Origin of the sequence: Vibrio sp. 1151_11 (genome assembly GCF_029478525.1) — a bacterium.
Lineage (GTDB): Bacteria > Pseudomonadota > Gammaproteobacteria > Enterobacterales > Vibrionaceae > Vibrio > Vibrio anguillarum.
Genome location: NZ_SHMN01000014.1, coordinates 1 through 110,054, shown reverse-complemented (window position 1 = coordinate 110,054; position 110,054 = coordinate 1). Strand labels below are relative to the sequence as shown.

94 protein-coding genes, 1 tRNA gene, 2 rRNA genes, 2 other RNA genes and 1 pseudogene are annotated in these 110,054 nt (G+C 45.3%); 29 read left to right on the top strand and 71 right to left on the bottom strand.

Annotation, left to right across the window (positions count from 1 at the left end; genetic code table 11):
* Positions 1-136 (top strand): annotated as a pseudogene (locus tag EXZ60_RS11825) (IS4 family transposase); the annotation flags it as partial.
* Between the two features lie 146 nt (positions 137-282).
* Here EXZ60_RS11825 and carB read toward each other — a convergent pair.
* The 5 genes from carB to secA form a co-directional block, all read right to left on the bottom strand.
* Positions 283-3,513: a carbamoyl-phosphate synthase large subunit gene (carB, locus tag EXZ60_RS11820; RefSeq protein WP_010317985.1), complete on the bottom strand. Its 3,231-nt coding sequence runs from the start codon at positions 3,511-3,513 to the stop codon at positions 283-285.
* 16 nt (positions 3,514-3,529) lie between these two features.
* Positions 3,530-4,669 carry a glutamine-hydrolyzing carbamoyl-phosphate synthase small subunit gene (gene carA, locus EXZ60_RS11815; protein ID WP_017047461.1) on the bottom strand — a complete coding sequence of 380 codons (1,140 nt, stop codon included), beginning with the start codon at positions 4,667-4,669 and terminating at the stop codon, positions 3,530-3,532.
* Positions 4,670-5,151: 482 nt separating this feature from the next.
* Entirely contained in the window at positions 5,152-5,961 is an 810-nt protein-coding gene (dapB, locus tag EXZ60_RS11810) for a 4-hydroxy-tetrahydrodipicolinate reductase (protein WP_026027267.1), read from the bottom strand.
* A 104-nt stretch (positions 5,962-6,065) separates the two neighbouring features.
* Positions 6,066-6,464 (bottom strand): 8-oxo-dGTP diphosphatase MutT, encoded by a 399-nt coding sequence (mutT, locus tag EXZ60_RS11805; protein ID WP_026027953.1) that lies wholly within the window; start codon positions 6,462-6,464, stop codon positions 6,066-6,068.
* A gap of 104 nt (positions 6,465-6,568) precedes the next feature.
* A complete protein-coding gene (gene secA, locus EXZ60_RS11800; protein ID WP_277435735.1) occupies positions 6,569-9,295 on the bottom strand; it encodes a preprotein translocase subunit SecA in 2,727 nt (908 codons plus the stop codon).
* Positions 9,296-9,619: 324 nt separating this feature from the next.
* On the opposite strand from secA, the gene EXZ60_RS11795 reads away from it, so the two are divergent.
* A complete protein-coding gene (locus tag EXZ60_RS11795; protein WP_017046518.1) occupies positions 9,620-10,075 on the top strand; it encodes a DciA family protein in 456 nt (151 codons plus the stop codon).
* A 70-nt stretch (positions 10,076-10,145) separates the two neighbouring features.
* Here the strand turns inward: EXZ60_RS11795 and lpxC are convergent, their stop codons facing one another.
* From lpxC to rsmI, 16 genes are all read right to left on the bottom strand, one after another.
* Positions 10,146-11,063 (bottom strand): UDP-3-O-acyl-N-acetylglucosamine deacetylase, encoded by a 918-nt coding sequence (gene lpxC / locus EXZ60_RS11790; RefSeq protein ID WP_010317993.1) that lies wholly within the window; start codon positions 11,061-11,063, stop codon positions 10,146-10,148.
* 97 nt (positions 11,064-11,160) lie between these two features.
* Positions 11,161-12,378: a cell division protein FtsZ gene (gene ftsZ, locus EXZ60_RS11785; RefSeq protein ID WP_017042647.1), complete on the bottom strand. Its 1,218-nt coding sequence runs from the start codon at positions 12,376-12,378 to the stop codon at positions 11,161-11,163.
* A gap of 30 nt (positions 12,379-12,408) precedes the next feature.
* Positions 12,409-13,671 carry a cell division protein FtsA gene (gene ftsA / locus EXZ60_RS11780; RefSeq protein ID WP_010317995.1) on the bottom strand — a complete coding sequence of 421 codons (1,263 nt, stop codon included), beginning with the start codon at positions 13,669-13,671 and terminating at the stop codon, positions 12,409-12,411.
* Positions 13,664-14,437 (bottom strand): cell division protein FtsQ/DivIB, encoded by a 774-nt coding sequence (locus EXZ60_RS11775; protein ID WP_088718004.1) that lies wholly within the window; start codon positions 14,435-14,437, stop codon positions 13,664-13,666. Before EXZ60_RS11775 ends, ftsA begins: the two co-directional genes overlap by 8 nt.
* 188 nt (positions 14,438-14,625) lie before the next feature.
* The gene (gene murC, locus EXZ60_RS11770) at positions 14,626-16,086 is read right to left on the bottom strand and encodes a UDP-N-acetylmuramate--L-alanine ligase (protein ID WP_013856083.1); all 1,461 of its coding nucleotides are present in this window, start codon (positions 16,084-16,086) and stop codon (positions 14,626-14,628) included.
* Between the two features lie 13 nt (positions 16,087-16,099).
* Positions 16,100-17,161: an undecaprenyldiphospho-muramoylpentapeptide beta-N-acetylglucosaminyltransferase gene (gene murG / locus EXZ60_RS11765; RefSeq protein ID WP_277435734.1), complete on the bottom strand. Its 1,062-nt coding sequence runs from the start codon at positions 17,159-17,161 to the stop codon at positions 16,100-16,102.
* Positions 17,148-18,323, bottom strand: a complete 1,176-nt coding sequence (ftsW, locus tag EXZ60_RS11760; protein WP_038198341.1) for a cell division protein FtsW — start codon at positions 18,321-18,323, stop codon at positions 17,148-17,150. Before ftsW ends, murG begins: the two co-directional genes overlap by 14 nt.
* 42 nt (positions 18,324-18,365) lie before the next feature.
* The gene (gene murD, locus EXZ60_RS11755) at positions 18,366-19,685 is read right to left on the bottom strand and encodes a UDP-N-acetylmuramoyl-L-alanine--D-glutamate ligase (RefSeq protein ID WP_199867766.1); all 1,320 of its coding nucleotides are present in this window, start codon (positions 19,683-19,685) and stop codon (positions 18,366-18,368) included.
* A 33-nt stretch (positions 19,686-19,718) separates the two neighbouring features.
* Positions 19,719-20,801 (bottom strand): phospho-N-acetylmuramoyl-pentapeptide-transferase, encoded by a 1,083-nt coding sequence (gene mraY / locus EXZ60_RS11750; RefSeq protein ID WP_017046513.1) that lies wholly within the window; start codon positions 20,799-20,801, stop codon positions 19,719-19,721.
* The gene (gene murF, locus EXZ60_RS11745; RefSeq protein ID WP_199867767.1) at positions 20,798-22,156 is read right to left on the bottom strand and encodes a UDP-N-acetylmuramoyl-tripeptide--D-alanyl-D-alanine ligase; all 1,359 of its coding nucleotides are present in this window, start codon (positions 22,154-22,156) and stop codon (positions 20,798-20,800) included. Before murF ends, mraY begins: the two co-directional genes overlap by 4 nt.
* On the bottom strand, positions 22,153-23,640 hold the full coding sequence (gene murE, locus EXZ60_RS11740) for a UDP-N-acetylmuramoyl-L-alanyl-D-glutamate--2,6-diaminopimelate ligase (RefSeq protein ID WP_064625875.1): 1,488 nt from the start codon (positions 23,638-23,640) through the stop codon (positions 22,153-22,155). The genes murF and murE overlap by 4 nt, the downstream gene beginning before the upstream one ends.
* A gap of 16 nt (positions 23,641-23,656) precedes the next feature.
* A complete protein-coding gene (locus EXZ60_RS11735) occupies positions 23,657-25,387 on the bottom strand; it encodes a peptidoglycan glycosyltransferase FtsI (RefSeq protein ID WP_013856076.1) in 1,731 nt (576 codons plus the stop codon).
* The gene (gene ftsL, locus EXZ60_RS11730) at positions 25,384-25,701 is read right to left on the bottom strand and encodes a cell division protein FtsL (protein WP_010318013.1); all 318 of its coding nucleotides are present in this window, start codon (positions 25,699-25,701) and stop codon (positions 25,384-25,386) included. Before ftsL ends, EXZ60_RS11735 begins: the two co-directional genes overlap by 4 nt.
* Before the next feature lie 3 nt (positions 25,702-25,704).
* A complete protein-coding gene (gene rsmH, locus EXZ60_RS11725; RefSeq protein WP_010318016.1) occupies positions 25,705-26,655 on the bottom strand; it encodes a 16S rRNA (cytosine(1402)-N(4))-methyltransferase RsmH in 951 nt (316 codons plus the stop codon).
* 200 nt (positions 26,656-26,855) lie between these two features.
* Positions 26,856-27,259, bottom strand: an RNA gene (gene rnpB, locus EXZ60_RS11720) — RNase P RNA component class A.
* A 119-nt stretch (positions 27,260-27,378) separates the two neighbouring features.
* Positions 27,379-28,245 (bottom strand): 16S rRNA (cytidine(1402)-2'-O)-methyltransferase, encoded by an 867-nt coding sequence (rsmI, locus tag EXZ60_RS11715; RefSeq protein ID WP_013856074.1) that lies wholly within the window; start codon positions 28,243-28,245, stop codon positions 27,379-27,381.
* 69 nt (positions 28,246-28,314) lie between these two features.
* Here rsmI and EXZ60_RS11710 point away from each other — a divergent pair, with 69 nt between their 5' ends.
* From EXZ60_RS11710 to EXZ60_RS11695, 4 genes are read left to right on the top strand one after another with little or no spacing between them, the layout of a single operon-like run.
* On the top strand, positions 28,315-30,120 hold the full coding sequence (locus EXZ60_RS11710) for a penicillin-binding protein activator (RefSeq protein ID WP_064625876.1): 1,806 nt from the start codon (positions 28,315-28,317) through the stop codon (positions 30,118-30,120).
* Positions 30,107-30,475, top strand: coding sequence for a YraN family protein (locus EXZ60_RS11705; RefSeq protein ID WP_017046509.1), 369 nt, complete (start codon positions 30,107-30,109; stop codon positions 30,473-30,475). The genes EXZ60_RS11710 and EXZ60_RS11705 overlap by 14 nt, the downstream gene beginning before the upstream one ends.
* A 3-nt stretch (positions 30,476-30,478) precedes the next feature.
* Complete coding sequence (locus EXZ60_RS11700; RefSeq protein WP_010318025.1) at positions 30,479-31,069, top strand: phosphoheptose isomerase; 591 nt, start codon at positions 30,479-30,481, stop codon at positions 31,067-31,069.
* A 3-nt stretch (positions 31,070-31,072) separates the two neighbouring features.
* On the top strand, positions 31,073-31,642 hold the full coding sequence (locus EXZ60_RS11695; protein WP_017042658.1) for a BON domain-containing protein: 570 nt from the start codon (positions 31,073-31,075) through the stop codon (positions 31,640-31,642).
* A gap of 86 nt (positions 31,643-31,728) precedes the next feature.
* Here EXZ60_RS11695 and sspB read toward each other — a convergent pair whose 3' ends face one another.
* From sspB to zapE, 8 genes are all read right to left on the bottom strand, one after another.
* Positions 31,729-32,208 (bottom strand): ClpXP protease specificity-enhancing factor, encoded by a 480-nt coding sequence (gene sspB, locus EXZ60_RS11690; protein ID WP_026027949.1) that lies wholly within the window; start codon positions 32,206-32,208, stop codon positions 31,729-31,731.
* A 9-nt stretch (positions 32,209-32,217) separates the two neighbouring features.
* Complete coding sequence (sspA, locus tag EXZ60_RS11685) at positions 32,218-32,853, bottom strand: stringent starvation protein SspA (RefSeq protein WP_026027272.1); 636 nt, start codon at positions 32,851-32,853, stop codon at positions 32,218-32,220.
* Positions 32,854-32,950: 97 nt separating this feature from the next.
* The gene (locus EXZ60_RS11680) at positions 32,951-33,688 is read right to left on the bottom strand and encodes a cytochrome c1 (RefSeq protein WP_088721285.1); all 738 of its coding nucleotides are present in this window, start codon (positions 33,686-33,688) and stop codon (positions 32,951-32,953) included.
* Complete coding sequence (locus tag EXZ60_RS11675; RefSeq protein ID WP_017042661.1) at positions 33,685-34,950, bottom strand: cytochrome bc complex cytochrome b subunit; 1,266 nt, start codon at positions 34,948-34,950, stop codon at positions 33,685-33,687. Before EXZ60_RS11675 ends, EXZ60_RS11680 begins: the two co-directional genes overlap by 4 nt.
* Positions 34,950-35,546 (bottom strand): ubiquinol-cytochrome c reductase iron-sulfur subunit, encoded by a 597-nt coding sequence (gene petA, locus EXZ60_RS11670; protein WP_010318038.1) that lies wholly within the window; start codon positions 35,544-35,546, stop codon positions 34,950-34,952. Before petA ends, EXZ60_RS11675 begins: the two co-directional genes overlap by 1 nt.
* 326 nt (positions 35,547-35,872) lie before the next feature.
* Positions 35,873-36,265, bottom strand: a complete 393-nt coding sequence (rpsI, locus tag EXZ60_RS11665) for a 30S ribosomal protein S9 (protein WP_010318040.1) — start codon at positions 36,263-36,265, stop codon at positions 35,873-35,875.
* Between the two features lie 15 nt (positions 36,266-36,280).
* Complete coding sequence (gene rplM / locus EXZ60_RS11660; RefSeq protein WP_013856066.1) at positions 36,281-36,709, bottom strand: 50S ribosomal protein L13; 429 nt, start codon at positions 36,707-36,709, stop codon at positions 36,281-36,283.
* A gap of 237 nt (positions 36,710-36,946) precedes the next feature.
* Positions 36,947-38,053, bottom strand: coding sequence for a cell division protein ZapE (gene zapE / locus EXZ60_RS11655; RefSeq protein ID WP_194662624.1), 1,107 nt, complete (start codon positions 38,051-38,053; stop codon positions 36,947-36,949).
* Between the two features lie 144 nt (positions 38,054-38,197).
* Between zapE and zapG the strand changes: the two genes are divergently transcribed.
* From zapG to degS, 3 genes are all read left to right on the top strand, one after another.
* Complete coding sequence (gene zapG, locus EXZ60_RS11650; protein ID WP_013856064.1) at positions 38,198-38,641, top strand: Z-ring associated protein ZapG; 444 nt, start codon at positions 38,198-38,200, stop codon at positions 38,639-38,641.
* A gap of 116 nt (positions 38,642-38,757) precedes the next feature.
* Positions 38,758-40,122, top strand: coding sequence for a Do family serine endopeptidase (locus EXZ60_RS11645; protein WP_088721287.1), 1,365 nt, complete (start codon positions 38,758-38,760; stop codon positions 40,120-40,122).
* Between the two features lie 142 nt (positions 40,123-40,264).
* The gene (gene degS, locus EXZ60_RS11640; RefSeq protein ID WP_026027947.1) at positions 40,265-41,329 is read left to right on the top strand and encodes an outer membrane-stress sensor serine endopeptidase DegS; all 1,065 of its coding nucleotides are present in this window, start codon (positions 40,265-40,267) and stop codon (positions 41,327-41,329) included.
* A 72-nt stretch (positions 41,330-41,401) separates the two neighbouring features.
* Here degS and parC read toward each other — a convergent pair whose 3' ends face one another.
* The 6 genes from parC to nudF all read right to left on the bottom strand — a co-directional run bounded on the left by parC (position 41,402) and on the right by nudF (position 48,281).
* Positions 41,402-43,678 carry a DNA topoisomerase IV subunit A gene (parC, locus tag EXZ60_RS11635; protein ID WP_017042665.1) on the bottom strand — a complete coding sequence of 759 codons (2,277 nt, stop codon included), beginning with the start codon at positions 43,676-43,678 and terminating at the stop codon, positions 41,402-41,404.
* A complete protein-coding gene (gene parE / locus EXZ60_RS11630; RefSeq protein WP_017042666.1) occupies positions 43,679-45,562 on the bottom strand; it encodes a DNA topoisomerase IV subunit B in 1,884 nt (627 codons plus the stop codon). It abuts the gene before it with no gap.
* 212 nt (positions 45,563-45,774) lie between these two features.
* On the bottom strand, positions 45,775-46,371 hold the full coding sequence (gene yqiA, locus EXZ60_RS11625) for an esterase YqiA (protein ID WP_017042667.1): 597 nt from the start codon (positions 46,369-46,371) through the stop codon (positions 45,775-45,777).
* Positions 46,361-47,182, bottom strand: a complete 822-nt coding sequence (gene cpdA, locus EXZ60_RS11620; RefSeq protein WP_064625880.1) for a 3',5'-cyclic-AMP phosphodiesterase — start codon at positions 47,180-47,182, stop codon at positions 46,361-46,363. Before cpdA ends, yqiA begins: the two co-directional genes overlap by 11 nt.
* A 47-nt stretch (positions 47,183-47,229) precedes the next feature.
* Entirely contained in the window at positions 47,230-47,664 is a 435-nt protein-coding gene (locus EXZ60_RS11615) for a DUF1249 family protein (protein ID WP_017042669.1), read from the bottom strand.
* Positions 47,652-48,281, bottom strand: coding sequence for an ADP-ribose diphosphatase (gene nudF, locus EXZ60_RS11610; RefSeq protein WP_088721289.1), 630 nt, complete (start codon positions 48,279-48,281; stop codon positions 47,652-47,654). Before nudF ends, EXZ60_RS11615 begins: the two co-directional genes overlap by 13 nt.
* Positions 48,282-48,515: 234 nt before the next feature.
* Here nudF and tolC point away from each other — a divergent pair, with 234 nt between their 5' ends.
* Positions 48,516-49,823: an outer membrane channel protein TolC gene (gene tolC, locus EXZ60_RS11605; RefSeq protein WP_017046499.1), complete on the top strand. Its 1,308-nt coding sequence runs from the start codon at positions 48,516-48,518 to the stop codon at positions 49,821-49,823.
* A gap of 85 nt (positions 49,824-49,908) precedes the next feature.
* Here the strand turns inward: tolC and hldE are convergent, their stop codons facing one another.
* The 3 genes from hldE to EXZ60_RS11590 form a co-directional block, all read right to left on the bottom strand.
* Entirely contained in the window at positions 49,909-51,339 is a 1,431-nt protein-coding gene (gene hldE, locus EXZ60_RS11600; protein WP_013856054.1) for a bifunctional D-glycero-beta-D-manno-heptose-7-phosphate kinase/D-glycero-beta-D-manno-heptose 1-phosphate adenylyltransferase HldE, read from the bottom strand.
* 63 nt (positions 51,340-51,402) lie between these two features.
* Complete coding sequence (gene glnE / locus EXZ60_RS11595) at positions 51,403-54,249, bottom strand: bifunctional [glutamate--ammonia ligase]-adenylyl-L-tyrosine phosphorylase/[glutamate--ammonia-ligase] adenylyltransferase (protein ID WP_277435733.1); 2,847 nt, start codon at positions 54,247-54,249, stop codon at positions 51,403-51,405.
* Between the two features lie 126 nt (positions 54,250-54,375).
* Positions 54,376-55,632 (bottom strand): methyl-accepting chemotaxis protein, encoded by a 1,257-nt coding sequence (locus EXZ60_RS11590; RefSeq protein WP_013856051.1) that lies wholly within the window; start codon positions 55,630-55,632, stop codon positions 54,376-54,378.
* An 88-nt stretch (positions 55,633-55,720) separates the two neighbouring features.
* On the opposite strand from EXZ60_RS11590, the gene EXZ60_RS11585 reads away from it, so the two are divergent.
* Complete coding sequence (locus EXZ60_RS11585; protein ID WP_277435732.1) at positions 55,721-55,927, top strand: hypothetical protein; 207 nt, start codon at positions 55,721-55,723, stop codon at positions 55,925-55,927.
* 86 nt (positions 55,928-56,013) lie between these two features.
* On the opposite strand, the gene EXZ60_RS11580 is transcribed toward EXZ60_RS11585, so the two are convergent.
* Positions 56,014-57,537 (bottom strand): inorganic triphosphatase, encoded by a 1,524-nt coding sequence (locus EXZ60_RS11580; protein WP_026027277.1) that lies wholly within the window; start codon positions 57,535-57,537, stop codon positions 56,014-56,016.
* 204 nt (positions 57,538-57,741) lie between these two features.
* Here EXZ60_RS11580 and EXZ60_RS11575 point away from each other — a divergent pair, with 204 nt between their 5' ends.
* The 3 genes from EXZ60_RS11575 (at position 57,742) to EXZ60_RS11565 (ending at position 60,593) form a co-directional block, all read left to right on the top strand.
* Complete coding sequence (locus tag EXZ60_RS11575) at positions 57,742-58,422, top strand: TIGR00153 family protein (protein WP_013856047.1); 681 nt, start codon at positions 57,742-57,744, stop codon at positions 58,420-58,422.
* Between the two features lie 144 nt (positions 58,423-58,566).
* The gene (locus tag EXZ60_RS11570) at positions 58,567-59,826 is read left to right on the top strand and encodes an inorganic phosphate transporter (RefSeq protein WP_026027278.1); all 1,260 of its coding nucleotides are present in this window, start codon (positions 58,567-58,569) and stop codon (positions 59,824-59,826) included.
* A 158-nt stretch (positions 59,827-59,984) separates the two neighbouring features.
* A complete protein-coding gene (locus EXZ60_RS11565) occupies positions 59,985-60,593 on the top strand; it encodes a TIGR04211 family SH3 domain-containing protein (RefSeq protein WP_026029138.1) in 609 nt (202 codons plus the stop codon).
* A gap of 62 nt (positions 60,594-60,655) precedes the next feature.
* Here EXZ60_RS11565 and EXZ60_RS11560 read toward each other — a convergent pair whose 3' ends face one another.
* Together EXZ60_RS11560 and EXZ60_RS11555 are read right to left on the bottom strand one after the other, a co-directional pair.
* Positions 60,656-61,423: a general secretion pathway protein GspB gene (locus tag EXZ60_RS11560; protein WP_194566182.1), complete on the bottom strand. Its 768-nt coding sequence runs from the start codon at positions 61,421-61,423 to the stop codon at positions 60,656-60,658.
* A complete protein-coding gene (locus EXZ60_RS11555; protein WP_277435731.1) occupies positions 61,423-63,045 on the bottom strand; it encodes an ExeA family protein in 1,623 nt (540 codons plus the stop codon). Before EXZ60_RS11555 ends, EXZ60_RS11560 begins: the two co-directional genes overlap by 1 nt.
* A gap of 88 nt (positions 63,046-63,133) precedes the next feature.
* Here EXZ60_RS11555 and EXZ60_RS11550 point away from each other — a divergent pair, with 88 nt between their 5' ends.
* The gene (locus tag EXZ60_RS11550; RefSeq protein WP_019283343.1) at positions 63,134-64,345 is read left to right on the top strand and encodes a multifunctional CCA addition/repair protein; all 1,212 of its coding nucleotides are present in this window, start codon (positions 63,134-63,136) and stop codon (positions 64,343-64,345) included.
* Positions 64,346-64,461: 116 nt separating this feature from the next.
* On the opposite strand, the gene eno is transcribed toward EXZ60_RS11550, so the two are convergent.
* The 5 genes from eno to rlmD form a co-directional block, all read right to left on the bottom strand.
* A complete protein-coding gene (eno, locus tag EXZ60_RS11545; RefSeq protein ID WP_013856041.1) occupies positions 64,462-65,763 on the bottom strand; it encodes a phosphopyruvate hydratase in 1,302 nt (433 codons plus the stop codon).
* Positions 65,764-65,842: 79 nt separating this feature from the next.
* On the bottom strand, positions 65,843-67,483 hold the full coding sequence (locus EXZ60_RS11540; RefSeq protein WP_277435730.1) for a CTP synthase: 1,641 nt from the start codon (positions 67,481-67,483) through the stop codon (positions 65,843-65,845).
* Positions 67,484-67,706: 223 nt separating this feature from the next.
* Positions 67,707-68,504 carry a nucleoside triphosphate pyrophosphohydrolase gene (gene mazG / locus EXZ60_RS11535; protein ID WP_088732852.1) on the bottom strand — a complete coding sequence of 266 codons (798 nt, stop codon included), beginning with the start codon at positions 68,502-68,504 and terminating at the stop codon, positions 67,707-67,709.
* Positions 68,505-68,638: 134 nt separating this feature from the next.
* Positions 68,639-70,861: a GTP diphosphokinase gene (gene relA, locus EXZ60_RS11530; protein ID WP_010319794.1), complete on the bottom strand. Its 2,223-nt coding sequence runs from the start codon at positions 70,859-70,861 to the stop codon at positions 68,639-68,641.
* A gap of 63 nt (positions 70,862-70,924) precedes the next feature.
* Positions 70,925-72,247, bottom strand: coding sequence for a 23S rRNA (uracil(1939)-C(5))-methyltransferase RlmD (gene rlmD, locus EXZ60_RS11525; RefSeq protein WP_277435729.1), 1,323 nt, complete (start codon positions 72,245-72,247; stop codon positions 70,925-70,927).
* 183 nt (positions 72,248-72,430) lie between these two features.
* Between rlmD and barA the strand changes: the two genes are divergently transcribed.
* Positions 72,431-75,211: a two-component sensor histidine kinase BarA gene (gene barA, locus EXZ60_RS11520; protein WP_277435728.1), complete on the top strand. Its 2,781-nt coding sequence runs from the start codon at positions 72,431-72,433 to the stop codon at positions 75,209-75,211.
* 96 nt (positions 75,212-75,307) lie between these two features.
* Here barA and acpS read toward each other — a convergent pair whose 3' ends face one another.
* From acpS to rpoE, 11 genes are all read right to left on the bottom strand, one after another.
* On the bottom strand, positions 75,308-75,688 hold the full coding sequence (acpS, locus tag EXZ60_RS11515) for a holo-ACP synthase (protein WP_017042685.1): 381 nt from the start codon (positions 75,686-75,688) through the stop codon (positions 75,308-75,310).
* A gap of 9 nt (positions 75,689-75,697) precedes the next feature.
* The gene (gene pdxJ / locus EXZ60_RS11510) at positions 75,698-76,429 is read right to left on the bottom strand and encodes a pyridoxine 5'-phosphate synthase (RefSeq protein ID WP_013856034.1); all 732 of its coding nucleotides are present in this window, start codon (positions 76,427-76,429) and stop codon (positions 75,698-75,700) included.
* Positions 76,426-77,154 (bottom strand): DNA repair protein RecO, encoded by a 729-nt coding sequence (gene recO / locus EXZ60_RS11505; RefSeq protein ID WP_277435727.1) that lies wholly within the window; start codon positions 77,152-77,154, stop codon positions 76,426-76,428. The genes pdxJ and recO overlap by 4 nt, the downstream gene beginning before the upstream one ends.
* A 47-nt stretch (positions 77,155-77,201) precedes the next feature.
* Positions 77,202-78,176, bottom strand: a complete 975-nt coding sequence (gene era / locus EXZ60_RS11500; protein ID WP_010319802.1) for a GTPase Era — start codon at positions 78,174-78,176, stop codon at positions 77,202-77,204.
* On the bottom strand, positions 78,169-78,846 hold the full coding sequence (rnc, locus tag EXZ60_RS11495; protein ID WP_010319803.1) for a ribonuclease III: 678 nt from the start codon (positions 78,844-78,846) through the stop codon (positions 78,169-78,171). Before rnc ends, era begins: the two co-directional genes overlap by 8 nt.
* Before the next feature lie 36 nt (positions 78,847-78,882).
* Positions 78,883-79,779, bottom strand: coding sequence for a signal peptidase I (lepB, locus tag EXZ60_RS11490; protein ID WP_277435726.1), 897 nt, complete (start codon positions 79,777-79,779; stop codon positions 78,883-78,885).
* Between the two features lie 91 nt (positions 79,780-79,870).
* Positions 79,871-81,664, bottom strand: coding sequence for a translation elongation factor 4 (lepA, locus tag EXZ60_RS11485; protein WP_277435736.1), 1,794 nt, complete (start codon positions 81,662-81,664; stop codon positions 79,871-79,873).
* A 112-nt stretch (positions 81,665-81,776) separates the two neighbouring features.
* Complete coding sequence (locus tag EXZ60_RS11480) at positions 81,777-82,247, bottom strand: SoxR reducing system RseC family protein (RefSeq protein WP_017046485.1); 471 nt, start codon at positions 82,245-82,247, stop codon at positions 81,777-81,779.
* The gene (rseB, locus tag EXZ60_RS11475; protein WP_017042688.1) at positions 82,244-83,224 is read right to left on the bottom strand and encodes a sigma-E factor regulatory protein RseB; all 981 of its coding nucleotides are present in this window, start codon (positions 83,222-83,224) and stop codon (positions 82,244-82,246) included. Before rseB ends, EXZ60_RS11480 begins: the two co-directional genes overlap by 4 nt.
* Positions 83,221-83,844, bottom strand: coding sequence for a sigma-E factor negative regulatory protein (locus tag EXZ60_RS11470; RefSeq protein WP_017046484.1), 624 nt, complete (start codon positions 83,842-83,844; stop codon positions 83,221-83,223). The genes rseB and EXZ60_RS11470 overlap by 4 nt, the downstream gene beginning before the upstream one ends.
* A gap of 34 nt (positions 83,845-83,878) precedes the next feature.
* Positions 83,879-84,451 carry an RNA polymerase sigma factor RpoE gene (rpoE, locus tag EXZ60_RS11465; RefSeq protein ID WP_026027282.1) on the bottom strand — a complete coding sequence of 191 codons (573 nt, stop codon included), beginning with the start codon at positions 84,449-84,451 and terminating at the stop codon, positions 83,879-83,881.
* 405 nt (positions 84,452-84,856) lie between these two features.
* On the opposite strand from rpoE, the gene nadB reads away from it, so the two are divergent.
* Positions 84,857-86,464: an L-aspartate oxidase gene (nadB, locus tag EXZ60_RS11460; protein WP_017046483.1), complete on the top strand. Its 1,608-nt coding sequence runs from the start codon at positions 84,857-84,859 to the stop codon at positions 86,462-86,464.
* Positions 86,465-86,518: 54 nt separating this feature from the next.
* Here nadB and EXZ60_RS11455 read toward each other — a convergent pair whose 3' ends face one another.
* Positions 86,519-86,968, bottom strand: coding sequence for a protein YgfX (locus tag EXZ60_RS11455; protein ID WP_315903802.1), 450 nt, complete (start codon positions 86,966-86,968; stop codon positions 86,519-86,521).
* Positions 86,916-87,176 (bottom strand): succinate dehydrogenase assembly factor 2, encoded by a 261-nt coding sequence (locus EXZ60_RS11450; protein ID WP_010319812.1) that lies wholly within the window; start codon positions 87,174-87,176, stop codon positions 86,916-86,918. The genes EXZ60_RS11455 and EXZ60_RS11450 overlap by 53 nt, the downstream gene beginning before the upstream one ends.
* 147 nt (positions 87,177-87,323) lie before the next feature.
* Between EXZ60_RS11450 and ygfZ the strand changes: the two genes are divergently transcribed.
* Together ygfZ and EXZ60_RS11440 are read left to right on the top strand one after the other, a co-directional pair.
* On the top strand, positions 87,324-88,295 hold the full coding sequence (gene ygfZ, locus EXZ60_RS11445) for a tRNA-modifying protein YgfZ (protein WP_017042692.1): 972 nt from the start codon (positions 87,324-87,326) through the stop codon (positions 88,293-88,295).
* Between the two features lie 639 nt (positions 88,296-88,934).
* Positions 88,935-89,141, top strand: coding sequence for a DUF1107 domain-containing protein (locus tag EXZ60_RS11440; protein WP_010319814.1), 207 nt, complete (start codon positions 88,935-88,937; stop codon positions 89,139-89,141).
* 74 nt (positions 89,142-89,215) lie between these two features.
* On the opposite strand, the gene EXZ60_RS11435 is transcribed toward EXZ60_RS11440, so the two are convergent.
* Genes EXZ60_RS11435 through EXZ60_RS11425 form a run of 3 tightly spaced genes read right to left on the bottom strand, consistent with a single transcriptional unit; the run spans position 89,216 to position 92,227 of the window.
* On the bottom strand, positions 89,216-90,445 hold the full coding sequence (locus EXZ60_RS11435; protein ID WP_094123780.1) for an FAD-dependent 2-octaprenylphenol hydroxylase: 1,230 nt from the start codon (positions 90,443-90,445) through the stop codon (positions 89,216-89,218).
* Between the two features lie 12 nt (positions 90,446-90,457).
* A complete protein-coding gene (gene ubiH, locus EXZ60_RS11430; RefSeq protein ID WP_277435725.1) occupies positions 90,458-91,639 on the bottom strand; it encodes a 2-octaprenyl-6-methoxyphenyl hydroxylase in 1,182 nt (393 codons plus the stop codon).
* A gap of 12 nt (positions 91,640-91,651) precedes the next feature.
* Complete coding sequence (locus EXZ60_RS11425) at positions 91,652-92,227, bottom strand: YecA family protein (protein WP_094123782.1); 576 nt, start codon at positions 92,225-92,227, stop codon at positions 91,652-91,654.
* Positions 92,228-92,470: 243 nt separating this feature from the next.
* Here EXZ60_RS11425 and EXZ60_RS11420 point away from each other — a divergent pair, with 243 nt between their 5' ends.
* From EXZ60_RS11420 to serA, 5 genes are all read left to right on the top strand, one after another.
* Positions 92,471-92,779, top strand: a complete 309-nt coding sequence (locus tag EXZ60_RS11420) for a cell division protein ZapA (protein ID WP_010319818.1) — start codon at positions 92,471-92,473, stop codon at positions 92,777-92,779.
* Between the two features lie 20 nt (positions 92,780-92,799).
* A non-coding RNA gene (gene ssrS, locus EXZ60_RS11415) (6S RNA) lies at positions 92,800-92,984 on the top strand.
* Positions 92,985-92,986: 2 nt separating this feature from the next.
* Positions 92,987-93,577 (top strand): 5-formyltetrahydrofolate cyclo-ligase, encoded by a 591-nt coding sequence (locus EXZ60_RS11410; RefSeq protein WP_026027284.1) that lies wholly within the window; start codon positions 92,987-92,989, stop codon positions 93,575-93,577.
* 64 nt (positions 93,578-93,641) lie between these two features.
* On the top strand, positions 93,642-94,298 hold the full coding sequence (rpiA, locus tag EXZ60_RS11405; RefSeq protein WP_010319820.1) for a ribose-5-phosphate isomerase RpiA: 657 nt from the start codon (positions 93,642-93,644) through the stop codon (positions 94,296-94,298).
* 263 nt (positions 94,299-94,561) lie between these two features.
* The gene (serA, locus tag EXZ60_RS11400) at positions 94,562-95,791 is read left to right on the top strand and encodes a phosphoglycerate dehydrogenase (protein ID WP_026028313.1); all 1,230 of its coding nucleotides are present in this window, start codon (positions 94,562-94,564) and stop codon (positions 95,789-95,791) included.
* An 82-nt stretch (positions 95,792-95,873) separates the two neighbouring features.
* Here serA and ilvN read toward each other — a convergent pair whose 3' ends face one another.
* The 6 genes from ilvN to EXZ60_RS11370 form a co-directional block, all read right to left on the bottom strand.
* Positions 95,874-96,368, bottom strand: coding sequence for an acetolactate synthase small subunit (gene ilvN, locus EXZ60_RS11395; RefSeq protein WP_010319822.1), 495 nt, complete (start codon positions 96,366-96,368; stop codon positions 95,874-95,876).
* A 1-nt stretch (position 96,369) separates the two neighbouring features.
* Positions 96,370-98,109 (bottom strand): acetolactate synthase 3 large subunit, encoded by a 1,740-nt coding sequence (locus tag EXZ60_RS11390; protein WP_013856017.1) that lies wholly within the window; start codon positions 98,107-98,109, stop codon positions 96,370-96,372.
* A 431-nt stretch (positions 98,110-98,540) separates the two neighbouring features.
* A complete protein-coding gene (locus EXZ60_RS11385) occupies positions 98,541-100,349 on the bottom strand; it encodes a long-chain fatty acid--CoA ligase (protein ID WP_026027286.1) in 1,809 nt (602 codons plus the stop codon).
* Positions 100,350-100,546: 197 nt separating this feature from the next.
* Positions 100,547-101,506: a transcriptional regulator LeuO gene (gene leuO, locus EXZ60_RS11380; protein ID WP_026027287.1), complete on the bottom strand. Its 960-nt coding sequence runs from the start codon at positions 101,504-101,506 to the stop codon at positions 100,547-100,549.
* 343 nt (positions 101,507-101,849) lie between these two features.
* A complete protein-coding gene (locus tag EXZ60_RS11375; RefSeq protein ID WP_026029132.1) occupies positions 101,850-102,896 on the bottom strand; it encodes an MJ1255/VC2487 family glycosyltransferase in 1,047 nt (348 codons plus the stop codon).
* Entirely contained in the window at positions 102,893-103,426 is a 534-nt protein-coding gene (locus EXZ60_RS11370; protein ID WP_064625900.1) for a phosphatase PAP2 family protein, read from the bottom strand. The genes EXZ60_RS11375 and EXZ60_RS11370 overlap by 4 nt, the downstream gene beginning before the upstream one ends.
* A gap of 459 nt (positions 103,427-103,885) precedes the next feature.
* Here EXZ60_RS11370 and leuA point away from each other — a divergent pair, with 459 nt between their 5' ends.
* From leuA to EXZ60_RS11345, 5 genes are all read left to right on the top strand, one after another.
* On the top strand, positions 103,886-105,433 hold the full coding sequence (leuA, locus tag EXZ60_RS11365; RefSeq protein ID WP_013856011.1) for a 2-isopropylmalate synthase: 1,548 nt from the start codon (positions 103,886-103,888) through the stop codon (positions 105,431-105,433).
* A 73-nt stretch (positions 105,434-105,506) separates the two neighbouring features.
* Positions 105,507-106,598 (top strand): 3-isopropylmalate dehydrogenase, encoded by a 1,092-nt coding sequence (gene leuB, locus EXZ60_RS11360; RefSeq protein ID WP_081245355.1) that lies wholly within the window; start codon positions 105,507-105,509, stop codon positions 106,596-106,598.
* Positions 106,599-106,657: 59 nt separating this feature from the next.
* Positions 106,658-108,079, top strand: coding sequence for a 3-isopropylmalate dehydratase large subunit (gene leuC, locus EXZ60_RS11355; protein WP_088732862.1), 1,422 nt, complete (start codon positions 106,658-106,660; stop codon positions 108,077-108,079).
* A 14-nt stretch (positions 108,080-108,093) separates the two neighbouring features.
* On the top strand, positions 108,094-108,696 hold the full coding sequence (gene leuD, locus EXZ60_RS11350; protein WP_013856008.1) for a 3-isopropylmalate dehydratase small subunit: 603 nt from the start codon (positions 108,094-108,096) through the stop codon (positions 108,694-108,696).
* Positions 108,697-108,808: 112 nt separating this feature from the next.
* The gene (locus EXZ60_RS11345; protein ID WP_129532755.1) at positions 108,809-109,591 is read left to right on the top strand and encodes a DUF547 domain-containing protein; all 783 of its coding nucleotides are present in this window, start codon (positions 108,809-108,811) and stop codon (positions 109,589-109,591) included.
* 53 nt (positions 109,592-109,644) lie between these two features.
* On the opposite strand, the gene rrf (EXZ60_RS11340) is transcribed toward EXZ60_RS11345, so the two are convergent.
* The 3 genes from rrf (EXZ60_RS11340) to rrf (EXZ60_RS11330) form a co-directional block, all read right to left on the bottom strand.
* Positions 109,645-109,760, bottom strand: a 5S ribosomal RNA gene (rrf, locus tag EXZ60_RS11340).
* A 31-nt stretch (positions 109,761-109,791) separates the two neighbouring features.
* Positions 109,792-109,867, bottom strand: a tRNA-Thr gene (locus tag EXZ60_RS11335).
* 67 nt (positions 109,868-109,934) lie between these two features.
* Positions 109,935-110,050: ribosomal RNA gene (rrf, locus tag EXZ60_RS11330) — 5S ribosomal RNA — on the bottom strand.
* Positions 110,051-110,054 lie beyond the last annotated feature (4 nt).

The following is a 110,054-nucleotide window of genomic DNA, read 5'->3' as shown; positions in this document are numbered from 1 at the left end:
ACCTCGTCAGTTAAAGGGTTTTCACAACATGGCTGAAAGCTTAATACTTGAAGGGCGAAGGGAAAGAACATTCCCTAGAACAGTTAAGCCTAGACCACAACGGTATGCTAAGAACAAAAATGCCGTTAACTCTTAAGTGAACGGCATTAATCCTCTAGGCCAAATCTCTTCTTCATTGGTAAAACGATTCAATTCGGCCGAATAAAAAAAGCCCGCTTAATTCAGCGGGCAATGAGGTTGTCATGTAGGTCTTAGACCTACTGATTTATTATTTTTTAACGCTTATGCTAAGTGTGCTTTCACTTGCGCGTGTAACTCTTGCACTGACGTAACTGATGACTTCGCATCGGCCGTATGAGACATACAGGTTGCAAAGGCAGCATTCAGTGTTGTGGTGTAGTTGACTTTTTGTGCTAATGCTCCACGACGAAGAACTTTAGAATCTTCAATCGCTTGACGCCCCTCGGCTGTATTAATGATGTAGGTGTATTCATTATTCTTAATACGGTCAAGAATATGAGGGCGACCTTCATGCACTTTATTCACCAAACGTGGGTTAATACCGGCTTCACCTAAAATTACAGCTGTACCGTGGGTAGCATCAAGCTGATAACCTAATTTCACCAGTTTCGACGCTAAATCAACCACACGCTGTTTATCACCTTCACGTACAGAGAGCAGAGCTCGGCCGCCTTCAGGATAAACATTACCGCAACCTAATTCCGCTTTTGCATAAGCTTCAGCAAACGTTGCACCCACACCCATCACTTCACCCGTTGAACGCATTTCAGGGCCAAGCAGTGGGTCAACACCAGGGAATTTATTAAATGGCAGAACCACTTCTTTCACTGAGTAGTAAGGCGGGATGATCTCTTTAGTAAAGCCTTGTGACTCTAGAGACTGCCCTGCCATCACGCGCGCGGCAATTTTAGCAAGCGGTGCGCCCGTTGCTTTTGACACAAACGGTACAGTACGAGCGGCACGAGGGTTCACTTCAATCAGGTAAACTTGATTATCTTTAACCGCAAACTGCGTGTTCATTAAGCCACGAACGCCCAATTCAAACGCCAGCTTCTCAACTTGTTCACGCATCACATCTTGGATTTCTTGGCTTAACGTGTAAGCCGGTAGAGAGCAAGCTGAGTCACCAGAGTGAACACCCGCTTGTTCAATGTGCTCCATGATGCCGCCAATGACGACACGCTCACCATCACAAATCGCATCGATATCAACTTCAATTGCATCATCAAGGAAACGATCAAGCAGTACTGGGGATTCGTTCGACACACTGACCGCTTCGTTAAAGTAACGACGCAGATCTTGTTCGTCATAGACGATTTCCATCGCACGGCCACCAAGAACATAAGACGGACGTACCACCAGCGGGAAGCCGATGTCTTTCGATTTTTCAATCGCCTGTTCCATCGTGGTCACTGTTGCGTTTTCTGGCTGCAGCAGACCTAAACGCTCAACCGCTTGCTGGAAACGCTCACGATCTTCGGCGCGGTCAATCGCATCTGGGCTAGTACCAATGATAGGCACTCCAGCGGCTTCAAGGGCACGAGCCAATTTCAGCGGTGTTTGACCACCGTATTGCACGATGACGCCTTTAGGTTTTTCAACACGAACAATCGCCAATACATCTTCGAGTGTCACTGGTTCAAAATAGAGGCGATCGGAGGTGTCATAGTCTGTTGAAACCGTTTCTGGGTTACAGTTAACCATGATGGTTTCATAACCATCTTCGCGTAGCGCGAGTGAGGCGTGAACACAACAGTAATCAAACTCGATACCTTGACCAATACGGTTTGGACCACCGCCGAGCACCATGATTTTGTCTCTATCGGTCGGTTGTGCTTCACATTCATCATCATAAGAGGAGTACATGTAAGCCGTATCAGACGAAAACTCCGCCGCGCAAGTATCGACACGCTTGTAAACCGGATGAATATTATATTGGTCACGCATGCGGCGAATTTCACTTTCAGCCACGCCAAGCAGTGAAGAGAGACGCGCATCCGCAAAACCTTTGCGCTTCATCTTGCGTAGAACATCCGCATTTAAGCCAGCAAAACCGCCCGCTTTGACTTCTTGTTCCATTTTGACCAGTTCTTCGATTTGTACCAAGAACCAGCGATCAACGTTAGTCAGGTTAAAGACCCCATCCACAGACAAACCAGCACGGAAAGCATCTGCGATATACCAAATACGCTCAGCACCCGCTTCTTTCAGCTCATGGCGAATTTTAGTCAGTGCATCTGGTGCGTCTAAATCAACCATTTCGTCTAGGCCGTTTACGCCAATTTCAAGCCCACGCAGTGCTTTTTGCAGCGATTCTTGTTGGTTACGACCAATCGCCATCACTTCGCCCACCGACTTCATTTGCGTGGTTAAGCGATCGTTAGCACCGGCAAATTTTTCGAAGTTAAAGCGAGGGATTTTCGTCACAACATAATCAATAGTTGGTTCAAACGACGCTGGGGTTGCACCACCAGTAATGTCGTTCATTAACTCGTCAAGTGTGAAACCTACCGCCAATTTGGCTGCAACTTTGGCAATAGGGAAGCCCGTCGCTTTAGATGCAAGAGCCGAAGAGCGAGAAACACGTGGGTTCATCTCGATGATCACCATGCGGCCATCTTTCGGGTTGATACCAAACTGTACGTTCGACCCCCCCGTTTCCACACCGATTTCACGCAGTACGGCTAGCGATGCGTTACGCATGATCTGATATTCTTTGTCAGTTAGCGTTTGCGCAGGAGCTACCGTGATCGAGTCCCCCGTGTGAATACCCATTGGGTCAAAGTTTTCAATCGCACAGACTATGATGCAGTTGTCCGCTTTATCGCGAACCACTTCCATTTCGTACTCTTTCCAACCGATGAGTGATTCATCAATCAACAACTCGTTGGTTGGCGAAAGATCAAGGCCACGGCGGCAAATCTCTTCAAACTCTTCTTTGTTGTAAGCGATACCGCCGCCGGTTCCACCCATAGTAAATGAAGGGCGAATAATGCAAGGGAAACCCACCATCTCTTGAACGCGGTAAGCTTCTTCCATAGTTTTTGCCGTATCAGCGCGAGGACAAGCTAAGCCGATTGACTTCATCGCTTTATCAAAGCGAGAACGATCTTCCGCTTTATCAATCGCATCAGCCGTTGCGCCAATCATCTCAACGCCAAACTCAGCCAGAACACCATGCTTTTCCAGTTCAAGTGCACAGTTCAATGCAGTTTGGCCACCCATGGTCGGTAATACCGCGTCTGGGCGCTCTTTTTCGATGATTTTACGCACTACTTCCCAATGGATAGGCTCAATATAAGTCGCATCGGCCATCTCTGGGTCAGTCATGATAGTGGCAGGGTTCGAGTTAACCAAAATCACTCGGTAACCTTCTTCACGCAGGGCTTTACATGCTTGAGCGCCAGAGTAGTCAAACTCACAAGCCTGACCGATTACAATCGGGCCAGCACCTAGAATTAGAATACTTTTAATGTCAGTACGTTTTGGCATTGTCTACTACTCCGAATTACGCTGTGTGCTTTTTAATTAGTTCAATAAAATGGTCAAACAAAGGGGCGGCATCGTGCGGGCCAGGACTCGCTTCAGGGTGTCCCTGAAAGCTAAAGGCTGGCTTATCGGTGCGGTGAATTCCTTGTAGTGAACCATCAAATAGCGATTTGTGCGTTGCACGAAGCGTGATAGGCAGCGTTGCTTCATCAGCAGCAAAACCGTGGTTTTGTGCCGTAATCATCACCACATTACGATCCAAATCTTTCACTGGATGGTTCGCGCCATGGTGGCCAAATTTCATTTTTACTGTTTTTGCACCAGACGCCAATGCCAAAATTTGATGTCCTAAACAGATACCAAAAATAGGCAGTCCTTTCTCTAAGAACACTTTGGTTGCTTCAATCGCATAAGTACATGGTTCTGGGTCGCCAGGGCCATTTGATAAAAAGACACCATCAGGTTTCAGCGCTAGAACTTCTTCAGCCGAGGTTTGTGCTGGTACCACAGTTAGGCGGCATCCTCGGTCAACCAACATACGGAGGATATTGCGCTTTGCACCGAAATCGTAGGCAACAACGTGATAGGGCAACTCGCTGTCATCTTTCGCTTCAGGAAGTCCACCTTCGAGCGTCCACGAACCTTGTTTCCATTGGTACGCTTCTTTTGTTGTAACTTCTTTCGCAAGATCCATTCCTTTTAAACCGGGGAACTCTTTGGCTTTTACCAGCGCCAATGCTTCATCTAAATGGTCACCTGCCATAATGCAGCCATTCTGAGCTCCTTTTTCACGCAAAATGCGCGTTAGCTTGCGCGTGTCGATATCGGCAATGCCCACAATATTTTGTGATTTAAGGTAGTCAGAAAGGGAAAGTTCATTACGGAAGTTAGAAGCGATAAGAGGGAGATCGCGAATCACAAGGCCTTGTGCATGGATAGAAGAGGATTCTTCGTCTTCGGAATTGGTTCCGGTATTGCCTATGTGGGGGTAAGTAAGAGTAACGATTTGTTGAGAATAGGAAGGATCAGTGAGGATTTCTTGGTACCCCGTCATCGAGGTATTAAAGACGACTTCACCAACGGATATTCCATCAGCGCCAATGGATACACCGTGGAACACCGTCCCATCTTCTAGGACTAACAGTGCTGACTTACTCAAGACAACCTCCAGAATAAAAATGCAAAAAATATAAATTAAACTGCAAACCTGTCTTCCTTAAGGCCATAAAGTCGCGCCATAGGGTGATTTAGACAAATTGGCGGTATTCTAATGACCACCATGATTACTGTCAACATTTCATAATAAATTAAGGCAACATTTAAAGCGTTAGAGATAAAAAGCGAACCTAAGACAGCAAAAAAATAGGTTTGATGAGTAAAAAAATGAGAATGGAGGAATTAGAATCAGCAAACTGAAACTCTTTGATGCATTTTAAACAATCAACGATAAACAAAATCACGCAAACGTTAATCAAGCAGAGAATAAGTGCAATTTCAGAGATCTAAAACAAAAAGAAAGCAATACCAACTAAAAATACAACAAAAGTAAGTCAGTAAAGTGAAAATAAAGAGAGATAATTAAATCGGTAAAAAGAGGTGTAACAAAGATGCGCCAGCAAACACTGACGCATAATTATGTAATCAAAGATCGTTCAAACCTAACACGTCAGTCATGCTATAAAAACCCGCAGGTTTATCAGCAAGCCAAACCGCCGCTCTCACTGCACCATTGGCAAAAGTCATACGATCCGTCGCTTTATGGGTGATTTCTACACGTTCACCGATATCAGCGAACATCGCGGTATGCTCACCCACGATATCGCCAGCACGAATCGTAGCAAAACCAATCTCATTTTTAGTACGTTCACCGGTAATACCTTCTCGCGCATAGACGGCAACGTCACTCAGTTGGTTGCCCATAGCATTAGCAATCGCCTCTCCCATGCCAATTGCGGTTCCTGACGGAGCATCCACTTTATGACGATGGTGGGCTTCAATTATCTCAATATCACAGTAATCACCCATCACTTTAGCCGCTTTTTCAAGCAATTTGAAAACAAGGTTAACCCCAACGCTGTAGTTAGGAGCCATGACAATCGCAATCTGTTGTGCGGCAGCATTGATTTGTGCTCTTTCTGCTTCAGAAAAGCCCGTTGTGCCAATCACTAGCTTCTTACCGTGTTTTTTACATAACTCAATATTGGCTAAGGTGCTCACAGGAGCTGTAAAATCAATGATGACATCGAAGTTATCTACGGCATTCTCTAGGTTATCCACCAACGCGATATCAAATCGCCCTTCACCGCATAACTCACCGATATCAACCCCAACCAACGAGGACTCAGGACGCTCTGAGCCCGCACCCACTCGAGCATGGTTATTTTGATAAGTGGCTTTCACCAAATTGCGGCCCATTCGACCCGCCGCTCCTGCAATCGCAATTCTCACCATTGCGTTATTCTCCATTGTGACGACATCAGCTTAAGCTTGCATCGTTTCTCTTCGTTCAAGGTGTTTCTGTAAACTATCAACATTTGCTTGTGGTGGCTAGCGACTTAGGCAAACTCTTTCATTACGCGCTCGACGATGGGCGCATTGGCTTCAGGAAATGAATAGTTTGCCAACTCAGAAACCGCTACCCATTCTCCTTGCTGCCCTTCTTTACCATACGGCTGATGATCAAATTGTGTCACGCAAATAAAATCAAAAGTTAAGGACTTGTCTGAATAGTCAAACTCAAGGTATTGGTAAGGAGATTGCTCAGTAATATGAATACCAATCTCTTCATCTAGCTCGCGGAAAATGGCTTGTTCAATCGTTTCTCCCGCTTCAACTTTGCCGCCAGGGAACTCCCAAAAACCGCCTTTGTGAAGATGATCTGGTCGTTTGGTAATGTAAATTTCTGATTTATCGCTATTGAAGATAATAGCCGCAACAATATGAACACGTTTCATAAAGACTCCGATTCGGCGACTTCCCAACCTAGAAAATAAAGATGAGAAATATTGAGTTAAAAAAAGAGTCGCCTAAGCGACTCTTGGGGTGATCATTCAAGGGATCAGTTGATCTGTCCGTGGCACTGTTTGTACTTTTTACCGCTACCACAAGGGCAAGGCTCATTACGACCGACTTTACGCTCTTCACGAACCATAGGCTGGTGTCCTTGATCTTCAGAAGCTTCATCTGCAACCGAACTATCGGCACTTTGGTGCTGGAACTGTTGGCGACGCGCGGCTTCTTCCGCCTGCGCTTGACGCTGTGCTTCCATACGTTCAACTTCTTCTTGCTGCTGTACGCGCACCTTCGACAAGATAGTAATCACATCGGTTTTTAAAGAATTCAGTAGTTCTTCAAACAGCTCAAACGACTCACGCTTGTACTCTTGTTTTGGGTTTTTCTGCGCGTAACCACGTAAGTGGATGCCTTGGCGCAAATGATCCATCGCCGCTAGATGCTCTTTCCACAAGGTATCCAGAGTTTGTAGCATGACCGATTTTTCAAAATTACGCAGAACAGAAGCCCCAACCGCTTTCTCTTTTTCACGGTACACACTAACCGCTTGTTCAAGAATACGTTCACGCAGCGCTTCTTCGTACAATTTATCATCAGCATCTAGCCATTGCTGTAATGGCAGCTCTAAATCAAAATCGTTTTTCAAACGATCTTCCAATCCTTTAACATCCCACATATCCTCAAGTGATTGTGGCGGAATGTATTCGTCAATAACGGAAGTCAGAACATCTTGACGATTCTGCTCAATCATTTCGCTGATATCGTCTGCTTCCATGAGCTCATCACGCAGCTCATAAACTACTTTACGTTGATCGTTAGCAACATCATCGTATTCAAGAAGCTGTTTACGAATATCAAAGTTACGTCCTTCGACTTTACGTTGCGCTTTTTCAATCGAGCGAGAAAGCATCTTACTTTCGATCGCTTCACCTTCATCCATACCACTTTGGATAAGGCTTGCCATACGATCTGAGGTGAAGATACGCAGCAGTGAATCTTCCATCGATAGATAGAAACGTGAAGAACCCGCATCCCCTTGACGACCAGAACGACCACGTAACTGGTTATCGATACGACGAGATTCGTGGCGTTCAGTACCAATGATGTGCAGACCACCAGCGGCTAACACTTGGTTATGAACCTCTTTCCACTTCGCTTTGATCTCATCGATCTGCTCTTGTGTTGGATTCTCTAGCTGCTCAATTTGTGCCTGCCAGCTGCCGCCCAATACAATATCAGTACCACGACCAGCCATGTTAGTCGCAATCGTCACCGCGCCCGGAATACCCGCTTGCGCTACAATTTCTGCTTCTTTTTCATGGAATTTCGCGTTAAGCACGTTATGTTTCACTTTAGCTTGCTTCAACGCATTAGAAAGTAGTTCAGATTTCTCAATCGAAACCGTACCGACGAGGGTTGGTTGACCTTTTGCAACACGCGCTTTGATGTCTTCAATGATCGCCGCAAATTTTTCAGCTTCAGTGCGATACACCACATCAGGCATATCATCACGAACCATAGGTTTATTGGTTGGGATCACCACGGTTTCCAAACCGTAAATCGATTGGAATTCGAACGCTTCGGTATCGGCAGTGCCCGTCATACCAGAAAGTTTTTCGTATAAACGGAAATAGTTTTGGAAGGTGATCGACGCAAGAGTCTGGTTCTCGTTTTGGATTTTAACACCTTCTTTCGCCTCGACAGCTTGGTGTAAACCTTCAGACCAACGACGACCTGGCATGGTGCGGCCAGTGTGCTCATCAACGATGACCACTTCGTCCTCTTCTGTCACGATGTAATCAACGTTTTTCTCAAATAACACATGCGCACGCAATGCGGCATTGACGTGGTGAAGTAAGCTAATGTTCGTGGGTGAATAAAGAGTATCGCCCTCTTCCATCAAACCATTTTTCACCATTAACTCTTCAACAAATTCTTGACCCGTTTCAGTCAAATGAACTTGTTTTGATTTTTCGTCAACCGTGTAGTGACCATCACCACGATACTCTTCAGAATCTTCTTTATCTTGCTTTTGCAGAAGTGGAATGAGGGTATTAATGCGGATGTACAACTCAGAACTATCTTCTGCAGGACCCGAGATGATCAACGGCGTTCGCGCTTCATCAATAAGAATCGAGTCCACTTCATCGACTACAGCAAAGAAACGTTCACGCTGTACACGGTCTTCTTTGCGGAAAGCCATGTTGTCACGTAAGTAATCGAAACCAAACTCGTTATTGGTCCCGTAAAGAATATCGGCTTGATAAGAAAGTTTTTTCTCTTGTGGTGGCATATTGGGTACGTTAATACCGACCGTCATGCCTAAAAACTCAAACAGTGGGCGGTTTGTTTCTGCGTCACGTTTAGCAAGATAATCGTTGACAGTAACAATGTGCACGCCTTTGCCAGGCAAGGCATTGAGATACGCAGGTAAAGTCGCGGTTAACGTTTTACCTTCACCAGTGCGCATTTCTGCGATTTGACCCGCGTTGAGAACCATACCGCCGATCAACTGTACGTCGAAGTGACGCATACCATATACGCGCTTGGACGCTTCACGCACGGTGGCAAATGCTTCAGGAAGTAATTGGTCTAAGGTTTCACCTTGCTCTAAACGTTGACGAAACTCAACCGTTTTGGCTTTTAATTCTTCATCAGTTAGTGCTTCAAAAGTAGGCTCGTAGCTGTTGATCTCTTTGACAATTTTTTTAAGGCGGCGCAGCGTTCTGTCATTGCGACTGCCAATAACCTTTGTCAGTAGCTTAGTTATCATGTGTCAGGAATCTCTCTTTATTAGATCGTTTTCGATCTACTCTTAATGCCGTCAGTCTCTACCAGTTTTGAACTAAGGATACTGAGATAAATCATGTATCACAGATATTGTGACGGTGAGGTTTATTTTCAAGGTATTAAATAATTATGTAACGCATAGTGTAAGGAATTTTTGCGGCAACAACCAATAGCAAAACTATTTGTTTGAAGCACACTTAATATTTTTACGCTTTTTGAGCACTGTTTAAGCAATAAAATAGATTTATTACTATACGCATCATAGGCACCACAATAGAATTGAATGGCAACTTAAGAGGGAGACACCATGCGCGATCACCGTCCCACGTTAACGAAAGAGCTGATCAGCGATTCATCTCTGAAAAAAATACAGCAACATGCCACCGAGATCCTCGCTTTAAATAAAGTGCTCAATAAGTTGCTTCCTAAAGGAACGGCCGATCATGTCCGAGCCGCTAATGTGCGCGGTGGGCACTTAATCGTTGAAGTGGCCAGTGCATCAATAAAAATGAAGCTTGATTATGACCGATTACACATTTTGAATCAGTTACGCAACCAAGGATTTGCCAAATTGATCAGCATTGAGCTCAAGATAAACCCAGCGCTCTATCGTAATCGTGGTATGAAAGAAGAAAAAGAAACGGTCGCTCGCCCACCACTATCTGAAAATACGGCCCAGGCATTACTGATGGTGGCGAGTAGCGCTTCCCCTAAAGTCAAAAAACGTTTGGAAAATTTAGCGAAATTGGCTAGGCCCAAATAAGCGTCATCAATGAATTAGTACAAATAAAAAGGCCAGACAGTTGTCTGGCCTTTTTATTTAAAAATTGCTATTAAGCGAGAACCATATTTGGTTCAGCAAACGCCACTGGAGAGCCAACTTCTTCTTCAAAAGTAGCCCATTCCCACGCCTCTTGGTCGGCTAAGACCGCACGCAGTAGCTGGTTATTTAAACCATGGCCTGATTTATAAGCACGGAACTCACCCACAATGGAATGACCACACATGTACAAGTCACCAATGGCATCCAATACTTTATGAGTGACAAACTCATTGGCAAAACGCAAACCTTCTTCATTGAGAATACGGTATTCATCTAATACGATGGCGCAATCAAAGCTACCACCTAAACAGAGGTTTTGCGATTGTAGGTACTCAATGTCACGCATGAAACCAAAAGTACGAGCTCTTGAAATTTCTTTGACGAAACCTTGCGAGGAAAAATCAAACACCATGCGTTGTTCATCAGAATCGATAGCGGGATGTTGAAAGTCAATCTCAAAATCCATACGAAAACCGTTATGAGGTACAAGTTCCGCCCACTTATCACCATCTTCAAATCGAACTGGTTTCTTAATTCGAATAAAACGTTTTGGTGTATTCAGCGTTTGAATGCCCGCTTGTTGTAGCAAGTAAACAAATGGGCTAGCACTACCATCCATAATAGGAATTTCAGGTGCGTCAACTTCGATGATAACGTTGTCGATTCCCATGCCCGCTAATGCTGCATTTAAGTGCTCAACAGTAGAGATACGGATACCTTCATCGTTGACCAAAGCAGTACATAGCATGGTATCGCGAACAGATTCAGGGTCCGCAGGGAAGTCTACTGGAGGATTGACATCAGTACGGCGGTAAATGATCCCAGTGTTTGCAGCAGCAGGGCGAAGCGTTAATGTGACTTTACGACCAGAGTGTAAGCCTACCCCAGTTGTTTTCACTATTTCTTTCAGAGTTCGTTGTCTGATCATCTACTTGCCTCTATGTCAGTGCGACAAAACACGGTCGGTAAAGCACCGACCGCGAATGCTACCATAATTTTGAACAGTGTCAAATTATGTCTAATTGTTAATCAGCCTGACGACGTAAAAATGCTGGGATATCAAGATATCCATTTTCCTTATCTGCTTTCGGTGCCGTATTTTGGCTTGCACCGGAAGAAGATGAAACAGTTGACGACGATGCTGATTGCGGTTTCACTTCTGCTCTTTCTTGCAAAGGCTGTGCCGTTTTTTCTTCGATTTTCGCTGCTTGCTGAACCATTTGTGGTTGAACTGCTGGTGCGACTTTGGCTTTACCGCCTGCAACTAAAGTAATGTCTGGCTTTTTCTCATTGCCAATACCCGTTGCAACGACAGTCACGCGAATTTCGTCTGCCATATCAGGATCTAACGAAGTACCGATGACAACTGTCGCATTGTCAGACGCAAACGCCTTAACAGTATTACCGACGGTTTCAAATTCGTCTAGTCGCATATCCAAACCAGCAGTAATATTGACCAACACGCCACGAGCGCCTGCAAGATCAATATCTTCCAAAAGAGGGCTAGAAATTGCCATCTCTGCCGCTTCTTCAGCACGATCTTCGCCGCGAGCCACTCCACTACCCATCATCGCGTGGCCCATTTCTGACATCACAGTACGTACGTCAGCAAAGTCCACGTTAATCATGCCTGGGCGTGTAATTAGCTCTGCAATACCTTGCACTGCATTTTTAAGTACATCATTCGCACTCGCAAATGCTTCGAGTAAGGTAATACCACGACCTAACACTTTCAGTAGTTTTTCATTAGGAATGGTAATCAAAGAGTCAACGTGTTTTGACAACTCTTCAATACCTTGCTCAGCAAATGCCAAACGTTTTTTTCCTTCAAAACTGAAAGGTTTCGTGACAACCGCTACGGTTAAGATACCCAGTTCTTTGGCAACTTCTGCAATAACAGGAGCTGCACCAGTACCTGTACCACCGCCCATACCAGCTGCGATAAACACCATATCGGCACCCATCAGAACTTCTTTAATTCTTTCTCTGTCTTCTAGAGCTGCATCACGTCCAACTTGCGGGTTTGCACCAGCACCCAAACCTTTAGTGATATCACCACCAATTTGAATGACGCTACTTACGCTTGTTTTACGAAGTGCTTGCGCATCGGTATTGACACTGATGAATTCCACGCCTTCGATGGACTCACGCACCATGTGTTCAACAGCGTTACCGCCACCACCACCAACTCCAACGACTTTAATTACAGCATCGTCAGACATTTCCATCATCGGTTCAAACATGTGTTATCTCCGTTTTCCCTGCAACTCAGGTTAAAACTCTTTTTGTATCCAGTTACGCAAACGACCAATTAAGCTCGACATGGATTGGCGTTTCGGTTCGCTGTATTCCGTGTCGTCATTAATTTGGCTCTCTTTCGCATAATGAAGTAAACCAACCGCCGTAGAATGATACGGCTCTTTTACGTAATCTGTAAGGCCACTCACCTCTAAAGGCTTGCCTACGCGAACTTGATTGCGGAAAACGCGTTCCGCACACTCAACCAAACCTTCAATTTGCGCAGCGCCGCCAGTTAAAACAACACCAGCCGCTAAATGGTGTTTAATGCCATTTTTGCGCAATTTGTCTTGGACAGTATCTATAGTTTGGTTAACTAATCCCATTAATTCAGTGTAGCGAGGTTCAATCACTTCCGACAAGGTTTGTCTTTGCAAACTTCGCGAAGGTCTTCCTCCTACACTTGGGACGTTAACGGTATCATCCTTGCTTACCAATTCACTCAGCGCACAGCCATATTTTACTTTAATCTCTTCAGCATCACTGACTGGTGTGCCAAACGCAAAAGCAATATCACTGGTTACTGCGTTTCCTGCATAAGAAAACACTTCAGTATGTCGTAACGCACCACCGGTCCAGATAGCAACATCCATAGTGCCTGCGCCTATATCAATCACGCACACACCTAACTCTCGCTCATCTTCCGTAATAACTGCATTACTTGCCGCTAAACCAGAGTAAACCAGTTGTTCAACTTTTAAACCACAGCGTTCTACCGCTTTGATAATATTTCTCGCCATATCATTATGACAAGAAATAAGATGCACGCTCACTTCCATGCGCACACCTGATAAACCAAGCGGGTTTTTAATTCCCTCTTGGTAATCAATCGTAAATTCTTGAGGAATGACGTGCAATATTCTTTGCTCTTCCCCAATTTTTATTGATTTGGCGGTATGAATCGCTCGATCCATATCCTCTTGAGAAACTTCTTCATCCGAAATAGTTCCCATGCCTTTTTCAATACGGCTCGCAATATGTCGCCCAGATAGAGAGAGAAACACATTACTAATTTGGCATTCCGCCATTAATTCTGCTTGGTCAACCGCTCTTTGGACAGACTTAACGACCGATTCAAGATCGTTAACTCCCCCTTTATCCATCCCACGGGATGGGCTCGTACCAGCGCCAATAATATTAATTTGACCGTCAGGCAGTATTTCACCGACTAAAGCTGACACGGTGGCTGTGCCTATATCAAGACCAACAATAATGTTGTCATCAGCGGTCTTAGTCATTTTTACTCTCTTGTGCTTCTTGTTCAGGGAACCAACCTACTGCGGCTCCTGTATCATATCTAAGATCGATATAGCTAACTTGTTCAGCTTTATTACCTAAATTCTTATACAGCGAAATAAAACGTGCAACTCGCTCATCTAGTGATTCTTTACCTAACTCTAAGCGGATGCCATTATCTAAAATTATTTGCCACGCTCGACGATCGTTGAGTAACAGTGACGATATATTTAAGTTTAATGATTGAAACTTAGGGTTCGTTTTATTCCAAACATCCAGTACTTCGTGACTGGTTCCTTGCGGGCCATAAAGTTTCACTCTATCGCCGTTCAATTGACCAATATCACCATTAAATACCGTGCCATATCCGTCTAACAAAGCGTTGCCATTCCAAATCGCTACCGCTCTATACTCTGTCAGAAACACTTTTATTGTGTCAGGCCATTGTTTACGAATCGATGCATGGGCCACCCACGGGATGACCTGTACACTCGATTGAAGTACGTTAATATCTTGCGACATGAAAGTACCGATATGATCCAACTGAGCAAAAGCGCGCTGCACATCTAGCGAAGATACGTATTGCAAGTCACCTTGTAGAACAATTTTTGAAAGCGGTAGCCTCTGTTCGTCCCACATCCAACTGAGTGTTGAATAAATGAGTGAACTTATCAGCAACAACACCACAAATAAAAAAATAGCGCCAGCGGCGTGATCTTTTATGAGTGGCGAACGGGACACAGCTCGGCTTTCATCGAACACATTCATTAACAAAGCCTGATGTTCCTGTTTCTAAATCGCAATCGCATGCCCTATTTGGTTCACAATAGAGGTAAAAGCACTGACTTTAACCTCCGGATTATACTGAGGTCGCTGAAAGTATCAAACATTGAAAGTAATAAATCTGGACTGGATACCATGTTATTCAATATTGATACACAAATAAGCCATTTAAATTAAACCTGTTGCATTTTACTGATATTCAGTTCGAGCCCCGCTAAATGTTTCGCTACCTTGCCGATATCCCCAGCACCTTGCGTCAGCACGAGGTCACCATCTTGTAATACATTAGCCAGAATCGAAGGCAGTATGGTACTGTCGGGAACAAAAATAGGATCGATTTTACCGCGACTGCGTATCGTTCGACACAACGATCGACCATCGGCTCCCGCAATCGGCTTTTCTCCTGCGGCATAGACATCGAGCATGATCAGCACATCGACTTGCTCCAGTACATTGGCAAAATCATCATACAGATCGCGAGTTCGACTGTAGCGATGAGGTTGGAAAATCATCACTAGCCGTTTTTCTTGCCAACCACTACGCGCCGCCTTAATAGTCACGCCCACCTCGGTCGGATGATGACCATAATCATCAACGAGCATCGCAACCCCATTGCCCGTATCAAACTCGCCCAGATGATCAAAACGACGTCCCGTACCTTGGGTGCTAGCCATCGCTTTTAAAATCGCTTCATCGCTGATGTCGTCTTCCGTTGCCACTGCAATAGCCGCGGAGGCATTAAGCGCATTATGACGACCTGGAATATTAAGCGTGATATCCAGATTGGCTCGTCCCTGTCTGACGACCGTAAACTGGCCTTGTTGCCCCTGCTGATGGTAATTCTCAATCCTGACATCGGCATCATCGGCAAAACCGTAGGTGATCACTTGACGGCTGATACGTGGAATGATTTCACGCACAACAGGATCATCAATACATAATATCGCCTGACCATAAAATGGCAGGTTGTGTAAGAAATCGATGAAGGTCTGTTTGAGCGTTTCAAAATCACCACCATACGTATCCATGTGATCCGCTTCGATGTTAGTCACGATACTAACCATAGGCTGAAGATGAAGGAATGAAGCATCACTTTCGTCAGCTTCAGCAATCAAAATCCGACTTGAACCCAAACGCGCATTGGTGCCAGCGCTTTTGACTAACCCGCCATTAACAAACGTGGGATCTAAACCAGCCTCAGAATAAATTTGCGTAACCAATGCCGTAGTCGTTGTTTTACCATGCGTACCAGCCACCGCAATGCCATGACGAAAACGCATTAATTCCGCCAACATTTCTGCACGACGAACAATAGGAATGCGTCGCTCACGCGCCGCTTTCAGTTCAGGATTTAGCTCATCGATTGCAGTAGAGACTACCACCACGCTGGCGAGTTCAATATTAGTGGCTTGATGACCGATATAAATGATAGCCCCTTTACTTGCCAATCTTTCAGTCACAGGGTTGGAAGCGAGATCAGAGCCGGTAATTTGGTAGCCTTCATTGAGCAATACTTCTGCAATTCCGCTCATTCCCGCCCCACCAATACCGACAAAGTGAATACACTTGACGCGGCGCATCTCTGGCACCATGGCACGGATTTGAGCTAAATCTTGAGTATGTTTAATGGTCATGAAAAATTTCTCGTTATTGGGTAAGTGCGATGATAGCGTCGGCAACGACTTTATCAGCATCCAGTTGTGCGGCTGCACGCGCTTGTTGCGCCATCAACAGCAGATCATGACGCTCAAGAGAAGCAATCTCTTGCGCTAGTTTTTCTACTGTGAGCTGCGGCTGTTCAATCATTTTGGCCGCACCACAAGCGACTAAGTGATCCGCGTTAAGCGCTTGCTGTCGGTCTTTATGCATAAAAGGGATAAATATAGCGCCAACACCGGCCGCTGCCACTTCAGAAACCGTTAATGCTCCCGAGCGGCACACCAGTAAATCAGCCCACGCATAAGCGCCAGCCACATCCTCAATGAACTCGGTAACGTGTGCATTTTTGATCTGAAGCGCGCGATAAGCTTGCTCAACCGACTGTTGATTATGCTTGCCTGCTTGATGGCAAACTTGGTAATTATCGCCAAGCACAGCTAGTACGTCAGGCAAAGTTCGGTTGAGAATCTGCGCACCTTGGCTGCCGCCCATCACGAGAATGCGGATCGGTTCATTTCGCTCAGCAAAGCGTACTTGCGGTGCAGGTAATGTAGCGACATCTTGACGTACAGGATTACCTACGACTTGCGCCTCAGTAAAGGCTCCGGGGAAGGCTTGAAATACGCGTTTGGCAATTTTCGAAAGCCAACGGTTGGTTAACCCTGCTACGGCATTTTGCTCGTGAAGCACAACGGGAATTCCCATAGACCACGCTGCCACGCCACCGGGGCCACTGACGTATCCGCCCATGCCGAGCACCGCATCAGGTTGCCACTGCTTCAAATAACGACGCGCTTGAAAAATCGCGTTCACAATTTGAAAAGGCGCTTTCAGCAAACGCCCTATGCCTTGGCCACGTAAACCTTTGACCTGAATAAAGTCGATCTCAATACCATGTTTAGGCACTAATTCTGCTTCCATCCGATCCGCAGTCCCTAGCCAGCGGATCTCCCAACCTTGCAGTTGGAGCTGTTTAGCCACAGCGAGACCGGGAAAAACATGTCCCCCCGTGCCACCAGCCATAACCATTAAACGTTTATTGTTTATCATTGGATTCTTTTTCTATAGACACTCGATTGCGATCTTTGAGTCGACATTCATGATCAATTCTCAATAAGATCGACACCGCAACCGACATAATAATTAAGCTTGAACCGCCGTAACTGATCAAGGGCAGCGTTAGGCCCTTAGTCGGCACCATACCCGCTGCAGCACCCACATTGACGAGTGTTTGGAATGCAAACCAAATTCCAATACCAAAGGCCAAATAGCCACCAAATTGCTGATCATGCTCAAAGGCTTTTTTACCGATAAACACCGCTTTAAGCACTAGACTAAAAATCAGCAGTAGAACCAGTACAACGCCAATAAAACCGAGCTCTTCAGCCAGCACTGCAAATACGAAATCAGTGTGCGCTTCAGGTAAGTACTCTAGCTTTTGAATCGAGTTACCAAGCCCTTGACCAAACCACTCTCCACGACCAAAGGCCATCAAAGATTGAGTCAATTGATAACCGCTGCCAAACGGGTCTTCCCACGGGTCAAGAAATGAAGTTACACGGCGAATACGGTAAGGCTCTGCCGCAATCAGTGCGATTACCGCAACAATTCCAGCCACCATGAGCGCAATAAATTGTGACAGTTTGGCCCCAGCAATAAACAGCATACCAAACAGAGTCACAAGCATCACAACCACGGTTCCCAAATCTGGCTGACCAAGTAGCAAGATAGCCAAGGTTCCAAACACCATAATCGGTTTCATGAAACCACCAAAAAAGGTTTGCCTCACTTCATCTTGTTTACGAACTAAGTAACCAGCCATGAAAATAAACAGTGACAGTTTCGCGACCTCAGCAGGTTGCAGGTTAAATAACCCCAACGGGATCCAACGCGAGGCACCATTGACCGATTTGCCCGCGAGCAAAACCACAATCAGCAGCATAAAAGAGACGCCAAGTAGCACCGAGCTGTATTGCATCCAACGTTTCATTGGCACTTGCAACACCACACTCGATGTCACGATAGCCAGCATCAAGAAAATGGCGTGACGAAACATAAAGTGAAACGGTTGATCCGTTAAACGCGAACTGATAGGAAACGAAGCCGATGTCACCATCACAAGCCCAGTCAGCATCAAACCTAAAGCAATCCATACCAATTGACGATCAAACAAGGCTTCAGGCGCTTGGCTCTGAAACCATTGACGAGTCATTTTGATGAGGCTTGAAAAGGACAAAATGCAATTTCCTGTTGATTAAGCGTAACGCTGCGCAAGCTCGGCAAAGGCGTCACCTCTGGCCATAAAGTTTTTAAACTGATCAAAACTGGCACAAGCAGGCGAGAGCATCACCATATCACCACGACGCAGCTGCGGTTTGATCGATACGATAATCTCTTCCATCGATGAATAGAACTGAGCCGATGGATGCAGTGGCATGAATTGCCCACCGTCAACGCCAAAACAGCACAGTTTTACGTTCAATGTTTTTAGTATCGGTGCTAATGGCGAGAAATCAGCGCCCTTGCCAACGCCCCCCACAAGCAGATACAAAATCCCTTGGCAATTTAACCCCGACAACGCCGCTTGAGTGCTTGCGACATTGGTCGCTTTCGAGTCATTGACCCATTTTACGCCGTGATTATCAGCAACAACCTGACAACGATGTGTCAGCCCGCGGTAAGATTTCAATGCATCAAGCGCAGATGAGTAATCAACACCCGCCAAATCGAGCAGTGCGAGCACAGTGAGCACGTTAGCACTATTGTGTCGTCCCACTAAGCTGAGTTCTTCGCTTGCTAACAATGGCGTGCCTTTCGCCACTAAGAACGATTTGCCATCAATCATTTGCGTGCAATAGTCCGCGTCATGTTCAACGGAAAAACGTGCGATGTGACCTGAAAATGAGGGAGGTTCCGTCTGGCTATCATCGGCGTTCACGACCGCCGCTTGCGCATACTTAAAAATGCGCAATTTAGCTTGGCGATACGATTCCATACCATCGTAGCGATCCATATGATCTTCTGTCAGATTGAGAAAGGCAGCAGAGACGAGTTTTAAACTTGAGGTCGTTTCTAGCTGGAAGCTTGAGAGCTCCAGCACATAAAGATCGGCCTCTTGCTGAAGTAGATCTAAAGCAGGCACACCAATATTGCCGCCAACGACAACCTTAACCCCAGCAGCTTTAGCAAGCACTCCGGTTAAATCCGTCACTGTGCTCTTGCCGTTGGCTCCTGTGATAGCGATAACAGGCTTATCCACCTGCCAAGCAAAGAGCTCAATATCGCCCACCACGGGAATATGTTGTGCTAACGCCTGTTGAATCTCTGGCGTAGCTAAAGCAATGCCCGGATTAGTAACAATCAGGTCAGCGTCAAATAACCAAGCTTTGTTCCAGCCGCCACAATGTAGCTCAACTTGCGAGCTTAAATGCTCTCGACCTGGCGGGTTTTCACGTGTGTCGATCACCTTAATCGTGAGCGAGCGATCTAGGCTCAAAAGGTAGTTAACCACCGAGAGGCCCGTCATACCCAGCCCCACGACCACCACATTATTAACAGTTTGCCAACGATCCATCTTCATTCCATTCAACACCGTTTTGCTCTATCACTAGCGCACTTTTAGTGTAGCCAAACCCACTAACACCAACACAATTGAGATAATCCAAAAACGGACGATCACGCGTGGTTCTGGCCAACCTTTCAATTCATAGTGGTGATGGATAGGGGCCATCCGGAAAATACGTTGACCACGCAATTTGTAGGAACCGACTTGTAAAATCACCGACAAGGTTTCCATCACAAACACGCCGCCCATGATCACTAACACAAACTCTTGACGAACCAACACCGCAATTGTACCGAGTGCACCGCCTAAAGCGAGTGAACCCACATCACCCATAAAGACTTGCGCAGGATAAGTGTTGAACCACAGAAAACCTAAACCGGCCCCCACAATTGCAGTACACACCACCACCAACTCAGAGGCATAAGGAACATAAGGAATATGCAGATAACTGGCGAAATTGACGTTCCCAGTTGCCCATGCAATCACAGCAAAACCGGCAGCAACTAAAACCGTCGGCATGATGGCTAAACCATCCAGACCATCGGTTAAGTTCACCGCGTTACTGGTTCCGACGATGACAAAATAGGTCAGCACAATGTAGAGCAAACCCAGTTGCGGCATCACATCTTTAAAGAAAGGCACCACAAGCTGAGTAGCAGCGGTATCGTTGCCATGTGCATAGAGAGCAAACGCCACTATCAACGCAATGGCCGACTGCCAAAAGTATTTCCAGCGCGCGATCAATCCATCACTGTTTTTACGCACCACTTTGCGATAATCATCCACAAAACCGACGACGCCATAACCAAGCAGCACCGCGAGTACAGCCCACACGTAAGGGTTTGAGAGATCAGTCCACAGCAGTACGGTAATAATGATAGAGGCGAGGATCATCACTCCGCCCATGGTTGGCGTACCGCGCTTACTAAAATGTGATTCAGGACCGTCGTTACGCACTACTTGACCAATTTGCAGTAGTTGCAAACGTTTAATCAAGCGCGGCCCCATCCATAACGACAGAGCAAGTGCGGTTAAAATACTGACGATGGCCCGAAATGAGAGATATTCGAACAGACGAAAAAAAGAGAAGTATGGCTGGAGTAGATCCGCGAGCCAAATAATCATGAGTATTTCTCCTTGAGAGCAGCCACAATTTTACTCATACCCGCACTGTTTGCACCTTTGACAAGTAAGGTATGAGACTCTTGATCGAATTGTGATAATTGCTGCTCGATATAAGCAATCATGTCCGCATGGCTTTCAAAATGGAGGCCATGGCATAGGTCACTGATCACTTTTGCATCGCGACCGTAAGTAAGGACATAGTCAAACTGGAATGGTGCAGCATGTTCACCGACTTGACGATGAAGTGCAAGGCTTTCATCGCCCAACTCAGCCATATTGCCTAAAATTAACCAACGCCTTGCAGAGAAAGTGTTAAGTAGATCAACCGCCGCTTTCATTGCTGGAACACTGGCATTGTAACTGTCATCAATCAGTTTCACAGTCGAGCTCAATTGGGTGACATCAACACGCCCTTTCACCTGAGCTAGATGCGCAAGTCCGTACTGCACCTCTTCAAGATTTGCACCCAACTCCATGGCTAATGCCGCCGCCGCCAACGCATTGGAAACGTTATGTTCACCCACAATATTGAGCCCAATGTCAATATGACCGACGGGTGTGATCATTTCAAACCGGGCTTCACCTTGTTCATTAAGCTTAATACCACGAGCGTAAAAATCTGCCATTTGACGGCTGGAAAAGGTTTTAACGGTTTTGTCCGCTAAAATAGCGCTCCACCGCTCACCACCGTGGCTTTCTAAATTAATAATGGCTGTCGCACCTGAAGCAAGGCCTTGATAAATTTCACCTTTCGCCTGTTTTACACCCTCAATTGAGCCAAAACCTTCCAGATGCGCCGCGGCAACATTGTTCACCAATGCGACATCCGGCTTCACTAAAGAGGTGGTATAAGCAATTTCACCAATATGGTTCGCCCCTAACTCAATCACCGCATACGCATCATTAAGATCAGAGCGAAGCAGAGTGAGCGGCACGCCGATATCATTATTAAAATTGCCAGCAGTAAAGAGCACGCGCCCTTTGGCTGATAAAATATTTGCCACCATCTCTTTGACAGTAGTTTTACCACAACTGCCTGTAATCGCTGCGGTCGGTGTTTGACACTGTTGGTGAACCCAAGCGCCAAGCTGGCCTAACGCCTGTTTGGTGTTGGTGACCACCAGTTGAGGAACCGAAACTGCCAAAGGGCGCTGAACCAATAACGCCTTTGCACCAGACGCAACCGCTTGTGCAGCAAACTCATGAGCATCAAATTTATCACCGACCAAGGCAACAAAGAGCGCACCGGGTTTGATTTGACGCGTGTCGGTCGAGACCTCAGATACGGTGACATCACAACCAACCAATTGTGCATGCAAAACGTGCGTCAATTGCTGTAAAGAGACTTCTATCATGCACTTATCTCCAGTAAAGTTTGCGCCGTTTCGCGATCCGAATAGTGGATAGTTTGATGGGCCATCACTTGATAATCTTCATGCCCTTTGCCTGCCAATAAAATGATGTCTTGCTGATCAGCATGTTGCAGGGCGTATTGCACGGCAGCGTAACGATTGTGTTCAACGTGTGCGCGACTTGCAAACTCAAGCCCTGCCACCATATCTTGCACAATGTCTGCCGGTTTTTCGCTACGAGGGTTATCGTCGGTCAAAATGACCTTATCGGCGCAGCGCTCTGCAATTTCGGCCATCATCGGGCGTTTGCCTTTATCACGGTCGCCACCACAACCAAAAATCGCCCATAGCTGACCTTGGCAATGAACGCGAAGTGCTAATAGTGCTTTTTCCAAAGCATCGGGCGTGTGTGCATAATCGACGACGATCTTCGCACGATTTGGCGCTTGAAAGAGCTCCATTCGCCCTAAGACCGGCTGCAGTTGAGAAGCCGTTGTCATCAAGGCTTGTTTATCAAAACCTAAAGTCAGCATAGTGGTAAAAGCGAGTAGAAGATTGCTGGCGTTAAATTCGCCAATCAACGGCACGCTCAATTCACCTTGACCATAGTAGCCGTCGAAGGTTAATGAAATACCATTATCACTGTAAGAGACCGAGCTCGCCCACAGCGCTTTAGCGCATTGCGGTTGCTGCTTTAAAGAGACGGCAATCGGTGCTTTCAACTGCGCTAACCAACTCGCACCCACCGCATCGTCGGCATTAATGACAGCGTGTTGGCAGTGATGAGCGGTAAATAAGGAGAGCTTTGCTTTGGCGTACTCTTCCATGGTGCCATGATAATCGAGATGATCGCGGCTTAAGTTAGAAAACACGCCCGCAGCGAACTTCAATGCTTGAACTCGCCCTTGAACTAATCCGTGCGAAGAGACTTCCAGCGCAGTATAGCGAGCGCCCTGCTGCGCTAATTGATAGAGTGTTTCTTGGACCTCAATGGCATTACCTGTGGTATTGGCGGCAGGCTGTAAATAGTTAAGAAAACCATTACCCGTCGTACCTAGCACCGCCGCTTTCTCGCCTAACAAGTCAATCCACTGCGCGATTAATTGAGTAATGGTGGTTTTACCGTTGGTTCCCGTAACCCCAATCAACGTATTGGTCTTCGAACGATAAAGCCGCGATGCCAGTTGAGATAGATGTTGGTTTAGATCAGCAAGGTAAATCACTAACACGCCATTGACTGTAGTCATACTGCCATGCGGATGCTGCCCACACGCTTGAGCCAATACCAGATTCGCCCCAGCTTGAGTAGCGCTATCAATAAACTGCCTTCCGTCGATGGCATGGCCGACCACTGCAATAAAGGTATCATTGGATGATATTTTACGGCTATCGAGCACTAAACGAGTCACCGACAACGTTGAAATATAATGGCCATCGAGGTCAAGCCAAGGGGCGATGAGATCTTGTAAACACATACTCGGCGTCATTGTGCTTCTCTCTTAATTATTTTTGGAATCGATTTTCATCAGGAGCGACATTGAGGATCTGCAACGCTCCTTTCATTATTTCGGCAAAGACAGGGCCGGCAACGGAACCGCCATAATATAAGTCACCTTGAGGTTCATTCACCATCACCACTAACGAGACTCGAGGGTCGCTCACTGGAGCCACTCCTGCCGTGTAAGCAAAATATTCATCACCATAACCGCCGGCAATCGCTTTGCGCGAAGTGCCTGACTTGGCCGCAATGCGATAGCCCGGAACCGCAGCTTGAGTTGCTGTGCCACCGGGTTGGGTGACGGTTTCTAACATTTCCAACACTTTCTTAGCATTAGTTTTATCAACCACTTGGCGTGATAAATCTTGCTGGTTGCTGTCAATAATATGGATTGGTTGGTACTGACCTAAATTGCCTAAAGTGGCATAAGCATGAGCCAACTGAATGGGGGTAATTGACAAACCATAGCCAAATGCCAAGGTGGCAATTTCAAACGGTGACCAACGGCGGCGATTCGGGAAAATACCCAAAGTCTCACCGACGAGGTTTAAACCCGACATTTCACCAAGCCCTACAGAGGTATACATACCTAATAGGGCTTCGAGAGGCATTTCAAGCGCCAGCTTAGCCACTCCGATGTTACTCGATTTTTTCAGAATTAAGGTTAAATCGGCTTTGCCGACTTTTGAGGTATCACGCACTCGACTGCCGCCGATTTGCATGATGCCATTCCCTGTATCAATCACCGTTTTGTCATTCGCAACGCCATTTTCAAGCGCGGCCAATACTACAAAAGGTTTGACAGTTGAGCCCGGTTCAAAGGCGTCCGTGATCACGCGGTTACGCATTTTAAAACTTTGCCAATCGGAACGGTTATTGGGGTTGTATGAGGGGGCGTTAACCATCGCTAATACTGCACCCGTTTTCACGTCGAGCAAAATCGCCGATGCCGAAGTGGCACGATAGTCCGCCACAGCTTGCTTGACCGCACGAAAGGCGATCGCTTGCAAACGTTGGTCAATGGTCAACGCCAGTGGCTTGCCCTCTTCACGCTCTTCAAGCGAGATATTTTCCACCACTCGGCCATACCGATCTTTGCGGATCACCTGTTTGCCAGCTTCCCCCGTCAGCCATTTATCATAGCTGCGCTCAACCCCTTCTAAACCGTGGCCATCGATGCCCGTCACACCAATTAAGTGCGCACTCGCCTCACCGGCTGGATAGTAACGGCGAGATTCGGCCTTGAGCCCCACACCCGCTAATTTAAGTTCGCGAATATAATTGGCCATTGCAGGGCTAACTTGACGCTGCAAATAGATAAAACGGCGGGTTTGGTTCTCTTCAATTTTTTTCAGCAGCTCACTGCGCTTAATGCCTAACACATCAGCCAGTGCGTACCAACGTTCACGTTCAACTAAGCCGCCGGCTTTAAAAATAGCCACAGGATCAGCCCATACTGCATCGACAGGAACACTGACTGCGAGAGGTTCACCATTACGATCTGAAATGATTCCGCGTGCCGATGGCAAGGTTTTGGCTCGGACAGAGCGCATATCCCCTTCGCGGATCAAATTATCCGGTTCGATAATTTGGATGAAGGCAACGCGCCCAACCAATAAAGCGAAAGCAACGAATACAAAAAAGAGGATGAGATAGAATCGCCAACGGATCAAAATAGGAGATGTCGCTTTTTCTTGACGAGGTGCCGCTTGGGCTTTGTCTTTGTTTTTTTTCATTTGAGCGTAATCACCACTTCTTTATCAGAATCAGGTCGCTTCATTTCCAGCTCTTGTTTGGCAAGGTTCTGCACGCGGCTATGTTCTGCGAGGGCCGTTTCCTCAAGAATGAGGTTACGCCATTCATTATCGAGCCGCTCGCGCTCAACTAAGGTTTGATCTTTTTCTGAAATCGCCTGCCTAGAATGATGGGTAATAAACACCACTCCCATCGCACTGGCAAAAATTAACATTAACAAAATAAGCGGCACTCGACCCACCGTAAACAGGTCAAGTGCAATCAGTTTGGTTAAGTTAGGCGGCGACTTAGACATGGACTACAGTTTTTCAGCAACTCGTAATACTGAGCTGCGTGAACGGGGATTGAGTTCCACCTCTTCTTTAGTTGGCATAATCGCTTTCCCAACTGGTTTTAAGTTGGCTGAGCCCAATGCCTGAATTTGTATTTCTGTTAACGGCAAACCATGTGGAACCTCTGGGCCTTTACTCTCTTTACGAATAAAGCGTTTGACCATGCGATCTTCAAGCGAATGGAAACTGATCACCGATAAGCGCCCTTGTGGGGCTAAGATCTTAGCTGCGCCTTTTAATGCAGTGTCGATCTCTTCTAATTCACTATTGATATAGATACGAAATGCTTGAAATGAGCGCGTAGCCGGGTGTTTTTTCTCTTTAAAGCTTTTCGGCGCGGCTTCTGAAATCAGTTTGGCCAATTGACTGGTGCGCGTCAGAGGCTCTTTTTCATCGTCTTCACGGTAAGCGACAATCGCTTTGGCAATACGGCGCGCATGCTTGTCTTCACCAAATTCACGAATCACCCAAGTAATGTCGTCCAAATCGGCTTGCGCAAGCCACTGCGAGACAGGGATCCCCGACGTCGGGTCCATACGCATATCAAGCGGGCCATCTTTCATGAAACTAAAACCGCGCTCGGCATCGTCCAACTGCGGCGAGGAAACGCCTAAATCAAGTAGTACTCCATCCACTTTCCCGACCAGATCGTAGCGCTCAGCGTATTGTGCCATGCCAGAGAATGGGCCATGAATGATAGTAAAACGCGGGTCGTTAATTTTTCCAGCTTCAGCAATCGCTTGTGGATCGCGATCTATGCTGTACAGACGACCATTGTCACCCAACTTAGAGAGAATTGTACGACTATGACCACCACGGCCAAACGTGCCGTCGATATAAATACCGTCTGGTTTGATAGCAAGGCCATCAATGGATTCATTCAGTAGTACAGAAATGTGTTGAAAAGGTTCAGTCATCGTTTTCTCATCGGGCTAAAGCTGAAATATAGCAATCGGCTACGGCGCAAGTATTCAGTTTACTGATTTAACGCCGCATCGCTACCACTTGACGTTGGCATCACGTGATATTGCGCTAAGTTTAGTGCTTACGAAATAATTTTCGTCAATAAAAAGCAAAAAACCCATCATAACCGCAAGAGTTATGATGGGTCTGCAATAGGTGGAGTTGACGTATAAGCCGGGTTCTGTTCCGCTTGCGCGGCAGTAGCCATTCGTCTAGGCCAGCAATCACTCACTGGCTCAAGCAACCTACCCGCTTCCTTACGCGAGCAACGCAATGTGGAAGCCTATTTGGTCTTGCTCCGGGTGGAGTTTACCTTGCTACGAACTGTTGCCAGACGCACGGTGCGCTCTTACCGCACCCTTTCACCCTTACCTGTGCCCATTCCGAAGAAATTGGGCCATCGGCGGTCTTCTCTCTGCTGCACTTGTCGTAGGCTTTCGCCCCCCAGGCGTTACCTGGCACCCTGCTCTATGGAGCCCGGACTTTCCTCCCCTCCATCAGTCTCCCCAACACAAGGCTAAAGGACATCAATGAAGCAGCGACTACCCAGTCAACTCCGAGGGCGGATTGTATAGAGAAAGATAGGTACTGTCTAGGCTCAAACAACTTCTGTGTTTAATTCACGCTTAAGCGTTTAATTATCCATCGATTTAAAACATCAAGATGCCGCTGGCTAATTAAGCAGATAGGTTTTCAAGCCCCCACTTATAAAGGGCATTTTTCTTAAGGTTATAAATTTCAGCCGCCAATGCGGCCGCTTTTTTCAGAGGCAGCTCTTTTGTCAAAATCGCTAAACTGCGCAATGCTTCGTCCGGCAAGCTATCGTCCACGCTTTCTCTGTAACCATGGATCAGTAACACCATTTCACCACGCTTGCGGTTCTCATCTTCATTAATCCAATTAATCAGTTCGCCTAACGGCAAACCTTGAATCGTCTCGAAGGTTTTGGTGAGCTCGCGGGCTAGCACCACGTTACGATCTGGCCCTAAGATAGCTAACATATCTTGCAGTGATTCGCTAATTCGGTGTGGTGACTCATAAAAAATACAGGTGCGTTCAGCCTTAGCGATCTCTAGGAATTTATCTTTACGCCCTTTGCTTTTCGGCGGCAAAAAACCTTCAAAACTGAAACGATCAGAAGGCAAGCCTGATGCACTGAGTGCAGTAATCACAGCACAGGCGCCCGGAAGTGGCACAACTCTCACACCAGCTTGACGACATTGATTGACAAGATGGTACCCTGGATCACTGATCAGTGGCGTTCCTGCATCAGAAACCAACGCAATAGATTGCCCTGATAATAATTTATCGACTAACACTTGTGCTTTTTGCTGTTCGTTGTGATCATGCAAGGCAAAGGTTTTAGTCTGGATATTGAAGTGAGCGAGAAGTCTGCCAGTATGGCGTGTATCTTCCGCAGCGATAACATCAACACTTGAGAGTACTTCAATGGCTCGCTGGGTAATATCACCCAAATTGCCAATTGGCGTAGGAACAATGTAGAGAGTTGGGATCTCTGCTGGCAAGGTTTTGCTATCTGTCATTTGTTTACCATCACTTCAACGATTAATATAGAGACAATTTTACACGGAATAACGAAAGAACTCATGGCTATGAAGAACCATCCGAGACTCAGTGTACCACGCTTATTCACGCCCGTTGCATTAGCAATGGCTTTGGCGGCGTGTTCGTCTTCACCGTCGACGCCCACCTCAGTCGATATTACGCAAGATCCCACCAAGTCAGCGCAAACTTACTTGATGCAAGCAGATAGTAGCCAAGGTTCACTGCAAAATGATTGGTTGATCATGGCTCTTAAAGCCGCCATTAACGAAAACAACAGCGAACAAGCGCAACTGTTGATTATGCGCTTAGCCAAACAGTCGCTCTCTGAAGCGCAACAAGCTGAATGGCAAATGGCTAAGGCGCAGTTGTTGAGTAATGCGGAACAGTTTTCACAAGCGCTCTCTCAGCTTAATTTTCAGGCTTGGTGGAAGCTAAGCCCTGAAACATGGGCTCAATACCATCAAATGCGCGCCGATATTTTTACCGCGCTCAGCCGCCCTTTTGATTCAAGTAGGGAGCTTATTGCATTAAGCACTTACGTTGATGATGCCGAGCAAGAGGCGATTGCCGATCAAATTTGGCTCAATTTCAATCACTATAGCGAGCGTGAAATTACCCAATTAAATCCAGAGCCTAACGAAAACGTGCTCGATGGCTGGCTACAACTGGCTGTATATATGAAAACGCTCAATAGCAATATTCCGCAGTTGAAGAATACGCTCGAAAAATGGCTTGCGGAAAACAGCAATCACCCAGCGGCTCGTTATACGCCTAAAGCGATACAAGATATTTTAGCGCTGGAAATCATCAAACCCACTAACACCGCGTTGTTACTTCCTCTTTCCGGAAAGTTTGCCACGCAAGCTCAACTGATCCGTGATGGCTTTATCATGGCGATGATGAATGACCGTAACCGTGACCTCAATGCTACCTTGACTGTGATTGATACCAATGCCGAAGACGCCGCGCTCATAGACAAGCAATTGATTGAAAAAAACATTGATTTCATTGTTGGACCACTCATCAAAGAGAACATCGAGAATCTACATAAGCTTCAACAAGCACGCTTAGCTTCTATCCCTACGCTGGCGTTGAATATTCCAGACCAAATTGAAGATCATCCTAACACTTGCTATCTTGCACTTTCGCCAGAGCAAGAGGTTGAACAAGCCGCTAAGTATCTGTTTAGCCAAGGCTATCAATACCCTTTAATACTCGCTCCTCAAGGTAATTACGGCCAGCGTGTAGTAGAAGCGTTTAACGCAGAATGGCAAAAATACAGCAAGAATAAAGTATCGGTGAACCTATTTGGTGATAAGCGTCAATTGCAACGCAACATTAACTCAGTATTTGGTCTGCAAGATAGCCAACAAAATATCGCGCAAATGGATGCGTTGATGGGTATTGATTTGCAAAGCCTGCCCCGCAGTCGTCGTGATATCGATTCGGTTTATATCGTGGCTAACAGCGCAGAATTGACTTTAATTAAACCCTTTATCGAGGTCGCAATTAACCCTGACACTAAGCCACCCAAACTGTTTTCAAACTCTCGTAGTAACAGTGGTAACACACAGTATGAAGACCTCTCTGGTGTAACTTATAGCGATATTCCATTACTCATTCATCCCAATTCAATGCTGGATAATGAAATGAACCAATTGTGGCCAAAGAACTCCAATAGCGAGCGGCGCTTACAAGCATTAGGTATGGATGCTTATCAGTTAATGACTGAGTTGCCACAAATGAAGGTCGTCGAGGGGTATAGTATCGATGGCAAAACAGGCACATTAAGTATTGATGAGCAATGCGTGGTACAGAGAGAGATCAGTTGGGCGGTGCATGGCGCTCTTTAGTCGCCGCGCAGTTGGTCAACAGTATGAAACCGCAGCCAAACACTATTTATTAGGTTGTGGTTTGGCTTTTATTGAACAAAACTTCAATACCAAAGTCGGTGAAATCGACCTCATTATGCGAGATAAAAACACCTTAGTGTTCGTAGAGGTTAAATACAGAAAAAACCAATGTCATGGGCATGCCGCAGAAATGGTTACTACCGCAAAAATGGCAAAGTTGATGAAAACCGCGAATTTATGGCTACTGAAACATGGCCTATCGCCCTATGACACCGATTTTCGTTTCGATGTGATCGCCATCCACCAAGATGTGCACCACATTGAGTGGATTAAAAACGCAATAACTCAAGGATAAACGATGCTCGACAGCATTAAAGACAGTTTTACCGAAAGCATCCAAATTCAAATTGCGGCTGCTGAAGCACTACCCCATGCGATCACGCATGCTGCACAAGCCATGGTGGCAACGCTACTTAACGGTCATAAAATTCTCTGTTGCGGTAATGGTGGCTCTTCGGCCAATGCCCAGCTTTTTTCTTCTTGCTTACTGAACCGTTTTGAAACTGAACGCCCGAGTTTACCCGCCATTGCATTAACCGCAGACAATACCACGTTAACCGCAGTTGCTAACGACTATCACTACCAAGAAATATTCTCGAAACAGGTACGTGCATTTGGTCAACCTGGTGATGTTTTGTTGGCTATTTCAACCAGTGGTAACAGCAAAAACATCATTAAAGCGATGGAAGCGGCTGTGACTCGTGATATGACGATTATCGCTCTCACAGGCAAAGACGGCGGAGAAATGGCTGGTCTTCTAGGTGAAAATGATGTGGAGATCCGCATCCCCTCGCAGCGGACGGCTCGAATCCATGAAGTTCATATGGTCACCCTACACTGCTTATGTGACTTGATTGATCAAGTCCTTTTCCCTTCTCATGAAGAATAGACAATGAATAGATTAAAACTTTCACTCATTCTACTGTTGAGCTTTGCTGTATCAGGTTGTGCAGGAGTTATCCTTGCTGGCGCGGCAACAACAGCGAGCCTAGTAACAGACCCTCGAACCACTCAAGAAATTTGGAATGATAATAACATCGAATTTGAAGTAGCAGGTATCGCCAATAAAGCCCCCTTTAACGGAAAAACTCGCATTACGGCCAGTTCTTATCAAGGGATTGTCGTGTTGATGGGACAAGCTGAAAACTCCGGATTACTCAATGAGTTTGAAAATAAAGCACGTGAGACAAAAGGGGTCAAAACCATTCATAATCAAGTCAGAATAAAAGCGCCTTTATCAATTGGCGAAATCAGTAACGACAGTTGGATTACGACTAAAGTAAAATCAGCGCTGTTGGCCAATTCTGAACTGAACACAATCAAAATCAAAGTAATCACAGAAAATAGAGAAGTATTTTTACTTGGCTATGTCTCGGCAGAACAGGCTAATCTAGCCAGTGATATTGCTCGAAACATATCAGGCGTAAAACAGGTGATTAAGGCATTTCAATACAGCGAATAACCTAGGTTATCCTTTGTTTTTTTTAGAAAAAAAGCAGCGAATATCGCTGCTTTTTCGATCATGACTGCTTAATGTGTGAAAATGAGTTACTTAATAACTCTTAAGCTTGGTTTTCCCTTCGGCCGAGAGGTTTCTTGTGCTCGAGTCTCTAATAATTCCTCATCTTCTTGAGAAGCAACGCTTAACATCGGCTCTTGTTCAGATTCCTCTGTTATGCCCGCTTCTAGATAAGGGATATAGGCCTCTTCCGGTTCAAACATAGTACCTGCACCGTTTTCACGTGCATAGATAGCTTGCACTGCGTACAAAGGCACTATGACCGAATGAGGACGTCCGCCAAAGCGAGCATTGAACGTAATCGCTTCATTGCCAAGCTCAAGGTTACCTATCGCTCTTGGGGCAAGATTAAGGATAATTTGTCCATCTTGCACAAACTCCATCGGCACTCGTACACCCGTAAGAGTGGCATCCACAACAACATGAGGAGTCAATTCATTTTCTAATAGCCAATCATAAAATGCTCTAAGCATATAAGGTCGGCGAGGAGTCATTTGAGAGATATCCATCAAACTGCCTTAACGAACTAAACGCATCTCACGTTCAGCTTCTGTTAAAGAAGCCAAGAATGAATCACGCTCAAAAACACGATTCATATATACTTTAAGCTCTTTAGAGCCAGGACCAATCAGATCAATACCCAAAATAGGTAAGCGCCATAGTAATGGAGCTAAATAACAGTCAATGAGGCTAAACTCTTCACTCATGAAATATTCGTATTCCGCGAACACAGGACCAAGAGTAAGCAGATCATTGCGTAATTTATTACGAGCAGCTTCTGACTCTTCCGCATTGCCCTTCACGACTTTCTCAGCCAGTGAGTACCAGTTTTTCTCAATACGGTAAATCATCAAACGGCTATTACCACGAGCCACAGGATAAACAGGCATCAGCGGTGGATGAGGGAAACGCTCATCTAAGTATTCCATGATGATCTTTGAGTCATAAAGAGCAAGCTCACGATCAACTAACGTTGGTACTGTCTTATATGGGTTTAGCTCAATAAGGTCAGCTGGCAGATTGGTTTCATCAACTAATTCTACTTCAACACTGACACCTTTTTCCGCTAGAACAATACGTACCTGATGACTATACATATCAGATGCACTCGAAAATAGCGTCATCACAGAACGTTTATTGGCAGCTACAGCCATGGAGCCCTCCAGCACACTTACAGATATAAAAACAATGGAGGCCAAGCCTCCATTGAAGATTCTAAAAATTAGAAATTAACGCCGCATGGTAGCACAATTAATGCACATCACGCCAATATTCTTTCTTCAATAGAACGACCACGATAGTAAATAGCACAAGGAATGCCATTACCCACCAACCTAAAGTTTGACGTTCAAGCTTGACTGGTTCTGCTGAATATTCAAGGAAGTTAACAATGTCACGGACCGCTTGATCATACTCACTTTGGCTCAGCTCCCCCGTTCCATCAGACTCGACACCAACAACCTTCTTCACTTCCTCACCATTGACACTGTGAGTGCCATAAACAGGCTGTGGGACCCCTTGCAGCTCTTCAAGCACATGAGGCATACCCACACTTGGGAATACAATGTTGTTTACGCCAAAAGGCCGGCTAGGATCGGCATAAAATGAGCGAAGGTAAGTATACAACCAGTCAGTACCACGAACACGGGCCACCAGCGTTAAATCAGGTGGCGGCGCACCAAACCATTTCGCTGCAGAGGTGTCTGGAATTGCATTCTCCATCAGTTGACCAATTTTGGCATTAGGATCAAAGATCAAATTCTCTTTCATCAAATCCGCAGGAATATTCAAGTCATTCGCTACACGTTCATAACGCTGGTACTGAGTTGAGTGGCAAGCAAAACAGTAGTTCATGAATAACTTGGCACCATGCTGCAGTGATGCTTGGTCCCTTAAATCATTATTCGCTTTATCTAGATGTACATTTGCGCCAGCTGCCAGAGCAAGTGACGGCAGCATTGCAAATAAAACTACAATCCACTTTTTCATTTAAATGTCACCCTCTCTGGTAATGGTTTTGTTGCTTCATTTTTGCTGTAGAAATAGAGCAAAACAAAGAACATGAAATAACCTAAGCTAAATATCTGCGCCATGAGGGTATAAGTCGGCGTTGCTGGCAACGCCCCCAAAACACCCAAAGCAATAAAGCAGATGGTGAACTGAATAATATTGAACAAGTGGAACTTACTGCGATAACGGTAAGAACGAACTTTACAGCGATCCAACCATGGCAATAAGAACAGCACTACAATCGATGCACCCATTGCAATCACGCCAATTAGCTTATCAGGAACAGCACGTAAAATGGCATAAAACGGTGTGAAATACCAAACAGGTGCAATGTGTTCAGGTGTTTTCAGTGGGTTTGCCGCTTCGAAGTTAGGCGGCTCAAGGAAGTAGCCCCCCATCTCTGGGTTAAAGAACAACACATAACAGAACAGGATTAAGAAACCAGCTACACCAATAAGATCTTTTACTGTCCCGTAAGGATGGAATGGAATCGAATCAATGATGTCGTATTTCTTAGTGTAGTAGTCATGAAATTTAAACTGCGTTTTATAATCATCGCCCATCGAACCTTTTGGTACTTTGGTTTCAATACCGTCAGGGTTATTAGAGCCAACTTCATGCAGTGCTAATATATGGAGAACAATTAGCAACAATAAAACAATAGGTAAAGCAATCACATGTAGTGCAAAAAAACGGTTCAGAGTGGCACCTGAAATAACGTAGTCACCACGTATCCATAGAGTTAGATCATCACCGATAACGGGGATTGCCCCGAACAAAGAGATAATAACTTGCGCTCCCCAGTAGGACATTTGTCCCCATGGTAGCAAGTATCCCATAAAGGCTTCAGCCATCAACACTAAGAAGATCAGCATGCCAAATAGCCATAGCAGCTCACGAGGCTTCTGATAGGAACCGTAAATTAAGCCACGGAACATATGTAGATAAATCACCACAAAGAAAGCTGAAGCGCCAGTGGAGTGCATATAGCGCAGTAACCAACCATACTCAACATCACGCATTATGTATTCAACAGATGCAAAAGCCCCTTCACCTGATGGCACATAGTTCATGGTTAGCCACACGCCAGTGAGCAGTTGGTTAACAAGAACCAACATGGCTAACGATCCAAACAAATACCAAAAGTTAAAGTTTTTCGGCATTGGATATTCAGATAGGTGTTTTTTGTAAGCGTTCATTGCAGGTAAACGCTTTTCTACCCAATCAAGTAAAACTTGCATTATGCAGCCTCCCCGGTCTCATCTAATCCTATGACAATACGAGTATCGCTAAGATACATATATTGAGGGATAACCAAGTTTAGTGGTGCCGGAACACCTTGAAAAACTCGACCCGCCATATCAAATTTAGAACCATGGCAAGGACAGAAAAAACCAGATTTAACCCCTTGAACTTGTTCACTAAAAGAATCAGGCAAATAAGTAGGTGAACAGCCAAGGTGAGTACAAATACCCACAGCAACGAAATATTCAGGTTTAATCGATCGATAAGCATTTTGCGCATAATTAGGCTGCTGCTGCTCATCCGATTGAGGATCTCGAAGTTGGTTTTCGATATCTTTTAGCCCATCGACCACTGATTGAGAGCGACGAACAACCCAAACAGGTTTTCCTCGCCACTCAACACGAACCATTTGCCCCTCTTCAAGTTTACCGATTTCAACTTCAACGGGGGCTCCAGCCGCTTTGGCTTTGGCACTTGGGTTCCAAGATTTAATAAAAGGAACGGCGACAGCAGCGGCTCCTAACCCTCCGACAACGGCTGTTGTCGCGGTTAAGAAACGTCTGCGACCGTTATTTAAAGGCGCATTGCTCATCCAAACATTCTCCCATTTGCTCCCTGTGGATTATTATTATTCCGCTTATCAAGAGCATGGCTAACAAAATACGAATCTAGTTGTATTTATTTGATGGCAAATCATAAATAAAACCCTACTTTTTGACAAGATAAAGCTACCTTTTCGTAACATTCGTGAAGTAAATCGCACGTGAGGTCACAAAAGGAAGATTAAAGAGCAACAACCAAATGATGTGATTAAAAAAATGAGTGTTTGCTAACACCAAAAAACAAAAAGCCCGGTATAAATACCGGGCTTTTGAACCACAATCCAGTAACACTGGAAGCGAATCTTTTGAAAAAAGATTAACGCTTAGAGAATTGTGGTTTACGACGTGCTTTACGCAGACCAACTTTCTTACGTTCAACGCAACGAGCGTCGCGAGTAACGTAGCCAGCTGCACGTAGAACAGGACGTAGTGATTCGTCGTATTCCATTAGAGCGCGAGTGATACCGTGACGGATAGCACCAGCTTGACCAGAAATACCACCACCTTTAACAGTGATGTATAGATCTAGTTTCTCAGTTAGTTCAACTAGCTCAAGAGGTTGTTTAACAACCATGCGAGAAGTTGGACGACCAAAGTAAACATCAAGGCTACGCTTGTTGATTACAATGTTGCCGCTGCCTGGTTTAATAAAAACGCGTGCAGCTGAGCTTTTGCGACGGCCAGTGCCGTAGTATTGATTCTCTGCCATTTTCGAAATCCCCAATTAGATGTCTAGTACTTTTGGTTGTTGAGCAGCATGGTTGTGCTCAGCGCCAGCGTAAACTTTCAGCTTACGGTACATAGCACGGCCTAGAGGACCACGTGGTAGCATACCTTTAACCGCTAGCTCAATAACCATCTCTGGCTTACGAATAATCAGCTTGTCGAAAGTGATTGATTTTAAGCCGCCTGGAAATTCAGTGTGACGGTAGTAAGTTTTAGCTGCTGCTTTGTTACCTGTTACAGTAACTTTCTCAGCGTTTACAACGATGATGTAATCACCAGTGTCTACGTGAGGAGTGTATTCAGCTTTATGTTTGCCACGTAGGCGAGATGCAATTTCACTTGCTAGACGACCTAGAGTTTTACCCTCAGCGTCTACGATATACCAGTCGCGTTTTACAGTTTCTGGTTTAGCAACGAAAGTTTTCATGCTAATAATAACCCGTTAAATAAAATTTACACTAAAAGGAGCATTAAAATGCCCCCACTGTCTAAGAGTCCAAAGTTGCCCCTTCGAGCGTTTGGTTTCTCTCGGCCTCTCGTTTCACAGAAACAGGCCTGCAGTAACGGTGGGTCGCAGGATTATAGGGAAGTCAGTAGAAAAAATCACCTCTTTTTGAACAAAATCACGAATTTTTTATTTTGCTTTAAAAGTGTTCGGATTGAGCTAGGCCAGATGTTCCCTTGATAAATACTCATGACTTTGCATTTCAATTAACCGCGACTGACAACGTTTGAATTCAAACTCAAGTTGCCCATGCAGATACAGATCGTCCAGCGCCACTTCGGCTGAGATAATTACTTTTACATGTCGTTCATAAAATTCATCAATCAACGCAATAAAACGCCGCGCTGCATCATCGATGGCGCGATTCATTTGCTTCACATCAGCCAGCAGTACTGTATGGTAAATTTTGGACAACTCAATGTAATCGTTTTGGCTTCTTGCCGTTTGACATAACTGTTCAAATGTCGCATGTAAAATACCATCACTAGCCTTTACAACAGAGAGGGTGCGATGATTGATTTCAATCTCACTGCGTGCTTCTTTTTTCTCGTCACCAACCAATTGCCGATAGTAATGTTGTAAATTGTAGCTTGCTGCTTCATCCAATGGATAGTGGTAAATTTCCGCTTGCTCTAATGTTCTTAAGCGATAATCAATGCCACTATCGACGTTCAACACATGACAGTGTGATTCAATCAAAGCAATTGCAGGGAGAAAGCGTGCTCGCTGTAAGCCGTTACGGTATAAGTCGTGCGGTGGAATGTTCGATGTCGCCACTAAGATAATGCCGCGCTTAAACAGTGCTTGAAACAAGGTGCCCAAAATCATCGCATCGGTAATATCTGATACAAAAAATTCATCAAAACAGATAATTTCCGTTTCAGACTTAAAAATATCGGCAACCTTTTCTAAAGGCTCTTCAACTCCAGCCAGCGCCTTCAACTCATCATGAACTCGGTACATAAAACGGTGGAAATGCACTCGCATTTTGCGAGTGGTTGGCAGAGCCTCAAAAAACGTATCCATTAGATAGGTTTTTCCTCGCCCGACACCGCCCCAAAAATAGAGCCCTTTAGGTAAGTTAGGCTGTTTAGGTTGGCGGCCAAGCCATTTAGTCCAAACCGCGGAGGGCTTAACTGGTTGGTTAAGATAATCCTGAAACTGATGGTAGAGTAAATCCAGCGCATCGACGGCGCTTTCTTGGGCAGAGTCTCGTTGAAAACCGAGTTTTTTTACATCGTGTTCATATCGCTGTTTTGGTGTCATGACCGCCTACTGCACTAAAGAAAATGGAAACTGCTATTTCGTGTATTTCGCTTTATTGGCTAGAGCAGTCATAGTAACATGTCCAAGCGACGTGTGTAACCAACAGGTAAAAAACATGTTAAATAACAACAATAAGGAGCTGTTATGCCTTGGATATATGCCATTGTAGGCTTGCTAGTAGGGGCCGTGTTGGGAATGGTCATTTCACGATTGACTACGCCTCAATATAAAAACCAAAAGTCTCTACAAAAAGAATTAGATAACGCGAAATTTAGTTTGGAACAACAACGCCAAGAATTGTCGGATCATTTTGCTCAAGCGGCAGAAATACTCGATACACTAGGTAAAGATTATACAAAACTGTATCAACACATGGCCAAAACATCGTCCGAAATTCTGCCGAATATGCCAGAGCAAGATAACCCATTTATCAAAAAAATCGCTCTGCATAATGATACAGATAAAAGCAACGATGACATTTTGGAACAGCCACCGAAAGATTATGCCAATGGCGCAACAGGGCTTTTTAATACCCCCAAAAAAGAGATCATTCATTCTGCAGACGTGGTTAAGGTGAAAGCCGTTTAATCTGAATTCATGAACTTTATAAAGGTTTTTGAGTCATAAACCTCACGAGAGTGTTGAAGTTTTGTCTTTCGTACAAATATTAAACTTCGAACACAGTTATTCCAAAGGAGCTTATGATGAAAAAACCTTTACTTCTTTTAACCGCTCTATCGTTAAGTTTAAGTTCAATCATCACCCCACTACCCGCAATGGCAGCGCTACCCTTTTCTGTCAGTGGTGAGCCATTGCCGAGCCTAGCACCGATGCTAGAGCAAGTGACACCTGCGGTTGTGAGTATCTCAGTTGAGGGAACTCAAGTCTCCCATCAACGTTTACCCGAGCAGTTTCGATTTTTCTTTGGTCCTGACTTCCCAATCGACCAATCGCAAGAGCGGCCATTTAGAGCATTAGGCTCTGGTGTCATTACTGACGCAGACAAAGGTTATGTTGTGACTAATTATCACGTCATCGATGGCGCTGATAAGATTCGCGTCAAATTATACGACGGCCGAGAATACGATGCGGAGCTCGTCGGTGGCGATAAAATGTCCGATGTCGCGCTGATCAAACTAAAAAAAGCAAAAAATTTAACCCAAATTCGTATCGCGGATTCAGACAAACTGCGTGTAGGTGATTTCACGGTCGCGATCGGGAACCCGTTTGGTCTTGGTCAAACGGTGACTTCCGGCATTGTTTCTGCGCTAGGACGAAGTGGACTTAATCTTGAAAACTTTGAGAACTTTATTCAGACCGATGCCGCGATTAACAGTGGCAACTCTGGTGGTGCCTTAGTCAATCTCAATGGTGAATTGATTGGGATTAATACCGCGATTCTTGGGCCGAATGGTGGCAACGTTGGGATCGGTTTTGCAATACCATCAAATATGATGAAAAACTTGACCGAACAGATCTTAGAATTTGGTGAGGTAAAACGTGGCTTGCTCGGTGTTCAAGGGGGTGAAATAACTTCTGAACTGGCTGAAGCGCTAGGCTATGAGTCAAGTAAAGGGGCGTTTGTTAGCCAAGTTATTAAAGATAGCGCCGCCGATAAAGCAGGGATCAAAGCGGGTGATGTCATCACAGCTATTAATGGAAAAAACGTTTCTACCTTCAATGAATTAAGAGCCAAAGTGGCAACATTAGGTGCAGGTAAAAAAATCACAATCGATGTTATCCGCGATGGTAAAAGCAAAACCTTCGACGTAACCTTGAGTGAAAACAACACCACAACTAAAGCAGAGCAACTGCACTCGGGGTTGACTGGTGCGGCACTGACCAATACGACGGATCAAGACCCAATCGCTGGCGTTAAAGTGACTGCTATAGAGAAAGGGTCAGCGGCAGAAGCGTATCAACTACAAAAAGAGGACATCATCATTGGTGTTAACCGCCAACGAGTGAAAAACCTCGCACAATTACGCGAAATTTTGGAGAAAAAGCCGAGCATACTTGCGCTGAATATCCAACGAGGTGATAGAACTATTTACTTGGTTATTCGCTAATTAGTGAGAATCTCTTGTCGAGTGATCAGGGCAGCATTTAAATGCTGCCCTTTTCTTATTCAATCATGTAGTGCTATTCTTCCTCTCTCAAGCTCAGGTGTAAAATAAGCTGAGTATATAGCGGGTTTTGTTTGGGGAAGATATGCTTAACTTTTTACTTCGTTCAGTGGGGCTTGGGCTTCTCGCTGCTATTGTTATTTTACTAGCGGTTCCCTCGCTACGTTCAAATGTTCTCCCGCAAATCGCGGCCGAAGAGTCTCCCAATGCGCTCTCTTTGCAAATTTCGTTTAACCAAGCCGTTCGCCGCGCCGCACCTGCTGTAGTCAATATTTACAACCAAAAATACACCGAAAGCGATCGCAGTAAACTGTCGATTCAAGGGTTAGGCTCTGGTGTGATTGTGAGCGAGAAAGGGTACATCATTACGAACTATCACGTAGTAGCCCAAGCCGACCAAATCGTAGCGGCCTTACAAGATGGCCGTCTCGCAGCCGCGCAATTAGTAGGCAAAGATCGACGCACGGATATCGCAATTTTGCGAATCGAAGGAACGAACCTTCCCGTTATTCCACAAAATCCCAATTACTCGGTGAAAGTTGGCGATGTGGTACTGGCCATTGGCAATCCATACAACCTTGGACAAACCACTACTTTTGGTATCATTTCTGCCACTGAACGTTCATCAGTCAGTACCGATGGACGTCAAGCTTTCATCCAAACTGATGCGGCCATTAATGAAGGCAATTCAGGTGGAGCTTTGGTCAACACTCAAGGAGAGCTCGTAGGTATTAATACGGCTTCGTTTCAACAAGCAACTGAAATGAAAACCGATGGTATATCATTCGCGATTCCCTACAAATTAGCCAATACCATTATGGAAAAAATCATTGCTGATGGACGCGTGATTCGCGGCTATATCGGTATTGATGGGCAAGATATTACTCCAGTAACATCTCGCTTACTTGGCAGTGAACATATTGGCGGTATAGTTGTGTTGGGCATTGACCCCAATGGCCCTGCGGAAACGGCTGGTTTTAAAGAGCGGGACATTATTCTAAAAATTGGCGGTAAAAAAATTAATGGTCGCAAGAGTGTGATGGAAATTGTCACTGACTTGCGCCCAGGTACCGTTGTCGATGTGCTCATCTTACGTAAAGGTGAAGAGATGACACTTCCCGTGACAATTGTTGAAGACCTACGCGAATAAAACTAAGCCACCAAAAACAAAGAGACATAAAAAAGCCCCCAACTGACGAAGGGGGCTTTTATTTATAGATTTTTACTCTTGCTCAAGATCTGAATCACTAAGTTCTGATTCAATCTCAATCGCAGTAACACGTTGTAACCCTCTCGGCAGCAAGCTACCTCGACGTCCACGCTCACCACGGAAGTTTTCTAGATCGCTGGCTTTCAAACCAAGTTTGCGTTTGCCAGCATAGAGCGTAATAGCCGCTCCTTGAGGCAAGGAGATTAAGTGTGACACAAACTCTTCACGCTCTTTGGACTTAGCCGCAGGAATATTGATTATTTTGTTGCCTTTGCCTTTGGTTAGCTGTGGTAAATCTTTGATTGGGAATAGCAACATTCGACCCTGATTCGTGATCGCTAAAATGTCATCAGACTCCAAATTACCGATGGCCTGCGGCGTCATTACCTCTGAGTTCTCAGGCAAATTAACTAAGGCTTTACCACTACGGTTTTTCGACAGTAGTTCACCACCTTTACACACAAAACCATAACCGGCATCCGAGCCCACCAACCAGAGTTGATCCTCTTCCCCCATCACTACTTGGCGAATAGACGAGCCCTCTGTGATGTTGAGACGACCCGTAATCGGCTCACCTTGGCTGCGCGCCGAAGGTAGCGAGTGGGCTTCAAGCGAATAACTTCGACCATCGCTACCCAAGAATACGACCTGTTGATTGCTCTTACCACAAGCATGAGCCAAATACTGATCGCCGGATTTATAGCTCAAACTTTGGCAATCCACATCATGCCCTTTGGCATGACGTACCCAGCCTTTTTCCGAAAGCACAACGGTGATCGCTTCACTTGGCACAAGGTCACGCTCAGTCAAGGCTTTAGATTCAGCACGCTCAATCAGTGGTGAACGGCGATCATCACCATACTTCTCAGCATCTGCTTTGATCTCTTTCTTCAACAATGTGTTCAAGCGACGCTCAGAACCAAGCAACTGCTCTAATTTTTCGCGCTCTTTAGCAAGCTCATCTTGCTCACCACGAATCTTCATCTCTTCAAGTTTGGCTAAGTGGCGAAGTTTGGTATCTAAAATCGCATCGGCTTGAATAGCACTAATACCAAAACGGGCCATCAGTACCGCTTTCGGTTCATCTTCAGTACGAATGATTTCAATCACTTCATCAATATTCAGATAAGCAATGAGCAAACCTTCCAAGATGTGCAAACGCGCCATGACTTTATCAAGACGGTACTGTAAACGGCGGCGAACCGTGGTGCGACGAAACTCAATCCACTCAGAAAGAATGGTCACTAAACCTTTCACTTCAGGACGATTGTTTAAGCCAATCATGTTCAAGTTAACACGGAAGCTTTTCTCTAGATCGGTTGATGCGAACAAGTGGCTCATCAACAAGTCACAATCTACGCGGTTAGAACGCGGCACAATAACAATACGCGTAGGGTTCTCGTGATCCGATTCATCGCGTAAATCTTCAACCATTGGCAATTTCTTCGCGCGCATTTGGTTAGCGATTTGTTCGAGCAATTTAGCGCCTGAGACTTGATGAGGTAATGCTGTGATCACAACATCACTCCCCTCTTTATGCCAAACCGCGCGCATTTTGATACTGCCGCGACCTGAGCGATATATTTTCTCAATTTCAATTCTAGGTGAAATAATTTCCGCTTCGGTCGGATAATCTGGCCCTTGCACGTACTGCATCACATCATGCAGTTGCGCTTCCGGGTTATCGATCAGGTGAATCGTCGCATCGGCAATTTCACGCACATTATGTGGCGGAATATCGGTCGCCATGCCCACCGCAATTCCCGTGACGCCATTGAGCAAAATATGAGGTAAACGCGCCGGCAGCATTTGGGGTTCTTGCATTGTGCCATCAAAGTTAGGCTGCCAATCAACGTTGCCTTGTCCAAGCTCACCCAGTAAAACTTCAGCGAATTTAGACAGTTTCGCTTCGGTATAACGCATCGCCGCGAAGGATTTTGGATCGTCCGGAGCACCCCAGTTACCTTGACCATCCACCAGTGGATAGCGGTAAGAAAAGGGTTGTGCCATTAATACCATCGCTTCGTAACAGGCCGAATCACCGTGCGGGTGGTATTTACCGAGCACGTCACCAACGGTACGCGCTGATTTTTTGTACTTGGCTGACGCCGAGAGTCCAAGCTCCGACATCGCATAAATAATACGTCGCTGTACCGGTTTTAAACCATCGCCAATATAAGGCAGTGCGCGGTCCATGATGACGTACATCGAATAATTGAGATAGGCGTCTTCAGTGAACTTACGCAGCGGCAGTTTCTCAACACCATCAAAGGTTATTTCAGTTGACATTTATTGCACCTCTGCCATATCGCCATAACGTTGCAACCATGCGCGGCGGTCATCTGCACGCTTTTTACCTAGCAACATGTCCATCATCTCATCCGTTGCTTCAGCATCATCAATGGTCAGTTGCACCAAGCGGCGCGTGTTTGGATCCATCGTTGTTTCACGCAATTGAAGCGGATTCATTTCACCCAAACCTTTAAATCGCTGGACGTTGATTTTGGCTTTTTTCTGGCTAAGTCGCTCTAAAATGCCCTCTTTTTCAGCATCATCGAGTGCATAAAAGACCTCTTTACCGCAGTCGATCCGATACAAAGGAGGCATCGCAACAAAAATATGACCCGCTTTGACTAATGCTCGGAAATGTTTGGTAAATAAGGCACAAAGCAAGGTGGCAATATGTAAACCATCAGAGTCCGCATCTGCGAGAATGCAGATTTTACCGTAACGCAATCCATCGAGATCGTCGTTATCAGGATCAATCCCAAGCGCAACAGAGATATCATGCACTTCTTGTGAAGCCAGCACTTGGTCTGCCGACACTTCCCACGTATTTAAAATTTTCCCACGCAGTGGCATAACCGCTTGAAATTCACGATCGCGCGCTTGCTTAGCACTGCCGCCTGCTGAATCCCCTTCGACAAAGAAGATTTCCGTGCGGCTCAGGTCTTGCACTGAACAGTCGGTCAATTTACCGGGGAGCGCGGGGCCTGATGCGATTTTTTTCCGTACCACTTTTTTGCTGGCTCGCATGCGGCGATGCGCATTGGCTATGCACACTTCGGCAAGTAATTCAGCGAGTTGTGGTTTTTCATTCAGCCATAAACTAAAGGAGTCTTTTATTACACCTGAAACAAAAGCCGCGGTTTGACGTGAAGAAAGGCGCTCTTTGGTTTGCCCTGCAAACTGTGGGTCTTGCATCTTAACCGACAACACATAAGAACAGCGGTCAAAGACATCTTCACCAGTTAACTTAACGCCACGCGGCAACAGGTTGCGGAATTCACAGAATTCACGCATCGCATCGAGCAACCCTTGGCGTAAGCCGTTAACGTGCGTACCACCTTGTGCGGTAGGGATTAAGTTAACATAGCTTTCAGTGATCATCTCACCACCTTCAGGTAGCCAAATCACTGCCCAGTTGGCCGCTTCAGTTTCAGCGACAAACTCACCCGTAAATGGCTCTTCGGGCAATAAGGTGTAACCCTTTACGCCTTCTGCGAGATAATCTTTTAGGCCGTCTTCGTAGTACCAACGGTGCTCAAGATTGTTAACCTTATCACTAAAGGTGATCTCGAGCCCCGGGCAAAGTACCGCTTTAGCGCGCAAATTATTGATTAGGCGAGTCACTGAAAAGTTAGGCGAATCAAAGTAGCTGGTATCGGGCCAAAAGTGGACACTCGTCCCTTTATTGCGACGACCACAGGTGCCAGTCACCGTCAATTCCTCGACTTTATTACCGTGCTCAAACGCCATTTCATATATTTGCCCATCACGGCGAACGGTCACTTCCACACGCTTGGATAGGGCATTCACTACGGAAATACCTACCCCATGTAAACCACCGGAGAACTGGTAGCTTTTGTTTGAAAACTTACCACCCGCATGCAATTTACAGAAGATAAGCTCAACGCCTGATATTTTCTCTTCAGGGTGAATATCAACAGGCATACCACGCCCATCATCGATCACTTCAAGTGATTGATCTGCGTGGAGAATAACTTGTACCTTGGAGGCATATCCGGCTAGCGCTTCATCGACACTGTTATCGATAACTTCTTGGCCTAAATGGTTAGGTCGCGCGGTGTCCGTATACATCCCAGGTCGGCGACGTACTGGTTCTAAACCATTAAGAACTTCAATGGCCCCAGCATTATATTGTTCAGTCATAATACGGAATGCTTTTATAGATAAATGATTCGTTACTTTTTCGACAGTTTATCAATGATGTGCTTGTGATTAATTAACGACAACAACGCTGATTTTTTCAGCATTACAAACTGCAAAAGTATAGATAGGACATAGTCTGGAAGAGCCTTGCTTATGTCAAGCGAGATAAGTAAGTTACAGGTAAAATTATGACTCTCCCCTCAATGAATCGGTCAGAGATCTAGGAATTCGATGATTTGTCGCGGATATCGCTCAAAGTTAACAAAACTATGATCGCCGCCAAATTCAACCGTCTGTTTTGCTCCCGTCAATTTAGCGACGGCTTGACGGTAATCTAAGACTTCATCGCCCATTTGTTGCAACAACCAAAATGACGTGACGTCATTAATTTTAACCTCTAATGCTTTGAGCTCTTCAATATGTTTCGCCTCTAGCCGATAGTGCTCTTGCGTGTAGGGGTTGACTTGTTCGCCTAAAAAATTGACCAATAATTCATACGGTTTGATTGCTGGGTTTATCACCACGGCACGAAAACCAAACAAATGGTTTAACCAAATAGACAAATACCCGCCTAATGAACTCCCCACCAGCGCAATACGATATTGATCTTGATGTTGATGAATAAGATCAAGTAGATATTCCGCAGCTTGCGCGGGAAAACTGGGTAACTTAGGCACCATCACTTTGATATCAGGACGCTGCATTTGGCAATACTTCACCATCACTTGTGCTTTGTGCGACAGCGGCGAGCTATTAAAACCGTGAATATAAAGCAGCATAGGTTGACGTGTAGGCATCTCAGTATCCATTAGCGTTAAAATCCGGTTGGAATGCGCCGTTAGCTAAACGTTTGACTTGAGTTTCTATTTGACCATCAGCAGATAGCGTCAATTCACGCCATCCTGGGGAAGTACGATCCAAAGCAAAATCATCTGAATTGGGCTTAAATTGTACACAGGTCGAGGGAGTGGCCATCACTCGGACACCGTGATGGAGTTTATCCATATTTTGATGAACATGACCACACAAGACAGCTTTCACATTGCGATGTTGCGTGACGATATTCCAAAAAGCATCGCTGTCTTTAAGGCTATGTTGATCGAGCCAGGCGCTCCCCACCAATAGAGGATGATGATGCAGCACAATCAAAGTGTGTCGCTGATGGTGCGTCGATAATTTTTCGTCAAGTAAAGCCAATTGTTGATCGCTCAGCCGTCCATGCGGTACGCCCACAACTTGAGAATCGAGCATCACCATCTGCCAGTGCTCACCGAGTAATACATGCTCCGACTGTTGAATCTGCTCTGACGGGAATACGGCGCCCATATTGGGTTTAAAGTCGTGATTACCGGGAAGCCAAAAACAAGTTTTTTCTAATGAAGAAATACCACGAGAGAAACGAAGATAAGACTCAGCACTATGATCTTGCGAGATGTCGCCCGTAGCCAGAATTGCATCAAATTCAGCATGTTGTGCGCAGATCTCTGCCACAACAGCATGAAAGCTATCTACCGTATTAACACTCAACAGGCTGCCATCATCCGGCGCAAACAGATGCGTATCGGTAATTTGTAGCAGCTTGATGCTGTCTGAATTGTCTAGAGTTGGCGACACGTTCAAAATTTATTAATCCAAATTGAATGACTAATTTTCATCTACGACGAAGACTAAATTGGAGCTCGGCTAATCCCGTGCTTTAAACAGAAAGTAAGCCAATCGCCTAAAAAGCGATTGATTTGCGCTTTCTCATCTTTTTGCATCATTTGTTCATTCGGGTAATCATAGCGAGCTTTGATCTGATTTATCCGCGCACTTGCACACACTTCGGAAACACGTGCATCGTGGTAAAGCCTGACAGACATCGACGGTAATGGAAATACTGAAACGTCATCACTCTGACAAATCTCCACTAAAGTTGTGTACTTTGTGACCTCTAGCACTTGTAATTGATAGGTCATTTGAGCAGCCTGATAACAGCGTAAGTCACCTACGCTCGGCTGACTGGGTAACAAAGCGTTCAATTTCGCGTAGTTAGTTTCGTACACACGCATTAGTTCCGATAAATCAACGTGATACGGTTTTTTCAATGCTAATTCTGCCATTGCAATTGTAACTGTTGATAGTTTAGCTCTAACCATTGTAAAGCGATAATTGAGGCACCATTCTCAATTTGGCCATTTTTCACTAAGCGGTAAGCCTCTTCACGGCTCATGACATGAACGTTGATGTCTTCACCTTCATAGTCCAGCCCATGTACGCCTTTAGCTTGCGTTGCATCGATTTCACCAACAAAGACGTCGAGTAATTCAGAGCATCCCCCAGATGATGGATAATAAGAGCTAATTTTTTCGATTCGGTTCACTTCAATTCCCGCCTCTTCCATCGCCTCTCGACGAATAACCTGCTCGGACGTTTCATTAGGGTCGATGACTCCAGCAACAATCTCCAGTTGCCAAGGATGGGCGTGCTCTAGTGCTCCAACTCGAATTTGCTCTATAATCACGACTTCATCACGCGCAGGATCATAAGGAAGCATAGCCGCAGCATGACCTCTTTCAAACATTTCTCTTTCAATCTCCTCACTCCATCCACCTTCAAACAACTTGTGTTTAAAGCGGTATTTCACCATGCGGAAAAAACCTTGGAACAGTGTTTCTTTTGAAATGACGTCCACATCTTGGGGCGTAAAAATGTTGTACTGTTTGTCAGACTGCTGCATTTAAAACCTCGCTCAGTGAATCTCATAGTTTAATCATGGAATTCATCCATCACCAAGGATATTGCTCAACTTTTTATATAAATTTTATATTTATTTTTAAACGAGCATCGAATTTTATTGCACAGATGGACAGTTATGTGTAAAAAAGTGCAAAGTTTCGAGTGAATTACCACCAATTTAAGTTAAACTCCTTAAAAGTAACCTTCTTACATATTAAGGCAGGGAATAGGACCAATGAAAAAACTGCTTCCACTATTCATCAGCGCAGCATTAGGCAGCCTGAGTTCTTCAGTATGGGCGGATACTCTTACTGAAATCTATAATCAAGCCAAAGAAAATGATCCTCAGTTACTGAGCTCTGCAGCTCAACGTGATGCTGCATTTGAAGCGGTCACATCTAGCCGTGGCGATCTGTTACCACAAATCAACCTGACCGCTGGTTACAATATCAACCGCAGTGATATTGATGCACGCGAAAGTGATAAGCTCACAGCAGGCATCAGTTTCTCTCAGCAGCTTTATCAACGTTCAAGTTGGGTTTCTTTAGACACGGCAGAAAAGAATGCACGCAAAGCGGATTCTGCCTATGCGGCCACCCAGCAAGGTCTGATTTTACGCGTTGCACAAGCCTATTTTGAAGTGCTTCGCGCCAAAGATAACTTGGCATTTGTCCGTGCAGAAAAAGCGGCAGTGGCTCGTCAATTAGAGCAAACGAAACAACGTTTTGAAGTCGGTCTTTCTGCGATTACTGACGTGCATGATGCACAAGCGCAATACGATGGCGTACTTGCTGATGAAGTTTTGGCAAAAAATAGCCTCACCAATAGTTATGAAACCTTGCGTGAAATTACCGGCCAAGAACATTCTGATTTAAGTGTGTTGGATACTAATCGTTTTTCAGCCAGCAAAACAACGCAGCCGATTGATGCTCTGCTTGAAGAAGCCCAACAGAAAAATCTCTCTTTGCTGACCGCTCGTATTGCTCAAGATGTCGCGAAAGATAATATTTCATTAGCAAGTTCAGGGCACTTACCCTCACTGACTCTTGATGGCGGCTACAAGTACGGCGATGAAAGTAATAATAACAGCGGCTCTAAAGGGGATTATAACGATTTTAATGTCGGTATAAACCTTGCGGTGCCATTGTACACTGGTGGAAAAACCACTTCGCAAACCAAACAAGCTGAATTTGCGTACGTTGCTGCAAGCCAAGATTTAGAAAAAACGTATCGCAGCGTTGTGAAAGATGTACGCGCATTTAACAACAACATCAATGCCTCTATTGGCGCTTTACGTGCTTATGAGCAGTCAGTTATTTCAGCGAAATCAGCACTGGAAGCGACCGAAGCAGGGTTTGATGTCGGTACGCGAACTATTGTTGATGTGCTTGATTCAACGCGCCGTCTCTACGATGCGAATAAAAATCTCTCTAACGCACGTTATGACTATGTACTGAGCGTACTGCAATTGCGTCAAGCGGTAGGCACATTGAGCGAGCAAGATATTTTAGATATCAACGCTGGCTTAAAAGCAGACAGCTAAAAAAGTAAAAGCCGCTGAATTTTCAGCGGCTTTTTTGTCGTGATTGGCTCATTTTATACAAAATGCCAAAGGATACGGCGCGATGTTAGCCTCTGCCGCCTTTAATCGCTTCAATAATTTCTGTGGTTGAGCAACCATCTTCAAAGTTCAACACTTTGACTTCTCCACCCGCCGCAATCACTTCTTCACCACCGGCGATATCTTCAGGTTTATAGTCACCACCTTTCACCAATAAGTTAGGTAGTACAGCTGCAATCAAACGCTGTGGCGTATCTTCAGAAAAAGGAACCACCCAATCGACAGCGCCCAATGCAGCCAGTACCGCCATGCGGCGATCCGTTGTATTGACTGGGCGACCTGGGCCTTTTAAACGCTTAACCGACTCATCCGTGTTGACCGCGACAATCAGGCGATCGCCCAATTTGGCTGCGTGGTTAAGATAAGAAACATGCCCTGCATGCAAAATATCAAAGCAACCATTGGTCATCACCACCTTTTCGCCCTGAGCTTGAGCCACTTTTACCGCATCAATTAAGGCTTGTTCACTGATGACACCATAATCAGTATCTTTGCTACCGTGAACCGCTTCCGCTAGTTCAATGGTTGATACGGTTGACGTGCCCAGTTTACCAACCACAACACCCGCCGCCGCATTGGCTAATGCACACGCTTCATCAAGTGGTTTACCTGCTGCAACTGATGCCGCCAACACTGAAATCACCGTATCTCCCGCGCCCGTTACGTCATACACTTCTTTGGCTAATGTTGGTAAATGGAATGGCTTCTGATTGCGTTGTAACAGTGTCATGCCATGTTCGCTGCGAGTCACCAAGAGTGCGCCAAGATCAAACTGTTCAATCAAGGCAAAGCCTTTTTCTACTAGCTCTTGCTCTGTTTTTACTTTGCCTACGACCTGTTCAAATTCAGACATGTTAGGTGTGAGCAATGTTGCGCCACGATAACGTTCGAAATCGGCTCCTTTAGGATCGATAAAAACGGGAACGTTGGCTGCACGTGCTTTTTGGATCAATTGCTGCACATGCTCTAATGCACCTTTAGCGTAATCGGACAAGATCACCGCTTTCACTTTCGGTAACGCCAGCTCCATGCGAGATAAAATCAGTTCTGGATCGGTGTTCTCAAACTTATCTTCGAAATCCAAACGGATCAGTTGCTGGCCTCGGCTTAGCACGCGTAATTTTGTAATGGTTGGATAATTTGGCAGAGCAACAAAATCACAACTCACTTTCAAGGCTGTTAACGTTTCAGTCAGAACCTTCGCTGGCTCATCCACGCCAGTTAAACCAACAATGTGCGCATGGCCGCCCAGCGAAGCAATGTTCATTGCAACGTTTGCCGCGCCGCCTGGACGTTCTTCGCTATTCTCTACTTTTACTACAGGAACGGGGGCTTCTGGTGAGATGCGACCGGTTGGACCATACCAGTAGCGATCAAGCATCACATCGCCAATAATCAATACACCTGCATCATTGTAGTCAGGTAGGATTGGTTTCATTGTGGATCTCCAATTTTTGTTATTGCGCTGAGTGTAACACAGCTCATTGACTCTCTAAAACACTCAACCTAGCCACTGCTGCCAAGCGTTTGTGACTCGTTTTCGCAGGTCAACAAACTTACTTTCGTCAACATCCGCATCCAAGTTAAGCAAGTTTCGATGATGGATCTGATTGCGCATCGAAGTATAGGCATCGGTGAGAGCCAGCGCTTGTTCTTCCTCCATAACACCTTGGTTCAGCAGTGACTCAAAAATGCGTACGTTGTCTGACCAAAACGTCAATTTGGGCTTTTCATGGCTAAAACGCAGCACTAGATATTGAGCTAAAAACTCAATATCAGTGATGCCACCAGCATCTTGTTTAAGCATAAAACGGCCACTTTTCTTTCCCCCCAAATGATCGCGCATTTTTATCCGCATCGCGACGACATCCTGCTTGAGCTTGGTTTCATCTCTTGCCAATGACAAAATCTGATGGCGGGTGCGATGGAAAGCCTGTTGCAGTGGCTCATCACCATAAATCATTCGAGCTCGAACTAAGGCTTGGTGTTCCCACGTCCACGCTTCATTGCGCTGGTATTCATCAAACGCTTCAGCGGGGCTAACTAACAAACCGGACGCTCCAGACGGGCGCAAACGAGTATCAACTTCATACAAAATACCAGAGGCGGTACGAGTGGCAAAAATGTGGATCACGCGCTGGGCTAAGCGCAAATAAAACTGACGGCCATCAATCTCTTTTGCGCCATCGGTGTAACAATCCACTGGGCAGTCATGGAGAAACACGATATCAAGATCGGAATTGTAGCCCAACTCCCAGCCCCCCACTTTGCCATAGCCAACGACTGCAAACCCTTTACCATTCCTCTCTTTTAAATGAGTGGGTTGGCCGTATTTTGCACTGACTTGCTGCCAAGCTTGGTTGATCACGACTTCAACGATGGCTTCAGCAAGGTAGGTTAAGTGATCGCTCACTTTCATCACAGGCAACGCACCGGCAATATCAGCAGCAGCAATACGCAAAATGCAGATCTGTTTAAATTGGCGTAACCCTTCCATTTGCTGCTCCATATCCTCTTCGGGAATACGAGCAAGAAAATCACGCAGTTCAGTTTTATAAGCAGACAACTCCATTGGATTATAGAGATGCTGCGGGTCGATAAGTTCATCGAGTAAAATGGGGTAACGACTAAGCTGTTCCGAAATCATCGGGCTTGCGGTACATAAACGCACCAGTTGCGTCAATGCCGCAGGGTGTTCATCTAGCAGCTCAAGGTAAGTGGTTCGAGTCACAATTTTGTACATCAAATGCAGCACACGAGGTAAGCCAAACTGTGCATCTGGGTGAATGAAAATCGCTTGGAACAGTTTTGGCATCAACCGGTTTAATACATCTCGTCCGCGTGGGCCCAGCGTTTTTTTCGCCAAATCCTCTTTAAATTGGATCAATACATGCGCCATGCCGGCAGGATCATCACAGGTAAGCTCTTGTTGAAAAATCGTTTCAAGTACATCTGGCTTGTGCGCCATATCCCACAGTTCGTGAAAATGTTTAGCAACGCAGTGGTCATCTTCTTCTTCATCATCGCCAATCAGAGTTGCAAATACTTGATGTACTTTGGTCATGTGTTGATGCGTTTCGTGAAACAGCGTTACCCAGTCAGTGCATTGCATTGCAACAGCTAAGCGAAGTTGATCCAGTTCATTGTCTGGCAAGGTTTGCGTCTGCTTGTCGGCCATCGCTTGCAATAGGTTCTCAAGGCGACGTAAAAACAGATAAGCTTGTCGTAAATCGGTCACTTCTTGCGGTTTGAGCAGGGCAAGTTCTTCTATTGCAACCAGTGTTTCTAATAGTCCACGCTGACGTAAACTGGGTTCTCGTCCACCACGAATTAACTGAAATACTTGTGCGATGAATTCAATTTCGCGGATCCCGCCTGCGCCTAATTTGATGTTGTTATGCAGCCCTCGACGTCTCACTTCGCTGCTGATCATCGATTTCATACGGCGCAGAGATTGAATGGCGCTAAAATCGATGTAGCGGCGGAACACAAATGGTCGCAGCATTTGACGCAGCTCTTGGTACTGCGGATACATTTCCCGCCCCATTACTCGAGCTTTGATCATCGCATAACGCTCCCAATCACGCCCTTGCTCTTGGTAATAATCTTCGAGCGCCGCATAGCTCATCACCAGTGGGCCACTTTCACCAAAAGGACGCAAACGCATATCAACTCGGTAGCAAAAACCGTCAAAGGTATGTTGATCCAACGCTTTAATGATTCGCTGGCCTAAACGGGTAAAAAATTGCGCATTCGCGATGCTGCGGCGAGCGCCTTGTGTTTCACCGTTTTCAGGATAAGTAAAAATGAGGTCGATATCCGATGAGAAGTTCAACTCACCGCCACCTAACTTGCCCATGCCGATGATCAGCATAGGTTGTGCTTCACCTTGGTCGTTAGTTGGCGTTCCCCACTCGAAGCAGCAAACAGCGTACTGCCACTGGTAAGTCTCAAAAATGAGTGCTTCCGCCAGTGCTGAAAGATGTGCAAGGCTCTCTTCTAATGTCCAACTGGCGGTGAAATCTCGCCAAGCGATGCACACCATTTCACGGTTACGAAACTGACGCAAAATACGATGCCCTGACATTTCATCTTTGCACTCTTCTAGCTGTATAGCGAGATCGTCTCGGTAATGCTCTAGCCTTGACTCTCCCGCCAACATTTCCGGTAATTGCATACACAACCGTTCATCTCGCAATAATGCTTCATTGATAAACTGGCTCATCCCGACCACATACAACAGCTGTTTTTTCAATGGCTCGGACCACTGTGCAATGCTCGGTTGTTGCTCTAGCAAATGTTGATAGGTTGTGTGCGCAAAAGCGTGAAGTGATGAAGGCAGTAACATGAGACATCCTTGTGAATTGAGACCAATGCAGTCGCTAGAAGGCTATTTATAGCAAACTTATATCAATAAAAAACGCCCAACAACAAGAATTGTGGGCGTTGATTGAAGGATCGAATTTCTACAGAGTTAGACTTTGAACATCGTAATTTTCCGATCTAACTCTTCGGCGTTGCTTTGCATGATCTCTGATGTTTCAAGCAACTCACCAACCACTGTTACTGAGGCTTCAACAAGCTCCCTCACATTGGTTAGATTTTGGTCCATTTCCTGAGCCACGCTAGTTTGCTGCCCAGCGGCCGTTGCGATTTGGATATTCATGTCATTGATCCGTTGCACTTGATTCACAATACCATCTAATTCAGTGCCCGCATTGGTAACCAGCTCAACTCCTTCAGCCGCTTCAACTACACTTTTTTCCATTAAATCAACAGCTGAATTGGCACTATTTTGTAATTGAGAAATCATCTCTTGGATCTCAATCGTCGCTTTTTGGGTGCGCTGCGCTAAGTTACGCACTTCATCGGCCACCACCGCAAAACCACGCCCAGCTTCACCAGCCCGAGCCGCTTCAATGGCAGCATTGAGCGCGAGTAGGTTGGTTTGCTCGGAAATACTTTGGATGGTTCCAACAACACTGCCAATCGCAACAACTCGTTCTTCAACTTGGTTGACGGCTTGCGCTGATGCCGCGATATCCTTCGATAGCTCACTCATCTTAGTGATGGTGCCTTTAACAAAACGCTGACCAGTTTCTGCTTGACCTGACGCTTGCTCGGTTAGTGCTGATGCATTTTGTGCATGCTCTGCGACCGTTTGCACCGTGGATGTCATTTCACTCATGGCGGTGGCCAATTGGTCAATTTCGTTAAACTCTTCTTGAGCCGAATCTTTGGTTTCTGACATGCTGATGGTCATGACTTCAGTAAGTGACGAAAGCTCTTGTGAGGCATCTACTTGCATCTTAATGACGTCTTGCAACTGGCGGCGGGTTTTCTCAAGCTCTCGCGCAACGTCGCCGTACTCATCTTTACATTCCATATTAATCGGTGTGGAAAGATCACGACTTGCCATCAACTTAATTGAATCACTTAAATATTGTGTTTGGCGTAGCATGACTTTGGCTGCGGCGAGTAAAAGCACAACAAAAACGATGATCATGAATGCCGTTTGCCATACTACTTGAGTCAAATAAGCATCATAGTGTTGCTGAGCGATTTCGGTATTCTGAGTTGCTGCAAGCAGTGATTCGTAAAAAGTACGAGCATCCCAAAGCTGCTTTGCGATGATCAATACTGTACTAAACACCATCAGCATAACCATTTTAGGAACGAGACGAATATCGGTAATCAAACGTTCCCATGGCTTAAATGCCATTGTTGCCATTGTCAGTTCTCCACTATGTCTTATATGTTGAAATTTCGGTAAGTAAGCAAACTCAAAAACTAAAAAAGCTATTTATTTTGAGCTTCGTATGAAAAAAGATGATATCAAAGATGAGACAAATCCAATGTGTTTATTGTTGCTGATCCACTCACTCATGGCATTATTTGTGATCTCAGGCTTGTTGTTCATCCCTGTCAATCATGATACCTGTTTGGTTTCTATCGACCCTGATTTTTTGAACTGTAGTCGTTTCGTTGTGCAACCTGTTGGAGATTTGATCTCATCCACAAATTAATTGCAATTAATGAAACTAAATGAGCAGAGATATAAAAAAGAGACACCGCAGTATCTCTTTTTCATTTTGGCTGTGAGCCATGTTGATTAGCGACTTTTACGCCAATAAGGCTCGGCTTCAATGCCAATTTGTCGCGTCTGCTCCATCGCATGAACAATGGAGTTTTGTTGGCGAATCAGCCATCGCTTGAGTTGTTCTTGTTCGTCTTCTTGCAACTTGTCGATCAAATTCTCTAGCGGCTTGAGCATTAATAAATCATCTATTCCTTGCAGTAAATCAGCCCAAGGGAGACGGAAGTTTTTGCGTTCTTCAATATCATAAAGGCTCGCAAAACCGATGCCAGTGTAGAGATTACGCATTAAACGATACTGCTGATCAATATACTCTTGAGGGCTTAGCTCAACTTTAGGAGGAAAAGCTTCCATTAACTCGGCCCATGTGCGATCCAACTGCTTCACCGAAAACGAACCGACGTTACGCGCCATTTTTTCTCTGGCTTTATCGTCCAAGAAGGGTTGCCATCCACGGCTCAAAATCCAACGACTGAGATCAAGCAGTAACCCTGTATACCGCGCCGAACTGAGCAGCTTTAAGTTTTCTTCCCGATTAGGTAGTGCCTCTTGCTGCTCTTTTAACTCGGCGATGATAAATTTACGAGCGTCCAGTTTACGCAGTGCGTGGCCTTTATCTTCAAGCAGGTTTGTTAGGTAGTCATGAGTTTTTAACCACGATAACTCTTGCTCCAACCATTTTAATTCCTGACGTAAAATAGCGCTGGCGCGACGTGGCACAATGCCGCCATAAATGCTCAAGATCTGGCGTAAAAAACTGGTGGCGTGGCTTATCTCATGTAACGCCGGAATTGAATCGCGCTCGGTGTAGATCTGTTCATGGTGATGCCAATGGGATAATGCATGCTCTAGCGAGTGAATAAAACACTCTTCCACGCTGTCAGTACTGATTGTATTGACCAAGGTTAAGGCGTGAACTTCATCACCTTGATAACCAGACGCAAGACGATAGCCTCGCGCCGCTTTACTCAAGTTACCCAGACGCATACCACCGTGCTCACAAAACTGGCGAGCTAACGTAAACAAAGCATCCGTTTGCCCCGATTTCAACTCCAGCTCCACTTCGCAGATAGGTTCTTGTTTTTCACCTGCAACGACAAAGCCTTGATCAAAAGCCACTTCAACTTGGCTGCCATCAGCCATGCCAATCAGCCACTGCTCGCGTGTGAAGTTGGTCGAAAATAGAGGCATCAGTTCAGATTGTAAGGTCGTAATATCTTTACCTTGTGGCCAGATATCTTCCGGATGAAGCGTCAAGTTCGGTTCATTGCTGTTGTGCTCAGCATTGTATTCTGGTCTTTGGTGCAACCCTGCAACGACTCGACCCGCCGTTTTAACAGTTTGAACATACACATCATCAAAGCGACGAATACGAAGCCCTGTGTCGTGTTGACGCAACCAGTTGTCAGGTGTATCGAAGTAAGTGTTCCCTAACGCTCGACAACTGTGCTGAAGTACTTTGATTTCAGAGATCTTGTAGCGCAAAATTTCCGAAAATTCTGGTGAAACAAAAAACTTCAGTTCTATCTCGGTTTCCATAACTAACCCTTTCAAAGCAGATAGCGAAAGAATATGGCCTAATGCACAGTGGGGCAAGTAACAAATATCACCGGAATGATGATCTAAAACAGTTTTAATGAGAGATTTAATGGGTTAACATGCGCGCCTTTATAGCCATCGCTCAACATTTCGCCATGAATGGTATATGTTATTTTAAGGTTATATTTTTTAGGTTGAACGACCATGCCAGTAAATACAATTATGGGGTTATTTGCAAAGTCCCCTATAAAGCCTTTGCAGCGCCACGTTGTGTGTGTGAATGAATGTTGCTCTCACTTAGTCAATTTCTTTGAAGTTTGTTCAAAGGGTGACTGGGAGAAAGCAGGTGAAATTCGAGCCCAAATTTCTCATTTAGAGAAAGAAGCGGACGTACTCAAGCGTGAAATTCGTCTTAAACTACCACGCGGTTTATTTATGCCTGTCGATCGTACTGACATGCTAGAGCTGTTAACTCAGCAAGATAAACTGGCCAACCTTGCAAAAGATATTGCAGGCCGTGTCTACGGCCGTCAATTGATCATCCCAGAGCCTCTTCAAGAAAACTTCATTGCCTACGTAAAACGCTGCCTTGATGCAGCAAATCAAGCGCAAAAAGTGATCAATGAGCTCGATGAGTTATTGGAAACAGGATTTAAAGGTCGTGAAGTCACACTGGTGGCGGAAATGATCAATCAACTGGATGTGATTGAAGATGACACCGATGCGATGCAGGTTCGACTCCGCCAACAATTAATGGCTATTGAGTCGAAAATGAATCCGATCGATGTAATGTTCTTGTACAAAATTCTAGAATGGGTGGGCGGCATTGCCGATCAAGCTCAGCGCGTTGGCGCTCGTCTTGAACTAATGCTTTCTCGCTCTTAAATCAGTAAGTTAACCAAATAACGAAGAGCAAAACTTGATCCATCAGCTTAGGCGTTGATTATTTTCTCCGCTGATGGTTTTGACTCGCTTCGAGAAAATGAGTCCAGTTATGCTCCGCTTGTTATCAAAAGACTAGGTATTACGATGGATATCCTTGCGAACTACGGCACTGTCCTGATTCTTGTTGCAGCCGCTTTTGGCTTCATGATGGCGATTGGTATTGGTGCAAATGATGTTGCTAATGCAATGGGAACTTCAGTAGGCTCAAAAGCGCTAACCGTAAAACAAGCTATTATCATTGCGATGATTTTTGAATTCGCTGGTGCATATTTAGCGGGTGGTGAAGTAACCGAAACCATTCGTAACAGCGTCATCGAACCCGCACTTTTCGCTCACCAACCCGACGTTCTTGTTTATGGCATGATGTCTGCACTTCTCGCCGCCGGAACATGGTTATTGTTGGCTTCATACATGGGTTGGCCTGTATCAACGACTCACTCTATCATCGGCGCAATTATCGGATTTGCCTGCATATCTGTCGGCCCAGAAGCGGTTGATTGGGCCTCAGTAAAAGGCATCGTAGGCAGTTGGATTGTCACCCCAGTCATTTCTGGTTTGTTCGCCTACTTAATCTTCGTCAGTGCTCAACGATTGATTTTCGATACTGAAAATCCACTGATGAATGCCAAACGCTTTGTTCCTATTTATATGTTCATCACCACTATGGTGATCGCACTGGTTACCATCAAAAAAGGCCTTAAACATATAGGCTTACACCTGAGCACCGGTGAAGCATGGTTATGTTCTGCGGCGTTATCAGGCCTTGTTATGGTCGGTGGTTACTACTACATCAAGAGAAAATTTGCCAACCGCGAAGAAGACCATGGGTTTTCCGGTGTTGAGAGCATCTTTAGCGTATTGATGGTGATCACTGCGTGTGCAATGGCTTTTGCGCATGGTTCAAATGATGTAGCTAACGCGATTGGTCCTCTGTCTGCGGTGGTTTCAACTGTTGAAAGCTTGGGTGCTGTTAGTGCTAAAAGCTCAATTGCTTGGTGGATTTTGCCACTGGGTGGTTTTGGTATTGTGGTTGGCCTAGCTACCCTTGGTCACAAAGTGATGGCGACGGTCGGTACGGGTATCACTGAACTGACGCCAAGCCGTGGCTTTGCCGCTCAGTTGGCAACAGCGTCAACGGTCGTATTGGCATCAGGTACTGGCCTTCCAATCTCAACCACACAAACACTTGTTGGTGCGGTATTAGGGGTTGGTTTTGCTCGTGGAATTGCGGCATTGAATCTAGGTGTGGTGCGTAATATCGTTGCTTCATGGATTGTCACCTTGCCAGCAGGCGCTTTACTTGCGGTCATTTTCTTCTATGCCCTGCAAGCAATATTTGGCTAATACAATAAGTCAATAGATTGTAAGTGCAATGTCATTAATTGACTCAAACGCACAGAAAGGGAGGCTTAGCCTCCCTTCTTTGTTGCACCAATCAACGAAACTTCTTAATATTTGTCGAAAGCATTTTAATACCTCATTTGATAGCTAAAGGACTTATCGTGAAAAAACTGATCTGCATGGTTTTACTGACCATGTTGGCTGCGCCAACGTTTGCGCAAGACCGCTATATTGCGGACAAACTCTTTACTTATATTCATTCAGGTCCAAGTAACCAATTTCGCATTCTCGGTAGCATCGATGCAGGAGACAAAGTAAAGCTGCTTGATGTTAATAACGATACTGGTTATAGCCAGATTGCCGATGAGAAAGGCCGCACGGGTTGGGTTGAAAGCCGTTTTGTCACTCGCCAAGAAAGCATGGCGATGCGTTTGCCGAAATTGGAGAGTGAGCTGGCCGAAGTGAAAAGTAAATTGGCCAATGCAAAGCAAAATGCAGACAGTGAAAAAGCCGGATTGGCCAATTCATTAGAGGCTCGCAATCAACAAATTTCAGAGTTAGAACAAAACTACAGTGATATCAGCAAGCAGCTCACTGATTCACAAACTGAAATTCGCGAACTACGCGCTAAGCTGGATACTCAGAAAGAGGATCTACTGCTTAAATACTTTACTTACGGGGGCGGCGTAGCGGGTATTGGTCTGCTACTTGGACTAATTTTGCCACACATTATCCCACGCCGTAAGAAACACCCTTCTGGTTGGGCATAATCTCCCTAACAGACTGGATCTATCACTTGAAAAACGGTCACCAGAGAAAGGTGACCGTTTTTTTATCCTTTCCAATCATAAAGAGCTGGGATTTCAATCAATTCACCATCGAAACGTATCAAGGTTGATTGCGGATTGATCTCGACTAATTGCACGCCATTCACCACATCATCGCCTACCTTTCGCTCTACGCCATTAATTTTTACCCATCGTTTATCTGTGCGACTTGAATAAACGTGAGTCTGGAAATTCAGCGCTGGGATACGTCCTGAAAAGGTATCAAGATGTTCTGTGAGCAGAAGATGACCTTTTGATGTGTCTCCTACCAGTACGACTTGATCTTTGCCTTGAATCGCCAACTCAACTCGTTGTACCAATTCCGGGGATAATTGACTTAAGTCGAGATCATTAAGGCCAAACTCCTGATCTGCGTTTTTATCTCGCGGCTCACGAGTCGTCAACTGGGTACCATGTAAAGGAGTAAATGGCGGCGTAGAGCTTGTCTCTGCAAGAGTTTTCACTCGTGGTGTATTGGTTTGTAACTCACCAAAGTCAGGGTATTCCAGAACTTGGTAAGCCCCCTCTTGTTGCACAACTTGTGTCGCATTGCGCTTCAATTGTTCTAGCTCATCGATTCGCGCTTGATATGAATGATAAACAAGATAACCGCAACAAAGCAGCGATGGAGCAAACAACGCGGTAAGTGATGATTTCGAGCACCATGAAGATGGCAAGGATTGATTAAATACTGCCACATGAGAAGAGTGAGGTAAGCTTTTGCTCTGGTGGCTAAGCTCTGATTGCTCTAATGCTTTAAGCACTTGCGACATTATCCTTGCTCCTTAGTAATGAGAAGGCGAGGTGCGTTGTGTTGAGTCAATAGCTCAAGCCGACTTATAGTGCGAGCCCCAGCAATACCATCGCTGTCCATTTTTTGCCAGCGTTGGAAAAAAGCTACTTTGCGCTTTACCTCACCATCAAATTGTTGATGCCCTGTAGCTTGCTCTCCAAGTAACTGAGACAATTTTTGGTCAAGCAGTTCAACATCATCTCCTTGCATGCCCTGTTTCAACGTTCGGAGTAAATCGTGCTGCCAAATGTAGTGATATTCTCCTGTCCATACGTCATTGAGCTGACTTTGGTTAATTTGCACATGCTTTCCTGACATTAACAATTGCACCTGCTCAGCATTGATCTGGTACAGCACCGCATAAGCTTGTGTTTGCTCCGCAGCTAAAGTGAGCACCACTGGCAAATTTAACTGCTTTAATTGGTTGAAATCACCCTGCATACGCTGACATTGAAAGCGTCCTTGTGCTTGAGCATCACAAAAACTATCGGCCAAAGATGCGCTGTAACCCCACACTTTATAAAGATCGCTAATGGCCGCTTCCAATGCCTTCGAGCGTTCTAGATCTTGTTCCAATTGAGCACTGATCACCACTTGAGTGATCGGTTTAGGTAATTCAGGGGAAGGCAACGCAAAGCGCATCATGCGATCAATCCATGGCGGGCTAAACCACGCAATGAACACAGCTAACATTAAGCCCGCAATGAGAGGAGAGCGATACGATATTGAAGACGGTACGAGGCGAGCATGAGGCGACTGATAGACCGAAGACTGAAAATTCATGACCTCTTGACCCGCGGTACGCACTAATTCAAATGAGAGCGCTTTCACGCCCTGCTGATAGGCTAACTTGAAACTCGCATCGCACACTAAGTTAATTAAACGCGGAATACCGTGGGTCTGTTCTGCTATCCATTTGATACTTTTCTGATCAAACCAATCCTTGTGACCGCCCTTGTGACCGCCCTTGTGACCGCCGGCTAACGCTAAACGAAAGTGGATGTACTGCTCTGTCTCTTGAACATTGAGAGGCAGCAAGTGATAACGACCGGTAATACGTTGCGCAAGTTGGCGTAATTGAGGTAATTGCAATTTTTGTTGTAACTCAGGCTGACCAATCAGTAAAACCTTAAGCAACTTACGGCTCTCCGTTTCAAGGTTAGTCAGTAGTCGCAACTGTTCCAGTACATCGGCGGCCAGATGCTGCGCTTCATCTATCACTAATAGCGTCTGTTTCCCTTGCGCGTGGTTATGCAGTAAATGATGATAAATTACTTGGCTAAGCGCTTTTAAACTCCCTGAAGGTGGGTAAGACAGCGCAAACTCATCACAAATCGCTTCAAGCAACTCGATGTTCGAAAAAGTTGGATTTAAAATAAACCCCGCCTGAGTACTATCATCGAGTGCCGCAAGCATCGCTCTTGCGATGGTTGTTTTGCCAGTCCCCACTTCGCCAGTTAATAGCGCAAAACCACCACCATCACCCAGCCCTGCTTGTAAATGTTGCATCGCTTCACGATGACGATGGCTCAAAAATAGGTAACGAGAGCTCGGTACAATTGAAAATGGCGGCTCGGTAAATCCAAAAAATTCCTTATACATTCTCTCGTCTCTATCATTTCACTGTGATGAAAAGTACCATTACTAACATCAATCGCCAATGGCGTTTCAGCATATTTAAGGTAATCCGGTGCAAGTATACTTAGTTGGGGGCGCGGTACGCGATCAGTTGCTCCATATTGATATCTATGACAAAGATTGGGTTGTAGTAGGCAGCAGCCCAGAGCAAATGCTGGCCACTGGTTTTACTCCTGTAGGAAAAGATTTTCCCGTATTTCTTCACCCGAAAACGAAACAAGAGTATGCCCTTGCTCGCACTGAGCGCAAAACTGGCGCTGGCTACACAGGCTTTGCCTGCTACTACGCACCCGATGTGACTTTGGAAGAGGATCTCGCCCGCCGCGATCTGACCATTAACGCCATCGCACAAGATAACGCTGGTAAGCTTATTGACCCTTATGGCGGCCAGCGCGATCTGCACAATCGCCTACTGCGCCATGTTTCTGATGCCTTTATCGAAGATCCTCTGCGCGTCCTTCGCGTGGCACGCTTTGCAGCCAAATTTGCGCATTTAGGTTTTACCATTGCCGATGAAACCATGGCACTGATGAAACAGATAACGCAATCAGGTGAGCTGCAACACTTAACCGCCGAGCGCGTATGGCAAGAGTGGCAGAAATCACTCGCCACTCAGCATCCAGAAATTTTCATTTCTGCTTTACGTCAATGCGGTGCGCTCAAAGTAGTATTACCCGAACTGGATCGCCTGTTTGGTGTTCCTCAACCGGAAAAATGGCATCCTGAAATTGATACCGGAGTACACACCTTGATGGTTGCAGCGCAAGCGGCGAAGCTCTCTTCATCGATAGCGGTTCGTTTTGCAGCGCAAGTGCATGACTTAGGAAAAGGAGTCACACCTAAAAGCGAATGGCCCAGCCATAAAATGCACTGTCACACAGGAATTAACATCATTAAAGCCTTGTGCGAGCGGGTACGTATTCCAAATGAGTGTAAAGAGTTGGCACTGCTCGTCTGCGAGCAGCACTCCAATATTCATCGAGCGGCAGAATTAAAACCCAGCACCAAACTCAAAATACTCGATAAACTTGATGCATGGCGCAAGCCTGAGCGCTTGCTGGACGTTTTACTTTGTTGTCAGGCCGATCATGCGGGTCGATTAGGTTGCGAAGAGACCCCTTATCCGCAACGCGATATTTTTCTCAAAGCTTATCAAGCGGCACTGAGTATCGATGTACAACAGGTGATCCGTGATGGTTTTCAAGGGAAAGCGATCAAAGAAGAACTGGATAAACGACGGATCGCAGCGATTAGCGCGGTGTAAATCTTTCTCTTCTCAACTCGCAATTCAAAATGCGAGTTGAGATAGCAGAAAAAACAAAACGCCCTGCAATGCAGGGCGTTCTTTAAAGTAATGATGCTAAGCTGTACCCCGTGGGATTAAGCTTGGCCTTTCACTTCTTTAAGACCGTTGAAAGGAGCACGACCAGCTAGCGCTTCTTCAATACGGATTAGTTGGTTGTACTTAGCAACACGGTCAGAACGGCTCATAGAACCCGTTTTGATTTGACCTGCAGCTGTACCTACCGCTAGATCAGCGATAGTTGCATCTTCAGTTTCGCCAGAACGGTGAGAGATTACCGCTGTGTAACCAGCATCTTTAGCCATCTTAATTGCAGCTAGAGTCTCAGTTAGAGAACCGATTTGGTTGAACTTGATAAGGATTGAGTTAACGATACCTTTCTCAATACCTTCTTTAAGGATCTTAGTGTTAGTAACGAATAGATCGTCACCCACTAGCTGAATTTTGTCGCCTAGAAGTTCAGTTTGGTGTTTGAAACCAGTCCAATCAGACTCGTCCAAACCGTCTTCGATAGAAACGATTGGGAATTGCTCAACAAGGCCCGCTAGGTAGTGGTTGAACTCTTCTGAAGTGAACGTTTTGCCTTCACCTTTCATGTTGTAGATGCCAGCGTCTTTGTCGAAGAACTCAGATGCTGCACAGTCCATCGCTAGAGTGATGTCTTTGCCTAGCACGTAGCCAGCCGCTGCAACCGCTTCTGCAATAACTTCTAGCGCTTCAGCGTTAGATTTTAGGTTAGGAGCGAAACCACCTTCGTCACCAACAGCAGTGTTGTAGCCTTTAGACTTCAGAACTTTAGCTAGGTTATGGAATACTTCTGCACCCATACGTACTGCTTCTTTAAGAGTTTTTGCGCCAACAGGTTGGATCATGAACTCTTGGATGTCTACGTTGTTATCTGCGTGCTCGCCACCGTTGATGATGTTCATCATTGGTAGAGGCATAGAGAATTGGCCAGCAGTACCGTTTAGCTCAGCAATGTGCTCGTATAGAGGCATGCCTTTCGCAGCCGCAGCCGCTTTTGCGTTCGCTAGAGAAACCGCTAGGATTGCGTTCGCACCGAAGTTAGATTTGTTTTCAGTACCATCAAGGTCGATCATCACTTGGTCGATAGCTGCTTGATCTTTAGCATCTTTACCAACTAGAGCATCAGCAATTGGGCCGTTTACAGCTGCAATCGCTTTAAGAACACCTTTACCTAGGAAACGTGATTTGTCACCGTCACGTAGCTCAAGAGCTTCGCGAGAACCAGTAGATGCACCAGATGGCGCAGCTGCCATACCTACGAAACCGCCTTCTAGGTGAACTTCAGCTTCTACTGTTGGGTTACCACGTGAGTCGATGATTTCGCGACCTAGAACTTTAACGATCTTAGACATTAATGTTTCCTCTCGTTGAATTTAAATGTCAAAACTATAAAGGGCAGCAGCACAACAATTGCAACTGCCCGTATCCTTGTTACTTCTCTGATTCACCGCGTTGGAACTCACCTGCCGCTTTAATAAAGCCTGCAAATAGTGGGTGACCATCACGAGGGGTTGACGTGAATTCTGGGTGGAACTGAGCTGCTACAAACCATGGGTGAGCAGGGTTCTCAATCACTTCAACTAGCTTCTTATCAGCAGACAGACCTGATACTTTCAAGCCGGCTTTTTCGATCTGCGGACGAAGTTTATTATTAACTTCATAACGGTGACGATGACGTTCATGAATGGTTGCACTACCGTAAAGCTCATACGCTTTAGTGCCTTTTTCTAAGTGGCATAGCTGCGAACCAAGGCGCATAGTACCACCAAGATCAGACTTTTCAGTACGCTCTTCTACGTTACCTTCGTCATCTACCCATTCAGTGATCAAGCCTACCACAGGGTATTGAGTCTCTTTGTTAAATTCTGTTGAATGCGCACCTTTCATACCCGCAACATTACGTGCGTATTCGATCAGCGCCACTTGCATACCTAGACAAATCCCTAGGTAAGGAACTTTGTTTTCGCGGGCATATTGCGCAGCAAGAATTTTGCCTTCGATACCGCGGTCACCAAAACCGCCAGGTACGAGGATTGCGTCCAAACCAGTCAGCACTTCCGCACCTTTGGTTTCAACGTCTTGAGAATCGATGTATTTAATTTTCACGCTCAAACGGTTTTTCAAACCTGCGTGTTTCAGTGCTTCGTTAACCGATTTGTAAGCATCAGGCAATTCAATGTATTTACCGACCATCCCGATCACCACTTCAGCGGTTGGGTTAGCCTCTTCGTAAATCACTTGTTCCCATTCAGAAAGATCCGCTTCCGGTGCTTTAATAGCAAAACGGTTACAAACGATATCATCCAAACCTTGAGCTTTGATCAGTTGAGGGATCTTGTAGATAGAATCAACATCTTTCATCGAGATAACGGCTTTTTCAGGCACGTTACAGAACAAAGCAATTTTCTTACGTTCGTTCGCTGGGATAACGCGATCGCTACGACAAACCAAAATATCAGGCTGAATGCCGATAGAAAGCAGCTCTTTAACTGAATGTTGAGTCGGTTTGGTTTTCACTTCACCAGCAGCGGCAAGGTAAGGAACTAAAGTCAGGTGCATAAACATCGCGTGTTCACGGCCCACTTCAATCGCAAGCTGACGAATCGCTTCCATAAATGGCAATGACTCGATATCACCAACGGTTCCGCCCACTTCAACGATAGCGACATCGTGACCTTCAGAGCCTGCGATAACGCGATCTTTAATCGCATTAGTGATGTGTGGAATAACCTGAATCGTTGCACCTAGGTAGTCACCGCGGCGCTCTTTACGCAATACATCGGCATAAACACGACCAGCAGTAAAGTTATTGCGCTTGGTCATTTTGGTACGAATAAAACGTTCGTAGTGACCAAGGTCAAGGTCAGTTTCAGCGCCATCTTCCGTGACAAACACTTCACCATGTTGAGTTGGGCTCATTGTGCCTGGGTCAACGTTGATGTAAGGGTCAAGCTTCATCATAGTCACTTTAAGACCACGAGCTTCTAAAATCGCCGCAAGAGATGCTGCCGCAATACCTTTACCTAGAGAGGATACAACCCCGCCAGTAACAAAAATGTAATTTGTCGTCATGTTTAACCTGAAATTGGTTGAATGAGGGAAATGGATTTCTTCTGGACGGGATAAAAATATACCAGAAGCCCTTATTCGCTACAACGTGAAATCTATCACACTGTCATTTTTTATTTTTTGCTTCAAATCAAAGAGCACCGCTTGATATGGCTGATCACACCACTCAAATGAGTCAAATTTGTCTCAATGGGTGGGTTTTATTGTGGATTGCCAACACAGGGTATTACTTCGACTCCAAGCGCTTCACTTCATTCCACATCGCATCCAATTCTTCGAGAGAAAAATCGGTCAAGGTTTTGTGCTGACGTGCCACCAGCATTTCAATGCCTTTAAATCGACGTGAAAACTTTCGATTTGCTTTATTTAACGCCACTTCTGGATCAATTTTTAAGTGCCGAGCAAAGTTAACAGTGGCAAATAATAGATCGCCCATTTCATCCTCTACTCGAACCGGATCAGGGTTGATTTGCAACGCCTCTTCCATGACTTCTTCGATCTCTTCTTGAACTTTATCAACCACTGGGCCGATAGAATCCCAATCAAAGCCATATTGGGCACACTTTTTTTGAATCTTTGTAGCACGTAAAAGAGACGGAAAAGCGTGTGGTATTGAGTCTAGAATACTTTGATCTTTTTTTCCTGCTTGTACCTTTTCTTTGGCTTTTTCAGCTTCCCAATTGGCGTTGATTTGCGCTTCATCCTCAAACTTGGCACCCGAAAAAACATGAGGATGGCGGCGCGTAAGTTTTTCATTCACCGTTTCAACAACTTGCGAGAAATCAAACAACCCTTGCTCTTTCGCCATTTGACTATAAAAAATAACTTGAAACAGCAAGTCACCTAATTCTTCTTTGAGATTAGGCCAATCTTGGTTGTGGATCGCTTCCACCACTTCATAGGTCTCTTCGATTGTGTAAGGAACAACCGTGTCAAAAGTTTGCTTGATATCCCAAGGACAACCTGTTTTTGGGTCACGCAACTGTGCCATGATCTGTTCCAGTTGTTCGATTGGGTGGCTCATTTATCCGCTCCTTACATCAATATTTAAAATAAAAAAGCGAGCAGTCATTGCCACTCGCCTTTGAAAACCCAAGGCGCTTGCGTCGCGATTTAATTGCGATTCACGCCAATAAGAGTGTTACTGTGATATGAAATTTAGCCTAGGCGTTTCACCAACATGACATCTTTGATCTGCTCTACTCGCATTGATACTCGTGACAGCGCTTCGATGTTGCTCACTTCAAGATCAAAATCCATGATGATCAACTGTCTTTTGTAGTCGCTACGACTTTTCATGCTGATGACTTTCACTTTCTCATTCGCAAGCAAGGTGGTGATGTCTTTGAGTAACCCACCTCGCTCCATCGCTTCAACGCGCAAAGTCAAAATATAGGTTCCAACAAACCCGCGCCCCCAAACGGTATCAATGATGCGTTCAGGTGCGTGATGGCTCAGCTCTTCTAGCTGTTCACAGTCACTGCGATGGACTGAAATACCACGCCCTTGAGTAATGTAACCTTTGATCTCATCACCCGGGATAGGTTGGCAACAGCGCGCTAGGTGTGTCATGAGGTTATCTACCCCTTCCACTACAACGGCATCTTTGTGCGCTCGATGTGGCTGAGCTGGACGAGTTTGCGCATCTTGCAATTTTTGCAGTGCTTGTTGATCTTCTTGCTCAGCGGTCGGCTTATTCACCAAAGCATTGATGTGATTGACGATTTGGTTGATTCGCAAATCACCACTGCCAATGCCGACGTACAGCTCATCAGGCGTATTGACGTTAAAACGTTTGAGCGCGTATTTATCGGCATCTTTTAGCGTAGCGCCGATTTTAGCTAATTCTGACTCGAGGATCTCTCGTCCGGCTTCAAGGTTTTTCTCGCGGCCTTGTTTACGGAACCAAGCGTTAATCTTGGCGCGCGCACGGCCTGAATGAACAAACCCCGTTGCTGGATTTAGCCAATCACGCGACGGATTCGGCTCTTTCTGAGTGATGATTTCGACTTGATCACCCATAGATAATTTATGAGTAAATGGAACAATACGACCCGCGACTTTGGCACCGATGCAGCGATGCCCCACTTCAGAGTGAATATGGTAGGCAAAATCGAGCGGCGTGGCTCCCATGGGTAAATCAACCACATCACCACGAGGTGTAAAGGCGTAAACGCGATCATCAAACACCTGGCTACGCAGCTCGTCGATCATCTCACCCGAATCAGACATCTCTTCTTGCCAGTCAAGAAGCTTACGCAACCAAGTAATTTTCTCATCGTAACCGCTGCGGGCAACCGTTGCGCCCTCTTTATATTTCCAGTGCGCAGCAACCCCAAGTTCAGACTCTTCATGCATCTGCTTAGTACGAATTTGAATTTCGATGGTTTTGCCTTCTGGCCCTAAAATCACCGTATGAATGGATTGATAGCCATTCGGTTTCGGATTAGCAACGTAATCATCAAATTCGCTAGGCAGGTGTTTGTATTTGGTATGAACAACGCCCAAGGCGGCGTAACAGTCTTGCAGTTGATCAGCAATAATGCGAACTGCACGCACATCAAACAGTTCATCGAAAGCCAACCCTTTCTTCTGCATTTTGCGCCAGATGCTATAGATGTGTTTCGGACGGCCACTCACTTCGGCATTGATATGAGAAAGCTTCATCTCGGCGCGCAGATCTTCGACAAAATCGTGAATATATTGTTCGCGCACGATGCGGCGCTCGGAAAGCTGCTTAGCAATTTGTTTATAGGTATCGGACTGCTGGTAGCGAAATGCGTAATCTTCAATTTCCCATTTGAGCTGACCAATGCCCAAGCGATTTGCTAAAGGAGCATAGATATTGGCGCACTCTTTAGCCGCTACACGGCGAATTTCGTCAGGTTCATCTTTTACTTCACGTAAATTACAAATGCGCTCCGCTAATTTGATCACCACGCAACGAAAATCATCTACCATCGCAAGCAGCATGCGGCGAACGTTATCCACCTGCTCTGAAGCTTCACTGCCTTGCAAGGTGACGTTTAACTGACCAAGTGCCGCCATCTCTTCGACACCATCAATCAGCTTCACTATGCCTTTACCATAGGTCTCTTCTAATACTTCACGGTCAAAAAGCCCACTACTGACGATAGGAAAGAGCTGAGCCGCGACTAAAGTGGCGCGATCCATCGATAAGGTAATCAGGATTTCGATCATTTCACGGCCGCGCCACAGCAGTAGCGGTCCTTTGGCCTGACCTTCTAATAACGTTTCACACTGACGGTATACGTCCGTCAGTTTAGAAGCTGTGCTTTTATCTTGATGTAAACTCGCAATCCATTTATCTAGCTCAAACTGTTCGTCTGGATTCAAGTGTGCGCTTCGTACCGCAACCATCTGATTCGTCCTAGTTTTATAGTTTGTGGTATTCGACTAACTTCGACTGAGTTAGTTCTCTGTCTACCGACTTTTTACAAATAGCGCCATCGATTCTAAATGACTGGTGTGTGGAAACATATCCAACATGCCAAGTTTTACCAACTTATAACCTTGGCTGAGTAAACTTTGACTGTCTCTTGCCAGTGTTGCCGGGTTACAAGAAACGTACACCACGCGCTGAGCGCCGAGCTTAGCCAATTGGTCGACAATGCCTGCCGCCCCGGCTCGCGCTGGGTCGAGTAGTACTTTAGCAAATTTTTGCTTTGCCCACGCTTGCGTTGACATATCTTGTTCCAAATTTGCTTGGTAGAACGTGATATTGTCGATTTGATTGCGCTGCGCGTTTTGTGTCGCTTGCTCAACCATCTCATCCACACCTTCAATGCCCACCACCGATTGAGCGTATTGGGCCATCGGCAAACTAAAGTTCCCTACGCCACAAAATAGGTCCAACACTCGGTCATCCTCAGTCAAGGCTAACCATTCCAATGCTTGAGCCACCATTTTTTGGTTTACTTGACGATTGACTTGAATAAAGTTGGAGGGCAAAAATTCGATAACTGATCCGGTTTCACAGTAGCTTGCCATCTCTCCGTGAAGACGTTCGAGCTGATCGCTTTCTGGCATCACATACAAAGTGAGATGATGCTGCTGAGCAAACGCCAGCAGCGCCGCGTGATCTTCACTTGGCAGCGGCTGAAGATGGCGTAACACCATCACCGCGCCTTGATCACCCAGCACCAATTCAACATGGCCAATCGCTTGCTGAGATTTAAATTGCGTTAACAGCGCTTGGATAGGTGTAAGTAGCGTGTTGAGTTGTGGTTCTAGCACTGGGCAGTCCGTCACGTTAACGATTTGCTTGCTCTGCTTTTTGCGAAAACCAAATTGCAGCTGTTGCTGCTTTTTGTCCCACAACACGCTGATGCGGGCGCGGCGGCGATAGCCTTTATCGGCGCAACTTATTGCGGGGCTCAATGCCAACGTTTGTCCGGCGAATTTACTCATCAATTGCGAGAGTGTTTGCTCTTTGTGCGCCACCTGCGCACTGTGCTCTAAATGCTGCAGATCGCAACCACCACATTGACCGTAATGGCGACAAAATGGCGTCACGCGTTGTTCACTGGCCGTTAAGACTTTAATCAACTGACTGCGAGAGTATTTACTTTTGCTTTCAGTTAGCTGCATCAGCACTTGCTCACCGGGCAGCGCGCCATCAACAAAAAGCAGTTTATTGTGTTGATAAGCGATACCAGAACCTTGATGATCAAGACGTTCAATCAATACCGTTTGATGTTTTGTTTCTAATTGCGCTTTCTTTTTCGGTTGGAAAAAACGTGCCATGCTCTGTGCCTAAGTAAAATTAAATCGATGTTTTTTGCCCTAGCGTCACTATTTAGTGCGGGGATGATTGTCGAACTTACTCGACTTGATTAAGCTAGCCGTCAATTAAACGATTTTCGTACAGGCTTGCTCATCAAATTGCGGGCTATTTTCCCATATCCACACCACGATGTTTAGACAATAATGACCAGATATGGCTTACGCGCGCGCGTTATTACTTTAACCTTAGCTCCAACCTTAATTATCGGCTTGTTGCTCAGTGCTTTTTTCTCATTCAATCGCTACCATGATCTGGAAAAACAGGTGATCAATGCGGGGGCAAGCATCATCGAGCCCTTGGCCATTGCTAGTGAAGACGCCTTAAAAAACCAAAGCCGTGAGTCGGTACGCCGCATTATCAGCTACGCGCATCGAAAGAACTCTAAATTTGTCCGTAGTATTGCGGTGTTTGACGCCAACCACGAACTGTTTGTCACCTCGAATTTTCACCCTAACTTTGAAAGCTTAACTTATCCAAAAGATAAGCCCATTCCGATTTTAAGCAGCTCAAATCTCACCGAGAACACTTTAATACTGCGCACGCCAATTTTGGCCGAAAACCGTCTAACCGAAGGTATAAATGCCAATACATCAACGCCTGCGCTCGGCTATATCGCGATAGAGTTGGATCTCTCTTCATTGCGTTTACAACAGTATCAAGAGGTATTTTCCGCTTTTTTAGTGCTTGCGCTTGGGCTCGGTTTATCAGGGATGTTCGCATTCCGACTCCTGCACGATGTGACTCGCCCTATCTCACACATGAAAAACATGGTGGATAGAATTCGTCGCGGCCACCTTGATGTGCGGATCGAAGGCAAAATGCACGGTGAGTTAGATTCGCTCAAAAAAGGGATCAACGCGATGGCGGTATCGCTATCGGAATATCACGTCGAAATGCAGCACAGTATCGACCAAGCCACCTCGGATTTGCGAGAAACCTTAGAGCAGTTGGAAATCCAAAACGTTGAATTGGACATTGCCAAAAAACGCGCCCAAGAAGCCGCGCGCATAAAATCAGAATTTCTTGCTAACATGTCCCATGAGTTGCGCACGCCACTTAACGGTGTCATTGGCTTCACCCGCCAAATGCTCAAAACCCAGTTGACGAATAGCCAAGCAGATTACTTACAAACCATTGAAAAATCGGCTAATAACTTATTGAACATCATCAATGACATTTTGGATTTCTCCAAGCTAGAAGCCGGTAAGTTAGCGCTGGAAAATATTCCGTTCGAGTTTCAAGAAAGTTTGGAAGAGGTGGTTAACCTCCAAGCGACCAGTGCTCATGAAAAAGGATTGGAAATCACTCTTAAAGTGGATCAAAAAATCCCAGCAGGCTTGGTAGGTGACCCACTTCGTATCCAACAAGTGTTGACCAACCTTGTCGGTAACTCGATTAAGTTCACCGAACGTGGCAACATCGACATCAGTGTTGAATTGCGCTCACAACGCGACAATGTGGTTGAGCTGCAATTTATGGTGCGCGACACCGGCATTGGTATTTCAGAGCGCCAACAAGCACAGCTGTTCCAAGCCTTTAGCCAAGCCGATGCCAGTATTTCTCGTCGCTACGGCGGCACTGGACTTGGTTTGGTTATTACTCAGAAATTGGTCAATCACATGGGCGGCGAAATTAGCCTAACCAGCCGCCTTCACCAAGGTTCCACCTTCTGGTTTACGCTGCGTCTCAATACCACTGAAATGCCGATGAGCGACTGGCTTGACCCACATATTTTAAGCAATAAACAGCTGTTGCTCGTTGAACCCAATATGCAAGCCGCCTCAATCATCCAGCAAATGTTGGTGCAGGCAGGGTTGAGCGTCACATATCGAGCAGTGATGCCAGAAGAGACGGATCGCTTCGATTATGTATTACTCAATTTAGCCCCAAGTAGAGAGACTGATTTAAATTTGGTTGAGCAGTGGGTCACAAAGGCTATTCAGCTTGCCGACAACGTGATTATCGGTGCACCAAGTACCGAGCTCGCACTATCCGATTATTTAATGCAGCATCATCCAGTACAGTGCATTACCAAGCCACTGTCACGTAAAAAATTGCTGCAACTGTTAATCGCGCACCAACCGGTACAGCCTGCCATTCAAGATCTACCGATCACACTCGATACACTGCCCCTGAAAGTAATGGCGGTGGATGATAACCCTGCCAACCTCAAACTGATCATGGCCCTGCTGCAAGAACGTGTTGAAACCGTCATTGCTTGCACGAATGGCCAAGAAGCGGTCGAACAAGCAAGCCGCCAGAAATTTGATATGATTTTGATGGACATCCAAATGCCACAGATGGATGGGGTCACCGCTTGCCAGGAAATTAAGAAAACGGTACTCAATCACCAAACGCCCGTGATTGCGGTAACGGCTCATGCAATGATCGGAGAGCGCGATCGTCTGCTGAAAGAAGGAATGGATGATTACCTCACTAAGCCGATTGAAGAGCACATCTTGCAGCAAGTGTTAGCACACTGGAACCCCTACGCCAACCGTAAACAGTTGGAGAAATTACAACTCACAGAACAAGTTATACCGTCTCCGTCACAGGAAGCTGAGCAGCCTAATCACACCATTATCATTGACTGGCAAAATGCACTCAAACAATCAGCCAACAAGGAAGATTTGGCCAAAGAGCTGCTACAGATGCTAGTTGATTCGATTCCACAGGTGAGCCAAGTCGTCAGTATGGCGTTGGAAGATGATGAATACTCTACTCAAGATCTACTGCACCATATTCATAAACTGCACGGCAGTTGCTCATACAGTGGCGTACCCCGCTTGAAAAAAGTGTGCGCGGCGCTCGAACAGGCATTGCGCTCCGGCAAATCCATCAGCGATGTCGAACCGGAATTATTTGAGTTACAAGATGAGATGGACAAAGTGATCGCTACCGCTAAACCGTATTTAAGCGAATGAGCAATTTAACCGAAGAGACAATTTAACCGAATGAAAAAAGGGGCTTGCCGCGCAGTTGCCATGTTTGCTTATCAGCAAGCAGAGAAGATTGACAGATTAAGACTCTAAAATCACCGTCGCCACCGCATAATGACGCTCATCAGAAATGGTTAGGTGAATGTGATTCACACCGGCTGTGGCAGCCAACTGCTTAGCCTTACCTGATAGTGTTAGCACGGGTTTTCCGTTGGCGTCGTTGGTGACGGTAAAATCCTGAAAGCTAACGCCATGCGCAATACCCGTACCAAGCGCTTTAGATGCCGCTTCTTTAGCGGCAAAACGTTTCGCTAAATAGCGCCCTTTTTTCTTGAGCGAATGGAACACCGCCAATTCATCTTGGGTTAGCACCCGCTCGGCAAAAGCATCGCCACTGCGTGACAATGCTTTTTCTATGCGTTCAATTTCCGCAATATCAGTCCCTAAGCCGATAATCGCCATCGGTAGACCTTATTTGCGAGCCGCTTGCATGATGGCTTTCATATCGGCGACCGACTTCTCCAAACCATCAAATACAGCACGCCCGATAATCGAGTGCCCAATGTTGAGTTCGTAAATTTCAGGCAGTGCAGCAATGGCAGCTACGTTGTGGTAAGTCAAACCGTGACCAGCGTTCACCGTAATGCCCAAATCACTTGCATAACTCGCAGCCGCCGCAATTTTCTTTAACTCATCTTGCTGATCCGCTTCGGTTGTTGCATCGGCGTAATGACCAGTATGCAATTCAATAAACGGTGCACCGCAAGTTTTAGCTGCGTTAATCTGCTCACGATCAGCATCAATAAACAGAGAGACTTTGATGCCTGCAGCGGTCAGTTTTTCGGTTGCCGCTTTCACTTTGTCAAGCTGTCCTAATACGTCCAGCCCACCTTCCGTCGTTAGTTCTTCACGCTTTTCAGGCACTAAACACACAAATTCAGGCTGGGTTTGCAGAGCAATATCAATCATTTCGTCGGTAACGGCCATCTCGAGGTTCATTCGAGTTTGCAACGTCTCGCGCAAAATACGCACATCGCGATCCTTGATATGGCGTCGGTCTTCACGTAGGTGAATGGTAATGCCATCGGCTCCGGCACGCTCTGCCATTTCAGCAGCATGCACGGGATCTGGGTATTTAGTACCGCGGGCATTTCGTAACGTGGCGATGTGATCGATATTAACGCCTAAGTAAATTGCGCTCATTTTCCTATACTCCGTACTCTGGAAAAACTAGACATGGGCAGGAAAAGCTCCCTGCTTTTTAAAGGTTTGCCGCCAAGATACGGCTTTAACGCTATGCGTGTAAAGCGTTTTGCCGCTTGAAGCTGCTCTTTACTGACAAAGCGCCGCTCACTAATGGCAATCAACTCATCACCCATAAACGTGAGGTTATCGCGCCTAACAGAAGCGATAAAACCTTTTTGCTCGCGATAGCGATAAGTCATGCGAGGATCGATAGCTTCTCCCGTTCCGGCGCAATGCAAGAAATCAACGCCATAACCCATTGAAGCTAGCAACGCGAGTTCAAAACGGCGCAGTGCTGGTTCTGGATTTTCACACTGAGCCAACTCGGTGAGTGCATGCAGATAATCATGGAACAGACCTGGGCAAGGCACTTCTTGCGCAAGCACGCGGCCAATCAGCTCATTGACGTACATGGCAGAATAGAGATGAATACCATTGAGCGGTAAGCCAAGGCTAATCGGTTCAGCTTGGCGCAAGGTTTTCATTGAACCGTTGCCTGACCATTTGAGCAATAAGGGGGTAAAAGGTTGCAGTGCACCTTTTAAGTTCGATCGTTTACTGCGTGCGCCTTTGGACATTAAGGTGACGCGGCCATACTCCTCGCTAAACACATCAAGGATTAGGCTCGACTCGCTATAAGGACGTCGATGAAGGACAAAACAGCGCTGTAAACCGTCTGACATATCAGCACTCAAAAGTGAGCGATGTTCTCGCCCACCTCGAATAGAGGTTATAGATCGTCAATATAACCAAGGCTACGAAGGGCACGTTCATCATCTGCCCAGCCGGATTTAACTTTCACCCAAGTTTCTAGGTAAACCTTGCGACCAAACAGCTCTTCCATATCTAAACGCGCTTCACGGCCGATGGTTTTGATTTTTTCACCACCTTTGCCGATCACCATTTTTTTCTGGCCGCTGCGTTCAACGAGGATCAACGCGTTAATATGAAAACCATCGGTTTCAGGGTTATAGTCAAAACGTTCAATTTCAACGGTTACTGAATACGGCAGCTCTTCACCAGTAAAGCGCATCAGTTTTTCACGCACAATCTCGGAAGCCATGAAGCGCTGCGAGCGATCAGTCACATACTCTTCAGGGAAGTGATGCGTGGCTTGAGGTAAATGCTCACGCACATGTTTACGCAATACATCGACGTTTTTGCCATGTTTTGCCGCAATCGGCACGACATCAACAAATTCCATTTTCTTCGATAGCTCTAGCATATGCATCATTACATCGTTACGATCTTTCACGTTATCGACTTTATTGACACACAACACTACAGGGAAATTAGCATTGCGTAACTTGTTGAGCACCATTTCATCATCGGCGGTCCACTGAGTGCCATCGACTAAGAACAGCACTAAGTTAACATCACTGAGAGAACTACTTGCCGCACGGTTCATCAAGCGGTTAATCGCACGCTTTTCTTCAATGTGTAACCCCGGAGTATCAACGTAAATCGCTTGGTACGGCCCCTCTGTATCGACACCCATAATGCGGTGACGAGTGGTTTGAGGCTTGCGCGATGTGATGGATATCTTTTGTCCCAGTAAGTTATTCAGCAGGGTTGATTTCCCGACATTGGGGCGACCCACAATGGCGATAAAACCACAGTGCTGCTCACCACTTTCCGGAGTTGCTTCATTGCTGTTGGTGTTTGATGCGAAGTACGCATCCAAATCAAATTCGTTATCAGCCATTTGTCAGTTGCTCTAGTGCAATTTCAGCCGCCGATTGTTCAGCTTTACGACGACTGGTGCCTTTACCAATTACAGGCGTTCCCATTCCTGCTACATCACACGATACCGTAAATTCTTGGTTGTGTGCTTCACCTTTAATATTAGTCACTGTGTAGATAGGCAGTTGCTTTCTTCTACCTTGCAGAAACTCTTGTAGGCGAGTTTTTGGGTCTTTTTGCGATACGCCCGGCTCAATGGCGTCAAGGCGCTCTTGATACCAGCTCAAAATAATACGTCGTACTACTTCGGTATCGCTGTCTAAATAAATCGCACCAATGATGGCTTCTACGGCATCAGCAAGGATTGAATCACGGCGGAAACCACCACTTTTCAACTCACCTGGACCTAATTTTAAGTAATCTCCTAGGCAAAATTCTCTGCCCAGTTCAGCCAATGTGTGACCACGCACAAGCGTAGCGCGCATACGACTCATATCCCCTTCGTTAATTTTAGGGAAACGGTGGTACAGCTCATCAGCGATGACAAAACTTAAAATTGAATCGCCCAGAAACTCAAGACGTTCATTGTGCTTACCATTTGCACTGCGATGTGTCAGTGCTAAGGAAATAAACTCGGGATCATTAAATGAATAACCGAGTTTAGTTTCTAATTTACTAATTGGAGAATTCATGCTCTCTCGATGTAGTGATGGCTAGCCAAAGCTAGCCTAGTTAATGCCACCAATGCGGTTAAAACGCACACCAGTTGGGATCCACGAAGGTAAAACGCTATCGGCACCACGTTCAAACTCAAAACTTATCCAAATACCGACCGCTTTACCGACTAAGTTTGCTTCTGGAACAAAGCCCCAGTAACGGCTATCAGCACTGTTGTCACGGTTATCACCCATCACAAAATACTGACCTTGAGGAACAACCCATTCATTAACGCCATGGCGTGGCTGATAAGCATCAACACGATCACGACGCAATGGATTGATCAAAATCTGGTGTTCAACCTGACCTAACTTTTCATTCACTTGAATTAAAGGGATGCCATTTTGGTTGAACTCACTCTCTTCAACATTGGACAGTTTGACCTGTTTACATTCTGTTGAACCTTGAGCTTGAATACAAATCTCTTTGTTGCTGCTATAACGAACTGTGTCGCCCGGCATGCCGACCACGCGCTTGATGTAGTCAATGCTTGGTTGCGGTGGGTATTTAAAGACCACGACATCACCACGCTCTGGTTTACCAGTTTCGACCAGTTGAGTACGCCATACTGGGTCTTTCAAACCGTAAGCGTATTTCTCAACTAAGATGAAGTCGCCCACCAGCAACGTTGGCATCATTGAGCCAGATGGAATCTGAAAAGGTTCGTACACAAAAGAGCGTAGCACCAGCACAAAAGCAATCACAGGGAAGATGGAAACACTGTTTTCAATCCACCAAGGTTGCACGGAAATTTTGGCGCTGAGTTTGTCATCCAAGCCGTTGGTTTGCGCTTCAATAGCGGCCATCTTCTGTTGACGTTTTTTCGCCCACACCAACTTCTCCAGCACCCAAACTATGCCGGTCACTAATGTGACGATCACCAAGATGAGTGAAAATGTATTCGCCATGGAGTTCCCTTATCTAAAAATACGAAAGTGAAAGAGCCGAAACTCTTTCACTTAAATGGTGACTGCTGCATGCATAAGAACAAAGCAATGCTTAATCTTTACCTACGTGCAAAATGGCAAGGAAGGCTTCTTGTGGCAACTCAACATTACCAATTTGCTTCATGCGCTTCTTACCTTCTTTCTGCTTCTTAAGCAGTTTTTTCTTACGGCTAATATCACCACCGTAACATTTCGCCAGTACGTTTTTACGCAGCTGCTTCACGGTTGAACGAGCAATAATGTGGTTACCGATCGCCGCTTGAATCGCGATATCAAACATTTGGCGAGGGATAAACTCTTTCATTTTCTCAACCACTTGACGACCGCGCGTTTGCGAATTGTCTTTGTGAGTGATGATGGCTAACGCATCCACTTTGTCACCATTCAGCAAGATATCCACACGGACCATGCTTGAAGCTTCAAAGCGTTGGAAACCATAATCAAGTGATGCATAACCACGAGAAGTTGACTTCAAGCGGTCAAAGAAATCAAGCACCACTTCGGCCATCGGCACATCATAAGTCAAGGCTACTTGGTTACCGTGATAGACCATATCAACCTGCACGCCACGCTTTTCAACGCACAACATAATGACGTTACCCAAATATTCAGAAGGGGTCAAAATGTTACAACGCGCAATCGGTTCACGAATCTCTTCAATGTCGTTCACCGCAGGCAATTTAGCAGGGCTATCAACATAAAGCATCGTGCCATCGGTCTTCTTCACTTCATAGACTACCGTTGGCGCAGTGGTGATAAGGTCAAGATCGTATTCGCGCTCTAAACGCTCTTGAATAATCTCCATGTGGAGCATACCCAAGAAACCACAACGGAAACCAAAACCAAGGGCGGCCGAACTTTCTGGCTCATAGAATAACGAGGCATCGTTTAGGCTCAGTTTACCTAACGCATCACGAAAGTTTTCGTAATCATCAGAAGAGACAGGGAAAAGCCCCGCATACACCTGCGGTTTCACTTTTTTAAAGCCTGGCAATGCTTTTTCACACGGATCTTTCGCGCTGGTCAGAGTATCACCTACAGGAGCGCCGAGAATGTCTTTAATACCACAAACCACCCAGCCCACTTCACCAGTGTTCAACATGGTTTTGTCGACTTGTTTTGGCGTAAAAATACCTAAACGGTCAATACCCCAAGTTTGGCCTGTGCTCATCACTTTAATCTTGTCATTTTTCTTCAGCGCACCATTTTTCACTCGCACTAAAGAGACAACACCTAAGTAGTTATCAAACCAAGAATCGATGATTAACGCTTGCAGCGGCGCAGCATGATCGCCCTCAGGAGCCGGAATACCAGAAACGATTTTTTCTAGCACTTCATCCACGCCAAGGCCTGTTTTCGCAGAGCAGCGCACTGCGTCAATAGCATCGATGCCGACAATATCTTCAATTTCTTCCGCTACGCGTTCAGGCTCTGCGGCTGGCAAATCAATCTTATTTAGGATTGGGACAACTTCAAGGTCCATTTCAATGGCGGTATAACAGTTAGCCAATGTTTGCGCTTCAACGCCTTGACCAGCATCCACCACCAATAGAGCACCTTCACAGGCGGCTAAAGAACGGGAAACTTCATAAGAAAAGTCAACGTGTCCAGGAGTATCGATAAAGTTGAGCTGGTATGTCTCGCCATCGTTTGCTTTGTAATCGAGCGTCACACTCTGTGCTTTGATGGTGATGCCACGCTCACGCTCAAGGTCCATAGAGTCTAGAACTTGAGATTCCATTTCACGATCACTTAATCCACCACAAACTTGGATCAAACGGTCAGATAGGGTCGACTTACCATGGTCGATGTGGGCGATAATCGAAAAGTTACGAATGTGCTTCATAGATTTGGGATGACTAAACTCTTGAAAAAAGGGACATAAGAAAGCCACATCAAGCGGCGTTTCCATAAAGTTGGCCGATTCTACCCAATTTCGGTAGGGTTCGCATCATAAATTAGGCGATAGGTTCACCAAGGACTCGGACCAAAACCACCTCTTGCTGCGATCGTTTTTCAAGAACCACAGAGCAACGTTTGGCAATTCCGATCCCCAGCGCGATAAAAACAGCGGCCGTGATGATCACGATGCCCTCACCTAAACCGAGCCAAGGGGCCAAGAGGCTCTCACCCAGCCAAGCGCCAAACATCATCATAAAAAGCGGCACCAAATACACTAAGGCGGCCGATTGAAGCAAGCTTTTTTCGGGGAAACCGATTTCAACCGTCTGGCCTTGCTTCACTGGTTTTTTCGTATCGAGTTGCCATAACAGCGCTTTGTTACCAATCGCTTTCGATACGATCCCTGTACCACAGCTTTTGGAGGACGAACAACTGCTGCAACTGGTCTGCTGCTGACAACTGAGTTCAACGTGAAACCCTTTAGCATCAGGTTGAACAGCAGTGACTGTTGCTAACGCCGTCATCATGGTTTGGTTGCCTCTGTTGAGGGCGCCGCAGGCTGGACAAATGTCACCGATTGAGCAATGCGCTGCGCCGTTGCCGGTGGAATATCACCGACCACTGAGATTTCATTGTTTCCTTTCACCACACTATGCAAGGTACGGCGGCCTTGACGAACCAGTTGGCCTTTCAGCGAATGGTTGTCACTATCGGAAATATAGACAGAAAAACTAAATAGCCCATCACTGAACATCTGGCTCTCTACCAAACGCTCAGTAATCGCCATACGATAACGGTTAAGCTCTTTGGGTTCAAAGCCTTCAGGTTTCCAACTCACTTGCCAAAAACTTTCCGTAAGGTTGCCTTTCGGTAACGTTAATACTTCGGGTAACTCAACGTCATTTAGCCCTTGCATCGCCTGCGCTAATTTGTCGCTAATGGCGTAAGAGATAGTGCGATATTGCTCAAGCACCTCGCCGTCGCGATCGACTAAATCAGCTCGCAATGGCAAGTTACTGGTTTCATCTACCCACAAAATATAGGAATAGCGTAAGCCATCTTTCGGCACCACTCGCACCACTTGGCAAGCCGTACCCGCTTCACGTGCACGGCCAACTTTGACGAAATCGTAGTAACGGCCTAATTCAGTGACATTGCTGGTTAGCATCGGAATCGTCGGCGCAACCATAGTGCTTGACTCAATGGTGAACGGTTCTACCCCAGGTTCAATGTAACTCACTTCATTGCCACGGCGAATCACTTCACGGATCGGGCCGCTGAGATAAACGAGATGCGCAAATTGCTGATCGCCTTGACTTGCATGACGATACAGCAGTGGATCGATGCTGTTTTTCTTAATCAGAATGTAAGACAGCTCATAATTTAAATGCTGACTGGCCTCGTTCATTTGAAGCAACAAAGCCTCTGCAGGTTGGTCTTCTGCAAAGGCTAATGTAGAGTTCAAACTGAACAGCGCCAGTGCACTGATCAGGAATTTATTCATTCAACTACCGATTCAAGTACATCGTTATGTGGGCTTGCACTTTCACTGTTCAGGCGAAGTTGCAGCTCGTAGTCTTGCAATAATGCGTTTACGCGGCGACGTTGTTCTTGCACGCGGCTTTCGCTGGTTTGGCGCTCTACTGAATCACGCGTTAAGCTCACTGGCTCTGCGCTGCCAGCCAACGGAATGGTTTGCAGTACGGGTAATTGGTCGTTTTGATTCACTCCTGAATCACGGCCACCGTATTGTTGAACACCTAAAATCACCACAAACGACACACACGCAGCAACCGCAACCTGGCCAAATTGGGAAAGCCAAGCCGGTAACTGCCGACGAGCTTGAGCTGGCGTCGGCTGAGACTCACGGCTTGCATCACGAAAATCAATAACCGAAGCAGATTGTAAACGACTGTGTGCGGGCTCGTCATCCAATGCTAATGCAACGCTCTGTGCAATATCCCACTCAGCTCGGACTGGGGCATCTCCACGCATCACATCACCAACCAAATGGTAATTTTTCCACGTTTGCAAACTTTCTTGGTCGAGCTCTAATTCTTGAATGAGCGCTTTATCGACCATTTCCCCATCCATGAGTGCTGAAAGTCTTTCTTTGTCAGCCATTATTTATTCACCATTTTCGTTACCAGTTTGAGCGCTATAAAAGAGGTTTAATTTTCTTTTCTACCGCTTCACGAGCACGGAAGATGCGAGAACGCACCGTTCCTACAGGACAATCCATGACTTCTGCTATTTCCTCGTAACTTAAACCATCCAGTTCACGCAAGGTCATCGCAGTTTTCAAATCTTCAGGCAACGCTTCTATCGCACCAAAAACGACCCGCTGCAATTCTTTCGACAACGTAATGTTCTCAGGGTTCGATATTTCTTTTAATGCGTTGCCACTTTCGTAATATTCAGCATCTTCAGCATCAACATCGCTAGCGGGCGGTCTACGACTTTGGGCTACAATGTGATTCTTAGCGGTATTAACAGCAATACGGTATAGCCAAGTGTAAAAGGCACTCTCTCCGCGAAAACTTGGGATAGCCCGATACGCTTTGATGAACGCTTCTTGTGCGACATCGGCTACATCTCCGGAATTGCTCACATACCGAGAAATAAGGTTGCAGACTTTATTTTGGTACCTTAAAACCAAAAGGTTAAACGCTTGCTTATCTCCACTCTGAACTCGCTCAATCAATACTTGATCGGTCAGTTGCTCGTTCATTCGAGCCTGTACTCCTATTGTTATTCCCCTTACCTTCTCAGATATGGGCATTCATTATGCAAAATGTAGTATTGACACCACCGCTTACATGAGCACTATTGTGACTCAAGGGAGAATAGAAAGTTCCATTCTGTCTAAAAATATTTGCCAAGCATTATTCAATAAATGTGATCTAATTTCACTATAGGGGATCCCCAATATAGTGAGGGTCGATAAGACGAAAGACAATGGCATTTACAAAGTATTGCATCAAATCTTTCTCTACTGCTATTGGCTTGAAGCCATAGCGATACCGTTAGTGGATAAACCTTGCGGCTGAATCACTTCAAGAGTATAGATACATGCAATGCATATTTAAAATGAGAGTTGGACAACTCTACTCTAGTTCGGGAATTTAAAAGTTTTATGAACGCAAACCGTGAACATCTATGCGATGTATTAGTCGTAGGCAGTGGCGCAGCGGGTTTATCGCTCGCACTACGCGTAGCAAAACACAGTAAAGTCATTGTACTGAGTAAGGGACCACGCAGTGAAGGTGCCACTTATTACGCCCAAGGGGGGATTGCCGCTGTTTTTGACGAATCAGACAGTATTGAGTCACACGTCGAAGACACTCAAATTGCGGGCGCAGGGATCTGTGAAGAGGATACTGTCCGTTTCATAGCCGAGCATGCTAAAGAGTGTGTTCAGTGGCTTATCGATGGCGGCGTTCCTTTTGACAGAGAAGAGAATGACAGTGATGAAGCACCTCGCTATCACTTAACTCGTGAAGGCGGCCATAGTCATCGCCGCATCTTGCACGCGGCTGATGCCACTGGCATGGCAATGCAAACCTCCTTGCAAGACAATGTTCATAATCACCCCAACATTACTATCCTTGAACGTCACAATGCACTGGATTTAATCACCGAAGATAAAATCGGTGGTGATAAAAAAAGAGTGGTTGGCGCTTATATTTGGAACCGCAATGAGGAACACGTTGAAACGATCCGCGCTAAGTTTGTCGTTTTAGCCACGGGCGGCGCCTCAAAAGTGTATCAATATACCTCTAACCCTGATGTTTCCTCAGGTGATGGTATCGCAATGGCGTGGCGTGCAGGATGCCGAGTGGCGAACCTTGAGTTCAATCAATTCCATCCAACTTGTCTTTTCCACCCTGAAGCACGTAATTTCCTACTGACAGAAGCATTACGTGGCGAAGGCGCTTTTTTAAGACGCCCAGACGGTTCACGATTCATGCTCGATTTTGATGAACGTGCCGAACTGGCTCCTCGTGATATCGTGGCTCGCGCCATCGACTATGAGATGAAGCGTTTAGGTGCTGATTGTATGTATCTGGACATCAGCCACAAACCGGCCGATTTTATTGAAAAACATTTCCCAACCATTTATACACGCTTGATGGATTTGGGCATTGATATGACCAAAGAGCCGATTCCGATTGTTCCTGCGGCGCACTACACTTGTGGTGGCGTTATTGTCAATAAACAAGGTAAAACGGATCTGCATAACCTGTATGCGATCGGCGAAGTTAGCTACACCGGTTTGCACGGTGCTAACCGAATGGCGTCGAACTCGCTATTAGAATGTGTCGTTTATGCTTGGTCAGCGGCAAAGGATATTTTAAAAGGATTACCAACGGCTCAGCTCCCACCAAGCTTACCCGGTTGGGATGAAAGTAAGGTCAATAATTCTGATGAAGAGGTCGTAATCCAACATAACTGGCATGAACTGCGCCTATTTATGTGGGATTACATGGGGATTGTCCGCACAGATAAGCGCTTAGAGCGAGCACTACGCCGCATTCAATTACTGCAACAAGAAACCCACGAATACTATAGTCATTTCCGCGTTTCAAATAACCTGCTTGAGCTGCGTAACTTACTGCAAGTGGCAGAGTTGATGGTGCGTTGTGCTATGCAACGTAAAGAGAGCCGCGGTTTGCACTACACGCTCGATTATCCAGAGTTAGCCGAAAATAGTGGCCCAACTATCCTAACGCCAGACGAGTAACCTCGCCAACGATCATCTGTTAGCGTCAAGTTGACCGAATGAATAAAGGAGCGTTTATCGCTCCTTTATTGTTGGTGATTGGTTATGGGTAACCTGCCGAAGCTGCACCAATAAACGGCGATAATCCGCTTCCACACAACTGTCGCGCCACACTAGATAGCGCTTACCTTGTTGTGCATAAATGATCAACACCATAAACGCAAACTGTGTAGAAACCTTTTCAATGGACAGGTTCTGGTCGGCACATTGCCACTCACCGTGACTCGTGAGCTTGAATTGGCCGATTAAGCTAGGGACTAACAGTGAGGTACTCTTTTGCGCCGTGATAAGAGGTGCGTAAAATAAGGGGAGCGTTACAAGTGGAATGGGCGATATCAATAATGCCCACACGGCTATCATCAAACAAATGAAGTTAGTAATGCGGGCAAAATGGGAAGGAAATAATACGAAATTAACGCACTTTGCTGAGGTTGTGAGCAACAATTTTATCCACCATTGCCGCATGCCCAAGATTTTCGCTACGACCATGCCCCATAATCCAAGTAAATAGATCAGGGTCGTCAGACTCAAGTAGGGAAACGAAATCTCGTTGCTCATTTTCATTCAGAGAATCAAAGCACTCTTCAAAGAACGGCATCACAACCACATCGAGCTCTAACATTCCACGACGGCATGCCCACTTGATTCTTGCTTTTTCTTCAGTGGTGTACATCGGTTTTCCTCACCTTATGTTTATTTGCGTTGAGTGTATCAACTGGATGAAGATACAACTAGTAGATGAGTCACAGTCCCTGTTCAAGCTGACAAAAAAAAAATTCCGGATTAACATGGGGCTCAAGATTCTCTTTAGGTAACGACTATGGACTGGCAAAACACATTGACACCTCTCGCAGTAACCGCCAATGACTCACTTCCACCACTGATGCTGACTCATCTTGCATCCTGGGGCGCTATCATCATTTCAGGCAATGATAAAAAAGCCTATTTGCAAGGCCAAGTGACCTGTAATGTCGTCACTCTTGAACCAACACAGTCAACCTTAGGCGCCCATTGTGATGCGAAAGGCAAAGTGTGGTCGGTCTTTCGCCTGTTCCACCATCACGATGGTTATGCGATGTTCCAGCCTTTATCAGCGATAGAGGCTGAATTAAGAGAGCTGAAAAAATACGCTATTTTTTCTAAGGTCAATATCAGCCAGAGCCAAGACATCGCACTGGGTGTTATGGGCGAACAAGCTGAGCAATATATCAACACATTAACGGCGGATGAAGGTGAGGTGCGTTTGATTGACGGTGGTAGCGCCATCAAAATTTCATCCCAACGTTGGCTATTACTTGTTTCAGAGCAAACCGCGCAACAGCTCATGACGCAAAGTGAAGCACTGAAAGTCACCGAGGAAACGTGGACTCGCTTTGATATCGAAGAAGCAGTCCCCGTCCTTGGTCAAGCGGATCAAAATGAGCACATACCGCAAGCCGTTAATCTTCAGGCCTTTAATGGTATCAGCTTTAACAAAGGGTGTTATACAGGCCAAGAAACCGTCGCTCGCGCTAAATATCGAGGTATTAATAAGCGTGCAATGTACATCCTTCAAGGCAACATTGAGCAACCGCTAAGTAATGATCAACCAATCATGATCGAACGCTCAGTTGGAGAAAACTGGCGTAGTGCTGGGCAATTAATGGTTCATTACACGTTTGCTGATAATACCGCTATCGGTTTAGTAGTCTTACCAAACAATCTCGAGCCAGAAACTGAGTTTCGTCTTGCAAGCCAACCAAACACTCGTTGGTTTATGCAAGCTCTCCCTTACTCTCTTACTGACGAATAAGCTTCTTCCTCATATTGACCATGCGCCTCTTTACGAGGCGTATGCTTTCTAACAATCGCCTATCTCGAATAAATTTCAGGAAAAAGAATGCAATAATGTAATCCATTACATTGGCACGTGATCGCTCTCTAAATCACACAACATCAGGGGTGAATTTTTAGTCATCCTTAAAACATAAATAGTCACAAGGTTTATTTTGACGTACTCTTAATAATGCTGGTCAGGGCAAACGAAAAGTTGTCCTGCCCAGCAAAAAAGTGAATCCACTGATTGTTTCAGGACATCCACTTTTTGTGTAATGCATCTGTGACTATTCGCCCGCCTATTATTTAAGCGGGCTTTTTTTTAGGCTATTCTTAACCAAAATTTAACACTTTCCATAAACAGCAGCTATTCTTTAAAGTGTAATATTTGTCGTGCTTAATATGCACCAAGTGAATGGTGCACTGAGCATTTTTTGTTAGCACTATTTTGAGGAGATAATCACGCAAACATGGGTATTTATCCAACATTTTGCCTACGGCAGCACAAATATCCAAAATAGTCATCAATAACTGCATATTCCTCTATGGCAATCACACTATTAGAGGCGCAATTTATTTATAATTTGCAGTGTTAGAATAACAGAAGGATCGAAGTATGAGACTGTTTAAGCGCTATACGCCAGGTATGATAGCTAAACACGTAAGTCGGCTTTTTAAAGGAAGAATCTATATTTACGGGGTTGGAAAATTTGAATTCGATAATGGCAAACTGATCTTGCCAGAGCGCGCAGACAAGCGCCACTTTCAGACGGTGAAGGAAGTGAATCAGGAAATCATGAGACTACGCTGCGCCTACGCATAATACGAGTTTCATTAAAGAATTTTAAAAGGGTTGGCCATAAGCCAGCCCTTTTGCCATCATTAGGTTAATCACTGTTAGGGCTCAAGCAGCACCATTTTACTCTTTGCAAGATCAGGTAAATCACCTTTTAAACCCAGTGCTCTTTTCATAATCTCATCTTTGGCTCCAGGAAGTTGTCCAGCCAACTGCATGCCAATGCCACGGATCAGTTTCTTCGCCGGGTTATCACCTTCAAAAAGATCTTTGAAACCTTGCATCGCGGCAATCATTTTGGCGGCTTCTGTTTTTCGCCAACGTTCATAACCTCGCAAATTTTTGAGCAAGCCAATATCTTCACCTTGATGCCACAACGCGAGTAGTTCTTGAGCTAAGCTTGCAGCATCAAGTAAACCTAAATTAACACCTTGCCCGGCTAGCGGATGGATGGTGTGTGCCGCATCACCAACGAGTGCGATTCGTTGTAAAGCAAAATCTCGGGCATAACGCATTTTAAGTGGGAAAGCAGCACGTTCACCGACCACCTCACACAAACCTAAACGATGATCAAACTCAGCGGTCAGTATCTTATTGAATTCGAGCTCAGACAGGCTGAGCAAGCGCTGCGCTCGGTTGGGCTCTGTAGACCAAACGATTGAGCTCATATGAGGATCAGACATAGGTAAAAAGGCCAGCGGACCTTGTGGTGTAAACACTTGCCTTGCCGTCGATTGATGTGGTTCCACCGTGCGGACATTTGCCACCAGCGCACTGTGTCCATAATCCCAATGGGTTAATGGAATGTCTTGTTGCTGACGAACCCAAGAGTTTGCGCCATCGGCTCCTACTATCAATTTTGCGGTGAGTGATTGACCGTTATCGAGCGTTAGCCACGCCTCACTTTCTCCGACAGCCAGAGATTGGCATTGAGCGGGCATAAAGAGTGTCACATTCGCTTGCTTTTGTACTTGTTCGAGTAAGGCTAATTGAATGACGCGGTTCTCAACAATGTGTCCCAGATCCGGCTGAGTCATTTGATTGGCACTAAATTCGATCCGCGCAAAACTATCGCGTTCCCACACTTCCATCGCCGAATAAGGCGCAGAGCGACGAGAAATGATGCCTTGCCATGCACCAAGGTTTCGCAACATGATTTCACTGGAACGGCTTAAGGCGGAGACTCGCACATCCGGCAGCTCTGCAAGTTCAAGGCTGGGTACTCGGCCCTCAATCACGGCGATGCGCAGTTCGCTATGCTTTAATGCGGCGGCCAGTGAAAGTCCAACCATTCCGCCACCCACAATGACAATATCGACACTTTGCATCATATACAGACCCTTTTATCTATTCACTACGCCAAGCGTTCGGCGCAGTAGCGGCATTTTCAGCCACGGTAAATTATCCATCATCATGAGGCCTACATTGCGACCAATGCGAGTGGTTAGCCAATCATTGGAAAAGAGATGCACCAGGGATGATGTCAGCTTAATGGTGGCATCACGATCCGCTTCTCGGCGTTGGGAAAAAGCCTGTAAGCCGTGATAGCAGCCAACATCGGCTTGCTGCTTGATAAGCTCATCCGCCAAGCTTGCCACATCTCGAATACCTAAGTTAAAACCTTGGCCCGCAATCGGATGTAATGTCTGAGCGGCATTGCCCACAATGGCAAAACGATGTGAAATGTTCTGCTCTCGATAACGCAGTTGTAATGGATAGCAGGCACGAGTGCCTACTTTATTCATTCGCCCTAAACGCCAACCAAACGCATCTTGAAGCTGTGCTAAAAAACCCTCATCACTGAGTGAAAAAACTTGCCGGGCTTTCGCGGGAGGTAAACACCAAACTAAAGAGAGTCGATGATCACTCATTGGTAATAACGCGACAGGACCATCGGCGGTAAATCGTTCAAACGCTCGTCCTTGGTGAGCTTTTGAGCTCACAACATTAGCAATAACCGCGACCTGTTCAAAATCATGCTCTTGTTGGATGAGGCCGATTTGCTCGCAGCAGGTCGATATCGCCCCATCAGCTGCGACCAATAACTTAGCTTGGATCGTTCGTTGATCGTTAAGGGTGACAGTGACCTTATCCATACTGCGTTCCACTTGCTGAACCGCGCTTGGGCAAAATAACTCAATATGCGGGCTCTGCTGCATTTTTTGCGCGTAAATCTGCCCAACATCGGCCAATTCAACCACGTAACCTAATGCTTCTAAATCGAGTTGCTGGCAAGTGATATCGGTCATCCCAATATGAGATCGATCCGACACATGAATATGTGTAATCGGGGTGGCGACCTCTTGCAGAGACTGCCACAAGGAGAGATTTTGCAAAATTTGCACGCTACCGTAGGATAAAGCAATTGAACGCGAATCAAAGCCGGGATGGGCGAGCTTATCATCCAACGGATGCGCTTCGACCACAGCAATCGCAAGCTTTCCTTGAGAAAGCGTATCTAAGGCCAACGCCAGTGTCGCACCAGCCATCGCCCCACCAGCGATAATCACATCAAATTGCTTCACAGTAACCTCTCTTTAATGCACGGTCGGCTGAGTTTCTTGTAGAGGTTTGATACCAAATTCAGCATGAATTGTTAACACGCAAGCTTTTACATGCTCGATAACGTGTTCCAAAAGTTGAGCTTGCTCATCCAAATCATCCTCTTCATCAATACCTAGCTTGGCAATTTCTTCTAGATCAGCCAAGGCCTCTTTAGTCTCTGCGGACGCTTTTTTCAAAACAACCCCAATCAAGCCAAGCCCAGAAATAAAGTGATTTACCCAGTCGGCTACGCCATCAGCCAAATCAAATACACTGGCACTCGCCTCTTCATCTGGCAACAGTAGTGACAACTCCATCCCGCTACCAGTGAGCTCTTCGATTGTAAAGGTGAGTACTTGTTCAGCCAATGTCAACGGACGATCTGGCCAACCCATACCTTCGTTAGTGTAATCAAAAATAAGTGGCTGCCAGCTCTTATCATTTAAGCCCAGACCACCGGCCAGCATGCCCGTTAGCAACCCATGCAACTCAGCAGGGTTAACCGCAAGTGCTGCAGATTGAAGGGCAGTGGCAAGAGAAAGATAATCCGGTAGTTTTTTTTCGCTCATGGGAAGCTCGTAATAAAATCAAATAAGCGCGATCCTACCACTTAGCTTCCAATGCGAAAATGCTCAAAGCGTTAATTGTGGGTAGCTTTTACTCAATTTGCCTAATAACTGTGTTTTTAGTCCCTCATTTTTTACTGCTCGCTTTGAAAAGCTTGAATCTTAGGGCCGCTTTACCTATAGTTTCCACCTCGATGGGCATGTGAGTGGCACCATCTTAGACAGCGCGATAAGAGTTCATCCATCATGAGTAATCAAGCGGTAGACGTAGAAATTTTAGGAAAATTGACTCGTGTGAATTGCCCTGCGGGACAAGAGCAGTCTTTAATCCAAGCGGCGCAAGATCTTGATAACCGATTGAAAGAGATGGCAGAGCGTACTAAAGTTACCAATGAGGTAAAGCTACTCACGATTGCTGCGCTCAACATTTGTTATGAATTGCAAACCAAAAACAATGAGAGCCTAGGCCAACAAAATCAATTAACCGAGCGCATGGAACAGCTCGCTGCATCTCTTGAAGATGCCATCAGTAAAGTGAAGCTAGGACAGCAGTAGTCTTTACCAGCGTAACCAAATTTACCCTAGAGTGTTTGTCAGCCGGATTTAAGTCCCTGAGCCGATAAGCAACACCAAAGGGTTAGTACTTGGTAGCTATTGAGCAAGCTCGGCTCGTACCGAGAAGCCTGCGGTTACCATTGCTGATCCGCCTTGAACCAGCTGGTTCAAGGGCCAAAATCCGCAACGGCACTCTGGGGTATCCTTATGCAAAACACTCGACACACACTTCGTCAAGTCATCCGCCAGCGGCGTAAACAGCTATCACCTACGCAGCAAAAACACGCTTCAATTGAACTTGTCTCTCGTTTTTCAACACTGCCTGAAGTTTTAACGAGTCAGCACATTGCCCTCTACTTGGCAACCGATGGTGAGCTTGAAACACAACCGCTCATAGCGTGGTTATGGCAACAAGGCAAACAGACCTATCTTCCCGTTTTACACCCCTTCTCGAGTGGGAATTTATTGTTCTTGCGCTATGATGCTCAAACCATAATGACGCGAAATAAATACGGCATTGCCGAACCCAAGCTCAACCAAACATTGATCAAACCAGTAAATGAGCTAGATATCATCTGCACACCATTGGTGGCCTTTGATCAAACAGGGCAAAGGCTCGGGATGGGCGGCGGCTATTATGATCGTACGTTAGAAGCTTGGTTTAAAACGGGTAAAGGTGCCCTACCCATAGGCTTAGCTCATGATTGCCAACAAGTGACTCATCTGCCGAGCGAAGCATGGGATATACCTTTACCTCAAATAGTGACTCCAAGCCAAATCTGGCAATGGGAATCATAAATTATTGAGGCTATAATCGCCCCGCAACATTACCGTCACTATAAATCGATATCAGGAGATTGGCATGACTCAAGATGAAATGAAAAAAGCCGCCGGCTGGGCCGCACTCAAATATGTAGAAAAAGGCAGCATCGTTGGTGTGGGTACGGGTTCAACGGTGAATCACTTCATTGATGCGCTGGGTTCGATTAAAGATGATATTAAGGGTGCGGTTTCAAGTTCTATCGCCTCAACAGAGAAGCTAAAAGGCCTAGGTATTGAAGTGTTCGACTGCAATGATGTTGATCAACTCGATATTTATGTTGATGGCGCAGATGAAATCAACCCTGCGCGCGATATGATCAAAGGCGGCGGCGCTGCGCTCACTCGAGAAAAAATCGTTGCCGCGATTGCGGATAAATTCATTTGTATCGTTGATGGTACAAAAGCGGTCGATGTTCTAGGTCAATTCCCACTTCCAGTTGAAGTGATCCCAATGGCGCGCTCTTATGTGGCACGTCAACTGGTTAAACTTGGTGGTGATCCAGCCTATCGCCATGGCGTAATAACGGATAACGGTAACGTTATCTTGGATGTGCACGGATTAAAAATTACTGATGCTAAAGCATTAGAAGATAAAATTAATGGGATTGTCGGCGTAGTAACCGTCGGTTTATTCGCTCACCGAGGTGCTGATGTCGTCATCACTGGCACGGAAAATGGTGCCAAAATCGAAGAGTAAGTCACAAAATAAGGCTACTTTCCGTTATTTCATTACAAACGGCACCCATGGGTGCCGTTTTTCTTCGCTATGCCCTAGAAAATCATGCCTTATTTCGTAATTTTCTTACCCAAAACAAAAAAAGTTTGTTACTTTATTGGTCAGAAGACGCACAAGGAAAACGTTTGTCTTCCAACAAAATGGTTAATCTTCCTCTTTATATTAGCCCTTTTGCTTTATGTGCGCCGTGTTTGCCCACCTTCCCATTTTTAAGGACGAGAATAATGGCCAAAGTTTCACTCGAAAAAGACAAAATCAAAATCTTACTCCTCGAAGGGCTACACCCTTCAACGGTTGAAGTACTGCAATCTGCCGGTTACAGCAATATTGAGTATCACAAAGGTTCTCTGGGTGATGAACAACTGCTCGAAGCGGTGAAAGATGCTCACTTCATCGGGATTCGTTCGCGCACTAATTTGACCGAAGCGGTAATCAACGCGGCAGAGAAGTTGGTTGCTATCGGCTGCTTCTGCATTGGCACCAACCAAGTTGACCTGAATGCAGCCGCAAAACGCGGTATTCCTGTCTTTAATGCACCATTTTCGAATACTCGCAGTGTTGCTGAACTCGTTTTAGGCCAAACACTGCTACTACTGCGTGGGATTCCTGAAAAAAATGCATTGGCACATCGTGGTATTTGGAAAAAAAGTGCTGATAACTCTTATGAGGCACGCGGTAAACGCTTAGGTATTATTGGCTATGGCCACATTGGTACCCAGCTCGGTATCATTGCCGAAAACCTCGGTATGCAAGTCTATTTCTATGACATAGAAAACAAACTCTCACTCGGTAATGCAACGCAAATACATACCATGAGTGAACTACTGAATAAATGTGATGTCATTTCTCTGCATGTGCCTGAAACTCCAGATACTAAAAATATGATGGGTAAAGAAGAGTTTGCACGCATGAAGCCTGGCTCTATCTTTATCAACGCAGCACGCGGAACGGTAGTCGACATTCCCGCACTCTGCGATGCATTGGCATCAAACCATCTAGCTGGCGCGGCAATAGATGTATTTCCAGAAGAACCCGCCACAAACTCTGAACCTTTTGAATCCCCACTGATGCATTTTGATAATGTCATTCTGACACCGCACATTGGTGGCTCAACTCAAGAAGCACAAGAAAATATCGGTATTGAAGTAGCCGGTAAGTTGGCAAAATATTCAGATAACGGCTCAACCTTATCAAGCGTGAACTTCCCTGAAGTATCGCTGCCAATTCACCGTGATAGTTCGCGTTTACTGCATATTCACGAAAACCGTCCGGGTATTCTGACACAAATCAACACCATCTTCGCCGAAGAAGGGATCAATATCGCCGCTCAATATTTACAAACGTCAGCGGATATCGGTTATGTAGTGATTGACGTAGAAACCGCTCGCTCTGCGGAAGCTCTTACTAAGCTGAAAAGCATCAGCGGCACCATTCGTGCGCGTATTCTTCACTAAGCACTTCTCTAGTAAAAGCACCAAACGACAAAAAGGCCACATAAAATGTGGCCTTCCTTATTTCGATAGGGAGCTCAGTAAATTAAGCTTTAAGCGCTCGCTCCCCGCGAGCAATACCTACCACGCCACTTCGCGCGACTTCGATTACTTCAGTGACTTCCGACAACGCTTGAATAAAGGCATCGAGTTTTTCGCTGGTTCCAGCAAGCTGCACAGTATATTGCGCCGCAGTGACATCTACGATCTGCCCACGGAAAATATCAGCCGTACGTTTCACTTCGGCGCGCGCAAAACCGCTGGCTTTGACTTTCACCATCATCAGCTCACGTTCAATGTGTTCACACTCCGACACTTCTTGCACTTTAAGCACATCAATCAACTTATGCAGTTGCTTTTGAATTTGTTCAAGTTGCATTTCATCGGTCTTAGTGGTGATGTTTAAGCGTGACAATGTTGCATCATCGGTTGGCGAAACCGTTAGTGATTCAATGTTATAACCACGTTGAGAAAATAGACCAACAACGCGAGACAAAGCACCCGATTGGTTTTCCATTAATATTGAAATAATGTGTCTCATATTATGTTCTCTCCGTTTTGCTTAACCACATTTTGTCCATACCTTCGCCTTTAATTTGCATTGGGTAGACGTGCTCCGTTTCATCCACATTAATATCAACAAAAACCAATCGATCTTTCATATCGAGTGCTTTTTTAAGCCCGGCTTCAAGTTCATCAGGCTGTGAGATACGGATGCCAACGTGGCCATAAGCTTCTGCAATTGCTGCAAAATCGGGAACAGAACTCATATAAGAATTAGAGTGGCGTCCTTGGTAAATAATATCTTGCCACTGTTTTACCATGCCAAGAAAACGGTTGTTTAAGTTAATAATTTTCACTGGAATATCATATTGCAACGCAGTGGAAAGCTCTTGGATATTCATTTGAATACTGCCATCCCCAGTGACAATCACTACCTCTTCTTCTGGCATGGCAAATTTAACCCCCATTCCAGCGGGTAAACCAAACCCCATGGTGCCCAAACCGCCAGAGTTGATCCAACGACGAGGCTTATTGAATGGATAATAAAGTGCGGCGAACATTTGGTGCTGACCAACATCGGAGGCCACATATGCGTCTCCATTAGTCAGTTTATGTAAAGTTTCAATCACTTGCTGCGGCTTAATGCGTTCGCTGGATTTCTCATAAGCTAGGCATTGGCGGTCGCGCCAGCTTTGGATATCTTGCCACCATAGTTCAAGCGCCTGCGAATCATTACAGCCACCTTGCTCAGAGAGCAATTGCAGCATAGTTTCCAGTACTTGTTCGGCTGATCCCACTATCGGCAGATCGACTGGCACATTTTTAGAGATCGACGAAGGATCAATGTCAATGTGCATGATCTTAGCGTTCGGGCAATACTTTTCTAGATTATTGGTTGTACGGTCATCAAAACGCACGCCAATACCGAAAATCAAATCCGCATTGTGCATCGCCATATTGGCTTCATACATGCCATGCATTCCAAGCATGCCTAACGCATTTTTATGAGTCCCAGGGAAAGCACCAAGCCCCATTAACGTGCTGACTACGGGTAAATTGAGCGTTTCAGCCAGTTGTAAAATGTGCTGATCTGCACCTGAAATAACAGCGCCACCACCAATGTACAATACGGGTTTTTTGGCTTCTAACAACGCTTTTAGCGCCTTTTTAATTTGCCCTTTATGACCAGAAGTAGTTGGGTTGTATGAGCGCAGTTTGATCGACTCAGGATACGTGTAAGGGAGTTTGATCTGAGGATTCATCACATCTTTAGGCAGATCGATCACGACCGGCCCCGGGCGCCCTGTTGAGGCAATATAAAAGGCTTTCTTAATGGTTTCAGGAATATCTTCAGCTTTTTTTACAAGAAAACTGTGTTTGACGATCGGACGAGAAACCCCAACGATGTCACATTCTTGAAACGCATCGTTACCAATGAGGTTATTTGGCACGTTGCCTGAAATAACAATCATTGGAATTGAGTCCATGTAAGCGGTAGCAATCCCTGTGACGGTATTCGTCGCCCCTGGGCCAGAACAAACAAGTACCACACCCGTTTTTCCGGTTGCTCGAGCATAGCCATCTGCCATGTGCGTGGCCGCTTGCTCGTGGCGAACAAGGACATGTTTAATTTGGTCGGTTTTTGCGTGCAGCGCATCGTAAATATCAAGAACGGAACCACCTGGGTATCCAAATATTTGCTCTACACCTTCTTCGATCAGAGATTGAACCACCATCTCTGCGCCAGATAACATCTGTTGATTGGATTGCGTTGCCATTTTTTCTCCTTACCAGTACCCAACACATGGTCAGTCAATGGGCCTGGTTTTACATAGTTTAGGGCTTATTTGTAGCCTAATTCGAAAACTTTCCACTTTCGGCTATGTCTTGCTTTTGTCATAACAAAAAACAAGGTAACGCAACAACTGTAACTCTTTCTTATCATCGGGTCGAACGCCAAATAGCGCACACTTTGGCAAATGTTTGGTTAAATGGAATTTTATTAGGTAACTATCGTAAAAATGGTATCAAAAACAGCTCAATCCATGAATAATTAGCAAAAATAAAGCAAAAAATATTACCATGCAGCAATGTAGCGTTATGAGGAAGCGAGGTTTAACTTCCGTCGTAATATAAAAAATCCCCCACGCTTTATCTGAAAAGCAAGTGGAGGATTTTTAAACAATGAAAAAACTATCTTAAGATAATCTTACTCACCTTTAGTCTTTTCTTTGTACATTTCCTCGATTTCATCTTGGTAACGATCACTAATGACTTTTCTACGCAGTTTCTGAGTCGGCGTCAGCTCACCTTTGTCCATTGAAAAAGCCTTAGGTAATAATTTAAACTTTTTCACCTGCTCAAATTTGGCTAGCTCTTTTTGCAAATCATTGACTCGTTTTTCCAGCATCTCAACCACTTGGTTATTCTTGATAAGATCTAATCTGTCATGATATTTGATGTTGAGCTCCTTGGCGTAAACCTCCAAGCTGTCATAACAAGGTACAATTAAAGCCGATACAAATTTACGTGTGTCAGCAATCACCGCAATCTGTTCAATAAAGTGATCTTTACCAATCGCTCCCTCAATAACTTGTGGCGCAATGTATTTACCACCGGAGGTTTTCATCAGCTCTTTGATACGATCAGTGATGAAGACATTACCTTGCTCATCAATGTGCCCAGCATCTCCTGTTTTGAGAAAACCTTGTTCATCGAATGCTAACGCCGTTTCTTCTGCCATTTTATAGTAGCCGCGCATAACCATTGGTCCGCGAACAAGAATTTCATTGTTGTCACCGATTTTGACCTGAGCTCCTGGCATCGACATGCCTATTGAATCAGGATTAAAACACCGGTCATCCCAACAAGAAACCGTTGCTGTGGTTTCCGTCATGCCATAACCCAACTTCACGTTAATGCCAATGGCATGGAAAAACCGGCCGATGGTTTCATCTAATTTCGCGCCGCCGCAAGGCATGAAATTAATCCGCCCACCAAGCAATGCACGCAATTTAGACAACACGATTTTATCCGCTAACGCGTAGCTCTTTTTCAGCATGAAGGATGGCTGGCGCTTTTCTTGATGACAAAGAGCCATCTTAGCCCCCATATTGACCGCCCAAGTAAACAACACTTTTCGATGTAACGGCGCTTTCGAGACTTTTTCGTGAATAGCGGAGAAAATTTTCTCGTAGAAGCGAGGAACGGCACACATTACCGTTGGCTTTAGTTCACTCAATGCATCACGTACTTGCATCGTATCCTGTAAATAACAGTTAGTTGCACCGCTGTAAAGAATGTAAAAAGTCCACGCCCGTTCAAACACGTGTGACAATGGTAAAAAACAGAGTGACACATCATCCTTAGAGATGTTTAACCGCTCATCATGCCCTTCAAGCTGAGCGCCAATATTACGGTAATCAAGCATCACGCCTTTAGGTTGACCTGTGGTGCCTGAGGTATAGATGAGCGTCAGCAGATCATCCATATTCACCTGTTCAAGGCGAGACTCTAATTCCGCTTGCTGGCCATCTGTATTTTGTTCAATAAAAGTCTGCCAATGGATGCCATGTTGAAAACTTTTTAGATCAATGCCATCACTCATGGCGACAATTAATTCAAGCTGTTCGCACTCATCAAAAAAATCCAGTGCCGCATCGTATTGTGCCTGTTCACCGACCAAGAGCACTTTGACATCAGCATCTTGAATAATATAACTGGCCTGCGCTGGCGTATTAGTTGGATAAATAGGTACTGTAACGGCTCTTAACTGCAAAGTAGCCAAGTCAGCTATTGTCCACTGCGGCATGTTATTCGAAAAAATCCCGACTTTATCTTGGATTTTTATACCTTGCGTTAAAAGTGCAAGTGACATCGCATCGATACGTTGACCAAATTGCTTCCAGCTGATCCCATGCCACTCTTTCTCTATTTTGTGTTTTAGAGCAATGCACTCGCCACCTTTGACAATCTGTTCACGAATTCTTTTTACGATATGGAAATTTAAATTGGGCATCTTTTTTACCTGTAGCTTACACATGTAAGCTTTTTGAGCGCACAAGTGTACATTTAGAAGCAAAAAAGGCAACTGACGGATGTCAAAGTTATCAATTAATTCTACAGACAAAAAAGCCCTGAATGGATATAACCAATTCAAGGCTCAAAGAGGAGTATCACTAAGTTTAGATCACCGTACAAACTAACGGGTAAACGTTAGTTTAATGCAACAACTTCGCCGCAAATCATCATTAACTGATCACGCAGCCAAATATGGCCTTTGTCTTTTTCACTAGACTCATGCCAACTGAGATAACCACTGATTTGACCATTTGCAAATGGGAAATCGAGGATTTGTAACTGATCTCGGTTAGCCGCATTCTCAACCATCCAACGAGGTGCAATCGTCACCAACTCAGATTGTCCGACCACATAAAGCACGTTGCTCAAACTGGTCCCTTCATAATAAGGAACACAGTCTAATTCGCGGTATGCTTGCTCAGAAAAGCTACGTTGCCCATGGATGCGAGATAACTTCGCATGCTTTTCAGCTGTTAGGCTATCAGCGTTAACAGAGCCATTGATGCGAGGATGAGACTTAGATGCCACCACCACTAATTCATCTTGGAAAATTTCCGTACTGGAGAACCCTTGTTCATCAAAACGCGCGTAATCAATCACAAAATCGATCTCTTGGTAACGCATACGCTCGGCTAACAAACGGTTAAATTCCGCATCAAGATGAAGTTGGACCAAAGGCGCTTGTTCATGAACTGATGACATAATTTTCGGCGCGAAACGCATATCACAAGGACTGCAAATCGCTAATTTAAATAAGCGGGTTGATGTTTCAGGAGAAAACACCGAACTTGGCAGTTCATTACGGATTAATTGCAGTGCTTGACGCATCGGACCGAACAGTTGACGTGCACGTTGAGTAGGTTGAATACCTCGCCCTTGTCGCATAAACAGTTCATCATTAAACATTACCTTCAAACGCGCTACAGCATTGCTGACTGCTGGCTGAGACATACCCAAATTATGAGCGGCACGGGTAATATTTTGCTCTTGCATTACTGCATCAAAAACCGTCAGCAGGTTTAAATCTACACCACGTAATGTGCTTTCCATGCGGTAACTAGCAATAGCGCTCATTGCATCTTTTTTATCTAACATTTTTGGGACGCCTCTTGTTGTTATCGTCAATACCGTAAAAGTAATTTTTTAGAATAGATAACCTGCCATTTATTATATTTACCCAGACACAGCTGGGTGGAGGCTACTATCTGCTAAGCATTTATCGATTGGCAACAAGATTGATAAAATATCAGTTTTTTTTATCCAAACAAAAAGATTGTCCTTATTTATCAGTACGATGTATTTTTATAAAAAACCATAAAACAGAAAAATTTATGCATTTTATTCAAAACATTGAATCAAGTGATGAATAACAAGCCTTCACCTTGATACATTCACCAAATAAATTAATTACGTCAAAATTCAAAGCATTTCGTCAATATTAGCTAAATGACACATAACTAGGGAAATCAACCTGTCGCCATAAAGACTGGCTCAGCTCTTTATGATTATCCCATTTGCCATTTTGTACCCATTCAACCAAGGCTTTCGCTACATTAGGATAGACAACGCGCTCGACCTGTTTTTCATCCAACCAACGGCGTAACTCCGACGGGTCCAAAAACTCCATAGATGCAGCAAGCCCGAGATTCTCAAGAGTGGCAACGTTACTTTGCTGCTCAAATTGACCCGATAGTGGCTTAAGTAGCAGCTTTTTACCCAATGAAAGTGCTTCTGATGGTAATTCAAAGCCACCATTAGCAATTACGCCATCGCAGCAATGCAAGTGATATTGAAAATGGGTATGACATAAGGGACGCAACTCAACATTTTCAACGGATTGCGCTTCCATTAAGGAAGGGTGATAACAAATAAATGCTTGATTTGAAAAACGAAAAAGCAACTCAAGAATATCATCAACATGCTCAAATGGAAGATAGACCAAAATGAAATGCTCGCTAGACGTATGCTGCTCTGAACGATAGATAATCGGAGGAAGGATCGGTTGATCAAAATGATACCAATGTAAACCGACGTGGTAATTGGCAGGTGCAAACTGTTGAATAATCTGTTTATCCAGCCAACTTGCCCCTTTCAAAGGCACATTATAACGAAATGCATTTTGATGACTTATCCCAATACACGGAATACCTTGCTGTTTAGCCGCCCATGCCGATACTGGTTCAAAATCATTAATGACCAGATCATACGGAGACAAATCGAGTTTTTTTGTCTCACTCACGAAAGTCAGCAAATTATTATTCAGCGCCGTTTTAACGTAATTTACGTGTCCCTGTTCAGTTTCAAAAGTAAAACCGCGCCGAGTTTTGTAATCACCGAAACTTTCCATCGAAAAGTATTTCTCTTTTTCACGTCCAGAAAAGAGAAATTGCACATCAATTTTGGCTTCTTTCAACGCTTCACTCATCACTCGTGAACGAGCAATATGGCCATTTCCGGTGCCTTGGACACCATACAGAATTTTCAAAAGCCTCTCTCCAGCAACCACAAAGCAAATCTTGCGCTGCTTACACCAAGCAGCGCGCCAATCACGATATCCGTCAAAAAGTGAACCCCAAGTAGGATGCGAGATACGCCAATTAAGCCAGCCCAAACCAAGACAAAAGCATCGCTATGAGGATAGAAGTGGCCAATTAATGTCGCCATAACAAACCCTGCAGCCGTATGACCAGAGGGCAAACTGTAGCGATCCGAAGGGGTAATAAAGGCAATGAATGAAGGAGAAAACTCTTCAGGGCGACGACGCTGAAAGCTATTTTTTAATCCCCAATAAATAGGGAGTTCAATCGCGAAAGCGGCCAGTCCAGCCATTAAGAATAGGTGGCCATTAAGCGGGTCTAAATACCAAGCTAAAGCACCAATCAACGCGTACAAATGCCCATCCCCAGTATGGGAAATAGCTTTGCTGATCTGCGCTACAGGCTGATTAAAACGATGCTGTAAACAAAATAGCGAAAACGCTACGTCAAACTTAACAATTTGTCCGATGGCACGCATGAGCGACTCCTGTCATTCCATAAACCTCTTACGCTCTAAACGTAGAAGTTTAAAATGACAAATACGTGACTGTTTGTTGGAGAATGAATGAATTTAACCGATGACAAACGTTCTTGCGTGAAAACATTCCGTGCTACAAAAAGTGATCCTCTCTACCAATTCTGCTCATTTTTACCGCTTTTGACTAAAACTGATCCGATATGAATAAAAAAACAACTTAATGGTTGACGAGTTAAGTCGAGTACGGTACTAATTTGTTAACTTAATCTTGTGGAATGTTACGAATGACTATCCGTTTTTCTATCCTGCTGGGCCTGCTCCTTATCGTGAACCATTCGCGCGGGTAGGTTGTGGAAGAAAAACACCACACAAGATGACAAGAGCCCGCACTGAGATGCGGGTTTTTTTATAACTATATTTAGGAAGTAAACGATTAACCATCGGTGCAAGGGAGCAAACATGAATAATCAAGTCATTATATTCGACACCACATTACGTGATGGCGAACAAGCTTTGTCAGCAAGCTTAACCGTTAAAGAAAAACTGCAGATTGCTTACGCATTAGAGCGCCTTGGTGTTGATGTTATTGAAGCAGGTTTTCCAGTTTCCTCCCCAGGTGATTTTGAATCGGTCAAAACGATTGCCAAACACATTAAAAACAGCCGCGTCTGCGCGCTTTCTCGCGCGGTAGCAAAAGATATTGATGCAGCGGCCGAAGCTCTGAAAGTCGCCGATGCTTTTCGTATCCATACGTTTATTTCAACCTCAACCATTCATGTGCAAGATAAATTGCGCCGCAGTTATGATGATGTGCTCGAGATGGCAGTCAGTGCGGTGAAACACGCCCGTAACTACACCGATGACGTCGAATTTTCCTGTGAAGATGCGGGCCGAACGCCCATTGATAATCTCTGTAGAATGGTCGAAGCCGCAATTAATGCCGGAGCTAAGACCATCAATATTCCAGACACGGTCGGTTATACTGTTCCTAGCGAATTTGGTGGCATTATTCAGATGCTGTTTGAGCGAGTCCCTAACATAGATAAAGCCATTATTTCCGTTCATTGCCACGATGACTTGGGAATGTCAGTCGCAAACTCGATTGCCGCTGTACAGGCTGGCGCAAGGCAAATAGAAGGCACCATCAACGGTATTGGTGAGCGCGCTGGTAACTGTTCACTGGAAGAGATCGCGATGATCATCAAAACTCGTCAAGAATTCCTCGGCGTACATACTGGCTTAAAGCATGATGAGATCCACCGCACCAGTAAGTTGGTCAGCCAACTGTGCAATATGCCGATTCAAAGTAACAAAGCAATTGTCGGTGCCAACGCATTTAGCCACTCGTCAGGCATTCACCAAGATGGCATGTTGAAAAACAAAAACACTTACGAAATCATGACTCCAGAGTCAATTGGCCTAAAAAACCAAGCGCTGAACTTAACGAGCCGCAGTGGCCGCGCCGCAGTAAAAAGCCATATGGATAGCATGGGTTACAATGAAAACGAATATAACCTCAATGCCTTGTATGAAGATTTCTTAAAATTGGCAGATCGTAAAGGCCAAGTGTTTGACTATGACTTAGAAGCTTTGATGCACTTTTCAAATCTGCGTGATGAAGACGATTTCTACAAATTGAACTATTTGAGTGTTCAATCAGGCAGTGTTATGGCGACCACCAGTATTAAATTGCTTTGTGGTGATGAAGAAAAATGTGAAGCTGCCGTTGGTAATGGTCCTGTCGATGCGCTTTACCAATGTATTTACCGTCTAACTGGCTATGAGATCGTATTGGATAAATTTGACCTTACCGCCAAGGGCGAAGGTGAAGATGGACTCGGGCAAGCCGATATTATTGCCAACTACAAAGGGCGAAAATATCACGGTACAGGCGTCTCTACGGATATTGTCGAAGCATCAGGACAAGCCTTATTGCACGTGATCAATAGCATTCATCGTGCCGATCAAATTGCAGAAATTAAACAAAAGAAAGTGGCAACCGTTTAACGTACCTAGATTAGAGCTTTCAGTCTTTAGAGCTCACTGGGGCAAGCAAATATAAAAATAGTAAAGGACTAACATGACAGACAAAACATACAAAATTGCCGTTCTTGCAGGTGATGGTATCGGCCCAGAAGTAATGCAACAAGCACACAAGGTATTGGATGCGATTGAAAAAAAACATGCTATCCGGTTTGCCAGAGAAGAACATGATGTCGGCGGGATTGCGATTGATAACCACGGTTGCCCGCTACCTGAAAGCACCATTAAAGGATGTGAAGAGGCAGACGCCGTATTGTTTGGTTCCGTAGGCGGTCCTAAATGGGAGCATTTACCACCCAACGACCAACCAGAACGCGGCGCACTCCTACCGCTTCGCAAACATTTTCAACTGTTTTGTAACTTGCGTCCTGCTCAAATTCATTCCGGCTTAGAAAGCTTTTCTCCTTTACGATCCGATATCTCCGATCGTGGCTTCGATATTGTGGTTGTTCGGGAATTGACTGGTGGTATTTATTTTGGCCAACCCAAAGGACGAGAAGGCGAAGGGGCAAATGAAAAAGCATTTGATACCGAAGTTTACCACCGCTACGAAATCGAACGCATTGCAAAAATAGCGTTTGAGTCCGCACAATTACGTCGTAAAAAAGTATGCTCAGTCGATAAAGCGAACGTATTACAAAGCTCTATCTTATGGCGTGAGGTCGTGGAAGAGATCGCAAAAGATTATCCGGACGTCGAGCTTTCACACATTTATATCGATAATGCCACTATGCAGCTCATTAAAGATCCCTCTCAATTTGATGTCATGCTGTGCTCTAATATTTTTGGTGACATCATTTCCGATGAATGCGCCATGATCACAGGCTCAATGGGCATGCTACCTTCCGCTAGCCTTAATGAAAGCAATTTCGGTCTCTATGAGCCAGCAGGTGGCTCTGCACCTGATATCGCAGGAAAGAACATTGCTAACCCAGTTGCACAAATTCTTTCCGCCGCTTTAATGCTACGTTATAGCTTGGGCGAAGAAAGTGCCGCTCAAGCTATCGAAAATGCCGTATCAAAGGCGCTTACCGCAGGTGAACTCACCGCAGATCTTGCCAGTGGTAAATCGGCACTTTCAACCTCTGAAATGGGCGATAAAATTGCCAGCTATATTTTAAACTCATAATTAGTAGGACTAGGCTCGCCTAGTCCTTTATAAAGCTCAAAGAGCTCAAGGAAGAAGCAATGTCGCAAGCAAAAACCTTATACGAAAAAATTTATGATGCCCACATTGCGGTATCAGCTGAAGGGGAAACCCCCATCCTTTATATCGATCGTCATCTCGTTCATGAAGTGACATCACCGCAAGCATTTGATGGTTTACGCGAAAAGGGACGTAAAGTTCGTCAGACGAGTAAAACATTCGCTACCATGGACCATAACGTTTCAACCACCACAAAAGACATTAATGCCTCGGGTGAGATGGCTCGAATCCAAATGGAAACATTGTCCAAGAACTGTGCTGAGTTTGGCGTAACACTCTACGACTTAAATCATAAATACCAAGGCATCGTTCATGTCATGGGGCCAGAATTAGGTATTACTCTTCCCGGTATGACCATTGTCTGCGGTGACTCACACACAGCAACACATGGCGCATTTGGCTCGTTAGCGTTTGGCATCGGTACATCAGAAGTTGAGCACGTACTTGCAACCCAAACATTGAAACAAGCTCGCGCGAAAACGATGAAAATTGAGGTGACAGGCAAAGTCGCTCCAGGCATCACCGCTAAAGATATCGTGCTAGCCATTATAGGTAAAACAACGGCGGCCGGTGGTACAGGCTATGTCGTTGAATTTTGTGGTGAAGCGATTACCGATCTTTCAATGGAAGGTCGTATGACGGTGTGCAATATGGCGATTGAACTTGGGGCAAAAGCCGGTCTTATCGCCCCTGATCAGACTACGTTTGACTACATTAAAGGTCGCAAATTTTCTCCTCAAGGAAGCGATTTAGAAGCCGCCATTGAGTACTGGGCAACGCTAAAAACCGATGATAATGCCAAATTCGATGCAGTCGTTACCCTAAATGCCGCGGACATCAAACCACAAGTAACGTGGGGCACAAACCCAGGGCAAGTAATTGCTGTCGACGAAACTATTCCATCTCCTGATAGCTTTAGTGATCCTGTCGAAAAAGCATCAGCAGAAAAAGCACTGGCGTATATGGGACTGGAAGCAGGTAAATCCTTGTCAGACTATAAAGTGGATAAAGTCTTTGTCGGTTCTTGCACAAACTCTCGCATTGAAGATATGCGAGCAGCAGCTCAAGTCGCGAAAGGTAAAAAAGTCGCACCACATGTTCAAGCATTGATTGTTCCAGGTTCAGAGCAAGTTAAGGCGCAAGCGGAAGCGGAAGGCTTGGATAAAATATTTATTGAAGCGGGTTTTGAATGGCGCTTGCCGGGCTGTTCAATGTGCTTGGCTATGAACAATGACAGGCTCGGTGCAGGTGAGCGTTGTGCATCAACATCCAACCGCAATTTTGAAGGCCGCCAAGGTCGAGATGGACGTACACATTTAGTCAGTCCTGCAATGGCCGCCGCCGCCGCCATCGCTGGACACTTTGTCGATATCCGTAATATTCATTCTTCAACACTCAACTAAACAGGGGATCACCAATGTCAGGTTTTAAACAGCACACAGGTTTGGTCGTTCCTCTTGATGCAGCGAACGTCGATACAGATGCCATTATCCCTAAGCAATTTTTACAGAAAGTAAATCGCACTGGTTTTGGCAAACACCTTTTTCATGATTGGCGTTTTCTAGATGATGCAGGTCAACAACCTAATCCAAATTTTGTCATGAATAAACTTCGCTATGAAGGAGCGAGCATTCTACTTGCTCGTGAAAACTTTGGGTGTGGTTCTTCACGAGAACATGCCCCTTGGGCTTTAGCGGATTACGGCATCAAAGCCATGATTGCACCCAGTTTTGCGGATATTTTTTATGGTAACTCAATCAATAACCAAATGGTTCCAGTCCGCCTTACAGAGCAAGAAGTTGATGAAATATTCCAATTTGTTGAAGGAAATGAAGGTGCTCAACTAACTGTAGATCTTGAACGAATGGAAGTTAAAGCCAATGGAAAAACATACTCATTTGAAATTGATGAATTTCGTCGCCATTGCTTACTTAATGGATTAGACAATATCGGTTTGACGCTACAGCACGAAGATAAAATCGCTGATTATGAAACAAAAATTCCTAGCTTTTTGAAATAGCGAGTATCGATTTAATTTCCAGAGGTTGGTGTAGATGCATCAACCTTTTATTTTATCTGAAATTTATCAATCCCTACCTAGGTCATATAACCTATGAGATGAGAGGTAAACGATGAAATATCTATTAACGCTATGTTTGACACTCGGGTCAACGAATGTATTTTCTGCTCCTAAATCACAACTATGGGATTATTGGAACTCTAGTAATGAAGAAAATACACAAGCCATTTCACATCAAATTTGGCAGACAACACTTGATACTTATCTAATCCAAGAAAATCACAACAACCTCTTCGATTATCAAAGGGTCAACTCAAAAGATAAAGAGCAATTAGAGCTCTATATTTCACAATTATCAGCCCTTGATCCAAGAGAGTATGCAAAGCTGGAACAATATGCTTACTGGGTCAACTTATATAATGCCTTAACAGTTAACTTAATCGTCGATCATTACCCAATACCATCCATCACTAAACTGGGAGGATTTTTCTCATTTGGCCCTTGGGAACAAAAGATCATTACCATCAATCAAAAAGAGCTGACTCTCAATGATATTGAACATCGAATTTTAAGACCTATTTGGAAAGATCCTCGAACCCATTATGCGGTCAACTGCGCAAGTCTTGGCTGCCCAAACTTACAAAAGCAGGCTTTCACAGCAGAAAATACTGAATTATTACTGGAGAAATCAGCCACTGAGTTTATCAATAGCGAAAAAGGAGTAAAGGTCACCAATGATAAATGGGTTCTGTCTTCTATTTATGACTGGTTTGCTGAAGATTTTGGAACGAAACAGCAATTATTTGAGCACTTAGTGCAGTATAACAAGGCACTAAAAAGCGAGAAAAAGAGTATCAGCTATCACTATGATTGGACATTGAATGATACTAAATGATACGAATAGATAGAAAAAAACCTCAGCATTTCTGCTGAGGTTTCGTAATTCAAACCTGGCGATGTCCTACTCTCACATGGGGAGACCCCACACTACCATCGGCGCTGTTGTGTTTCACTTCTGAGTTCGGCATGGGTTCAGGTGGGTCCACAACGCTATGGTCGCCAAGCAAATTCTTTTAGCTTACAGAGCTATAAAACTGGTGCTGATACCCAGAATCGAACTGGGGACCTCATCCTTACCAAGGATGCGCTCTACCGACTGAGCCATATCAGCACACTGTATCTTGTGTCACAAGTGACTAAAAAGCCCGCTCTTACAAACGGGCTCTTATAAATTCAAAGCCTGGCGATGTCCTACTCTCACATGGGGAGACCCCACACTACCATCGGCGCTGTTGTGTTTCACTTCTGAGTTCGGCATGGAATCAGGTGGGTCCACAACGCTATGGTCGCCAAGCAAA

Coding starts and splice junctions, on each gene's coding strand:
- carB (WP_010317985.1), bottom strand. CDS start 3,513: ATGCCAAAACGTACTGACATTAAAAGTATTCTAATTCTAGGTGCTGGC.
- dapB (WP_026027267.1), bottom strand. CDS start 5,961: ATGGTGAGAATTGCGATTGCAGGAGCGGCGGGTCGAATGGGCCGCAAT.
- mutT (WP_026027953.1), bottom strand. CDS start 6,464: ATGAAACGTGTTCATATTGTTGCGGCTATTATCTTCAATAGCGATAAA.
- secA (WP_277435735.1), bottom strand. CDS start 9,295: ATGATAACTAAGCTACTGACAAAGGTTATTGGCAGTCGCAATGACAGA.
- EXZ60_RS11795 (WP_017046518.1), top strand. CDS start 9,620: ATGCGCGATCACCGTCCCACGTTAACGAAAGAGCTGATCAGCGATTCA.
- lpxC (WP_010317993.1), bottom strand. CDS start 11,063: ATGATCAGACAACGAACTCTGAAAGAAATAGTGAAAACAACTGGGGTA.
- ftsZ (WP_017042647.1), bottom strand. CDS start 12,378: ATGTTTGAACCGATGATGGAAATGTCTGACGATGCTGTAATTAAAGTC.
- ftsA (WP_010317995.1), bottom strand. CDS start 13,671: ATGACTAAGACCGCTGATGACAACATTATTGTTGGTCTTGATATAGGC.
- EXZ60_RS11775 (WP_088718004.1), bottom strand. CDS start 14,437: ATGAATGTGTTCGATGAAAGCCGAGCTGTGTCCCGTTCGCCACTCATA.
- murC (WP_013856083.1), bottom strand. CDS start 16,086: ATGACCATTAAACATACTCAAGATTTAGCTCAAATCCGTGCCATGGTG.
- murG (WP_277435734.1), bottom strand. CDS start 17,161: ATGATAAACAATAAACGTTTAATGGTTATGGCTGGTGGCACGGGGGGA.
- ftsW (WP_038198341.1), bottom strand. CDS start 18,323: ATGACTCGTCAATGGTTTCAGAGCCAAGCGCCTGAAGCCTTGTTTGAT.
- murD (WP_199867766.1), bottom strand. CDS start 19,685: ATGGATCGTTGGCAAACTGTTAATAATGTGGTGGTCGTGGGGCTGGGT.
- mraY (WP_017046513.1), bottom strand. CDS start 20,801: ATGATTATTTGGCTCGCGGATCTACTCCAGCCATACTTCTCTTTTTTT.
- murF (WP_199867767.1), bottom strand. CDS start 22,156: ATGATAGAAGTCTCTTTACAGCAATTGACGCACGTTTTGCATGCACAA.
- murE (WP_064625875.1), bottom strand. CDS start 23,640: ATGACGCCGAGTATGTGTTTACAAGATCTCATCGCCCCTTGGCTTGAC.
- EXZ60_RS11735 (WP_013856076.1), bottom strand. CDS start 25,387: ATGAAAAAAAACAAAGACAAAGCCCAAGCGGCACCTCGTCAAGAAAAA.
- ftsL (WP_010318013.1), bottom strand. CDS start 25,701: ATGTCTAAGTCGCCGCCTAACTTAACCAAACTGATTGCACTTGACCTG.
- rsmH (WP_010318016.1), bottom strand. CDS start 26,655: ATGACTGAACCTTTTCAACACATTTCTGTACTACTGAATGAATCCATT.
- rsmI (WP_013856074.1), bottom strand. CDS start 28,245: ATGACAGATAGCAAAACCTTGCCAGCAGAGATCCCAACTCTCTACATT.
- EXZ60_RS11710 (WP_064625876.1), top strand. CDS start 28,315: ATGAAGAACCATCCGAGACTCAGTGTACCACGCTTATTCACGCCCGTT.
- EXZ60_RS11705 (WP_017046509.1), top strand. CDS start 30,107: ATGGCGCTCTTTAGTCGCCGCGCAGTTGGTCAACAGTATGAAACCGCA.
- EXZ60_RS11700 (WP_010318025.1), top strand. CDS start 30,479: ATGCTCGACAGCATTAAAGACAGTTTTACCGAAAGCATCCAAATTCAA.
- EXZ60_RS11695 (WP_017042658.1), top strand. CDS start 31,073: ATGAATAGATTAAAACTTTCACTCATTCTACTGTTGAGCTTTGCTGTA.
- sspB (WP_026027949.1), bottom strand. CDS start 32,208: ATGGATATCTCTCAAATGACTCCTCGCCGACCTTATATGCTTAGAGCA.
- sspA (WP_026027272.1), bottom strand. CDS start 32,853: ATGGCTGTAGCTGCCAATAAACGTTCTGTGATGACGCTATTTTCGAGT.
- EXZ60_RS11680 (WP_088721285.1), bottom strand. CDS start 33,688: ATGAAAAAGTGGATTGTAGTTTTATTTGCAATGCTGCCGTCACTTGCT.
- EXZ60_RS11675 (WP_017042661.1), bottom strand. CDS start 34,950: ATGCAAGTTTTACTTGATTGGGTAGAAAAGCGTTTACCTGCAATGAAC.
- petA (WP_010318038.1), bottom strand. CDS start 35,546: ATGAGCAATGCGCCTTTAAATAACGGTCGCAGACGTTTCTTAACCGCG.
- rpsI (WP_010318040.1), bottom strand. CDS start 36,265: ATGGCAGAGAATCAATACTACGGCACTGGCCGTCGCAAAAGCTCAGCT.
- rplM (WP_013856066.1), bottom strand. CDS start 36,709: ATGAAAACTTTCGTTGCTAAACCAGAAACTGTAAAACGCGACTGGTAT.
- zapE (WP_194662624.1), bottom strand. CDS start 38,053: ATGACACCAAAACAGCGATATGAACACGATGTAAAAAAACTCGGTTTT.
- zapG (WP_013856064.1), top strand. CDS start 38,198: ATGCCTTGGATATATGCCATTGTAGGCTTGCTAGTAGGGGCCGTGTTG.
- EXZ60_RS11645 (WP_088721287.1), top strand. CDS start 38,758: ATGAAAAAACCTTTACTTCTTTTAACCGCTCTATCGTTAAGTTTAAGT.
- degS (WP_026027947.1), top strand. CDS start 40,265: ATGCTTAACTTTTTACTTCGTTCAGTGGGGCTTGGGCTTCTCGCTGCT.
- parC (WP_017042665.1), bottom strand. CDS start 43,678: ATGTCAACTGAAATAACCTTTGATGGTGTTGAGAAACTGCCGCTGCGT.
- parE (WP_017042666.1), bottom strand. CDS start 45,562: ATGACTGAACAATATAATGCTGGGGCCATTGAAGTTCTTAATGGTTTA.
- yqiA (WP_017042667.1), bottom strand. CDS start 46,371: ATGGATACTGAGATGCCTACACGTCAACCTATGCTGCTTTATATTCAC.
- EXZ60_RS11615 (WP_017042669.1), bottom strand. CDS start 47,664: ATGGCAGAATTAGCATTGAAAAAACCGTATCACGTTGATTTATCGGAA.
- nudF (WP_088721289.1), bottom strand. CDS start 48,281: ATGCAGCAGTCTGACAAACAGTACAACATTTTTACGCCCCAAGATGTG.
- tolC (WP_017046499.1), top strand. CDS start 48,516: ATGAAAAAACTGCTTCCACTATTCATCAGCGCAGCATTAGGCAGCCTG.
- hldE (WP_013856054.1), bottom strand. CDS start 51,339: ATGAAACCAATCCTACCTGACTACAATGATGCAGGTGTATTGATTATT.
- glnE (WP_277435733.1), bottom strand. CDS start 54,249: ATGTTACTGCCTTCATCACTTCACGCTTTTGCGCACACAACCTATCAA.
- EXZ60_RS11590 (WP_013856051.1), bottom strand. CDS start 55,632: ATGGCAACAATGGCATTTAAGCCATGGGAACGTTTGATTACCGATATT.
- EXZ60_RS11585 (WP_277435732.1), top strand. CDS start 55,721: ATGAAAAAAGATGATATCAAAGATGAGACAAATCCAATGTGTTTATTG.
- EXZ60_RS11580 (WP_026027277.1), bottom strand. CDS start 57,537: ATGGAAACCGAGATAGAACTGAAGTTTTTTGTTTCACCAGAATTTTCG.
- EXZ60_RS11575 (WP_013856047.1), top strand. CDS start 57,742: ATGCCAGTAAATACAATTATGGGGTTATTTGCAAAGTCCCCTATAAAG.
- EXZ60_RS11570 (WP_026027278.1), top strand. CDS start 58,567: ATGGATATCCTTGCGAACTACGGCACTGTCCTGATTCTTGTTGCAGCC.
- EXZ60_RS11560 (WP_194566182.1), bottom strand. CDS start 61,423: ATGTCGCAAGTGCTTAAAGCATTAGAGCAATCAGAGCTTAGCCACCAG.
- EXZ60_RS11555 (WP_277435731.1), bottom strand. CDS start 63,045: ATGTATAAGGAATTTTTTGGATTTACCGAGCCGCCATTTTCAATTGTA.
- eno (WP_013856041.1), bottom strand. CDS start 65,763: ATGTCTAAGATCGTTAAAGTTCTAGGTCGCGAAATCATCGACTCACGT.
- EXZ60_RS11540 (WP_277435730.1), bottom strand. CDS start 67,483: ATGACGACAAATTACATTTTTGTTACTGGCGGGGTTGTATCCTCTCTA.
- mazG (WP_088732852.1), bottom strand. CDS start 68,504: ATGAGCCACCCAATCGAACAACTGGAACAGATCATGGCACAGTTGCGT.
- relA (WP_010319794.1), bottom strand. CDS start 70,861: ATGGTTGCGGTACGAAGCGCACACTTGAATCCAGACGAACAGTTTGAG.
- rlmD (WP_277435729.1), bottom strand. CDS start 72,247: ATGGCACGTTTTTTCCAACCGAAAAAGAAAGCGCAATTAGAAACAAAA.
- barA (WP_277435728.1), top strand. CDS start 72,431: ATGACCAGATATGGCTTACGCGCGCGCGTTATTACTTTAACCTTAGCT.
- acpS (WP_017042685.1), bottom strand. CDS start 75,688: ATGGCGATTATCGGCTTAGGGACTGATATTGCGGAAATTGAACGCATA.
- pdxJ (WP_013856034.1), bottom strand. CDS start 76,429: ATGAGCGCAATTTACTTAGGCGTTAATATCGATCACATCGCCACGTTA.
- recO (WP_277435727.1), bottom strand. CDS start 77,154: ATGTCAGACGGTTTACAGCGCTGTTTTGTCCTTCATCGACGTCCTTAT.
- era (WP_010319802.1), bottom strand. CDS start 78,176: ATGGCTGATAACGAATTTGATTTGGATGCGTACTTCGCATCAAACACC.
- rnc (WP_010319803.1), bottom strand. CDS start 78,846: ATGAATTCTCCAATTAGTAAATTAGAAACTAAACTCGGTTATTCATTT.
- lepB (WP_277435726.1), bottom strand. CDS start 79,779: ATGGCGAATACATTTTCACTCATCTTGGTGATCGTCACATTAGTGACC.
- lepA (WP_277435736.1), bottom strand. CDS start 81,664: ATGAAGCACATTCGTAACTTTTCGATTATCGCCCACATCGACCATGGT.
- EXZ60_RS11480 (WP_017046485.1), bottom strand. CDS start 82,247: ATGATGACGGCGTTAGCAACAGTCACTGCTGTTCAACCTGATGCTAAA.
- rseB (WP_017042688.1), bottom strand. CDS start 83,224: ATGAATAAATTCCTGATCAGTGCACTGGCGCTGTTCAGTTTGAACTCT.
- EXZ60_RS11470 (WP_017046484.1), bottom strand. CDS start 83,844: ATGGCTGACAAAGAAAGACTTTCAGCACTCATGGATGGGGAAATGGTC.
- rpoE (WP_026027282.1), bottom strand. CDS start 84,451: ATGAACGAGCAACTGACCGATCAAGTATTGATTGAGCGAGTTCAGAGT.
- nadB (WP_017046483.1), top strand. CDS start 84,857: ATGAACGCAAACCGTGAACATCTATGCGATGTATTAGTCGTAGGCAGT.
- EXZ60_RS11455 (WP_315903802.1), bottom strand. CDS start 86,968: ATGCGGCAATGGTGGATAAAATTGTTGCTCACAACCTCAGCAAAGTGC.
- EXZ60_RS11450 (WP_010319812.1), bottom strand. CDS start 87,176: ATGTACACCACTGAAGAAAAAGCAAGAATCAAGTGGGCATGCCGTCGT.
- ygfZ (WP_017042692.1), top strand. CDS start 87,324: ATGGACTGGCAAAACACATTGACACCTCTCGCAGTAACCGCCAATGAC.
- EXZ60_RS11440 (WP_010319814.1), top strand. CDS start 88,935: ATGAGACTGTTTAAGCGCTATACGCCAGGTATGATAGCTAAACACGTA.
- EXZ60_RS11435 (WP_094123780.1), bottom strand. CDS start 90,445: ATGATGCAAAGTGTCGATATTGTCATTGTGGGTGGCGGAATGGTTGGA.
- EXZ60_RS11425 (WP_094123782.1), bottom strand. CDS start 92,227: ATGAGCGAAAAAAAACTACCGGATTATCTTTCTCTTGCCACTGCCCTT.
- EXZ60_RS11420 (WP_010319818.1), top strand. CDS start 92,471: ATGAGTAATCAAGCGGTAGACGTAGAAATTTTAGGAAAATTGACTCGT.
- EXZ60_RS11410 (WP_026027284.1), top strand. CDS start 92,987: ATGCAAAACACTCGACACACACTTCGTCAAGTCATCCGCCAGCGGCGT.
- rpiA (WP_010319820.1), top strand. CDS start 93,642: ATGACTCAAGATGAAATGAAAAAAGCCGCCGGCTGGGCCGCACTCAAA.
- serA (WP_026028313.1), top strand. CDS start 94,562: ATGGCCAAAGTTTCACTCGAAAAAGACAAAATCAAAATCTTACTCCTC.
- ilvN (WP_010319822.1), bottom strand. CDS start 96,368: ATGAGACACATTATTTCAATATTAATGGAAAACCAATCGGGTGCTTTG.
- EXZ60_RS11390 (WP_013856017.1), bottom strand. CDS start 98,109: ATGGCAACGCAATCCAATCAACAGATGTTATCTGGCGCAGAGATGGTG.
- EXZ60_RS11385 (WP_026027286.1), bottom strand. CDS start 100,349: ATGCCCAATTTAAATTTCCATATCGTAAAAAGAATTCGTGAACAGATT.
- leuO (WP_026027287.1), bottom strand. CDS start 101,506: ATGTTAGATAAAAAAGATGCAATGAGCGCTATTGCTAGTTACCGCATG.
- EXZ60_RS11370 (WP_064625900.1), bottom strand. CDS start 103,426: ATGCGTGCCATCGGACAAATTGTTAAGTTTGACGTAGCGTTTTCGCTA.
- leuA (WP_013856011.1), top strand. CDS start 103,886: ATGAATAATCAAGTCATTATATTCGACACCACATTACGTGATGGCGAA.
- leuB (WP_081245355.1), top strand. CDS start 105,507: ATGACAGACAAAACATACAAAATTGCCGTTCTTGCAGGTGATGGTATC.
- leuC (WP_088732862.1), top strand. CDS start 106,658: ATGTCGCAAGCAAAAACCTTATACGAAAAAATTTATGATGCCCACATT.
- leuD (WP_013856008.1), top strand. CDS start 108,094: ATGTCAGGTTTTAAACAGCACACAGGTTTGGTCGTTCCTCTTGATGCA.
- EXZ60_RS11345 (WP_129532755.1), top strand. CDS start 108,809: ATGAAATATCTATTAACGCTATGTTTGACACTCGGGTCAACGAATGTA.